Origin of the sequence: Streptomyces violaceorubidus (assembly GCF_000717995.1) — a bacterium.
In the GTDB taxonomy this organism is placed as follows: domain Bacteria; phylum Actinomycetota; class Actinomycetes; order Streptomycetales; family Streptomycetaceae; genus Streptomyces; species Streptomyces violaceorubidus.
In genome coordinates, this window is record NZ_JODM01000003.1 from 227040 (window position 1) to 341454 (window position 114415).

The window sequence follows — 114415 nt, forward strand, 5'->3', positions numbered from 1 at the left end:
ATGGCCGAGGCCTACGCCACCCTCGCCAACCACGGCAGGCACGGCACGTACACCTTCGTCGAGAAGGTCACCAAGGACGGCAAGCAGGAGGTCGAACTGCCCGAGCGGCGCGAGCACCAGGCCGTCAGCCGCGAGTCCGCCGACACCACCACGTCCGTGCTGCGCAGCGTCGTCCAGCAGGGCACCGCCACCGCCGCCCAGGCCGCCGGCCGCCCCGCCGCGGGCAAGACCGGCACCGCCGAGGAGGACACGGCCGCCTGGTTCGCCGGCTACACCCCGGACCTCGCCACCGTCGTCGCCGTCATGGGCCAGGACCCCAAGACCGCCGCCCACAAACCCCTGTACGGCGCCATGGGCCTGGAGCGCATCAACGGCGGCGGCGCCCCCGCCGAGATTTGGGGCCAGTACACCCGCAACGCCCTCAAGGGCGAACCGGTCAGCGACTTCGACCTCCAGCTCCAGGACGGCGCCGACGTCACCGCACCCCCGTCCGGCGACGCCTCGGACGAACCGGGCGACGGCGACGAGAGCGGCAGCAGCGAGCCCGACGGGAACTCCACCGGCGACGAGGAGGGCTCCGGCACCGAGACCCCGGGCGGCGACTCGGGCAGCAGCACCCCGCCCGGAGACGCCGGCGGCACCGAGAGCGAGCCCCCGTCGACCGGCGGCGGCACCCCGACCACGGGCGGCGCCAGCACCGAGCCGGGCCCCACGGGCGGCGCCGACACTGGTGGCGGCGACTCCTCCAACGGGGGCACGGGGCCGGGCGGCGGAGACACCGACGGCGCGGGCGGCGGGGACACCGACGGCGCCGGCACCACCGCCGGCACGGTCGCCGGCATCCCCGTCACACCCCGGCGTCAGTGACCGGAGGTCGCCTTCAGACCCACCACGGCGACCAGCAGCAGACAGACGAAGAAGATCCGGGCGGCGGTCGCCGGCTCCCCCAGCACCACCATGCCGAGCACCGCCGCACCGGCCGCGCCGATGCCCACCCACACGCCGTAGGCGGTGCCGATGGGCAGCGTCCGGGCCGCGTACGACAGCAGCATCATGCTCGCGACGATCCCGGCACCGGTGAACACACTCGGCCACAGCCGCGTGAAACCGTCGGTGTACTTCATCCCGATCGACCAGCCGACCTCGAGCAGACCGGCGACGACGAGCAGAACCCACGCCATGACAGGCACCTCCGTGAACGAACTGAACGGTGGTGCGTCGTCTTTTCCTTCAGCCCGGTACGGCGCGTCTCGTCGGGGTGCTTCCCACGGTAGCAAAGCCCGCGGAAAGGGGCCGGTGACCCTGGTCACCGGCCCCTGCTGTCCTACCGCCCCGCTGCCCCACGGCTCACAGATACAGCCCGGTGGAGTCCTCCGACCCCTCGAACCGGTCCGCGGCCACGGCATGGAGATCCCGCTCGCGCATGAGCACGTAGCCCACGCCCCGCACCTCGACCTCGGCACGGTCCTCCGGGTCGTACAGCACCCGGTCGCCCGGCTCCACGGTCCGTACGTTCTGCCCGACCGCGACCACCTCGGCCCAGGCCAGCCGCTTGCCGACGGCCGCCGTCGCGGGGATCAGGATGCCGCCCCCGGAACGCCGCTCGCCCTCACCGGAGTCCTGCCGCACGAGCACGCGGTCGTGCAGCATCCGGATGGGCAGCTTGTCGTCCTGGGGACCGGGCTCGTTTCTCTTGGCGCTCACGCCCTGAACCTACCTGCCGCCGCTCAGCGCCCGCGCCGCCGGGTGCCGCCCAGGGCCAGCAGCCCCACGACCCCGACCACGACCAGCGCGACGGGCACGACCCGCTCCAGCCGGGGGGCGCCCTGCTCGTCCACGAACTGCGCCTTCACATCGCTGACCACGCGATTGACCTGGACGTACGCCCGGCCGAGGGTGTGATCGACGCTGGAGGCGACCTTGGCCTTGGCGTCGTCGACGATCGTCTTCGGGTGCACCCGCATCCCGAGCTCGTCGAGCGTCTCGGCCAGCACCTCGCGGCGGCGCTTGATGTCCGCCTCGATCTGCGCCGGGGTTCTGATGTCCGACGTGTCCGCCACCGTACGCCTCCGAAGTCTGCTCTGACGCTGTCCCGGACAGTCTGTCAGCTCCGCGCCTGTCCGCACTGTCAGGACCCCCCGTTACGCTGGATCGATGAGCGAGCGACTCCAGCCCGGGGACACGGCCCCCGCCTTCACCCTCCCCGACGCCGACGGCAACGAGGTGTCCCTGTCCGACCACAAGGGCCGCAAGGTCATCGTCTACTTCTACCCTGCCGCGCTTACCCCCGGCTGCACGAAGCAGGCCTGCGACTTCACGGACAACCTGGACCTGCTGGCCGGCGCCGGGTACGACGTCATCGGCATCTCCCCCGACAAGCCGGAGAAGCTGGCCAGGTTCCGCGAGGCCGAGTCCCTGAAGGTCACCCTCCTCGCCGACCCGGACAAGAAGGTCCTCGACGCGTACGCCGCCTTCGGCGAGAAGAAGAACTACGGCCGCACCTACATGGGCGTCATCCGCTCCACGATCGTCGTCGACGAACAGGGCAAGGTAGAACACGCCCTCTACAACGTCCGCGCGACGGGCCACGTGGCCAAGATCATCAAGGACTTGGGGATCTGACGGCGCTGCCCGACCAGTAGCATGGCCGGGCAGCAGCGCCGGGCGGCCGTGGTGGAATTGGCAGTCACGCTGGGTTTAGGTCCCAGTGGGGTAACTCCCGTGAGGGTTCGAGTCCCTCCGGCCGCACCAGTACATCTCTGGCTGCTCAGCCGAGCAGCTCCCGCACCACCGGTACCAGCGCCCTGAACGCCTTCCCCCGGTGGCTGATGGCGTTCTTTTCTGACGCCGTCAGTTCCGCGCAGGTGCGGGTCTCGCCGTCGGGCTGGAGGATCGGGTCGTAGCCGAAGCCGCCCGTGCCGGCGGGCTCGTGGCGGAGGGTGCCCCTCAGCTGGCCCTCGACCACCCGCTCCGTGCCGTAGGGGAGGGCGAGGGCCGCCGCGCAGGCGAAGTACGCGCCCCGGTGTTCGTCGGTGATGTCGCCGATCTGGGCCAACAACAGGTCCAGGTTGGCCTTGTCGTCGCCGTGGCGGCCCGCCCAGCGGGCGGAGAAGATGCCGGGCGCTCCGTTGAGGACGTCGACGCACAGGCCGGAGTCGTCGGCGACGGCGGGGAGGCCGGTGGCCTGCGCGAGGGCGTGGGCCTTGAGCAGGGCGTTCTCGGCGAAGGTGACGCCGGTTTCCTTGACGTCGGGGATGTGCGGGTAGGCGTCCGCGCCGACGAGGTCGTGGGGCAGGCCCGCGTCGGCGAGGATGGCCCTGAGTTCGGTGATCTTTCCGGCGTTGCGGGTGGCGAGGATGAGGCGGGTCATGGGCTCCAGTATCCCGGGCGCCGGCCCCGCCTCCGTCACCCGCTCCGCTACGGCGTGCAGACCTTCGTCAGTTCGCCCGCCGCGTCGGTGACGGGGCTGAGGTCGGGGGTCTCGTCGCCGTTGTTCACCGAGGTGCGGACGTTGTCGACGGCCTTGCCGAGGTCGTCGACGGCCTTGTTGACGTCGGCGTTGTCGGTCTGGTCGCCGATCTTGTCGAGGTTCTTGTCGATGGAGCTGAGGGATGCGTCCCACTGGGTGGGGTCGTCCGCGTTCTCCACCGCCTGCTGGAGTTCGGTGACGCTGTCGGCTATCGCGTCGGCCGTGCGTACGCAGTCGAGGGCCTTGTCGACGGCGTCGCAGCCGGTGGTGAGGCCGACCGTCAGGGCGATGGCCGCCGCGGTGGCGACGGCGGTGGCGGTGCGGCGAAGGCTGCGGTGGCGGCTCGCGGCCATGGGTCTCGGTCCTCCCCTGGGACAGGGCCGGGCGGCCCGTGTGCGGTGCGGCGCCGGGCGTACGGCAGGGTCTGCCGTACGCCCGTGGTGCTGTACTGCTAGGGACGCGCCGGTGGGCGGCCGAGTTGCGTGCCCGGCCGCCCTTCCTTGGGGCGTCTTTGGTGTTCCCTTTACTCGGCGGACTCGGCGGACGCGGCCGAGTCGGCGGACTCGGCGGGTCCTCAGCGTTCGAGGGTCGCTTCGAGTGCCTTGCGCTGGAGTTCGGCGAGTTCCGTGCAGCCCGCGGTGGCGAGGTCGAGCAGGGTGTTCAGTTCGTCGCGGGCGAAGGGCTCGGCTTCGGCGGTGCCCTGGACCTCGACGAAGCGGCCGTCGCCGGTGCAGACGACGTTCATGTCGGTGTCGGCACGGACGTCTTCCTCGTAGCGCAGGTCGAGGAGCGGGGTGCCGTCGACGATGCCGACGGAGACGGCGGAGACGGTGCCGGTGAGCGGCTTGCGGTTGGCCTTGATCAGCTTCCGGCCCTGGGCCCAGCCGATGGCGTCGGCGAGGGCGACGTAGGCGCCGGTGATGGCGGCGGTGCGGGTGCCGCCGTCGGCCTGGAGGACGTCGCAGTCCAGGACGACGGTGTTCTCGCCGAGGGCCTTGTAGTCGATGACGGCGCGCAGGGACCGGCCGATGAGGCGGCTGATCTCGTGGGTGCGTCCGCCGATGCGGCCCTTGACGGACTCGCGGTCGCCGCGGGTGTTGGTGGCGCGCGGGAGCATGGCGTATTCGGCGGTGACCCAGCCTTCGCCGCTGCCCTTGCGCCAGCGCGGGACGCCTTCGGTGACGGAGGCGTTGCAGAGGACCTTGGTGTCGCCGAAGGAGACGAGGACGGAGCCTTCGGCGTGCTTGCTCCAGCCGCGTTCGATGGTGACGGGGCGGAGTTGCTGGGGGGTGCGGCCGTCGATGCGTGACATGCGGGTGAGCCTAGCGGCCCATGGGGAAGGGGCCTGTCCCGGAGTGGGAAAGGCCCCTTGCCGGTGAGCCGGTGGCTCACATCATGTCTTCGATCTCCGCGGCGATCGGGTCGGCGTCGGTGCCGATGACGACCTGGATGGCGGTGCCCATCTTGACGACGCCGTGGGCGCCGGCGGCCTTGAGGGCGGCTTCGTTGACCAGCGCGGGGTCGTTGACCTCGGTGCGGAGTCGGGTGATGCAGCCTTCGATCTCGTCGATGTTGTCGATGCCGCCGAGGCCGGCGACGATCTTCTCAGCCTTGCTGGCCATGTTCGTTCTCCCTGATCCGAGCCGCTTTGTCGCAGTAACCCACAGTTGGCCCATCTTCGCGAGCGGTCATGCGGTGCGTACCGAATGATGGCGTCACGACGGCGGTGCCCTCCGTCAACTGGTCTACACCAGTGTACCGGCGACCGGATGGAGACCGGATGAGTGCCGACAGTGCGGCCAGTCCCGCCCGTACCCGCTGGAACACGGCGTTCCAGGGCTTGCAGAAGATGGGGCGCTCTCTTCAGTTGCCCATCGCGGTCCTGCCCGCGGCCGGCATCCTCAACCGGCTGGGGCAGCCGGACGTGTTCGGGGACGACGGTCTCGGCTGGACGAACGTCTCGAAGGTGATGACCGGGGCGGGCGGTGCGCTGCTCGACGGGTCGCTGGGGCTGCCGCTGCTGTTCTGCGTGGGTGTGGCCATCGGGATGGCGAGGAAGGCCGACGGTTCGACGGCGCTGGCGGCGGTGGCGGGGTTCCTCGTCTACTTCAACGTGCTACGGCAGTTCCCGGAGGACTGTCCCGAGGGGTCGAAGGCGGTCCCGCAGATCGGTTGCCAGGTGACCGACGGTTCGGGCGAGGTGACGGCGTTCGTCTTCCAGAATCCGGGGGTGTTCGGCGGCATCGTGATGGGGTTGCTGACGGCGTACTTCTGGCAGCGCTTCCACCGGACGAAGCTGGTGGACTGGCTGGGTTTCTTCAACGGGCGCCGGCTGGTGCCGATCATCATGGCGTTCGTGGCGATCGTGTTCGCGGCGCTGTGCCTGTGGGTGTGGCCGCCGATCGGTGACGCGCTGGAGAGCTTCAGCGACTGGCTGAACGGGATCGGCGCGTGGGGTGCGGGGGTGTTCGGGCTGGCGAACCGGGCGCTGCTGGTGATCGGCCTGCACCAGTTCCTGAACGTGCCGATGTGGTTCCAGTTCGGCACGTACACGAAGCCGGACGGCACGGTGGTGCACGGCGACATCAACATGTTCCTGGCGGGCGACCCGGACGCGGGTCAGTTCACCACCGGTTTCTTCCCGATCATGATGTTCGCGCTGCCCGCGGCGGCGCTGGCGATCACGCACTGCGCGAAGCCGAGCCGGCGCAAGGAGGTCGGCGGCCTGATGCTGTCGGTGGGGCTGACGTCGTTCGTGACGGGGATCACGGAGCCGCTGGAGTACTCGTTCCTGTTCATCGCTCCCCTGCTGTACGCGGCGCACGCGGTGCTGACGGGGGTGTCGATGGCGGTGACGTGGGCGCTGGGGGTGAAGGACGGGTTCAGCTTCTCGGCGGGGCTGATCGACTACGTCATCAACTGGAACCTGGCGACCAAGCCGTGGCTGATCATTCCGATCGGGCTGTGCTTCGCGGTGGTGTACTACGTGGTCTTCCGGTTCGCGATCACGAAGTTCGACCTGAAGACGCCGGGGCGGGAGCCGGACGAGGACGTGGAGGACGTGACCAAGGTGTAGACCAGTTTCCGCCTCACGTACCCTTTGAGGGTGGTCTCGCGAAGGCCCCCGGACCGTCGGTCCGGGGGCCTTCGAGCGCGCCCTCGCGCGTGTGTGATCAGGGGACTTGACCGGGTACTGCGCGTAGCGGTCCGGTCGCGGAATCGCGGGTTCCTTACGCCGCCTTCATCGTGCTACAACAGGTCTACACCACTGAGTGGTGTAGACCACCACCCGATGGAGGAAGCATGAGCACCGCCACCGACACGGCGGCCCCCGCAAAGAAGCGGGGATCCGGTCTTTTCCAGGGGCTGCAGAAGGTAGGACGCAGCCTCCAGCTCCCGATCGCCGTGCTGCCGGCGGCGGGCATCATGGTCCGCCTCGGCCAGCCGGACATCTTCGGCGCGGACGGCCTCGGCTGGGACAAGGTCGCCGCCGTCTTCAACAACGCGGGCGGTGCCCTCACCGGTTCGCTGCCGATCCTGTTCTGCATAGGTGTGGCCATCGGCTTCGCGAAGAAGGCCGATGGCTCGACCGCGCTGGCCGCGGTGGTCGGCTTCCTCGTCTACAGCAAGGTGCTCGAGGCCTTCCCGGTCACCGAGGCGGTGGTCAAGGACGGTCCGGACGTCGCCGCGACCTACAACGACCCGGGTGTGCTCGGCGGCATCATCATGGGTCTGCTCGCCGCCGTGCTGTGGCAGCGGTACCACCGCAAGAAGCTGGTGGACTGGCTCGGCTTCTTCAACGGGCGCCGGCTGGTGCCGATCATCATGGCCTTCGTCGGCATCATCGTGGGTGTCTTCTTCGGTCTGGTCTGGGAGCCCATCGGCGACGGCATCTCGAACTTCGGCGAGTGGATGACCGGCCTCGGCTCCGGCGGTGCGGCCCTGTTCGGCGGCGTGAACCGCGCGCTGATCCCGGTCGGCATGCACCAGTTCGTGAACACGGTGGCCTGGTTCCAGCTCGGCGACTTCACCAACTCCGCCGGTGACGTGGTGCACGGTGACATCACCCGCTTCCTGGCCGGTGACCCCTCCGCCGGCATCTTCCAGTCGGGCTTCTTCCCGATCATGATGTTCGGTCTGCCGGCCGCCGCCCTGGCCATGGCGCACACCGCCCGCCCGGAGCGCCGCAAGGCCGTCCTCGGCATGATGCTCTCGCTGGCCGCGACCTCGTTCGTCACCGGTGTGACCGAGCCGATCGAGTTCTCGTTCATGTTCATCGCGCCGGTCCTGTACGTGCTGCACGCGGTGCTGACCGCCGTGTCGATGGCCGTGACGTGGGGCCTGGGCGTGCACGCCGGCTTCAACTTCTCGGCCGGTGCCATCGACTACGCCCTCAACTGGCACCTCGCCACCAAGCCATGGCTGATCATCCCGATCGGTCTGGTGTTCGCGGTGATCTACTACGTGACGTTCCGCTTCGCGATCGTCAAGTTCAACCTGAAGACCCCGGGCCGCGAGCCCGAGGAGGAGATCGAGGACCTCACCAAGGCGTGAGCCCCGGCCGTACGGCGTGACGAAGGCCCCGGAACCGTGAAGGTTCCGGGGCCTTTTGGTCGGGTGCGGGGCGGGCTCAGATCTCGTAGACCGCGCCGGCCGCGGCGACCTCCACCGTCCCGTCGTACACCTCGCGCGCGTCGGCCAGGTTGACCGCGGGGTCGGTCCACGGGGGGATGTGGGTGAGCACCAGGCGCCGGGCGCCGGCCCGGGTCGCGCTCTCGCCCGCCTCGCGTCCGTTGAGGTGCAGGTCGGGGATGTTCTCCTTGCCGTGCGTGAAGGCGGCCTCGCACAGGAACAGGTCGGTGTCGCGGGCGAGTTCGTCCAGCACGGGGGTGACGCCCGTGTCGCCGGAGTACGTCAGTGAACGGCCGCCGTGCTCGACGCGGACGGCGTAGGCCTCCACGGGGTGGGCGACGCGCTCGGTGTGCACGGTGAGCGGGCCGACCTCGAAGGTGGAGGGCTTGACGGTGTGGAAGTCGAACACCTCGCTCATGGAGGAGGCCGAGGGGGTGTCGGCGTAGGCGGTGGTCAGCCGGTGCTCGGTGCCCTCGGGTCCGTAGACCGGGAGCGGGGCGCAGCGGCCGCCGTCGTGCCGGTAGTAGCGCGCCACGAAGTAGGCGCACATGTCGATGCAGTGGTCGGCGTGCAGATGGCTGAGGAAGATCGCGTCGAGGTCGTAGAGACCGCAGTGGCGCTGCAGCTCGCCGAGGGCACCGTTGCCCATGTCGAGGAGCAGCCGGAAGCCGTCGGCCTCGACGAGGTAGCTCGAGCAGGCCGATTCCGCGGACGGGAACGACCCCGAGCAGCCGACGACGGTGAGCTTCATGAAGCAGAAACCTCCGCTGGCGCGTGTGGAGAGACGGGGGTCGTGCGGTTCGTCGAGCGTAAGGCGCAAAACCTGCGGTCGCTCCTCCGCCAGGGGCCGTTGTGGGCGAACTCACCTGCGGGATCACCGGTTCGGCTGGACCTGGGGAGCGCGGGGCCCTGGGAGGGGCGCGCGGGCGGGACGCGCGCCGGTACCGTCGTCGCCATGGACACGTCCTGGTGGCTCGCCTTCGCGGCGGTCGTACTGCTCGCGCTCGTCGCCACGGTCGTCGACGGCTGGGGCCGGGGCCGCCGGCCCACCCGGCCGGGCGGCGTCCGGCGGCCACCGTCGCGGCCCCGGGGGCCGGGAGGGGCGGTGCGGCCGCGGCCCGCGGAGATCTGGTGGGCGAACGTGCCGTACGAGGACTCCGGCGGCGCGAAGGACCGGCCGTGTCTGGTGCTCTCGGTGCGCGGGCGGCGGGCGCTGGTCGCGAAGATCACCACGCGTCGCCGGGACGGGCGGGCCGGGGTGATCACGCTGCCGCCGGGGTCGGTCGGCGACGCGCGGGGGCGGACGAGCTACCTGGAGACGGACGAGCTGCGCGAGGTGCCGGTGGGTGACTTCCGGCGCCGGGTGCGGGTGGTGGACCCGGCCCTGTGGGACCGGGTCCGTCACCTCGCGGGGTAGGGCTCCCCCTCAGGCCCAGAGCTGGCCGTGGAGGGTCTCGATGGCCTCCTCGGTGGTGGCCGCGGTGTAGACGCCGGTGGAGAGGTACTTCCAGCCGCCGTCGGCGACGACGAACACGATGTCCGCGCTCTCGCCGGACTTCACCGCCTTCTTCCCGACGCCGATCGCGGCGTGCAGGGCGGCGCCGGTGGAGACGCCCGCGAAGATGCCCTCCTGCTGGAGCAGCTCACGGGTGCGGGTGACCGCGTCCGCGGAGCCGACCGAGAAGCGGGTGGTGAGGACGGAGGCGTCGTACAGCTCGGGCACGAAGCCCTCGTCGAGGTTGCGCAGGCCGTACACCAGGTCGTCGTAGCGCGGCTCGGCGGCGACGATCTTCACGTCGGGCTTGTGCTCGCGCAGGTAGCGGCCGACGCCCATCAGCGTCCCGGTCGTCCCGAGGCCCGCGACGAAGTGCGTGACGGAGGGCAGGTCGGCGAGGATCTCCGGGCCGGTGCCGGCGTAGTGGGCGCCGGCGTTGTCCCGGTTGCCGTACTGGTAGAGCATCACCCAGTCCGGGTGCTCGGCGGAGAGCTCCTTGGCGACCCGTACCGCGGTGTTGGAGCCGCCCGCGGCCGGGGAGGAGATGATCTCCGCGCCCCACATGGCGAGCAGGTCCCGGCGCTCCCGGGAGGTGTTCTCGGGCATCACGCAGACGATGCGGTAGCCCTTGAGCCGGGCCGCCATGGCCAGGGAGATGCCGGTGTTGCCGCTGGTCGGCTCCAGGATCGTGCAGCCCTTGGTGAGGCGGCCGTCCTTCTCCGCCTGCTCGATCATGTGGAGCGCGGGGCGGTCCTTGACCGAGCCGGTCGGGTTGCGGTCCTCCAGCTTGGCCCAGATGCGGACGTCGTCGGACGGCGACAGCCGCGGCAGGCGCACCAGAGGGGTGTTGCCCACCGCGGCCAGCGGGGAGTCGTAGCGCATCGGCGATCAGGCCGTTCCCGTCCGTCGCCCGGCCGCCACCCCGGCCGGACGCGGCTTCGCCGCGGCAGAACCTCCGGCGACCGCCGGCAGGATCGTGACGCTGTCGCCGTCGCCGAGCTTGGTGTTGATGCCGTCGAGGAAGCGGACGTCCTCGTCGTTCAGGTAGACGTTGACGAAGCGGCGGAGCTGCTCGCCCTCGACGATGCGGGCCTGGATGCCCGTGTGCCGGGTCTCGAGGTCGGCGAAGAGCTGGGCGAGGGTGTCCCCGGTGCCCTCCACCGCCTTCTGGCCGTCGGTGTACTGGCGGAGGATGGTCGGGATGCGGACCTCGATGGCCATGGCTGAGTGCTCCTGTCGGAAGTTTGTCGTGGGTTCGTAGGGCGCGGCGGCGGCACACGTCAGCACGCCGCGGCTCACGGCCGTACGGCGGCAATGAAGATCAACAGATGGCGCTTTTCAGCCTGCACAGGTCGACGTGCAGCCGCGCCACGAGCAGCGTGCCCGGCGCCTTGTCGCTCACGTCGAGAAGAACCATGGGCTCATCGTATCGATTCCCAATCCCGCATCCGGAGTGTGATCTCACCTGATGGACCTTTTCCGTCCGGCGTGCGAGATCAGTACGCCTCGACGACCTTGACCTCCTCTTCCGTGACCTCACCCTCCACGATGCGGAACGAGCGGAACTGGAACTCGCCGGCACCGTCGGTGTCCGCGGTGGAGACGAGGACGTAGTGGGCGCCGGGCTCGTTGGCGTAGGAGATGTCGGTGCGGGAGGGGTGGGCCTCGGTGGCGGTGTGCGAGTGGTAGATGACCACCGGCTCCTCGTCCCGGTCGTCCATCTCGCGGTAGAGCTTGAGGAGGTCCTGCGAGTCGAACTCGTAGAACGTGGGCGAGCGGGCGGCGTTGAGCATGGGGATGAACCGCTCCGGGCGGCCCTCGCCGACGGGACCGGCCACCACGCCGCACGCCTCGTCGGGGTGGTCCTCGCGCGCGTGGGCGACGATCTGGTCGTACAGGGCCTGGGTGATGGTCAGCATGCGGCCAGGATAAGCAGACGGGCCGCTGCGTACCGATGGGTGGTACGCAGGGGCCCGCATGCCGGACATCCTGAGCGGTGGACGCGCCGGGTGCCACGAGCACCCCGTGCGGCCGGACGTCCGCGGTGCGCGCGAAGGCGCTGGTCAGCGGCGTCCGATGGGGCCGTCAGCCGATCTTCTCGAACTCCGGCTCGCCGGGCCGCTCGGTGATCCGCGGGTTGCGGCTCTTGAGCACCGCCCAGCCGATGCCGAGGGCCGCCGTCCAGCCGGCCATCACGTACAGGCAGACGCGGGCGTCGGCGTCGTAGGCGATCAGGCAGGTGACGAAGAGCAGGAAGGCGATGGCGATGTAGGAGCACACCGAGCCGCCCGGCGCCGGGAAGGAGGAGGCGGGCAGCCGGCCCGCGACGACCCGCCGGCGGTACAGCACGTGGCTGATCAGGATCATCAGCCAGGTCCAGATGCCGGCGGCGGTGGCGACGGAGGTGACGTAGCCGAAGGCCTTCTCGGGGACGAGGTAGTTCAGGACCACGCCGATGGCCATGAAGACCACCGAGACGGCGATGCCGATGGCCGGGGTCTTGGTCGAGGACAGCTTGCTGAAGACCTTGGGGGCCTCGCCGTTGTCCGCGAGGGTGCGCAGCATCCGGCCCGTGGAGTACATGCCGGAGTTGCAGGACGACAGGGCGGCGGTGAGCACCACGAAGTTGACGATGCCCGCGCCGGCCGGGATGCCGATGACCGCGAACGCCTCCACGAAGGGGCTGACGCCCTCGGCGAACTCGGTCCACTTGACCACCGCCAGGATGACGGTGAGGGCGCCGACGTAGAAGAGGGCGATGCGCCAGGGCAGGGTGTTGATCGCCTTGGGGAGGGTCTTCTCCGGGTTCTCGGACTCACCGGCGGTGACGCCGACCAGCTCGACGGCGAGGTAGGCGAACATGACGCCCTGAAGGGTCATCAGGGACGAGCCGATGCCCTTGGGGAAGAAGCCGTCGAACTCCCACAGGTTGGAGACGGCCGCGGTGTCGCCGGCCTGGCTGAAGCCGAAGGTGAGCACACCGACGCCGATCACGATCATGCCGATGATGGCGGTGACCTTGACCATCGAGAACCAGAACTCGATCTCGCCGAACAGCTTCACCGAGATCAGGTTGGCCACGAACAGCAGGACCAGGAAGACCAGGGCCGAGACCCATTGCGGGATGTCCGGGAACCAGTAGTGGATGTAGATGGCGGCGGCGGTGAGTTCCGCCATGCCGGTGACCACCCACATCAGCCAGTACGTCCAGCCGGTGAAGTAACCGAAGAAGGGGCCGAGGAACTCGCGCGAGTACTCGGCGAAGGAGCCGGAGACGGGTCGGTACAGGAGCAGCTCGCCGAGCGCCCGCATGATGAAGAAGATGATCACGCCCGCGAGGGCGTACATGAGGATGATGCTGGGGCCGGCCTTGGCGATGTTGGCCCCGGCGCCCAGGAAGAGACCGACGCCGATGGCGCCGCCGATCGCGATCATCTGGACCTGGCGGCTGCCCAGACCGCGCTCGTAGCCCTCTTCGGGTGCCTTGTCCGTGTCGACCTGCGCAGAGGTCATGTGTGGTGCGCCTTTCTCCATGCCGATCCGGACCTTCTGTCGGCCGCGGATCGGGTCTCGATCCCCCCGGATGATGGAGCTGAGCGGGCCTCACATCCCGCTCGGTGCCTGGCCGGCGGTCCGCCGGCTCGGTGGCGCACCCGGCCGAACATTCGGGTGGTGTTCGCCGGGCGGTCGTGAAGATTTACCACGACGGCGGCGTCGATCACAGAGGCCGACTGTGACGTGTCCCACAGGAAGAAGCGGACGAAAGCCGCGCCCGCGAGACAAAGGGGGCACGGCTTTGACGGGATCGTTATCCGGATTTGAGGCTCCGCTGAGCGGACACGGAGAGTGACGAAACCGCCCGGTTCAGGGCATAAGGGTGCCGACGAGCGACTCTTGGAGCCCGCCGAGCCACAGGTACGCCATCACCATCGGCTTGCGCGGGTCCTCGTCGGGGAGCCGGTAGAGCAGGTCGGTGTCGTCCTCGTCGACGATCTCCAGGCGGGAGCCGATCGCCAGGCGCAGGTCGTTCAGCGCGCGCAGCCACTGCTGGGACTCCTCGGGCGACAGCTTCAGCACCGCGCCCTCCTCGCCCGCCGACGCCGAGGAGAGGGCGTCCAGGGCGCGGACCACCGCCAGCGCGTTGTCCCGCTTGCCGGCCCGCAGGTCGTTCTCGGTGTAGCGGCGGAACTCCGCGGAGTGCGCCCGCTGCTCCTCGGCCTCCCGCGCCTGCGGGGTGCCCTCGGGGTCGCCGTACGCGTCCGGGAAGAGCCGGCGCAGCACCGGGTCGGAGGGCGGCTCGCTCGGGCCCTCGGCGAAGAGCTCGGCGAGCGGGTCGTCGGAGGCGTCCTCGGCGGGCCCCGGGCCGATCAGCTCCAGGAGCTGCACGGCCAGCGAGCGGATGATGGAGATCTCGACGTCGTCGAGCGCGACGGCCGCGCCGCCGCCGGGGAGCGGTTCGAATTGTCCGGGCATGAAGGCGATTCAGCTGCTTCCGTCCTGCGGGCGGGCGTGGGTCATTTCCGGTCCTGCTGGAGGGTGGCCCACAGACCGTAGCCGTGCATGGCCTGTACGTCCCGTTCCATCTCCTCCCGGCTGCCGCTGGACACGACCGCCCGGCCCTTGTGATGGACGTCCATCATGAGCTTGGTGGCCTTGTCCTTGGAGTAGCCGAAGTACGACTGGAAGACGTACGTCACGTAGCTCATGAGGTTGACGGGATCGTTGTGGACGATCGTCACCCAGGGCACGTCGGGCTCGGGTACGGCGAAGACCTCCTCCGCCGACTCGGTCTTCTCGATCTCCATGGGTGCGGCTGCCGTCACAAGGCCCATGCTGCCACCACAGGGGGGCACCCGCACAAACGGGCCTGTGGCGGGCGCCACGCGAACCGGGCGGGCATCGAAATCGTCAGACTGACGAAATGGGGGTACGATCCGTCGTATGAACACAGCGGACCTTGGGCTGCCGGTGGACGTCCCCTCGACGGCGCTCTTCACGGACCAGTACGAGCTGACCATGCTCCGAGCCGCGCTGAAGGCCGGTACGGCCGGGCGCCGGAGCGTGTTCGAGGTCTTCACCCGGCGCCTGCCCGACGGCCGCCGCTACGGCGTCGTGGCGGGCACCGGACGGGTGCTGGACGCGGTGGAGAACTTCCGCTTCGACGCGGGCGTGCTGCGCTTCCTGCGCGAGAAGGACATCGTGGACGAGGAGACCCTGGACTGGCTCGCCCAGTACCGGTTCGGCGGCGACATCTGGGGCTACCCCGAGGGCGAGGTGTACTTCCCGGGCTCCCCGATCATGCGGGTCGAGGGCACCTTCGGCGAGTGCGTGCTGCTGGAGACGGTGATCCTGTCCATCCTCAACCACGACTCGGCCATCGCGGCCGCCGCCTCCCGCATGTCGTCGGCCGCCGGTGACCGGCCCCTGATCGAGATGGGCGCCCGCCGCACCCACGAGCTGGCCGCCGTCGCCGCCGCCCGCTCGGCCTACGTCGGCGGCTTCGCGACCACCTCCGACCTCGCCGCCGGCTTCCGCTACAACATCCCCACCGTCGGCACCTCCGCCCACGCCTTCACCCTGCTCCACGACCAGGAGCGCGACGCCTTCCGCGCCCAGGTGGACGCCCTGGGCCGGGACACCACGCTGCTCGTGGACACCTACGACGTCGCCGAGGCCGTCCGGGCGGCCGTGGAGGTCGCCGGGCCCGAGCTGGGCGCGGTGCGCATCGACTCCGGCGACCTGCTCCTGGTCGCCCACCGGGTGCGCCAGCAGCTCGACGAGCTGGGCGCCACCGGCACGAAGATCGTGGTGACCTCGGACCTGGACGAGTACGCCATCGCCTCGCTGGCGGCGGCACCCGTCGACGCGTACGGGGTCGGCACCCAGCTGGTGACCGGCTCCGGGCACCCGACGGCCTCGATGGTCTACAAGCTGGTCGCCCGCGCCGAGTCCGGCGAGGAGGGGGCGCCGCTGGTGCCGGTGGCCAAGAAGTCCAGCGGCGGCAAGACCTCGATCGGCGGCCGCAAGTGGGCCGCGCGGCGCCTGGACGCGGACGGGTACGCCGAGGCCGAGGTGGTCGGCACCGGCCCGGTGCCCGACGCGCTGGCCGACCGGCAGCTCCTGGTCGAGCTGGTCAAGGGCGGTGAGGTCGTCGCCCGCGAGCCGCTGGACGCGGCCCGCGACCGGCACGCCGCCGCCCGCGCCAACCTCCCGCTGTCCGCGACCCAGCTCTCGCGAGGGGAACCCGTCATTCCGACGGAGTACGCGCACGGGGGCTCGGGTAGCTAGAGCTGGTGCCCCCCATCCGCACATCCGACCCACCCGAAGGACACCGACCATGCGCCGCGCCTTGATCGTCGTAGACGTGCAGAACGACTTCTGCGAGGGGGGCAGCCTCGCCGTGTCCGGCGGTGCCGACGTGGCCGCCGCCATCACCGAGCTGATCGGGCAGGCGCCCGCCGGCTACCGCCACGTGGTGGCCACCCGCGACCACCACGTCGCCCCGGGCGGCCACTTCGCGGACAACCCGGACTACGTCCACTCCTGGCCGGCGCACTGCGTCGCCGGCACCGAGGGGGTCGGCTTCCATCCGAACTTCGCCCCCGCCGTCGCCTCCGGCGCGATAGACGCCGTCTTCGACAAGGGGGCGTACGCGGCGGCCTACAGCGGCTTCGAGGGCGCCGACGAGAACGGCACGGGGCTCGCCGAGTGGCTGCGCTCCCGCGAGATCGACGAGGTCGACGTCGTGGGCATCGCCACCGACCACTGCGTCCGGGCCACCGCTCTGGACGCCGCCCGCGAGGGCTTCCGTACGCAGGTGCTGCTCGACCTGACCGCCGGAGTGGCCGCGCAGACCACCGAGCGGGCGCTGGAGGAGCTGCGGGAGGCGGGCGTGGAGCTGACCGGGAAGCCGGTCGTGCAGTAGCTCGCCGGGACCCTAGGAGGCCTCGGCGGCCGGGCGTCTGAGCAGGGCGCGGATCGGGTGCCACAGCTCCTGGACCAGGTCCGGGCCGCCCACGGCCCCCGCCACCGGCGCCGTGCGCCATATCAGGCCGTCCGGGTGGTGCAGGACCGCGGTGACCTCGTCCGGGGTCGGCGGGGCCGCGTTGCCCCGCAGGTAGACGCTGCGCAGCCCCAGGTTGCGCAGCCTGGTCAGGGCGCGCGCCCGGTTCTGGGCGTGGACGAGAAAACGCACGCTGCCGGCGCTCGCCGGGGCGGGGCTGGGCAGGTTCAGTGCCACCACCACCGTGCCGTTCGGCAGCTTGCAGAAGCCTCCTGCGGCCATGCGGTCATACCCCCGAGTCAGCCTGGGTCGGTCCGGGCGCCGGGCCCAGTGTCAATAAGAGAACCACAGGACGCACCTAAACACGGATCGGCGGCGACCCGCCAGGGGGTCGCCGCCGATCATGCTCTGACCTGGGCAGATACTATTTACCTGCCCGCGGGGCCGACCTCGAGCTCGATCGTCGAGCCGTTCTTGGCCTCCTTGACGATCTTGATCTTCGTGTTGGTGTCAGTGACCTGGACACCGCCGGTCGGGTTCGCCGGGTCCCAGTAGTCGTCCGTGCGGTCGTTGAAGACCGAGACGCCCTTCGAGCCCGGGACGTACTTCGCGACGTCCGCCTTGTGCAGCGTCATGCCGTCCGTGCGGTAGAGGCTGAACGGCGAGTCGTACGCCTGCATGCGGTTGCGCATGAGGGTGCCGTCCTTCCACTTCAGCGCGGTCGGGTGCGAGTCGATCGGCAGGACCAGGCCCTTGCCCGGGTGCTGGCTGGTGTTGTTGTCCGCCTGGGAGGTGTCCCACTTCCAGATCAGCAGGCCGTTCTGGTACGCGTAGTGCTCGACCCAGTTCGGACGCTCCGAGAAGCCGAAGTTGTACGGGCCGGTCTTCAGCGTCTCGTCGTACGACTCGTACTGCCGGTTCTCGGCGATGTAGTACTGCGCGTACTCCTTGGTGAAGGAAGCGCCCTTGCGGGTGAAGCCGTTCGCCGTCCACGCGGCGTCCTCGGTCTCCGCGTTGTCGGAGAAGAGCGTCGCGCCGTCGGCCGTCACCGCGATCTCGTCGGCGGTGAAGCCCTTCATGGCCAGGCCGCCGTCGGTCTGGTAGCGGAAGCGCAGGTCGATCTTCTTGCCCGCGTAGGCGTCCAGCGGGTAGACCAGCTTGCCGTAGGCGTCCACGGTGGCGCTCAGGGCGGGCTTGTCACTGCCGTCGCGCTGGATCGGCCGGCCGTCGAACGTGCCGTCGATCGCCGTCCAGTTGGCACCGCCGTCGGTGGAGACCTCGGTGTAGAGGAAGTCGTAGTCGGCCTCGATGTCGTACCAGCCGTCCAGGGTGAGGGAGGCGGACGACTTGCCGGTGAGGTCGACGCTGCGGCTCAGGGTGTTCTTGAGGTCGTTGCCGCTGCCGCTCCACCACTGGGTCTTGCCCTCGGCGGGGGCCACGATCTCGGTGGTGACCTCCTCCTTCGGGAGCTCGACGACCAGGCCCTGCTTGTGCTTGGTGTTGTACTCGGCCAGGCCCAGCTTGTGCCAGGAGTTGACGCCCGCCTTGGCGGTGTCGTAGTTGAGCCAGCCCAACTGGAGCTTGTCCCAGGCGTTCATGTCGCCGGGCAGGTCGCCGATCTCGTTGCGGCCGGTGCCCAGCCACGAGCCGGACGACATCAGCGTCCAGAAGCCGGTGGAGTTGTCGCCGCCGGCGGTGTCGTAGTGGTCCGGCAGGCCGAGGTCGTGGCCGTACTCGTGCGCGTAGACACCGAGTCCGCCGTTCTCCGGCTGGATGGTGTAGTCGCCGATCCAGATGCCGGTGTCGCCGATCTGGGTGCCGCCGAGCTTGTTGTCGGCGGGGCCGGTGGCGCCGGCGTCGGTGCCGAAGGCGTACCAGCGGTGGGCCCAGATCGCGTCCTCGCCCTGCGCGCCGCCGCCGGCGGACTCGTCCTCGCCGGCGTGCACGATCTGGAAGTGGTCGATGTAGCCGTCGGGCTCGTTGAAGTCGCCGTCGCCGTCGAAGTCGTAGCGGTCCCACTGGTCGTACTGGGCCAGCTGGGACTTGATCTGGGCGTCGGTCCGGCCGGCCGCCTTCTGGTCCGCGACCCAGGCGGTGACGCCGTCCTGCACCGCGTACCAGGCGCAGTTGTCGGGGTCGCACTTGTTGGAGCCGTAGCGGGCCTCGTTGTAGGGGACCTTGACCCAGTCGGAGACCTCTCCGTCGACCGAGTAGCGCCCGGAGGACTGCTTCTCGTAGTAGGTCTTGACCGAGTTGACGCCCTTGCCGGAACCGAAGTACAGGTCCTGGAAGTGCTCCTGGTCGTAGTCCTCCTGCCAGGCCGTGGAGTTGTCCGTCCTGCGGTTCGGCTTGGCTATCTGGTTGTGCAGCGGGCCGGCGTCGCCGCCGTAGCGGCTGTCCACCTTGTCGCCGAACTCGACCAGGATGGTGAAGATCTTGTCGGTCTTCTCCCGGCCCAGTTCGACGTACTTGGCGTCGCCCTTCTTGCTCTTGAGCTGGACGACGTTGGAGCCGTCCTTCTTCTTCACCGACGCGTTGCCGGAGATGACCTGCTTGAGGGCTTCCTCACGCTGGGCGGCCTGAGTGTCGCTCAGGGGGCCCTTGAGGTCGTGGGAGCGGGTGGTCTTGTCCGGGCCGGGGTCGTGGCGGTTCACGGCCTCCGGCCGCGACGGCGAGTCCGCCTGAGCCACACCGGCCGCCGAGAGCGTGGCGGTCGCCGCAGCCAGTGCGACGGTGGTCGCCGCGGTTCTGAACGTCCAGGATCTACTGGTCACTTGAGTTCCTCCCCCGCGTCCACGCGCGCGGAAGGGGGGACAAGGACAGAGCAAGGCCCGCGCACACGTGATCAACGCGTGTAGTCAAGTGACGACATTTGACTAGAGGTTCGACAGAAAAGACAGACCTTGACTTGAGCAGAACAAGTGCACTATGCGGAGTCGCCGTTCGCTTTGCGGACACCGGATCGTGACCTTCACCCGCCGGGCGGGCCCCGGCCCGGGCCCGACGGGCGCGCGGGACCGTCCACTTCCCGGACGTCATGAATCCGTGCGCCCCCCGTGCATCGGCCGTGCCGGTTAGGTCGTGCTTACTGTTGGTTCCACTCGGGCACACAGCGGGTTAGAGTCGCTTGGCGGAACGCCCGGAAGCCGGCGGAAAGCCAGGCCGACAGCCCGTCTCACCCCATGATTGTCTTCCGAGGACACGATGGCCATGCCCCGTCCGACTGCCACCCAGTTCGCCTACGGTTCGTGCACCGTGATCTTCTCGACGCTCGCCATGCTGCTGCTCTCGCAGACGAGTTCGGGTCCCGGAGTCGCCCTCATCGCCGTCGCGGCCCTCGCCCTCGGGCTGCTGGTCGCCATGACGGTCCCCCTGCCCAGGACGCGCGCGGTGACCGCCGTGCCGGACCACCGGTTCACCGCGGACCGGGAGCCGGTGCAGGTGCCCGCGGGGGCCCGGATCTCCGCGGGTGCGGGCCAGGCGACGCGCGGGCGGGCCGCCTGAGTGTCCGTGTCCGTCAACGGGTGCTGACCACGACCGTCTTGGCCGCCTTGTCGTGCAGGCCCTGCTTGTAGGGCTTGTCGAAGAAGCTCCAGCCGCCCGCGATGATCGTCCACACGCAGGCGCAGCAGAAGGCGAACGGGATCCACAGCACCAGGGCGCGGATCAGCGACGTCTGTACGGAGGGCGTCGCTCCGTCGTCCAGGTTGGCCACCCGCATCCCGAGCCACTTCTTGCCGAGGGTCTGGCCCGTCCTCGTGGTCATGTAGGTGTCGTACGCGATGTAGAGCACGGCGGCGATCACGGACTGCCCGAAGGACTTCCCGACGGAGACGTCGTCGCCGTCCACCGTGTACTCCTGGACGTTGAAGGCCCAGCTGAGCAGCCAGACCACGATGCCCACCAGGATCATGTCGACGATCCGGGCGAGCGTGCGCCGCCCGCTGTCGGCGAGCGGGGGCATCCCGGCCAGCGGATCCGTGGGGTAGCCGCCACCGCCGTAGGGGCCGCCGCCGTAGGGGCCGCCGCCGGGAGGGGGCCCGCCGTAGGGTCCTCCGCCGCCGGGGGGCGGAGGGCCGCCGTAGGGGCCGCCTCCACCGGGGGGCGGGGGCGGGTTGTCGTAGGGGTTCTTCCTCAGCGGGTCCTCTTCCGGCGGCTGCTGCCCGCCGGAACCGGGGGGCGGTTCGCTGCTCATGTCCCGAGTGGACCCCGGGGTCCATGGCGGCGCATCCGGCGAGCGGCCGTCCGGAGTAGCGCGGATGCGGTGCGACGCCGTCGGGGGGGACCGAGGGTCCGTCGGCGGGTGCGGGTGCGTGCGGGCTGGTCGCGCAGTTCCCCGCGCCCCTTGAGGGGCGTGCACGGGACGCCCCTGAAAGGGGCGGGGGGAACTGCGCGAGCGACCACGACGCACCCGCACCCGACGACGAAACGCGCGCCCCCCGACCCCGCCGGCCCAGCTAGCCCGCGACAAACGTGCCGGCGGCCTTGTCGTGCCAGCACTGGTGCCACGGGCGGTCGAACAGGCACCACGCGACGCCGACCACGCCGACGGCCAGGAGCCCCGGGACGCTGTAGACCAGCCAGCGGCGCAGGGCGGCGCCGAAGGACGGCGGCTCGTGGGCCTCGATGTCCCGCACCTCCAGGCCGAGCAGCCTCTTGCCCAGGGTGCGGCCCCACTTGGCGGTGGGCAGCGCCTCGTAGACGACACCGAAGAGCAGCAGAACGGCGAGCACGATGCCCAGGTACGTGGACGTCGTGCCGTCCAGCAGCCAGACCGTGACGGTCTCGCCGGACAGCTTGGCCTCGTCGATCTTGTCGTTGACGTGGTCGATCGCCTTGGAGCCGAGCGGCACGGCGGCCACCGCGGTGACGCCCGCGAGGACGACCGTGTCGATCAGCCGGGCGGTCAGCCGCCTGCCGAGTCCGGCGGGCCGGGCCGCCGCCTGCCGTCGGGCGGCGGCCTGGAACACGTCCTCGACCGGCGGCTTCCAGGGTGCGACGGGCTGCGGCTGCGCCTCCCCGCCCGCCCCGGCCAGCCGGTGCACCTGCTGTGCCCAGGAGGTCTGGCCGCCACCGGGACCGCCCGCCGCGAGCGGAGCGGGGGCGGCGGGCTGGGGCTGGGGCTGCGAGGGCTGCGGGGGTGCCTGGTGGGGCACCCTCGGGGCGGCGGGCGTCTGGGGAGCCTGCGCGGCGGCGGCCCGGTCGGCGGCTGCCTTGCCGGCACCGAAGCCGGGGCCGGAACCGGGGCCGGAACCGGAACCGGGGCCGCCCGGCTGCGGGCCCGTGCGCGGGGTGACCGCGCGGAAGGTCATGGTGCCCTCGTCCTCCGCCGCGGCGGGGGCGGGGGCGGAGGCGCTCTGCCGGCCCGTCGCCGGGCGGCGGAAGACGAAGGTGTTGCCGGCCTCGTCCTCCTCCGCCGCCTCCCCACCGGAGGAGGCAGCGGCACCGCCCTGCTGCCCGGCGTCGGCGCCGCCGTCGGCGGGCGGTGCCGTCTGGCGGGCGTGCGGGACCCTCGGGTCGGCGCCGCGTGCCGGCCCCGGCCAGGCGACGCTCTGCCCGGGGGCGTCGGCGGAGCCGCCGGACGGGCCGGAGCGGTCGGCGCCCCAGGCCCCCGCGGACTCCGGACGGCTGGCGTGCTGGGACGCGGCGGCGGGCGGCGGCTCCTCGACCGGGTCCTCGTCGAAGAAGTGCGGCCCGGTCTCCTCGACGGAGGCCCGCGCACCGGGCGGAGGCGCGAGCGGCTCGCCGTCCTTGGGGGCGGGGCGGCTCGTGCCCGCCACCCAGGAGGCGCCGTTCCAGTACCGGACGTATCCGGGAATGGACGGGTCCGGGTAATACCCCTCGCGGGGCCTGTCGTCGCCGGGGGCCGGGGTTGGGGCGCTCATGTCCGTCGTCCCGTATCTGCTCGGGGGTTGATAGGGGGCCTCAACATCTATCAGACGGGCGCAATCCGTACCGGCGGTCCCGCCGTACCCGCCCCTTTCCGGGCAACCTCGTGCCGGGACCTTCACATCCGGGCCGCGTCCTGGTCCGGGGTGCGCGGAGAAAGTTTCCCGGACCCGCGTAATGCTCCGGCCCCGGGCCGGTCTCACCGGGCAAGGACGTACCCGACCCGGGAGAGGAACCCGCCATGCACCCCAACCCCACCGGCCGCCCCACCGTCGTGGAACGCGAGCTGGAGCTGAGGCTCATCCTGTCGCCCGAGAGCGGCATCCCGGTGCCGGCCAGGCTCGGCTACCACACCGACGACCCCTACGCCGTCCACATCACCTTCCACATCGACTCCGGCCACCCGGTGCACTGGACGTTCGCCCGCGACCTCCTGGTGGAGGGCGTCTTCCGGCCGTCCGGGCACGGGGACGTGCGGGTGTGGCCGTCGAAGGCGGAGGGCCGCAGCGTCGTGCTGATCGCGCTGACCAGCCCGGACGGCGACGCCCTGCTGGAGGCGCCCACGCCCCAGGTGTCGGCCTGGCTGGAGCGGACCCTGCGGACGGTGCCGCCGGGGACCGAGGGCGCGCAGCTCGGGATCGACGACGCGCTGGCCGAGCTGCTCGCCCGGTGAGGGCCGGGCGGTGCGGCCCGCCGGATCAGAAGAGCTTGCCCGGGTTGAGGATGCCCAGCGGGTCGAAGGCCTGTTTGACGGCCCGCTGCATCTCCAGGCCCACCGGGCCGATCTCCCGTGCCAGCCACTCCTTCTTCAGGACGCCCACGCCGTGCTCGCCGGTGATGGTGCCGCCGAGTTCCAGGCCGAGCGCCATGATCTCGTCGAAGGACTCGCGGGCCCGCCGGGACTCGTCGGGGTCCGAGGCGTCGAAGCAGACGGTGGGGTGGGTGTTGCCGTCGCCCGCGTGGGCGCAGACCCCGATGGTGAGGCCGTACTTCGCGGCGACGCGCTCGATGCCCTCCAGCATCTCGCCGAGCCGGGAGCGGGGCACGCACACGTCGTCGATCATCGTGGTGCCCTTGACGGCTTCGAGGGCGGTGAGGGACAGGCGCCTGGCCTGGAGCAGGAGTTCCGACTCGGCCGTGTCCTCGGCCGGGACCACCTGCGTGGCGCCCGCGGCCTCGCACAGCGCGCCGACGGCGGCGAGGTCGGCGGCCGGGTCGGTGGTGTCGAAGGCGGCGAGCAGGAGCGCCTCGGTGGTCTCCGGCAGTCCCATGCGGGCGAGGTCGTTGACCGCCTTGACGGTCGTGCGGTCCATCAGTTCGAGGAGGGACGGCACGTGCCCGCCCTCCATGATCCGGCAGATCGCGTCGCAGGCGGCGGAGGCGGAGGCGAACTCGGCGGCCAGCACCAGTTGCTCGGGCGGCTTGGGGCGCAGCCCGAGGACCGCCTTGACGACGATGCCCAGGGAGCCCTCGGAGCCGACGAAGAGCCGGGTGAGGTCGTACCCGGCGACGCCCTTGGCGGTGCGGCGCCCGGTGGACATCAGCCGGCCGTCGGCGAGGACGACGTCGAGGCCGAGGACGTACTCGGCGGTCACCCCGTACTTGACGCAGCACAGGCCGCCGGAGGCGGTGCCGATGTTGCCGCCGATGGTGCACATCTCCCAGCTGGAGGGGTCCGGCGGGTAGTAGAGGCCGTGCTCGTTCACCGCGCGGGAGAGCGTGGCGTTGACGACGCCCGGTTCGACGACGGCGACGCGGTCGACCGGGTTGATCTCCAGGACGCGGTCCATTTTCGTCAGGGAGAGGACCACGCAGCCGTCGGTGGCGTTGGCCGCGCCGGACAGGCCGGTGCGGGCGCCCTGCGGGACCACCGGGACGCGCAGTTCGGTGGCGGTGCGCATGACGTGCTGGACGTCCTCCACGGTGCGCGGCAGGACGACCACGGCGGGGGCGCCCGCCGGGCAGAAGCTCGCCATGTCGTGGGCGTAGGAGGCCGTGACGTCGGGGTCGGTGAGGACGGACCCGGCGGGCAGTGCGGCCAGCAGCCGGTCGACGAGGGCGCCCGGGCCGCCGGGGGCGCGGTCGACCGTCGCGGCTGCGTCGTCTTCGTCGCGAGGCGCTTCGATACGGCTCATGATCACAGGCTCGCATCCACGGCCATCGGTGTGAACCCCGCGGGCGGCAACCCGTCGCCTGCCCGGTGTGATCGTCACATGGGCGCACAGTGAGCGCCATGGAGGTCATGGAGAGGCTCACCCGGCCAGAACAGGGCGAGGCACCGGCACCCGGGCGGCCCTCGCGCCGCGGGCGCCGGGTGCTGATCGCCTCCGTCGCCGGGGCCGCCGTACTCGGCGGGGTCCTGGTGCTGCTCCCCCGGGGGGCCGGGGACGCTCCCCCGCCCGCGCCGGGGCCCGCGGCGCCGGCGCGCGGGGCGGTCACCACCGGAGTGCCCGCCGCGCTGCCCGACCTGGCGGCGCTGATCGGCGACCGGGAGGCCCATCTGCGGGCGCATCCGCTGGACGGGGCGTCGTGGGCGGTGCTCGGCGCGGCCTACGTCGAGCAGGGCCGCCGTACGGCGGACGGCGCGAACTGGCCGAAGGCCGACAAGGCGCTGCGCACCTCGCTGCGGACGGGTCCCGAGCGCAACCCGCAGGCCCTGGAGGGGCTCGCGGCGCTCGCGGTGGCGCGGCGGGACTTCCCGGCGGCCAAGCAGTGGGGCGAGAGCGCGGTGCGGGCGGCGCCGAAGCGGTGGACGGCGCACGCCGTGCTGATCGGCGCGTACACGGGGCTCGGCGACGACAAGGGCGTGGGCCGGGCCCTGGAGAAGGTGATGAAGCTGCGTCCCGGCGCTCCGGCGGTCGGGGCGCTGGCGGCGGGTGTCTACCGGGACCGGGGCTGGCGGGAGGACGCGGCGGCCCGGATCTCGGACGCGGCGGCTGCCGCCGAGGCACCGGCGGAGCGGGCGGCGTACCTGGAGCAGGCCGGGCGGCTGGCGTTCGAGCGCGGGGAGCGGGAGGAGGCGCTGCGGTTCTTCCAGGAGGCGCTGCGCACCGACCCCGACCAGCGGGCCGCGCAGGCCGGGCAGGGCCGGGCGCTGGCGGCGCTGGGCCGGACGACCGAGGCGCTGTCCGCCTATCAGGCGGCGCTGGCCAAGCAGCCCAGCCCCGAGTACGCCCTGGAGCTGGGCGAGCTGTACGAGTCGCTGGGCCTCGGGCAGGCGGCGCGGGTGGAGTACGACCTGCTGCGGGAGCGGGCGCGGGACGCGGAGGCGGCCGGGGTCGACGAGCAGTTGGTGCTGGGGCGGCTCGACGCCGACCACGGCGATGCGGCGGCGGCGGTGGAGCGGCTGCGGGCCGAGTGGGGGCGGCAGCCGGGGACCGCGGTCGCCGACGCGCTGGGCTGGGCGCTGCACCGCAGCGGTGCGGACGAGGAGGCCCTGGAGTTCGCGACGATCGCGACCGACGGCGACAAGGGCGGCGGGGTGCGCAGCGCGCTGAACGTCTTCCACCGGGGGGTGATCGAGAAGGAGCTGGGGCGGTACGGGCCGGCGCGCCGGCACCTCCGCGAGGCGCTGACGGTCAACCCGTACTTCTCGCCGCTGCGGGTGCCGGAGGCGAAGCGGGCGCTGGCGGAGCTGGGCGAGCCCCCCGTGGAGGGCCCGCCCGACTGAGAGCAGCCTTCGCAGAGCTGGTGTCAGAGGTTGCCGCGCTTCTCCTGCTCGCGCTCGATCGCCTCGAACAGGGCCTTGAAGTTGCCCTTGCCGAAGCCCATCGAGCCGTGGCGTTCGATCATCTCGAAGAAGACGGTCGGACGGTCCTGGACCGGCTTGGTGAAGATCTGCAGCAGGTAGCCGTCCTCGTCCCGGTCGACGAGGATTTTCAGCTCGCGCAGGGTGTCGACGGGCACCCGGGTCTCACCGGCCCACTCGCCGAGCGTGTCGTAGTACGAGTCGGGGGCGTCCAGGAACTCGACGCCGGCCGCCTTCATCGCGCGGACGCTCGCCACGATGTCGTTGGTGTTCAGCGCGATGTGCTGGACGCCGGCGCCGCCGTAGAACTCCAGGTACTCGTCGATCTGGGACTTCTTCTTGGCGACGGCGGGCTCGTTGATCGGGAACTTGACCTTGAGGGTGCCGTCGGCCACGACCTTCGACATCAGCGCGCTGTACTCGGTGGCGATGTCGTCGCCCACGAACTCCTTCATGTTCGTGAAGCCCATGACCTTGTTGTAGAAGCCGACCCACTCGTTCATGCGGCCGAGTTCGACGTTGCCGACGCAGTGGTCCACGGCCTGGAAGACGCGCTTCCCGGGCGGGGCGACCATCGGCTTGGCGGCGACGTGGCCGGGCAGGTACGGGCCGTCGTAGCCGGTGCGCTCGACGAGGGTGTGCCGGGTCTCGCCGTAGGTGGCGATGGCGGCGAGGACGACGGTGCCGTGCTCGTCCTTGATCTCGTGCGGCTCGGCGAGCGAGCGGGCGCCGTGCTCGACGGCGTAGGCGTGGGCGGCGCGGGCGTCCGGGACCTCGATGGCGAGGTCGACGACGCCGTCGCCGTGTTCGGCGACGTGCTGGGCGAGGAAGCGGCCCCAGTCGGTCGCGGGTTTGATCACCGAGGTGAACACGAAGCGGGCGGAGCCGCTCTCCAGGACGTAGCTCGCGGTCTCCCGGCTGCCGTTCTCCGGTCCGGAGTAGGCGACCAGCGTCATGCCGAAGGCGGTGGAGTAGTAGTGCGCGGCCTGCTTGGCGTTGCCCACGGCGAAGACGACCGCGTCCATTCCCTTGACCGGGAAGGGGTCGGCCTGCCGGGCGGTGTCGGGAGTGTGGTGTGTGGTCTGCGTCATAGCCGCAGGTTCTCCCCTGCTCGCAAGGTGCGCAATAGTTCGCGTTTTCAGTGGGCAACCTGACCAGTGACATGCCGGTGCGGGCAGGCGATCTGTACAGGATGACCAGCCGGGAGGGTGAGGGGTATGGCGGATACGGGGATCGACCGGCTGGACGGGCGGATCATCTCCCTGCTGGCGCGGGAGCCGCGGATCGGGGTGCTGGAGATGTCCCGGCGGCTCGGGGTGGCGCGCGGCACCGCGCAGGCGCGGCTCGACCGCCTTCAGTCGAACGGAGTCATCCGCGGCTTCGGTCCCGAGGTGGATCCGGCGGCCCTCGGCTACCCGGTCACCGCGTTCGCCACGCTGGAGATCCGGCAGGGTCAAGGGGCCGACGTACGGGCCCACTTGGCGAATGTGCCAGAAGTCCTGGAGCTGCACACCACGACCGGCACCGGGGACATGCTGTGCCGCCTGGTGGCCCGCTCCAACGCCGATCTCCAACGGGTGATCGACCGGGTTGTCGGTTTTGATGGCATCGTCCGGGCCGCCACGGCGATCGTCATGGAGAACCCCGTTCCGCTGCGGATCATCCCGCTGGTGGAGCAGGCGGCCGGGGACAGCGGCGGACACGACTGAGGCGGGCCGGAACCCGGAGGTGAGCGGACATGAACTTCTGGGCCTTCCTGGGCAGCCGCCACCAGCAACTGCTCACCGACGCCTACCAGCACGCCAGCGCGGTCTTCCAGTGCATGGTCGTGGCGACCCTGCTCGGGGTGCTGATCGGCGTCCTCACCTACCGCAGCGACTGGGCGGGGAACCTGGCGACCCTGTCCACGTCGGCCATCCTCACCATCCCGTCGCTGGCCATGATCGGTCTGCTCATCCCGATCCTGGGGCTCGGCGTGCCGCCCACGGTGACCGCGCTGACCCTGTACGGGCTGCTGCCGATCGTGCGCAACTCGATCGTGGGCCTGCGCGGGGTCGACCCGGCACTGGTGGACGCCGCCAAGGGCATCGGGATGTCGCGCCCGGCGCGGCTGCTGCGGGTGGAGCTGCCGCTGGCCTGGCCGCCGATCCTGACCGGGATCCGGGTCTCGACGCAGATGCTGATGGGCATCGCGGCGATCGCCGCCTACGCCTCCGGGCCGGGCCTGGGCAACGAGATCTTCCGCGGGATCGCCTCGCTGGGCAGCAAGAACGCGCTCAACCAGGTGCTCGCGGGCACGCTCGGGATCATCGTCCTGGCCCTGCTGTTCGACGCGGCGTACGTGCTGCTGGGGCGGCTGACCATTCCGAGGGGGATCCGTGTCTGAGACGGCGGAGTCCGTGACCGGGGACGGCCACGGCGGCACCACCGGGGCGACCATCGAGCTGGAGTCCCTCACCAAGCTGTACCCGGGCAACCCGCAGCCCGCCGTCGAGAACGTGTCGATGGAGATCAAGGCCGGGGAGACGGTCATCTTCGTCGGCCCCTCGGGCTGCGGGAAGTCCACCACCCTGAAGATGATCAACCGGCTGATCGAGCCCAGCGGCGGTCGCATCCGCATCAACGGCGAGGACGTCACCGACATCGACCCGGTGAAGCTGCGCCGCAAGGTCGGCTACGCGATCCAGTCCTCCGGCCTCTTCCCGCACATGACCGTCGCCCAGAACATCGCGCTGGTCCCGAAGATGATCGGCTGGTCGAAGTCCCGCATCCGCTCCCGGGTGGAGGAGATGCTGGACCTGGTCGGTCTGGACGCCGGGGAGTTCCACGGCCGCTATCCGCGCCAGCTCTCCGGCGGCCAGCAGCAGCGGGTGGGCGTGGCGCGGGCGCTGGCGGCCGATCCGCCGGTGCTGCTGATGGACGAGCCGTTCGGCGCGGTCGACCCGATCACCCGGGACCACCTCCAGGACGAGCTGATCCGCCTCCAGCACGAACTGCACAAGACGATCGTCTTCGTCACCCACGACTTCGACGAGGCGATCAAGCTGGGCGACCGGATCGCCGTGCTGCGCGAACGCTCCCACATCGCGCAGTTCGACACCCCGGAGGCGATCCTCACCAACCCCGCGGACGACTTCGTCTCCGGCTTCGTGGGCGCGGGCGCGGCCCTGAAGCGCCTGAACCTGACCCGGGTGCGGGACGTGGGCATCACGGACTACCCGACGGTGACCGTCGAGGACCCGCTCCAGTACATCTTCGACCGGCTGCGGGAGTCGGGCACCAACGAGATCCTGCTCCTGGACCGGCGCGGGCGCCCCTACAAGTGGCTGCGGCGCGGCGACCTGATGCGGGCCAGGGGCTCGCTGGCGCGGGCCGGGACGCTGGTCCACGACACGGTGACCCGGGACGCGACGCTGCGGGACGCGCTGGAGGCGGTGCTCACCGACAACGCGGGGCGGGTCGCGGTCACCGGCCGGCGCGGCGCGTACGAGGGCGTCGTCGACATGGAGACGCTGATGAACTCCGTGCACGAACTGCTGGAGGCCGACCGGCTGGACGCGCTGGAGCACCAGCACGACCTGGAGGAGACCCGGGCCGCCCAGACGCACACCGAGCAGGAGGGCTTCGGCGGGGTCGGAGGCCGCGCGTGAGCGGCTCCTCGCGCCCCTCGCCCGGCCACCGCCCCGCGGGCGAGTACAAGGTCGAAGGGCTCGCCTTCCGGGACGGGGACGAGGAGGAGGGCGAGGCGCCCGCGCCGTCCCCGGTGGCGGCGGGGCCACGGGTCGGCTGGCGCAAGCTGACCTTCCTGCCCGTCGTCCTGATCGCCGTACTGCTGGCGACCTGGCTGTGGTTCCGGCAGGCCGACCTGGACGCGCTCAGCCAAAACGCCCTGGGCAACGGCCAGGTCACCAAGGCCCTGTGGCAGCACGTCCAGCTGACGGTGATCTCCACATTCTTCGTGCTGATCATCGCGATCCCGCTGGGCATCCTGCTCACCCGCGCGGCGTTCCGGAGGGCCACCCCGTTCGCGATGGCGTTCGCCAACATGGGCCAGGCGACCCCGGCGATCGGTCTGCTGGCGCTGCTGGTGATCTGGCTGGGCATCGGCCGCAGGGCCGCGCTGATCGGCATCATCATCTACGCCGTCCTGCCCGTGCTGTCCAACACCATCGCCGGTCTGAAGGCCAACGACCCGACGCTGCTGGAGGCGGCCCGCGGCATCGGGATGTCCCCGCTGGGCGTGCTCACCCGGGTGGAACTGCCGCTGGCCGTCCCGCTGATCCTGGCCGGTGTGCGCACGGCCCTGGTCCTGAACGTGGGCACGGCGACGCTGGCGACCTTCGGCGGCGGCGGTGGACTGGGCGTGCTGATCACGACCGGCATCACCAGCCAGCGGATGCCGGTGCTGGTCCTGGGCTCGGTCCTCACCGTCGCCCTGGCCCTGCTGGTGGACTGGCTGGCCTCGCTGGCCGAGGTGCTGCTGCGGCCACGGGGGCTGGAGGTGGGCACATGAGACGGCGTACCTGCTGGGCGCTGGCCGCCGCGCTCCTTTCCGCCTCCGCCGGATGCGGTCTGACCAGCGGCTCCCCGATGGTCGACGACGTGGAGCCGGGCACCATCGGGGAGGGGAAGCCGCTGGAGGGGGCCGATCTCACGGTCACCTCAAAGGAGTTCACCGAGCAACTGGTCCTCGGCGCGATCATGGGCATCGCCTTCGAGGCGGCGGGCGCGGAGGTGCTCGACCGCACCGGCATCCAGGGCTCGGTCGGCACCCGCGCGGCGGTGGAGAACGGCGACGCCGACGCCACGTACGAGTACACGGGCACCGCGTGGATCACCTACCTGGGCAACAGCAAGCCGATCCCCGACCCGGAGCAGCAGTGGAAGGCGGTGAAGGAGGCCGACGCGAGGAAGGGCCTGACGTGGCTGGAGCCGGCCCGCCTGAACAACACGTACGCGCTGGCGATGAACCAGGCCAACTACAAGAAGTACAGGACCAGGACCCTCTCGGAGGTCACCGCCCTGTCGAAGTCCGACCCGGGCGCGGTGACGCTGTGCGTGGAGGGCGAGTTCGCCAACCGCGCGGACGGCCTGCCGGGCCTGGAGAAGGCGTACGGCATGTCGCTGCCCGCCGCGAACATCACCCAGATGGACACCGGCATCATCTACACCCAGACCGCGAAGGGCGCCTGCACCTACGGCGAGGTGTACACCACGGACGGACGGATCAAGTCCATGAACCTGGTGGTGATGGAGGACGACAAGAAGTTCTTCCCGAACTACAACGCGGCGCCCATGGTCCGCACGGCCACCCTGAAGAAGTGGCCGGCGATCGCGTCCGTCCTGGACCCGGTCACGAAGGCGCTGACCAACGACGTGGCACAGACCCTGAACGCTAAGGTCGACGTGGACGGCGAGGACCCGCACCAGGTGGCGCTGGACTGGATGAAGGAGAAGGGCTTCGTGACGGAGGGGTAGGGCCGGTCGCTCAGCAGGCGGGGACGTCGCCCTTGCCGCTCTCCAGTGCCTTGAGCGCGTCGACCGCGCCCGTGAGCGTCGTCACCGGGATCAGCCGGAGCCCCTTGGGCAGTTCTGCCTGCGCGTCCGAGCACTCCGCCTTCGGCACGAGGAACACGGTGGCCCCGTCCCGCCGGGCGGCCTGCGTCTTGAGCGGCACCCCGCCGACGGCGCCGACCTTCCCGCCGTCGGTGATGGTCCCCGTCCCGGCGACGACCCGGCCGCCGGTGAGGTCGCCGGCGCCGAGCTTGTCGACGATGCCGAGCGAGAAGAGCAGCCCGGCGCTGGGCCCGCCGACGTCCTCCAGCCGGAGCTTGACGTCGACGTCGCCCTTGTCCAGCCGCAGGTAGCGCAGCGCGGCCGCGGTGGCGGAGTCCTGCGACTCCTTCATCTGCTCCTGGTTGTACCGCTCGATCTCGCTCACGTCGTCGCCGCTCGGATAGACGGCGTCGCGCGGCATCACGGCCCGGTCGGTGTCGAACCAACTGCCGAGCACGTCCCCGAGGTGGACGCTCGCGTCCGGTCCGGTCGCCTCGATGGTCGTCATCCGCAGCTGCCCGCTGGTCTCGTGCGTCGGCGCACCGCTGATCGTGATCACCTCGGCCCCCTGGTTCTCGCCCAGCACGTCGGCCGTCAGCCCCGGCTGCGCCACGGAGAACGGCAGCGGCGCGAACACGGCGGCCGCGAGCAGCGCCACGACGGGCAGACCACAGACGGCGAGGAACTGGGGACGCGTGAGACGAGAGAGCACGGGGTCAATCTAACGTGGCCCGATCGCCGGGGCTCCGACGGCCGGGTACGACCGGCTCACCGCAGTGCCTCCGCCACCTCCCGGGCCGCGTGCATGACGCGTTCGCCGACTCGTTCGGGGACCACGTCGGCCAGCATGACGACGCCGACGCTGCCCTCCACCCCCGTGACGCCGAGCAGGGGGGCCGCCGCGCCGCAGGCACCGGCCTCCAGTTCGCCGTGGGTGAGGGTGTAGCCGGGGGCCTCCGCCCGCTCGCCGGGGGGCTGCGTGGGCCGGCGGGCGGCCAGGATCGCCTTGCCGGCGGCGCCCCGTTCCAGGGGATGGCGGAAGCCCGCGCGGTAGGCGACGTGGTAGTCGGTCCAGGTCGGCTCCACGACGGCCACGGCCAGCGCCTCCGCCCCGTCCACCAGGGTCAGGTGGGCCGTCGCCCCTATGTCCTCGGCGAGGGCGCGCAGGGCCGGCATCGCCGCCTCGCGGACCAGGGGGTGCACCTGGCGGCCCAGGCCCAGTACGCCGAGGCCGACGCGGGCCCGGCCGCCCAGGTCGCGGCGTACGAGTGCGTGCTGCTCCAGCGTGGCGAGCAACCGGTACACGACGGTCCGGTTGACGCCCAGTTTGTGGGACAGCTCGGTGACGGTCAGCCCGTGGTCCGTATCGGCCAGCAGTTTGAGGACCCGCAGGCCCCTGTCGAGCGTCTGAGAGGTCTCCGCGGTCACGACGCCCACTCCTTAGTGGTGAGGTCGGCGGCCCTCCTCGCGGCGTGTGCGTCACCGAGTCCCGTCAGTGACGCGCTTCAGAGGCCGCCGATCGGCTGACGGCCCGGCCTTGTCCCGGGCCCAGTCGCTTCACGGCTGCGCTCCGCGGCGGCGCTGCCACGGGGCGTGCGTAGCGGGACAGTAAAGGAACCGGTTCGCTCAGCGGAAGGCTCCGTCCAGAATCCGGGCGCCAACCGTTATCAACCGCCTGTGTTTGTCCCAGTACGTACCGCGCACGCCTTCGGCGCCGGTGCCCCGGGCGTCACTTCATCCGCGTCGCCCACTCCTGGACCTTCGCGATGCGCTGGCGCAGCTGGCCGCCGGTCGCCTCGGCGCTGGGCGGGCCGCCGCAGACGCGGCGCAGTTCGGTGTGGATCACGCCGTGCGGTTTGCCGCTCTGGTGGACGTAGGCGCCGACCATGGTGTTGAGCTGCTTGCGCAGCTCCATCAGTTCCTTGTGGGAGACCACCGGGCGGCGGTCGGCGGGCAGTTCGAGCAGGTCGGCCTCTTCGTCGGGCTTCCGGCGGCTGTGCGCGATCTGCCGGGCCTGCCGCTTCTGGAGCAGCAGCTGCACCTGGTCCGGCTCCAGCAGGCCCGGGATGCCGAGGTAGTCCTGCTCCTCCTCGCTGCCCGGGTGGGCCTGCATGCCGAACTCGGCGCCGTTGTACATGACCCGGTCGAAGGTGGCCTCGGACTCCAGTGCCTCGAAGGCGAACTGCTCCTGCTCGCCGGTGTCCTCGTCCTGCTCCCGGTTCGCCTCGTCCATCTCCTTCTCGGACTCGGCGTAGGGGTCCTCCTCGCCCTCCTTCTTGGGCTTGTCGAGGACGTGGTCGCGCTCGCGCTCCATCTCGTTCGCGAACGTGAGCAGGTCGGGCACGGTGGGCAGGAAGACCGAGGCGGTCTCGCCGCGGCGGCGGGAGCGCACGAAGCGGCCTACGGCCTGGGCGAAGAAGAGGGGGGTGGAGATCGTGGTGGCGTAGACGCCGACCGCGAGGCGGGGGACGTCGACGCCCTCGGACACCATGCGGACGGCGACCATCCATCGGTCGGTGCCCTGGCTGAAGGTGTCGATGTTCTTCGAGGCGCCCGCGTCGTCGGACAGCACGACGGTGGCCTTGTCCCCGGTGATCTCGCGGATCAGCTTGGCGTAGGCGCGGGCGGCGTCCTGGTCGGCGGCGATGACGAGCGCCCCGGCGTCCGGGATGGCCTTCCTGACCTCCGTGAGCCGCCGGTCGGCGGCGCGCAGCACGGCCGGCATCCACTCGCCGCGCGGGTCGAGCGCGGTGCGCCAGGCCTGGCTGACGGCGTCCTTGGTCATGGGCTCGCCCAGGCGTGCGGCGATCTCGTCGCCCGCCTTCGTGCGCCAGCGCATGTTGCCGCTGTAGCTCATGAAGATGACGGGCCGCACGACGCCGTCGGCGAGCGCCGAGCCGTAGCCGTACGTGTAGTCGGCGGCGGAGCGGCGGATGCCGTCGTTGCCCTCCTCGTACGCCACGAAGGGGATCGGGTTGGTGTCGGAGCGGAAGGGCGTGCCGGTGAGCGCGAGGCGGCGGGTGGCGGGCTCGAACGCCTCCAGGCAGGCCTCGCCCCAGGACTTGGAGTCACCGGCGTGGTGGATCTCGTCGAGGATGACGAGGGTCTTGCGCTGCTCGACGCGGTTGCGGTGCAGCATGGGGCGCACGCCGACGCCCGCGTAGGTGATGGCGATGCCCTGGTACTCGCGGCTGAGCGGGCCCGCGCTGTACTCCGGGTCGAGCTTGATCCCTATCCGCGCCGCGGCCTCGGCCCACTGCTTCTTCAGGTGCTCGGTCGGCGCGACGACGGTGACCTGCTGCACGACGTGGTGGTGCAGCAGCCAGGACGCCAGTGTCAGCGCGAAGGTCGTCTTCCCGGCGCCGGGGGTGGCGACCGCCAGGAAGTCCCGGGGCTGTTCCTGGAGGTACTTCTCCATCGCCCCCTGCTGCCAGGCCCGCAGCTTGCCGGCGGTGCCCCAGGGGGCACGGCCGGGGAAGGCCGGGGACAGGTGGTGCGAGGTGCTGGAGCTGGCGGTGGTAGTCACGGTCTCCGAAGGGGGTAGAGCGGCTCGGCCACGTATGACAACCGGGCCACCCTACCGGCGGGCCGACGCGATCACCGCGCGCACGGGGGCGGGTCACCCCCGGGTGGGACGGACGTCACAGCCGCTCCGCCGGGTCGTCCTCGGCTCACTTCCCCCGCACCCGCGTGGCGACCCACGCCCCGACCAGCGCCACCGCCGCCATCGGCAGGAACACCGCGGCGAAGGCGGCCGGGTGGGAGCCGGTGGCCTCGGTGGCCGCGTGGCTGACCGTGCCGCCGCCCAGGGCCGCGAAGGCGGCGCCGCCGGCCGACAGCAGGACGACGTTGGAGAGGCCGTCGGAGATCTGCAGGGCGGCGGAGTTGCTGCCGGCCTCCTGCGGGGCGGAGAGCTTGAGCAGGAGCACGCTGGTGGAGGAGATCACCAGGCCCATGCCGAAGCAGCCGAAGCCCCAGGCGACGGCGACCGTCCAGGCGGGGACGGCGTCGATCAGCACACTGGGTGCCGTGGTGATGGCCGCCGCGACCAGGAGCATGCCGAGGGCCATCAGCCGCTCCCGGTGCGGCTCCAGGCGCGGCCGGGACTGGAGCCACGAACCCGCGGCCCAGGTCGCGCCGCCGGCCGCCAGGGAGAGTCCGGCCAGGGTCGGGCTGAGTCCGCGCTGGGTGACCAGCATCAGCGGGACGAAGGACTCGGCGGCGACGAAGGACCCCGCGGCCACCCCGCGCAGCAGGACCACGGAGGGCAGTCCGCGCACCGCCCGGTAGGTGCCGCGGGGCAGCAGTCCGAGGACGGCGGGGACGAGCAGCGCCACGCCCGTCGCGCCGGGCAGCAGGGAGTGCGGGCGCAGGTCCTGGGCGGCGTACTGGAGCAGGCCCGCGCCCAGCGAGATGCCGAGGGCGAGGCGGATCCGGCGGCCGTCGAAGGAGGCCGGGGCCTCTCCTCCCTCCACGGCACCGGAGGCGCGTCGGCGTATCTGCGGCAGCGCGAGGGCGAGCGGGACGACGACGAGCACCGGGATGCCGACGAACACCCAGCGCCAGCCGAGGTGCTCGGTCACCGCGCCGGCGGCCAGCGGACCGACGACGGAGGGCACCACCCAGCCCGCCGCGAACGCCGCCATGATCGCGGGCCGCAGCCGCTCCGGGTAGGCCCGCCCGACGACGACGTACAGCGCGACGATCACCAGCCCGCCGCCGAACCCCTGCACGGCCCGCCCGAGGATGAACAGCCACATCGCGCCCGCCGTGCCGGACAGCACGAGCCCGGCCGCGAAGGCGGCGATGCCGGTCGTCAGCGGGGCCAGCGGCCCGCTCCGGTCCGACCACTGGCCGGAGAGCACCATCCCGAACAGGCTGGTCGTGAAGTACCCCGAGAACGCGAACGCGTACAGCGACACCCCGTCCAGCTCCCGCGCCGCCACCGGCATCGCCGTGCCGACCGCCGTCGCCTCGAAGGCGATCAGCACGATCACGGAGACGATGCCGATGCTCAGCGCCCGGTAGGCGCTGCTCAGCACGGTCTCGGCGGGGACGGAGGAGAGGGAGGGCGCGGCGGGGACGGCGACCTCGGTGTCGCCGGGCTCAGGGACGGTCATGGTCGCCAGAGTAAGGGCCATGGCCCGCTGTGGCCCCTGTCCGGAGACGGTGCGGGACCGGGACCTTGGTCGTACGACCCCGCCGGCCCGTCACGTCGTTGATGAACGGCGTGGGGCAGTCGGTGTCGCGGCCCGCCCGGTCCCTTGAGCGCCTCCCCGGCCCCGCCCTACCGTCGAGTCACGAAGCCGCAGACCCGGCCGTGTGCCCGAGTGGTTGAGGGGCTCGCCTGCGCAGCACCCGTCAGCGAGCTCCGCTCGCGGGGAGTTACGCGGGTTCGATCCCCGCCACGGCCTCCAGGCGTCCCGCCCGGCGCAGCGCCCAGAGGGTGAGGGCGAGGGCGGAGACGTCCGCCACCAGGGGGTGGAGGGTGCCGTCGGGCGTCCGCCAGGTCAGGACGGTGCCCGTCGTGCCGTCGACGACCACGTGCGCGCCGTCCGCCAGCCGTCCCAGGCGTACGAGGCGCTCCGCGCCGGCCGGGGCCGGGTGCTCGGGGTGCTCCTCGGCGTACTCGGCGAGCGTCGGCAGCGGCAGGTCGTCCGCGTCCAGTCGGAAGGGGTGAGCGTCCTCGGGCAGGCCCGTCTCGCGCAGGAAGCGGCGGGTGGGCTCGTGGGTGAGGGTCCGGGGGAAGTCGATGTCCTCGAAGCGCGTCACGCGGTGACGGCCGAACTCCCGGTCCAGGAAGCGGGACGGCAGGTCTCGGGAGGTCCCCGGCTCCGCGCGGTGGCTCACCGCCAGGAGCAGGCAGCTCGTCAGGGTGGACGTGTTCCACAGGGACGGGCGCTCGCAGCTCCCCTGGGGCCGCCGGGTGGCGCCGCGCGTCCACGACGGGTCCTCCACCGATGTCGCGAGGCGGACCCGGGTCACCAGCGAGGGGATCGCCGTCCGGGCGTCCGCCGCGGAGCCCCGCATGAACGTCGTACCGCCGGTGACCGCGTGCATCGTCTCCCCCGAGAAAGTGTGGCCGTCCGCGTACCGGCGGCTGCCGTTCGCGCTCCTTCGGAGACTACGCGCCACCACTGACAACGCGTCTGCGCACGGACCCCGTCCGCCCCGTAGGACGCGCCCGGGGGCTCGTGCGTTGCCTCGGGCGCGTGAGCAGCGGCTCAGTTGCCGGTGGCCACCGCGGCCTGCGGCCGGATCGGGAGGCGGTTCACCGGGCGTCCCGTGGCCGCGCGCACGGCGGAGGCGACGGCCGCCGGGGAGGCCACCACCGGGGCCGCGCTGACGGCCTTGGCGCCGAAGGGCGCGACCACGTCCCGCTCCTCGACGAGCTTCACGATCCGGATGTCCGGGGCGTCCAGCGCGGTCGGCAGGGCGTAGCCGGTCAGGTCGGGGTGGCGGATCAGACCGCGCGGGGTGCGCAGGTTCTCCGTGAGCGCGATGCCGACGCCCTGCGTGACGCCCGCCTCGATCCGCGCGGTCAGCTGGGCCGGGTTCAGGACCCGGCCGACGTCCTGGGCGACGGCCAGCTCCACGACCCGCACCGAGCCGATCTCGATGTCCACGTCCACCACCGCGCGGATCGCGCAGAAGGCCATGCCGACGAACGCGTCGCCCTGGCCGGCCTCGTCCAGCGGCTCGGTCGGGTGCGGGCGGCACTGGGCGGTGGCCCACAGCTCCTTGCCGTCCAGCGCTTCGCCGACGGTCGTCGACAGCACACCGTCGTAGGAGGTGATCTTGCCGTCGGCGATCTGGAGCAGTTCGGTCGACATCCCGAACTGGTGCGCCAACGGCTGGAGGAGCTGGGTGCGGACCATCTTGGCCGCCCGCTCCACCGCGCCGCCCGACACCCAGGTGTGCCGGCCCCGGCAGCCCGGCCCGGCCGGGGGCTGGTCGGTGTCGACGGGCGCCACCTGCACCTCGTCGACGCCGAGGGTGTCCTGCACGATCTGCCGGGCCAGCGTGGTGAAGCCCTGGCCGGTCTCGACGGCGGCGCACAGCACCGTCGCGACGCCGTCCTGGACCTTCACGGTGGCCGTGGAGACCTCGTCGGCGCCCTCGGCGCCCAGCATGTGCACCATGCCGATGCCGTAGCCCACGCCCCGGCGCACGGCGCCCGGTTCGCCCGCGCCCTCGGGGCCGCCGGGCAGCAGCCACTCGTCCTCGGGCGTGTCCTTGGGCAGCGCGGGCAGCGGGAAGTCGCGGACCGCTTGGAGGAGTTCGGCGACCGGGGCGGGACAGGTGACCGTCTGCCCGGTGGGCAGCACGTCGCCGGTGGCCAGGACGTTGCGCAGCCGCACCTCGGCCGGGTCCAGGCCGAGCTTCTTGGCGACCTTGTCCATCTGCGCCTCGTACGCGGCGCACACCTGCATGGCGCCCTCGCCGCGCACATGGCCGGAGGGCGGGTTGTTGGTGCGCACGGCCCAGCCCTCGATGAAGGCGTTCGGCACCACGTAGGGGCCGCAGGCGAAGGCGACGGCGGCGGCGAGGGCGTCGGAGGAGGTGTCCGCGTAGGCGCCCGCGTCGAGCAGGATCTGCGCCTCGACCTTCACGATCCGGCCCTCGGCGTCCGCGTGGTGGCGGTACCGCAGGAGGGTGGGGTGGCGGTGGGTGTGCCCGAGGAAGGACTCCTCGCGCGTGGCGGTCAGTTTCACCGGGCAGCCGGTCTTCAGGGCGAGCAGGCCGAGCGGCAGCTGGAAGCCCTGGTCCTCGCGGTCGGCGGTGGCGCCCGGCACCCCGGTGACGACGATCTTCACCTGCTCGGGCGGCAGGCCGTAGCACGCGGCGGCGGTGTCGCGGTCCCCGTGCGGGTCGGTGGAGGCCAGGTACAGCTCCACGCCGCCGTCGGGACGCGGTACGGCCAGCCCCGCCTCGGCCCCTATGGGCGCCGGGTCCTGACGGCCGATGCGGTACAGGCCCTCGACGACGATCTCGCCGGCCGCGTCCGGGTCGCCGTGGCGCAGCGGGATGTGCCGGATCAGGTTGCCGTCGGGGTGCAGCGGCTCGGCCTCGAAGGCGTGCTCCGGGTCGGTGACCGGGTCGAGCACCTCGTACTCGACGATGACGGCGGCGGCGGCCATCCGCGCGGTGTCCGGGTGGTCGGCGGCGACGGCGGCGAGGGGCTCGCCGTGGTGGCGTACTACGTCGGAGGCGAAGACCGGCCGGTCGGCGCGGCCGCCGCGGCCGTGCAGCGGGGTGCCGGGCACGTCCTCGTGGGTGATCACCGCCCGTACGCCGGGCATCTCGCGCGCGTGGGTGGTGTCGATGGACACGATGCGCGCGTGCGGGTGCGGTGAGCGCAGCACGGCCGCCCACAGCAGGCCCTCGGCCCACAGGTCGGCGGCGTACGGGAAGGTGCCCTCGGTCTTGGCGCGGGCGTCGGCGGGCGGCAGGGACTCGCCCAGGCCGTGCGGGATCGGCTCGGGGACGGGGGTCGCCGCCTCGGCGGTTCCCTCGGCCTCCGCAGTCGCGGTGTCGTTGCTCACGCGTGGCCTCCGTCCCGGCCGTGGGTGCCGTGGTCGCCGTGGTCGCCGTAGGGCGGCTGGTCGTGCGGTCCGGTGGGGTCGTGGGCGCCGGGCGGTGGCGCGGACTCGAACGCCGCCGCGTTGACGCCACCCGCGCCGGGAGCGGCCTGGTGCGGGATGCGGGGCTCCTCGGAGTCGGCGTCGGCCTGCGCTTCGGCGCCGGCGTGCGCCTCGCGCTCGGCGACGACCTCCTGCACGGCCTCCAGGACACCCCGGTAGCCGGAGCAGCGGCACAGGTTGCCGCACAGGGCCTGGCGGGCCTCCAGCTCGGTCGGGGCCGGGTTGCCCTCCAGGAGGTTGTGCACGGTCATCGCCATGCCGGGCACGCAGAAGCCGCACTGCACGGCGCCGCGGCGGGCGAGCGCGCGCTGCACGTCCGAGGGCTGTCCGTCGGTGGCCAGGCCCTCGACGGTGCGTACCTCGCTGCCGGCCGCGGTCACGGACGGGACCAGGCAGGAGGCGACGAGCCGTCCGTCGACCTGCACGTTGCAGGCGCCGCACTCGCCCTGCGAGCAGCCGTCCTTGGCGCCCGCGAGACCGAGCCGCTCGCGCAGCACGTACAGCAGCGATTCGCCGATCCAGGCGTCGGTGACGGGCCGGTCGGCGCCGTTGACGCGCAGTACGTAGGAGGCGAGGGGGTGTTCCTCCTGCGGACCCGCGGCGGGCGACGGCTCCCGGGCGCCGTCGGCGACGGCTCCCTCGGCGTCGGCTCCGTCGCCGCCGGTACGTCCGTCGGCCGCGTCCGCCGCCTCGGTTACGTCACCGGCCGGGCCCGCCGCGACGGGCACCGCGGCCTCCTCGGCGACGGCGTCGGCCGCGGACTCCGGCCGCGGCTCTCCCCCGGGCTCCTGCCCCTGCTCCCGGTCGGGCTCGGGCACGCGCTCCCGACCGGCGGTCGGCGCCCGGTCCGTCACGGGGTCTTCAGCGGCCTCCGGACGGGATCCTGCCTCCGCCGCCCCGCCGGGGCCGGCGGCACGCCCTGACGGGCCCTCAGAGGCCTCCTCGGCTCCCTCGGATCCGTCGGCGGCCGTGCCGCTTCCGGCCGCGGCTTCGGTCGCCGACTCAGCGTCGCCATCGGGCACGTGGGTGTACGGACCGTCTGCGGGGCGGGAGCCGTCCGGGCTCGCGCCGGGGCGCCCCCCGTGCGCGGGCGCGTTCACGTCCGGCCCGGTCGGTCCGACGGCGGCGGCATCGGACCCGTGGCCGCCCGCTTCCGGCCCGTACGCGAGCCCGGTCGGATCCGGGTGGTGCGGGCCGGCAGCGGCATCGGCGTCGAGCGGACCGGCGGCGGCATCAGACCCGTGGCCGCCCGCTTCCGGCCCGTACGCGAGCCCGCTCGGGTCCGGGTGGTGCGGGCCGGCAGCGGCATCGGCGTCGAGCGGACCGGCGTCGTCATCGGACCCGTGGCCGCCCGCTTCCGGCCCGTACGCGAGCCCGCTCGGGTCCGGGTGGTGCGGGCCGGCAGCGGCATCGGCGTCGTGTCGACCGGCGGCAGACGCGGACCCGTGGCCGGCGTCGGCGCCGGAATCGGGGCCGTGGCCCGCGTCCGGGCCGGACTCGGGGCCGTGCCCGTATCCGCCCTCGGGGCCGCGCCCGTACCCGCCCTCGGCGGAGCCGTACGCGGGCCCGCCGGCGGCGGAACCGGGTCCGTGGCCCGCGTCGGGCCCGTGCCCCTCTCCGGGTCCGCCCGCGGTGGAGCCGTATCCGTGCCCGCCCTCGGCGGGGCCGCGCCCGTACGCGCTCGCGTCCGGCCGCTCGTCGTCGGCCGGTCCGGGCGGCGCCGCGGACTCGCCCCACGGCTGCCCCGTCGGCTGCGTCGCCCAGGGCGCGGGAGCGCCGCCGGGGAGGGTGGCGGGAGCGCCGGTGCCCCACTGCTCGGCCAGGGAGGACGTGGTGAACTCGCCCGACTCGTCCGGCAGGTCGCCGTCGGCCACGGGGATGGACCACTGCCCGGTCACGTCCTGGCCCGGCGCGGGCCGGACCGCCGCGGCGTCCGCGTCGGCCTGCGCCGCCTGCGGGTCCTGCGGGAAGTCCCACTGGCCGGTGGCGCCGGGCTGGTAGGCGAACCGGTCGTCGTGCCCGGGGACGCCCTGCCCGGCGTGCACGCCGTAGGGCGCCGCCCCGCCGTACGGGTCCTGCTGGGCCGCGTAGTGGCCGTACCCCTGGTGGGCGGCGGGGTCCTGACCGGTGTCCTGGGCCTGCCACTGGGTGCCGTCCACGGGCGCGGACGGGGCCGACGGCACCGCCCAGGAGCCGGGGGCGGCCGGGTCGGTGCCGGTGGTGGTGGCGGGCGCGACCGTGATCTGGGGCGGCACATAGCCGTGTCCGGGGGCGGCGAGCGGGCTCTCGGCGGAGGCGAGGAGCGCGTCCACGCCGCCCTCGGGGAGCTTCACGAAGGCGGTGGCGCCGTCGTCGTAGTCGCCCTGGGGCAGCGGGTCCCAGCGGCTGCCGCCGGGAGGTGCGCCCCCCGCGTGCTGATCGCCGTGCGGGTCGCCGTGCTGGTCGTCGGTCACGACAGCGCCCTCCCCAGTGCTCGTCGGGCCAGCGCGGCGACGGTGCGCCGCAGGTGCAGTACGGCGGGCGGAAGCTGCGGCACGGAGCCGTCCTCGTCCGGGGCCGCGTCGGGGATGCAGGCCGCGGCGACGTACTCGCCGAATCCGTGCAGCGCCTCCGGGACGACGGCGCGGCCGTTGTCCCAGTCGATGAGCGAGGCCACCCACTGCTCGGCCTCCAGGGGCCGCAGCGGCATCGGCGCGATGGCGCCCACCGCGCACCGCACACCGCGCCGGGCGGGGTCGAGGACCAGCGCCACGGAGGCCGTCGCCCGGCCGGGTCCGGTGCGGCCGGTCGCCTTCAGGAAGACCTGCGGCGCGTGCAGCAGCGGCACGCGCACGTAGCCGATGAGCTCTCCCGCGCGGAGCATCTCCATGCCCGCCAGCAGGTGCGAGACCGGCACCTCCCGGCGGGCCCCGTCCGGGCCCGCGATGATCAGTGTCGCCTCCAGGGCGGCCAGCACCGGCAGCGCGTCCCCGGTGGGGGCGGCCGAGGCGATGTTGCCGCCCAGGGTCCCGGCGTTGCGGATCTGCGGCGGTCCGGCGGCCCGCGCGGCGGCGGCGAGCGCCGGGATCAGCGCGGCGAAGTCGGGGCGGCCCATGCGGGCGTGGGTGAGGCCCGCGCCGAGCAGCGCGTGGCCGTCCTGGTACTGCCAGCCGCGGATCTCGCTGATCCGGCCGAGTCCCACCAGCGCGGCGGGCCTGAGCTGACCGGAGTTGACGGCCGCCATCAGGTCGGTGCCGCCCGCGACCGGAACGGCCGCGGGCATCGCGGTGAGCGCCGCCACGGCCTCGTCCAGTGTCGTGGGCAGCGTGACGGCCTGCGCCGCCTGCGGTGCGTGCGTGGTCAACCCGACTGCCCCTTCCCGCTGTCCCACCTGGTCCCGCCCATGTGGCCGTACGGTACGACCTGACAGGGCGGACGTGGCAACTCTGGCACATCTTCGCAGGGCCCGGACGCAGGGGTCCGCTAGGAGGCATTCGCCCGTCTCGTCGGTGAGATGGTCCGTTTTCAGACGGGATCTCCGACGATCGGAGCTACGCGCGATGCGCACGAGTTGCCACTCTTCGGTGACGTTTAGGGGCGTTTCCTTCCCTTGCATGCCCACGTGCTCACTCGGTCACTGCTCACTTGTTCGGCGGCGGCCCGTCCATCGGCCGGCCGAGCACGCCGGGCCGCCGCTGCCAGGGGCGCGGGCCAGCGGGCGGACGGTAGGCGACGCCCAGAGCGTCGAGCCGCCGGTAGTGGGTGGCCATCCGCCGCTCGAAGGCGCCGTAGTCCCGGTCGGCGGGGGCGGGCAGGGCGCTCCAGGCGACCTCGGCGAAGGCGGCGAGCCTCGGGAAGAGCTGGTAGTCCACCCGCTCCTGGTTCTCCGTCACCTCGGTCCACAGGTTCGCCTGGGTGCCGATCACGTGTCCGGACTCCTGGGGGGTCAGTTCCGCGGGAACCGGCTCGAACCGGTAGACGTCCTCCAGGGTGCGCACGAAGGCGATCGGCACGGGTTCGTCCTCGCCGCCGTCCTCCCGGAAGTTCAGGTACACCTGCTGCTCGGGGCACATCACGACGTCGTGCCCCGCGCGCGCGGCGGCGATCCCGCCCGCGTAGCCGCGCCAGGAGGACACGGCCGCGCCCTTGGCGAGTCCGCCCTCCAGGATCTCGTCCCAGCCGATGAGCCGGCGTCCGCGTGCGGTGAGCCAGGTGTCGAAGTGCTGGATGAACCAGGCCTGGAGTTCGTCCTCGCCGGCGAGGCCGAGTTCCGCGATCCGCGCCTGTGCGGTGGCCGAGGCCCGCCACTGGTCCTTCGGACATTCGTCGCCGCCGATGTGGACGAACTCCGAGGGGAAAAGCTCCAGGATTTCCTCGAACACGCCCTCGTAGAAGCGCAGTGTGTTCTCGGTGGGGGCGAGCACGTTCGGGCAGACGCCCCAGGTGTCCCAGACGGAGAGCGCGGTGGTGTCGATCACATCCGTGTTGCCCAGTTCCGGATACGCGGCGATGGCGGCCTGCGAGTGCCCGGGTACGTCGATTTCGGGGACGACGGTGATGTGCCGCGCGGCGGCGTAGGCGACGATCTCCCGGATGTCCTCCTGGGTGTAGTAACCGCCGTGGGGTTTGTCCTCCCACAGCGGCGAGGCCCGGTGGCCGAATTTCGTGCGCGCCCGCCAGGAACCGGTCTCGGTAAGCTTGGGGTGGCGTTTGATCTCGACGCGCCAGCCCTGGTCGTCCGTCAGGTGGAAGTGCAGGACGTTGAGTTTGTGGGCGGCCATCAGGTCCAGGTAGCGCAGAACGCCGTCCTTGGGCATGAAGTGCCGGGAGACGTCCAGCATCAGTCCGCGCCAGTGGAAGCGGGGCGCGTCCTCGACGCGGCCCAGCGGCAGCCGCCACCGGCGGCCGGGCAGCGGGGCGCGCCGGAAGGCGTCCGGGCCGAGCAGTTGGCGCAGGGTCTGGGCGCCCCAGAAGAGGCCGGCCGGGTCGCCGCCGGTGAGGTGCACGCCCTCCGGTGCGATGTCGAGGCGGTAGCCCTCCTCGGCCAGTCCGCCGTCGAGGGACAGCCGGAGGAGGCCGCCGCCCGCCGCCCCGGGCCCCAGCGGCAGGCCGGTGGCCGCGCCCAGCGTGGCGCGCAGCCAGCGCTCGGTGTGCCCGGCGCCCTCGTCGGCCACCAGGGCGGTGTCCGGGCCGAGCTCGAAGAAGGTTTCGTCGTCGCGGGCCGCCACTTGACGCGGTTGGGGAATCACGTCGGTCGCCTGCGTCACGTCACTCACGTCGGTCACGTTTGTCAGTCCTTCACCGCTCCGCCGAGGCCGGAGACGAGTCGTCGTTGTACGAGTACGAAGAAGACCAGCACCGGAATCGTCATCACCGTGGACGCGGCCATGACGCCGCCCCAGTCGGGATCGTCCGGCTTGTAGAAGACCAGCAGCGCCATCGGCAGCGTCGACTGGGAGGTGTCGCTGATGATGAACGACTTGGCGAACAGGAAGTCGTTCCAGGTCGAGATGAAGGAGAAGACGCTGGTGGCCACAAGCCCCGGCAGGACCAGCGGGAAAAGGATCTGCCACAGAAAGCGCGTCCGGCTCGCTCCGTCGATGCAGGCGGCCTCCTCCAGGGCCTCCGGCACGGCTTTCACGAAGCCCCGCAGCATCCAGATCGCGAAGGGCAGCGAGAAGGCGATGTGCGGCAGGATCAGGGAGCCCAGCGTGTTCAGCTGGCCGAAGTCCCGCATGAGGAAGAACAGCGGGATGGTGAGCGCCTCCACGGGCACCATCTGGGCCACCAGGAACATGATCAGCAGGGTGGTCCGGAAGCGGAACCGGAAACGCGTCACCGCGGTCGCCGCGAGGAACGCGATGAGCGCCGAGGCGATGACCACGCACCCCGCCACGATCAGGCTGTTGAGAAAGTAGCGGCCGAATTCCTGCTGCTCGAACACCCGCCGGAAGGAATCCAGCGAGGGGGTCAGCGTCCAGGGCCGGGGCTCGCTCGACTCGATCTCCCCGGCCGGTTTGAAGGCGCTCAGCACCATCCAGTACAGCGGGAAGGCGACGACCACCGCGATCAGCAACGCGGACACCTCGGCCGCCAGCCGCCACGGACGGCGCACCCGCGCGCGGAAGATTCACAGCTCCTCCCCCTGGCGGCGCAGCAGCCGCAGGTACACCAGCGTCACCGCGAGCAGGATCAGCAGCATGACGACGCCGATGGCGGAGCCGAGGCTGTACTGCGAGGACGCGAAGGCCTTCTGGTAGGCGTAGACGTTGAGGACGAGGTTCTGGCCGGCGATGCCGCCGCCGCCCGTCATGACGTAGATCTGGGTGAAGACCTTGAAGTCCCAGATGACCGACTGGATGGTGACGACGACCAGGATCGGCCGGAGCATCGGCGCGAGCACCGAACGCCAGATCCGCCACTGCGAGGCCCCGTCGAGCGCGGCGGCCTCCAGCACCTCGGCCGGTACGGCCCGTATCCCGGCGTAGACGGTCACCATGACGAACGGGAAGGAGCACCACACCACTTCGAGCAGCACCAGCAGGAAGGCGCTGTAGCGCCCGTACGTCCAGGAGTGGTCGCCGAGGCCCAGGATCCGGTTGACGGGCCCGAAGTCGGGGTCGAACAGCAGCAGCCAGACCGTGGAGCCGGTGACCGCCGGGGTCGCCCACGCGCCCAGCCCCGCCAGCATCAACGCCAGCCGCGGCACGGCCCGCACCCGCGTGAGCAGCACGGCGAGCGCACACCCGACGGCCAGCGTGGACACCACACAGGCGGCGGCGAACACCACGGTGGCCAGCAGCACCCGCCAGAACTCACCGTCCCCGAACAACTCGGCATAGTTCCCGAACCCCTGGAAGGTCGCCGGCTCCCCACCACTGACCTGAGCCTGCGTGTACTCCAGGAAGGAGATCAATCCGAGCTGATAGACGGGGTAGACCAGCAACCCGCCAAGGACCACAAGAGCGGGGGCAAGATATATCCAAGGGATGGCGGAGGAGCGCCCGAAGGGGCGCGGGGAACGGCGCGCGAAACCACGACGCTCCCGCACCCGCGAACGCACCGCACCTCCCGAGCTCACAGGCGAACCCGTCATCCGGCGGAGCCAAACGCCTCGTCCATCTTCCGAGCCGCGTCCCCGGCGGCAGCGCCCACGTCCTTCTTGCCGCTGACCACCTCCTGGAACATGGTCGGCAGCACCTGCGAGGAGTCGATCGTCGCCCACGCGGGAGAGGCCGGCACGAACTTGGTGCCCGCGGCGAGCGTGTCGACGAACGGCTCCACGAACGGCTCCTTCGCCGCGACCTGCTGCCGCACGTCCGTGAAGGTCGGCAGGAAGCCCATCGCGTCGAACAGTTCGCCCTGCGCCTTCTTCGAGGCGAGCCGCCGCATCAGGTCGACGGCGAGGGTGCGGTGCGCGGTGCTCTTCAGGACGCCGATGTTGTTGCCGCCCGCGAAGGCGGGGGCTATGGAGCCGGACTCGACGCCCGGCAGCGGCACGACCGCGTACTTGCCCTTCGCCGCGCCGGCTTCCACGGCCTGGTGGCTGAAGTCGCCGCCGACGGCCATGGCCGCCTTGCCGGATGCGAAGGCGGTGACGGTGTCGTTGCCGCCCATGCCGGCGCACTTGGCGGCGGGGCAGTTGTCGTCCCCGAAGAGGGACGTGTACGCCTCGATGCCCTTCCGGGCGGCGGCGCTGTCGATGGCGGAGGCGTACGAGCCGCCCTTCCCCTCGGCGAGTTCGCCGCCGTTGGCCCAGATGAACGGCATCGCGCCGTAGGTGTAGGCACCGCCGACCGCGATGCCGTAGAGGTGGGGCTTCGCGGCGTGCACCTTCTTGGCGGTGGACGCCAGCTCCGCCAGCGACTTGGGAGGTTCGAGACCGAGCTCGTCGAAGACGTCGGTGCGGTAGTAGAGGGCGCGCACGCCGACGAAGTACGGGGCGCCGTAGACCTTTCCGTCCACGGTGACCGACTGGCGGGCGGTGGGGTCGGTGTCCTTGGCCTCGTCCCAGGCAGCGAACTCCGCGGTGACGTCGGCCAGTCCGCCGTCCTTGACGTATCCGGCGGTGTCGGTGTTGCCGTACTCGATGACGTCGGGGGCGCTCTCGGGGTCGTTGAAGGCGGCCTTGATGCGCTGGGCGCGGGTCTCGACCGGGATGTACTCCACGGTGACCTTCGTGTCCTCGTGCGCCCTCTCGAAGTCGGCGAGGGCCGCGTCGACGACCTTCTCCTTCGGCTTGTTGTTGACCTCCTGGAACAGCCAGACGCGCAGGGTGCCGCTCTTCTCGTCCTTGCCGGAGGAGGAGTTGTCGGACGTCTGGGGTGCGCAGGCGGTCGCGGCGGCGACGGCCGCGGCCAGCAGTACGGCCAGGCGGGGGGCGAGCTTCATGGAGTCTTTCCTCCGGGCGTGCGTTGCAACATATGCAATGACGGTTTCGCTCTGCACAACACCCAGGAGCGTAGGGAGACATGACCCTGCCCACAAGAGGTCTGAACCAATTCGTCAACCTCTTCGTCCATCGGCCAGACGACGCACGAAGGCCCCCGGAGTGTGCGCGGGCACACTCCGGGGGCCTTCGGGACGAGCCAAGAGGTCCGTACGGTCCGTACGGACAGGGGGCGCTACTTCTTGTCGCCGCCCTTGCCCTCGCCCCCGCCGCCGCTCATGGATTCGTAGATCTCCTTGCACATGGGGCAGACGGGGTACTTCTTGGGATCACGGCCCGGCACCCAGACCTTGCCGCACAGCGCCACGACGGGCGTGCCGTCGAGGGCACTCGCCATGATCTTGTCCTTCTGGACGTAATGCGCGAAGCGCTCGTGATCGCCGTCGCCGTGGGACGTCTGCGGCGTCGGCTCGACGAGGGTTCCCGTACCTGTCCCGCGCTCGGGCTCGAGAGTGCTCATAACCGCCAAGGGTACTGAAGCTCACACGCTTCAGTTGAGCGACGGGTCGTCCGGATACGTCGCCACCATCGCCAGGTCGCCCCGCTGGCGGCGCAGCACCTCGCGCCAGAGTCGCTCCGGGAAGGGCGAGGAGACGTCGCCGGGCTCGGACTCGACCACGTACCAGGCGCCCTCGGTCAGCTCGTCCTCCAGCTGGCCGGGGCCCCAGCCCGCGTACCCGGCGAAGATCCGCAGGGCGCCCACGGCGGACGCCAGCAGCTCCGGCGGCGCCTCCAGGTCGACCAGGCCGATCGCGCCGTGCACCCGCCGCCAGCCCAGCGGAGCCCGCTCGCCGGACGCCCCGCCGGGGACGACGGCGACCCCGAGGGCCGAGTCGAGCGACACCGGGCCGCCCTGGAAGACGACACCCGGCGCGTCGGCCAGCTCCGCCCAGTCCTCCAGGATGTCGCCCACGTCGACCGGCGTGGGGCGGTTGAGGACCACACCGAGGGAGCCCTCCTCGTCGTGGTCGAGGAGGAGCACCACCGCACGCTCGAAGTTCGGGTCCGCCAGGGCGGGCGTTGCCACGAGCAGCCGCCCCGTGAGCGAGGACACCTCGGTCATGCCAGACATGATCCCGCATGTTCCCCTCCCGTGGGGAGGCAATCGGGGGCACGGGAGTGAACAGGCACCCGCGCACGCCCCTGGATCGTGACCCCGCGTACGCGCCGGTGAACGCCACGTGTTGTGACGAATCCATGACGTTGCCGGACCGTGCGGAGGCGCGTGGAACGGGGGTACAAGACGATTACCCTTTCCCTTCTGGACCCCTGCCCAACACCACGGAACGCGAGATTCATGACCGTCAACGGCGCTGATGACGTACTGCTTGTCCACGGCGGGACCCCGCTGGAGGGCGAGATCCGGGTCCGCGGTGCGAAGAACCTCGTGCCGAAGGCGATGGTGGCGGCCCTGCTGGGCAGTGCGCCGAGCCGGCTGCGCAACGTGCCGGACATCCGCGACGTGCGGGTCGTACGCGGGCTGCTGCAACTGCACGGGGTGACCGTCCGCCCGGGTGAGGAGCCCGGCGAGCTGGTCCTGGACCCCTCCCACGTGGAGAGCGCGAACGTCGCCGACATCGATGCCCACGCGGGTTCGTCGCGCATCCCGATCCTGTTCTGCGGCCCGCTGCTGCACCGCCTCGGGCACGCCTTCATCCCGGGTCTGGGCGGCTGCGACATCGGCGGCCGGCCCATCGACTTCCACTTCGAGGTGCTGCGCCAGTTCGGCGCGAAGATCGAGAAGCGGGCGGACGGCCAGTACCTGGAGGCTCCGCAGCGGCTGCGCGGCACCAAGATCCGGCTGCCGTACCCGTCCGTCGGCGCGACCGAGCAGGTACTGCTGACGGCGGTGCTCGCCGAGGGCGTCACGGAGCTGTCCAACGCGGCCGTGGAGCCGGAGATCGAGGACCTGATCTGCGTCCTGCAGAAAATGGGCGCGATCATCGCCATGGACACCGACCGCACCATCCGCATCACCGGCGTGGACGAGCTCGGCGGCTACACCCACCGTGCCCTCTCGGACCGCCTGGAGGCGGCCTCCTGGGCCTCCGCGGCGCTGGCCACCGAGGGCAACGTGTACGTCCGCGGGGCCCAGCAGCGCTCGATGATGACGTTCCTGAACACCTTCCGGAAGGTGGGCGGCGCGTTCGAGATCGACGACGAGGGCATCCGCTTCTGGCACCCGGGCGGCCGGCTGAAGTCCATCGCCCTGGAGACGGACGTGCACCCCGGCTTCCAGACGGACTGGCAGCAGCCCCTGGTGGTCGCCCTGACGCAGGCCACCGGCCTGTCCATCGTCCACGAGACGGTCTACGAGTCGCGGCTCGGCTTCACCTCCGCGCTCAACCAGATGGGCGCCCACATCCAGCTCTACCGCGAGTGCCTCGGCGGCTCCGACTGCCGCTTCGGCCAGCGCAACTTCCTGCACTCGGCGGTCGTCTCCGGACCGACCAAGCTGGAGGGCGCCGACCTGGTCATCCCCGACCTGCGCGGCGGCTTCTCGTACCTGATCGCCGCCCTCGCGGCCCAGGGCACCTCCAGGGTCCACGGCATCGACCTGATCAACCGCGGCTACGAGAACTTCATGGACAAGCTCGTGGAGCTGGGCGCGAAGGTGGAACTCCCGGGCAAGGCCCTGGGCTGACCCGCGCAGACACGCCGATGGGGCGGCCACCCGGACCCGGGTGGCCGCCCCATCGGCGTTGAGTCGAACGCCCCTGCAAGGGGCGCGGGGAACTGCGCGACCAGCCACGTCCGGCCCGCGGCCGCAAAACGACCGCACCCGAACGAACGATCCGCGCAGTCCCCGGCACTCCGAGCGGAGCGCTTACTTACCCTTGGCGGCTTCCTTGAGCTTGGAACCCGCGGAGACCTTGACGCTGTAGCCGGCCGGGATCTGGATCGGCTCGCCGGTCTGCGGGTTGCGGGCGGTGCGAGCGGCACGGTGGGTGCGCTCGAAGGTCAGGAAGCCGGGGACGGTGACCTTCTCGTCGCCCTTGGAGACGATGTCGCCGACAACCTCGGCGAACGCGGCCAGCACGGCGTCGGCGTCCTTGCGGGTCACCTCGGCGCGGTCGGCCAGCGCGGCCACCAGCTCACTGCGGTTCATGTTGTTACTCCCGTGTTCTTCTTGCCGTTGAGGCGTGCCACGCGGCGGAGCCGCATGTTGGGCACAGCGATGCCGATGCTGCCAGGGCCCTCTGACATTCCCCGGACCCGGGTCGGTCGTCAGACCCTCGCGCCCAGGGAGGCATCCTGCCTCCACCTGCGGCGGTAAAGCCAATCCGGCACCCCCAGGAGTCGTGAGAACACCCTTGGGAGTCACACGCCGAGAGGGCCTGAGCCTTGCGCAACCCTAGAGGGCGATCCGAGGCCCGACATCCCGCGACGCGCCGGAGGGGCGGCCCGCCGTGATGATCCTCACCACCACGCCAGGGGCCGCCTTCCCCGACCGGGGGAACCTACGCCACCCCTGCGGCGGCCTTCGCCGCCTCCCGCACGGCGCCCGCGACGGCGCCGGCGACCTTGTCGTTGAAGACGCTGGGAATGATGTAGTTCGGGTTGATCTCGTCCTCGGTCACCACGTCCGCGAGGGCGTGCGCGGCGGCGAGCATCATCTCGGTGTTGACGGTGCGGGACTGCGCGTCGAGCAGGCCGCGGAAGACACCGGGGAAGACCAGCACGTTGTTGATCTGGTTCGGGAAGTCGCTGCGGCCGGTGGCGACGACCGCGGCCGTCTCGCGGGCGATCGCCGGGTCGACCTCGGGGTCCGGGTTCGCGAGCGCGAACACGATGGCGCCGTCGGCCATGGCGGCCACGTCGTCCCCGTCGAGGACGTTGGGGGCGGAGACGCCGATGAAGACGTCGGCGCCGTGCACGGCCTCCTTGAGGGTGCCGGTGAGGCCCTCGGGGTTGGTGTTGTCGGCGATCCAGCGCAGGGCGGACTCGGGCGCGGCGTCCACCAGGTCCGCGCGGCCGGTGTGCACGACGCCGTGGATGTCGGCGACCACGGCGTTCTTGACCCCGGCGGCGAGCAGCAGCTTGAGGATGGCCGTACCGGCCGCGCCGGCGCCGGACATGACGACCCGTACGTTCTCGATCGGCTTGTCCACCACGCGCAGGGCGTTGGTCAGCGCGGCGAGCACGACGATGGCGGTGCCGTGCTGGTCGTCGTGGAAGACGGGGATGTCGAGGGCCTCGCGCAGCCGGGCCTCGATCTCGAAGCAGCGGGGCGCGGAGATGTCCTCCAGGTTGATGCCGGCGAAGCCCGGGGCGATGGCCTTGACGATCTCGACGATCGCGTCGGTGTCCTGGGTGTCCAGGCAGATCGGCCAGGCGTCGATGCCGGCGAACCGCTTGAACAGGGCCGCCTTGCCCTCCATCACCGGCAGTGCGGCCTTGGGGCCGATGTTGCCCAGGCCCAGCACGGCGGAGCCGTCCGTCACGACCGCAACGGAGTTGCGCTTGATGGTGAGGCGGCGGGCGTCCTCGGGGTTCTCGGCGATCGCCATGCACACGCGGGCCACGCCCGGCGTGTAGACCATGGACAGGTCGTCGCGGTTGCGGATGGGGTGCTTGGACTGCATCTCGATCTTGCCGCCGAGGTGCATGAGGAAGGTACGGTCGGAGACCTTGCCCAGGCTGACGCCCTCGATGCCGCGCAGCTGCTCCACGATCTCGTCGGCGTGGGCCGTCGACCCGGCCGCGATGGTGACGTCGATCCGGAGCTTGTCGTGGCCGGAGGCCGTGACATCGAGGCCGGTGACCGAGCCGCCGGCGGACTCCACCGCTGTGGTGAGCTGCGAGACTGCGGTTCCGCCCGCGGGCACCTCCAGTCGGACCGTCATCGAGTAGGAGACGCTGGGCGCCGTTGCCATGGCCGACTTCCTCTGCTTTCACCGTGTAACTGGGTTGTGCCGTCCGATCGTCGCACCTACCACTGAGTACGCGGTAGCCGCCCCGGATTGCGAACTTTTTGTTCGCTCCGATTTCGGAAAACGACTTCCACCATACGAGAAGTAGCCCGTCGGGGGAAGGGGTCACCGGAAGCGGCGGGCCGGAGGCGCCCGTCCCGCGACGGCGGCCCGCGCAAACCCGAGCGAGGAACCCGCGGGACGGGAATTGTCTTGCGGGGATCGTTTGTTACCTTGGACGTGGCACCGGCTCGATCCAAGCCCCCGGGCCCAACCTTCGTCGCTACGAGCGACCACTTGCCGCGAGGCGAGCATGGCGGGTCGGTGCCACTTGAACGCGAGCGAAGGGCCCGCGCCGTCAACCGGCGCGGGCCCTTCGTACGTCCGCGGGCCGCTCCCCGGCCCGGCGCTCAGTCGCGCAGCAGGTCCGGCACCCCCGAGGCGTCCGGCTCGTCCCGCTCGCACGAGACGACCGTGAGCTGCTGCGTGGCCCGGGTCAGGGCGACGTACAGCACGCGCAGCCCGGCGGGCGACTCGTCGGCGATCTCGGCCGGGGAGACGACGACCGTGGCGTCGTACTCCAGGCCCTTGGCCTCCAGGCTGCCGAGCGCCACCACGCGCTCCCCCAGCCCGTCCAGCCAGCGCCGGGCCTCCTCGCGCCGGTTCATGGCCACCACGACGCCGACGGTGCCGTCGACGAGGTCGAGCAGCCGGGCCGCCTCCGCGCGGACCGTCCGGGCGAGGGAGTCGCGCACCACCGCGAAGCGCGGCTGAACGCCGGTCGAGCGCACGGCCGACGGGGACGGCGAGCCGGGCATGGCCAGGGCGAGGACCCTGGCCGCCAGCTCGGCGATCTCGGCCGGGTTGCGGTAGTTCACGGTCAGCTCGAAGCGGCGGCGCGGGCGGGTGCCCAGGGCCTCGTCCCGGGCGGCGGCCGCCTCGTCGGGGTCGGACCAGGAGGACTGCGCCGGGTCGCCGACGACCGTCCAGGTGGCGTGCCGGCCGCGGCGGCCGACCATCCGCCACTGCATGGGGGTCAGGTCCTGCGCCTCGTCGACGATGACGTGCGCGTACTCGGTGCGCTCCTGTGCGAGGCGCTCGGCGCGCTCCCACTGGGTCTCCTCGCGCTGCGGCATCAGCTCCTCCAGGCCGGTGAGCTGGTCCAGCGGGTCCTGCTCGCGCCGCCTGCGGGGGCGGGCCGGGGTGCCGACGATCGCCTGGAGCTCGTCGAGCAGCGCGATGTCGTGCACGGAGTGGCCCTCGCGCCGCAGCGAGCGGGCGACCTTGCGGACCTCGCCCGAGTTCAGCACGCGCCGGGCCCAGCGGCCGAGGCGCCGCTCGTCCGCCATGGCCGCCAGCACGGCGCCCGGGGTCAGCTCGGGCCACCAGGCGTCGAGGAAGCCGGTGAAGGAGTCCTCGGAGGTGACGTCCTCGTCGAAGGAGGACCGCAGCTCCGCGGCCAGCTCGGGGTCGGTGTGCCGGGTACCGGCGCCCGACTTCTCCCACAGGGCGTCCAGGAGCAGCCGGCGGGCGCGCGGGCGCAGCAGGTTGACGGGGGCGGTGCCACCGAGGACGGTGCGGCGGATGCCGGCCAGCTCCTCGGCCTCCAGTTCGAGGCGGCGGCCGAACGCGACGACCCTGAGCAGGGTCGGCGAGTCGGCCGGTTCCAGCGCCCCGCGCGCGGCCTTGCGCAGCACCGTCAGCATGCGGGAGGAGCCCTTGGCACGGGCGGTGGCCGGGGCGTCGTACAGCGTGGCCTGCGCGCCGTCGACCAGGGAGCCGATCGCGCGGATGGCGACCTGGCCCTCCTCGCCGAGCGAGGGCAGCACTCCCTCGGTGTACGCCACGAGCAGCGGCGTCGGCGAGACGATCAGGATGCCGCCCGCGTACCGGCGCCGGTCCTGGTAGAGCAGGTAGGCCGCGCGGTGCAGGGCGACGGCGGTCTTGCCGGTGCCGGGGCCGCCCTCGACGTAGGTCACGGAGGCGGCGGGGGCGCGGATCACCTGGTCCTGCTCGGCCTGGATGGAGGCCACGATGTCCCGCATGGAGTGGGTGCGGGCCTGGCCGAGCGCGGCCATCAGGGCGCCGTCGCCGACGACGGCCAGTTCCTCCCCGGCCAGGCGGGCCTTGACCTCGGGCCGCATGAGGTCGTCCTCGACGCCGAGGACGCGCCGCCCCTTGGAGCGGATCACCCGGCGGCGCACGACCCGGCCCGGATCGACCGGCGTGGACCGGTAGAAGGGGGCGGCGGCGGGCGCCCGCCAGTCGATGACCAGCGGGGCGTAGTCCTCGTCCAGGACGCCGATCCGGCCGATGTGCAGGGTCTCGGCGATGTCGGCGGTGCCGTCGGGCCCGAGGGCGCCCTCGGCGGGCTCGACGGCCGTGTACGCGCCGTCCGGGCCCTTCTTGCCGTCCTTGCCGAGGAGCAGGTCGATGCGGCCGAACAGGAAGTCCTCGAACTCGTTGTTCAGGCGGTTGAGGTGGATGCCGGCCCGGAAGACCTGCGCGTCGCGCTCGGCGAGGGCGCCGGGCGTGCCCACGTGGCCGCGCTGGGCGGCGTCGTGCATGAGGAACTCCGCCTCGTGGATCTTCTCTTCGAGACGTCGGTACACCCGGTCGAGGTGCGCCTGTTCCACGTCGATCTCTCGGTCCCGTACGGAGTCCTCCCGCGCGGGGTCCTTCCGCACGGAGTCGTGCTCCGAGTCGACCGCTGAATCCTGTTGAGCCTGTGCGGCCACCGGGCCCCCTTCTGACGTGCTGGGCAGCCGTCAAAAATACGCGAAGGGGGCCCGGGAAGCTACGGCGCGCCTGGAGCGGGCGCTACGCGTCGACCTCCACGAGCCGCTTGCCGTCGAAGGTCATGACCTCGAAGTGGTCGATCTGGTTGGGTTCGAAGGCGGCGCCGCCGTGGACGTAGAGCGGCTTCCTGGCCTTCTCGGTGGTGGCGCCCGGTATGCCGTAGCCCCGGTCGGGGACCGTCCAGGAGCTGAGCGTCTCCCGCTCGCCGTTCTTGCCGACGGCGATCAGGGAGCACTTCTGGGGGCCCTTGAGGTTCTTGAGCTCCAGGACCGTTTCGGTGCCCCAGGCCTTCTTCTCCAGCGCCACGGTCGCGCTGACCTGCGTGGCCGGGTCGGTGGCGGTGACCCGGTCCGGCATGGCGGCGAAGGCGGACTCGGCCGGGCTCGCGGCCTGCTGCGACGCCTCGGCCCTGCGGCCGCCGCCTCCCTCGTCGCCACCACCGCCGCCGCCCGTGGTCGCCACGGCGGCGAAGGGGCCGCCGATGATCAGCGCGGCCGCGGTGCCCACCAGGTAGAAGTTGCGGCGGCGCTTGCTCGCGCGGCGTTCGGCGACCTCGTCGACGAGCTTCTCCGAGAGCCGTGGGCCGGGCTTCGCGGTGAGCGACTCGGCGATCGCGGGCGTGCCGGTGCCCGGCAGGTCCGCGAGGGCCGCCAGCATCGGCTCCATCCCGGCCAGCTCGTCGAGCTGCTGGGCGCACCACTCGCAGGTGGCGAGGTGGGCCTCGAAGGCCGTCGCCTCGGCGTCGTCGAGGATCCCGAGGGCGTAGGCGCCGACGGTCTCGTGCTCGTTCGGCGCCGGTGATCCCTGCATGGGGACAGGATTACCCGTGTCCCCCGCGCCGAATCCCTGAACTCCCCCGTACCCGCTCATCACGCCGTCACCCCCCGCTCCTCCAGTGCCAGCTTCATCGAACGCAGGGCGTAGAACACCCGGGAGCGCACGGTGCCGCTGGGTATGCCCAGTGTCTGCGCCGCCTCGTTGACGGTACGCCCCTTGAAGTACGTCTCGACGAGGACCTCCCGGTGGGCCGGGGTCAGGTCGTCGAGCGCGTCCGACAGCGTCATCAGCCACAGCGCCTTGTCGATCTCGTCCTCCGCGGGGATGACCTCCAGCGGCGACGGATCGACCTCCTGCGGCCGGGCCTGCCGGCTGCGGTGGCCGTCGATGACGATGCGACGCGCGACCGTCACCAGCCAGGGGCGTACCGATCCGGTCGCCCGGTTGAGCTGACCGGCGTTCTTCCAGGCACGGATGAGCGTCTCCTGGACGACGTCCTCGGCGCGCTGGCGGTCCCCCGCGACCAGCCGCAGCACGTAGGCCAGCAAGGGGCCGGCATGCTCGCGGTACAGCGCGCGCATCAGCTCCTCGTCGGGTTCCGAGGACGACTGTGACATGCGATGTCGGGCCCTCGCACCGCGTTCATTGGCCACGACGGAATCCTTGCGCACGCCCACCTCCGGTGTCCGGGGGTTCCCCCAGTCGGTCGCTCGCCCATTCGGTACGGACGCGAAGTTCGGCGTGTTCAAAACGAGATGAGAGTTTTCTCGGCGGCGGCGTGACGAACGGGACGCGAGGGAAGCTACGGGTGCTTACCGGGCGAGGGCGGCGCGGCGGCGGTGCCGGGCGACGCGTTCGCGGTTGCCGCAGATCTCGCTGGAGCACCAGCGCCGGCGGCGGCCGCGGGAGGTGTCCACGTACACGATGGGGCAGTTGTCGCCCGCGCACTGCCGCAGACCCGCCCGCGCGACGGGGTCGGTGAGCAGTTCCACCGCGTCCCGGGCGAGGGCGCCGAGCAGCGCGGCGCACCGCGGCGGGCCGGTCAGCTCCCGCACCAGTGCGCCGTCGCGGCCGGGCACCGCGCGGGGTGCGGGCGGTGCGGCGAGGGCGAGTTCGTTGACGCGGGCGAGGGCGAGTTCGCGGGTTCGGCTGCCGGGTACCGGCCGGCCGCGCACCAACCGCGCCGTCTCGCCGCGCAGTTCGCGGAAACCGTTCAGCCAGGAGGGGTCGGCGTGGGCCAGCGGGGTGCCGGAGGGGACGAGTCCGGAACCGGTGATCCAGGCGCGCAGGGCGTCCAGGGAGTCGAGGCGTTCCGCGGGGTGGGTGGTGGCGATGAGGTCCAGGCAGATCCGCCCGGTGTCGAAGCGCAGCTCGTACGGGCCGGTGGCCGTCCCCATCGCCATGTTCCTGTCACCGCCTAGGGCTTGCCCGTGGAGGGCCTGCGAACCACTCCCTCTACAGTGCCTGCCCTCCCCCGCGCCCGGAACCCCTCGTACCGCTCCCGCGTGGACGCTTGCGCATGCGCCCGCGCGCCTGGGCCATGTCCGGTGCGCCGCGGCGCGCGTTGACTGGACGCATGGCAGACATCGAGGGGGAACGGCGGCCCCGCACCGCCGGTGGAGTCCTGGTCGCGGCCACGGTCGCCGCGGGCCTGATGGCCGGGACCTTCTACGTCTTCGCCTGCGCCGTGATGCCGGCGCTGGCGCGCAGCGAGGACCGGGTGTACGTCGACGTGATGCGCGACATCAACGACGTGATCGAGAACCCGGTGTTCCTCACGGCCTTCCTGGGCGCACTCGCCCTCGCGGGCCTCGCCGGGTGGCAGTCGCGCGGGACGCCGGGCCGCTGGTGGATCTGGGCGGGCGCGACGGCGTACGCGCTCGCGTTCCTGGTCACCGTGGGCGGCAACATCCCCCTCAACGACGCCCTGGCCCGCCCCGGCGACCCGGCGGCGCTGCGCGAGCGGTTCGAGGACCCGTGGGTGGCCTGGAACACCGCACGTGCCGCACTCTCGACGCTGGCGACGACCTGCCTGGCCACGGGGCTGACAACCCGCCGCCGACCGACGCGACCGACGCCTGGGACACCTGGGACGCCTGGACACTCCACGGCGTCCCGGGTGCCCCTGCACACGCCGGGCCACTGAACGCCCGGGACCCCGGAGCGCTCCCGGCCCTCCCACGGCCGCCGGTGAGCACCGGCATCCCACGGCACATGCGTGGGCGGACCTGCTGTCCGCGGGCCCGCGGACAGCAGCGCGGGCGCAGGACGACACGCGTCGGCATCCGGGGCGGTCCCGCGGGGCGTGGGCGGAGGCGCCGGGAGGTGGTGGTGGCGCGGTGGGAGAAGTCCCGCCGCTCACCGCCCGGCGACCGGCCGTCACGTCGCCCGTGTTCGGGCAGGGCCCCAGGAGGCGTACTCCCCGGCGCGGGCCCGGACCGGCGGTGTCGTGTCGGCCCGGGAGGCTGAGGGCTCAGTCGGTCGTGTACTTGGCGTCCGCGGGTGGGTCCAGGGCGAGGCGGTAGCCGCGCTTCACCACCGTCTGGATCAGCTTCGGCGTTCCGAGGGAGGTGCGCAGGCGGGCCATGGCCGTCTCCACCGCGTGCTCGTCGCGACCGGTGCCCGGCAGGGCGCGCAACAGCTCAGCCCGGGGCACGACCCAGCCGGGCCGCCGGGCGAGCGTGCGCAGCAGGGACATGCCGGCGGGCGGCACGGTGCGCAGCTCCCCGTCGACGAGCACCGCGTGTCCGCGGATCTCCAGCCGGCGCCCGGCGACCGGCAGGGCACGGGCGCGGGTCGGCAACTCCTGGCACAGCAACTGGACGAGCGGGCCGAGCCGGAAGCGTTCGGGCTGGACCGTGTCGACGCCGTGCGCCTGGAGCGGCACCGCGGTGACCGGGCCGACGCAGGCCGGCAGCACGTCGTGGCCGAGCGCGGCGAGCAGCTCCGGCAGCAGGCCCCGCTCCTCGGCCCGGCCCAGCAGGGACACCGCGGCGGGCGCGCTGGTGAAGGTCACGGCGTCCACACCCCGCGACACGGCGGCGTCCAGCAGCCGGTCCACGGGGCCGAGGTCCTCCGGCGGCAGCCACCGGTACACGGGCACGCCCACCACCTCGGCGCCGCCCTCCCGCAGCGCCTCCACGAACCCCGGCAGCGGCTCACCGTGCAGCTGTACGGCGATCCGGCGGCCCTCCACCCCCTCTTCCAGGAGCCGGTCCAGGACCTCGGCCATGGACTCCGAGGCGGGTGACCACCGCTCCGTCAGTCCCGCGGCCCGTACCGCGCCCTTGACCTTGGGCCCGCGCGCCAGCAGCTCCACCGTGCGCAGCCGCTCCAGCAGGGCCTCGCCGAGCCCCCAGCCGTCGGCGGCCTCGACCCAGCCCCGGAACCCGATGGCGGTGGTGGCGACCACGACGTCCGGCGCCTGGTCGACGATGCGCTTGGTCGCGGCCATCAGCTCGCCGTCGTCGGCCAGCGGCACGATCCGCAGCGCCGGTGCGTGCAGGACGGTGGCACCGCGCCGCTGGAGCAGCGCGCCCAGTTCGTCGGCCCGGCGGGCGGCGGTCACGCCCACGGTGAACCCGGCCAACGGGCCGTGGTCGGTTCGCTGCGGTTCCTCGCTCACGCCGCCCACCTCGCTTGCGTCGTCCATCGCTCGCCGCGCTCCGATCCGTTCACACCACGTGCGCAGTCACGTGGCGACCGAGCCTGTCAACCGTGCGTGACAGACTCGGTTCCACCTCATGTCACCCGTGTTACGTCACACCTCGGCACGGCTGAGCTCGACCCTCGCACTTTCCTCGGTGGCCGGACCGGCCACGCCGACCGGGACGGCCGGCTCGTCCTGCGTCCGCGCGGCCGGTCGCCGAAGGTATACCGCCCAGGTGAGGACGAGACACACGGCGTAGAAGGCGAGGAAGGCGAGGAAGGCGCCGGTGCCCGTGCCGAAGGAGAGGAAGGACTGCCGGAAGGCGAGGTTGATGGCGACGCCGCCGAGCGCGCCCACCGCGCCGATCAGCCCCATGGAGGCCCCGGAGAGCCGTCGGCCGTACGCCACCGCCGCCTCGCCCCGCAGCCCCTTGGCCAGCGCCTTGTTCTGGAAGATCCCGGGGATCATCTTGAACGTCGAGCCGTTGCCCAGCCCGCTGAGCACGAACAGCACCACGAACACGGCCACGAACAGGCCGAGCGAATCCGCCATGCCGGCCGCGACGAGTCCGGCGGTGGCGGCGGCCATGGCGACGAAGTTCCACAGGGTGATCCGCGCGCCGCCGTACCGGTCGGCGAGCCTGCCGCCCAGCGGACGGATCAGGGAGCCGAGCAGCGGACCGATGAAGGTCAGGTACGCCGCCTGGAGCGGGGTCCGCCCGAACTGGCTCTGGAGCACCTGCCCGAAGGCGAAGCTGTAGCCGATGAACGAGCCGAACGTGCCGACGTACAGCACGGACATGATCCAGGTGTGGGCGTCGCGCGCCGCGTCCTTGGCGGCGCCGGTGTCGTTCTTCACGGAGGCGAGGTTGTCCATGAAGCACGCGGCGAGCCCGGCGGCGACCAGGATCAGCGGGATGTAGAGGCCGAGCAGCACCCGCGGCCCGCCGCTCGCGCCGATGACCGCGAGCGCGGCCAGCTGGATGACGGGTACGCCGATGTTGCCGCCCCCGGCGTTGAGGCCGAGTGCCCAGCCCTTCTTCCTGAGCGGGAAGAAGGCGTTGATGTTGGTCATGGAGGAGGCGAAGTTGCCGCCGCCGATCCCGGCCAGCATGCCCACCAGGAGGAAGGTCGAGAAGGACGTCCCCGGTTCCATGACGGCGAAGGCCGCGACCGTCGGCACGAGCAGCAGCCCGGCGGAGACGATCGTCCAGTTGCGTCCGCCGAAGACGGCGACGGCGAAGGTGTACGGCACCCGTACGACGGCCCCGACGAGCGTCACCACGGACGTCAGCAGGAACTTGTCGGCGGGCGTCAGCCCGTACTCCGGGCCCATGAAGAGCACCAGCACGGACCACATCGTCCAGACGGAGAACCCGATGTGCTCGGAGAGGACGGAGAAGAACAGGTTCCGCCGGGCGGTCCGCTCCCCCGTCTCCTTCCAGAAGGTCTCGTCCTCGGGATCCCAGTGCTCGATCCAGCGGCGGCCAAGGACTGTCATGACGCCTCCACGGTGCTCCACAGCTCGGTTGCACCGACGCTAGGCAGGACGCGTTTCGGGCCGGTGGGGCTGTGGATGACCGGAAGGGAACGTTGCTCTCACCCGGCGCCGGCGCGGGATGAGAGATCGCGGTCAGCCCTGCGGGGGCCGGGGCTGCCAGTGCGGGTTCTGCTGCGGGTAGGGCTGCTGCGGGTGGGGCTGCCCGCCCTGCGGCGGCGCGTACGGCTGCTGCGGCGGCTGGGCGTACGGCTGCGGGGGCTGCTGCGGCGGATAGGGCTGCTGCGGGGCCTGCGGCGGCGCGTACGGCTGCTGGGCCTGCGGTGCGTACGGCTGCTGGGCCTGCGGTGCGTACGGCTGCTGGGCCTGCGGTGCGTACGGCTGCGGCGCGTACGGCTGCCCGGTCTGCGGCGGCCCGCCGTACGGCTGCTGCTGCGGCGGCTGGGGAGCGTACGGGCCGGGGGCCGGCTGTCCGTAGCCGCCGGGCGCGGTGCCGAACGGGTTCCCGTGCCCCGGCAGCTGCCCGCCGGGCGGCAGGTACCGCACCCGCCCCGTCTCGTCGGTCATCGGCACGAACCCGGCGGCCTGCAACCGGGCCGCGAACTTGGCGTTGCGCTTGCGGGTGACGAGGAAGCCGATCCCCAGGACCGCCATGAGGACCAGCCAGATGATCCCGGAGAGGACGAAGTCGTCGGACGAACCGCCCGCGCGGTAGGCGAGGACCACACACGCGACGGTGCCGCCGAGCGCGCCGTAGCCCATGTTCTTCTGGGCGTTCTTGCCGGTGAGGTCGAAGTTGATGCGTGCCTTGAGGAGTTCGAAGGCGTCCGGCACGAGCGGCGGCAGCGACACACCGTCCCCGGCGTTCGGGTACTGCGCCCAGTTCTGCGCGGCCCGGGTGCGGGCCTGCGGGCCGGGGTCGGGGACCAGCAGCATGGTGAGCGCGGCGTTGTTCCCGCCGCTCTGGCGCACGTCGGCGTACTCGTACCCGAACTGCTGGGCGACGAAGGCGAGCTTGGCGAGCTTCTTCACGGACGACATCCGGCTGGTGAGCTGGACCGCCTCCCCGCTCGCCATCAACTGCAACATCTTCTGCGTCTGCCGCTTGCTCATCCCGCCCGCTCCCCCTGACCGGCTCACGCCACTGTGTTCACTCGCGCAACCGGGGCAGTCTCGCACGGAGGTCCGACAACCGTCAGCCCCGGTGCGCGACAGCCCCGTCGCGTGTCAGCCCCGGTGCGCCGCACGGGCCCTGGGCTGCTTCGCCGCCGAGGGCTTCCCGCCGTCCGGCCACAGCCGGGGCGTGCGCTTGGCGGCCACGTCCTCCATCCAGCCGAACCAGACGATGCAGCTCCCGATGAGCAGCCAGGCGACGACCAGAACCGGCCAGGGGCTCTCCAGCAGCCACGGGACGTGTTCGTACACGACGTCGAAGCCCCACAGCTGGTCCCACAGGGTGGCCGCGACGAGGATGCAGACGTTGTGCCACAGGTAGATCGTCACCGCGCGGGAGTTGAGCAGGGTGATCAGCCGGTCCCAGCGGCGCAGCGGGCGCGGCCACTCGCTCCACGACGGGCTCACGTGCAGGAGCAGCAGCACCGTCGCGAAGGACCAGACGGCCTGCGCGAAGGGGATGGAGTCCAGGTCGTACCCGGTCTTGAAGCCCTCCCGGAAGGCGTACCAGAGGCCCACCGCGGCGATCACCGGGGCCACCGAGGGCACGACGTAGCGCGGCAGCCGCTTCAGGACGCCCTCCTGGTGCGCCATGCCGAGGATCCAGCAGGCCCCGAAGGTGCTGAAGTCCGTGAGCGCCGACGGGAAGCGCTCGCCCGGCAGGTTGAGGTAGCCGAACTGGAAGGCGGCCGACAGCACGAGCGGCGCGAGGATCGTCAGCCACGGCAGGGCGCGCAGCGCACGCAGCAGCACCGGGGAGAGCAGGACGTACCAGAGGTAGGCGCGGATGTACCAGAGCGGCCCGGCGAGTTCCGAGGCCCAGTCCTCGCCGAGGATGCCGTGGATGCCCGGCAGGCCCTCGGCGAAGGGCGGGTCGCTCAGCGGCAGGACCCAGTAGAGGAGGTGGAACCACCACCAGCCCGGGTGCCCGTCCTCGTTCGGTCCCCAGCCCTGCAGCACCATGCCGGTCACGCCCACGGCGCCCAGCAGCCACAGCGGCGGCAGCAGGCGGCGCAGGCGGCTGCGGACGACCTGGACGGCCGGACGCTTGAGGGAGCGGGCCATCAGGTTGCCCGCGAGGGCGAACATCACGCCTATGGAGGGGAACGCCACCGGCAGCCAGGCCCAGCCCATCAGGTGGTACAGGACCACGCGGAAGAGGGCCACGGCCCGCAGCAGGTCGAAGTACCGGTCGCGCACGGGAGCGCGCCGGGCCTGCTCCTGCTCGGGCGCCACCGGTACGGCGGTGTCCGCGCCGACGGGCGGGTGGAGGGGCGGTGCGGTCATGTGCGGGGCACTCCGGGTCGGACCAGGCAGGGGCGGGACGGGCATGGCGGGGGCGGGGGTCGGCCGCGTCGGGTCGTAGGGCGGGGTCGTCATCCGACCGGCCTCCCGTCCATGGCGCCGGACCGCCGCTGAGGCGGGATGCCGTCGGCGCCGGGCGGCGGCGCGGAGACACCGCCGCTGCGCCGCAGCTTCTGCCAGCGCAGCCGACCGCCGGTGAGCGCCGTGATCCAGGACTGGAGCAGCACCACGTACATGATCTGGCGGTACAGGATCTGCTGGAGGGGCAGCGAGATGAGCGGGGTCAGCTTCTCCCGGTCGAGCCGGAAGGCGTACGCCGCGCACACCGCCTGGATGGCGAGGACGCCGAGCCACGCCACGATCGTCTTGCCGGTCGGGCCGAAGACGAGGCCGTAGAGCAGGAAGACGTCGATCAGCGGGGCCAGCAGCGGCGCCACGACCATGAACAGGGAGACGAAGGGCAGCCCCACCCGCCCGAAGCGGCCCGAGGGGCCCTTCTCGATCACCGCGCGGCGGTGCTTCCAGATCGCCTGCATGGTGCCGTACGACCAGCGGTAGCGCTGGGACCACAGCTGGCTGACGGATTCCGGGGCCTCGGTCCAGGCGCGGGCGTTCTCGGCGTAGACGACCCGCCAGCCGGCCCGGTGCAGCGCCATGGTGACGTCGGTGTCCTCGGCGAGCGTGTCGTCGCTCATGCCGCCGATGGGCTCCAGGGCGGAGCGGCGGAAGGCGCCGACCGCGCCGGGGATGGTCGGCATGCAGCCGAGGACGTCGTACATCCGGCGGTCCAGGTTGAAGCCCATCACGTACTCGATGTGCTGCCAGGCGCCGATGAGGCTGTCCTTGTTGCCGACCTTCGCGTTGCCCGCCACGGCGCCGACCCTCGGGTCGCCGAAGGGCTGGACGAGTTCGCGGACGGTGGAGGGCTCGAAGACGGTGTCGCCGTCCATCATCACGACGATGTCGTGCCGGGCGTTGGCCAGGCCCCGGTTGAGCGCGGCGGGCTTGCCCGCGTTGAGCTGCCGGATCACCCGGACACCCGGCAGGCCGAGCCCCTCCACGATCCGGGCGGTGCCGTCGCTGGAGCCGTCGTCGATGACGATGACCTCGATCGGGTGGTCACTGGCCACCAGGGAACGGACCGTGTTCTCTATGCACTTGGCCTCGTTGTACGCCGGGACCAGCACGGTGACCGGTTCGGTGACCGCCGGTCCCCAGCGGAAGCGCCGACGGCGGACCCGGCGGGCGTGGACGCCGGACAGCAGCAGCATCAGGACGAAGCGTCCGATGACCAGCGTGCCGATGATCGCCAGGCCCACCACCAGGATGTCGGTGAGCCGCTCCGAGGCCTGGACCAGGAAGACCCACGCCTTGCCCTTCCAGAGTTCGGCGCCGGTCACCGGGCTCATGGCGCTGGGCGCGTCCAGTGCCTCGGTGAGGTTGTCGAACTCGTAGCCCTTCTTCTTCAGGTCGGGCAGGAACCTGTCCAGGGCCTGCACGGTCTGGTGGCGGTCACCGCCGGAGTCGTGCATCAGGACGATGGCGCCCTTGCCGCCCTGCGGTGTGGCGCGGCGGATGATCTCGTCGACGCCGGGCTTCTTCCAGTCCTCGCTGTCGGTGTTGTTGACGACGGTGATGTAACCGCGGCTGCCGATGTACTCGGTGACCGGCCAGGACTTGTCGTCCATGGCGTCGGCGAAGGAGGAGTAGGGCGGGCGGAACAGCGAGGTGCGCACCCCGGCCGCGCCGGTGAGCGCCAGCTGGTTCTGCGACAGCTCCCAGTCGATGCGCTTCTTGGACTGGAAGGAGAGGTCCGGGTGGTTGAAGGTGTGCAGGCCCACCTCGTGGCCCTCGTCGACCATGCGCTCGACGAGGTCGGGGTAGCGGGAGGCCATGGTGCCGGTGACGAAGAAGACCGCGTGCGCGTCGTGCTTCTTCAGTATGTCCAGCACGCGCGGCGTCCAGGTCGGGTCCGGACCGTCGTCGAAGGTGAGGACGAGCCGGTGGTCGGGCACGCTCACGCTCTCGGTGCGACCGCCGCGCACGTCGATGACCGGGCCGCCCTCGAGGATTTTCTCGGGCACGCCGGTGGTCGCGGCGGGCGGCTGGACACGGTGGTCGGCGAGGATCTCGCTGTGCACGTATCCGCGCAGCATGAGCATCGCCGACAGGGCTACCAGGACGAGCAGCGGAAGCAGCAGACGCAAGGGCAGACGACGGCGGGAGCCCTCACGGGCGCTGCGCGCGGCCCCGTGACGGCGGGTGCGGGATGCCATCAGAGGGTGTTCTCCGGGGACAGGGAAGGGGAGGAAGGGGACGTCGAGGTGTCGTCGGCACCGGCCACCACGACGGGTGCGCCGCCCCGACCGGCGATCGGGTCGGGGGCGCCCGCGCCGTCGGCGTGGGTGCCGCCCGCGCCCGGGTCGGTGCCGGTGGGGGGGCCGCCGGTGGGCTCGGTCGGGTCGGCGGAGGTGCCGCCACCACCCGTCGGGGCCGACGGGCCCGTGGTGTCGGAGGGCGGGACCTGCGTCGACTGCGTCGGGGCCGGGCCGCTCGCACCGCCACCGGCCGGGTGCTGGTCGGTGCCGGGCACCGAGGACTCGGAGTCGGCGCTCGTACCGGGCCGCACCGTGGTACCGCCCGTCACGCCGGACGTACCGGACGCGGGAGCCTCGATGCCCGGACCGGTCGTCACGCCCGCGCCCGCCGAGGGCGTGGCGTGCGGGGTGGCGGTGCCGGCGCCGGCGCCGGTGGGCAGCGACGACTGCGAGGGCAGCGGGGTGGTGTCGACCTGGCCGGCCGGTGCGCCCTCCTCCTGGCCCGGTACGGGCACCCACGGCGCGTCGGAGTTGCCGGAGAGCAGCGTGGAGACGATGACGACGGCGTAGACCGCGCAGGCCACGCCGACCAGGATGCCGAGGCGTCGGTAGAGGCGGCTGCGGCGGCCGGACGCGTCGACGAAGACGGGCCCGTCGGAGGCCTCCGGGGCGCTCTTGCGGTGTCCGCCGTCGGCCTTCAGCAGCACGCCGTCGCCGAGGTGGACGGCGTCGAGCTGGACGGTGACCTCGTGGGGGTCGTGCGTGTGCCCGGCGGCGGCGCCCGCGTCGCCGTCCGAGTCCGGCATCTCCCGCCAAGGGTCACGCAGTGCGGCGGTGGCGGGCCCGGGCGCGGAGCCGTCACCAGACACGGGGAACGCACAGGTCCGCTCCCCCGAAGCACCGGCACCGGCCGACGGCAGCACAGCCGTACGGTCGAAGTCGGGCCCGGAACCGACCCCGGGGCCGGGGCCCTGGGCGTGGCCCTGGGCATGGACGTTCCGGGGACCGGAGGCCCGGCCCTCGCGCGACGCGGACCCCGGAACACCCGCACCCGTCGGCGGCAACACAGCCGTACGGTCGAAGTCGGAGCCCGAAGGGCTGCCGGGGCCGGAGTCGTCGGCGGGGCCGTTTCCGGGCTCTCGGGGGGTCTGGGGGGCCGGGCCGGAGGAGTGGGCCCCAGGGGTGGCGTCGACCGGGTCGGGGGCCCGGTTGCCGGGGTTCGCCCCGGACGGGTCGGTCGTGCCCCAGGTTATGCGCCCCCGGGCCAGCGGGTCCTGGCCCGGGCCGTGGGGAGCACGGCCGCCTATTCGGGAGCGCGGGACCTCGGTCCGGTCGGCGTCGGAACCCCCGCGGCCGCGCGGGCTCTCACCGGACTCGCCGAACCACCCCGAACCCGACGCGGTCACCGGGAGTCCTCCGGCCGGCGGGAAGGGGCGGACCGGGGGCAGCACCTCGGTGGCATCAGCATGTCGTCTCGCCTCCGAGAGGTCACAAGCCCCGGACTCGACCTCGGGCCACTCCGGTTGGGCGTCTTTTTGCCAACTATTCACGTGCGCGCACTTCCCCCCACGGAACACTTCCGGGTGCGCATACGACTCCGAGCACTCGTCGGCCGAACCGGCCCCCACCAGGTTCGAGCGCCCCCTGTATCACACCGTGCTCAGGCAAAGAATGTAGCGCACGCGGAGGATGTGTGGTTGCCGCGTGTCACTTGTGGACGGACATCACAGCGGCGTCGGCGGCCGGAATCCACCCGTCGTCGGGAGCCGCGAGCCAACCCTTTCCGGTCGCGACCTGCGACGCCGCCCGGCGCAGCGCGTCGAGCGCGGGATGCGCCAGTCCCTTTCGCCAGACGAGCGAGACCGGCGACAGCGGCACGGGGTCGACGAGGGGGCGCACCACGGTCGCGGGCATGGCCGGAAAACTCACCACGGCGAGAATCGGATTGCGCGTCTTGTCCATGATGCGCTGGAACTCCTCCTCGCCGACCGCCAGCGGCGCGGGGGACGCCACATGGATGCCGCGCCCCTCGAACAGGCGGTGCGCGAGCTCGGTCCACTCCGGCGTGCGCGGGTTGCCGGCCCCCGCGTACACCTCCTCTCCGGCGAGCGCGGAGAGCGGTACCCGGGCCAGCCGGGCCAGCGGATGGTCCTCGGGAAGGACGACCGCCATGGGCTCCAGACGCACCGGCTGGTGATCGAGTCCGGCCCGCAGGGCGGCGGGCAGCCCCGCGAACCGGCCGAAGGAGGCGTCGAGGCGGCCCGCGAGCAGTTCGCCCGCGGCGTGGGTCAGTCCGCTCTCGTAACGTGCCATCAGCTCCTGCTCGGGCGCGAGCGCACGGGCCCGCTCCAGGACCAGGCGGCCGGTGACCAGGCCCGGGGAGTTGAGGTCGACCAGCAGCGGCCGGGCCTGCCCGAAGGCGGCCAGCAGGTCGTCCTGCGCCTGGAGGACCCGGCGGGCGTACGGCAGCAGCCGCTCGCCGTCGGCCGTCGGGGTCACCTGCCGGGTGGTCCGCACGAACAGCTCGGCGCCCAACTCCCTCTCCAGGCGCCGCACATCCCTGCTGAGCGCCTGCTGGGCGACGTAGAGGCGGGCGGCGGCGCGGGTGAAGTGCAGCTCCTCGGCGACGGTGACGAAGGCGCGCAGGAGGCGGGGGTCGAGGTGGGCGGGTGCGGGCATCCGGTGAATTTACAACGCCGGTGCGTGAATGGCCACGGAGAAGGTGTTGGACCCCCTGATCGCCTCCGGGCGACGGTGGACGCATGCCGCAACCGACCTCCGCACGCCCCGCCCGCCCCTCTCCGCCCGCCCCCTTCCTGGCCGTCACCGCCGACACCCTGGTCGCGGCCGACTTCGGCCCCCGCGTCCGGCGCCGGCCGCCCGGCCCGTACCGGCGCCTGCTCGCCACGCCCGGCGCACGCGCGTTCACGATCGGGAACCTCATCGCCCGGCTGCCCATGGGCATGTTCAGTGTCAGCGCCGTCGTGATGATCGCCGGCACCCGTGGTTCGTACGCCCTCGCCGGCGCCGTCACCGCGACCGGGCTGGCGGCGACGGCGCTGGTCGCCCCGTGGACCGCGCGACTCGTGGACCGGTACGGCCAGGCGCGGGTGGCCGTGCCCGCCACCCTGTTCGCCGCGCTGGGCTCCGTCGCGCTGCTGCTGTGCGTGCGGTACGGGGCCCCCGCCTGGACGCTGTTCGCCGCGTACGCCGCGACCGCGACGACGCCCAACACCGGCGGCATGGCCCGCGCCCGCTGGGCCCACCTGCTGAAGGGGGACGCGGACGCGCTGCACACCGCGAACTCCTTCGAACAGGCCACGGACGAGCTCTGCTACATGTTCGGGCCGGTCCTGGCGGCGTTCCTGTGCACCGCGCTGTTCCCCGAGGCGGGCACGCTCGTGGGCGTGGTGCTGCTGGTGACCGGCATGCTGCTGTTCGCCGCCCAGCGCGCGACCGAGCCGCCGGCCCGCCCGCGTCAGACGGCGAAGGCGCCCATCCGGGCCCCGGGCATCCCGTCGCTGCTGGTGGTGTGCCTGGCGATGGGCGGGATCTTCGGCGCGATGGAGGTCGTCACCATCGCCTTCGCGGACGCACAGGGCCACCGCGCGGCGGCCGGTGTCGTCCTCGCCCTGCAAGCGGCCGGTTCCTGCGCGGCGGGTCTGGTCTACGGCGCGATCAGGCCCGCCGGACCGGCCGAGCGCCGCCTGCCGTGGTGCGTGGCCGCGATGGCCGCCCTGCTGACGCTGCCGCTCCTCGCGGCCTCCCTCGTCGGCTCGCTGCCGCTGCTGGCGCTCACGCTGCTGGTCGGCGGGATGGCGACGGCCCCGACGATGGTGACCACGATGACGCTGGTCCAGCACCGCACCCCGGAGGGCCGCCTCAACGAGGGGATGACCCTGGCGGTGACCGGCCTGCTCGGCGGCATCGCCTGCGGCAGCGCGGCGGGCGGCTGGACGGTGGAGCACCTCTCCCCCACCGCGGCCTACGGTGTACCGGTCACGGCGGCGGCGGTGGCCCTGCTCCTGGCCCTGCTGCCGACCCGGCGGATCCCTTGAACGCGAAAAACGCCGAGGGCGGCGTGTGCTCGCGTTTATCGCAAGCACACGCCGCCCTCGACCTCGTGGAGATGGCGGGAATCGAACCCGCGTCCAACGGTGCGGAATCAGGGCTTCTCCGTGTGCAGTCCGCTTCGATTTTCTCGGCCCCGGAGATCACGCGGACAAGTCTCCGACGGGCTCAGTCACTGTTTGGTTTCCCTCTTCACCCCGTGACCGGGATCAAGGTTTAGTCCCCTAGCTGATGCCAGGATCCGGGTCGGGAACAGCCCCGGGCTGACACTCCCTTAGTAGGAGGCTCGCTTCGCTACCTGAGATCAGGCAGCGAGGGCGAAGGCCTGCTGGGAGGAATCGCGCTTGGTGTTGGCGATTATTTTTTCGGCCTGTGGTTTACGAGATCATGGCCGCTTCCTCGACACGCTTCCCCTGCTTCGACAGCCGCTGTCGAAACCGATCATCCCCATGTTGATTTTTCAAGTCCTCCGAAGAGGGTCCTCCGAGGAGGGACACGCACCCTCTGCGGGGTGCAGGTGCCATCGTACGTGACCAACACGGACGCGTGCCAGCCTATTCCCCGGGCTCAGGCCCGCTGCTTGCGCCGGATCGCGGACATCGTCCGCTCCGCCTCGCGGCGGTCCTGCTTCTCCCGGAGGGTCTGGCGCTTGTCGAACTCCTTCTTGCCGCGCGCCAGGGCGATCTCGACCTTGGCCCGCCCGTCCTTGAAGTAGAGCGCCAGCGGCACGATCGTGTGACCGGTCTCCTGGGACTTCGCCTCCAGCTTGTCGATCTCCTCGCGGTGCAGCAGCAGCTTCCGCTTGCGGCGGGCGCTGTGGTTGGTCCAGGTGCCCTGGCTGTACTCCGGCACGTGCACGTTGTGCAGCCACGCCTCGTGGCCGTCCAGCTGCACGAACCCGTCGACCAGCGATGCCCGCCCCTGGCGCAGCGACTTCACCTCGGTACCGGACAGCACGAGGCCGGCCTCGTAGGTGTCGAGGATCTGGTAGTCGTGCCGCGCCTTCTTGTTCTGCGCGATCAGCTTGCGCCCTTTTTCCTTAGCCATAGTGCGGTCCATTTTGGCACTACGCAGGGGCCTGGCGGAAAGCCGATTTACGCGGTCGGTCCCAGCCCGCTCAGCACCGTCCGGGCCCGCGCGAGGGCGGCCGGGTCGGCCGGGTCGACCTCCAGGTCGGGCGTGATGCCCGTGCCGTCGACGCCGCGTCCGGAGGGGGTGCGGTAGTGCCCCACGGTCAGCTCGGCCACCGAGCCGCCGGGCAGCCGGCTCGGCATCTGCACCGAGCCCTTGCCGAAGGTGCGGGAGCCCAGGACGACCGCCCGGCCGCGGTCCTGGAGGGCCCCGGTGAGCAGCTCGGCCGCGCTCATCGTGCCGCCGTCCACGAGCGCGACCAGGGGCCTGGCGGTGTCGCCGCCGGTCTCCGCGTGCAGGGCCCGCTGGTCGCCGTCGACGTCGTAGGTGGCGACCAGGCCGCCGTCGAGGAAGGCGGAGGCGGCGGTGACGGCCTCGGTGACCAGGCCGCCGGAGTTGCCGCGCAGGTCGAGGACGACCCCGGCGCCGGAGGGCACCCGTGCCACGGCCTCGCGCACCTGCTCGCCGACGCCCTTGGTGAAGGAGGCGACCTTGACGACGGTGAGGCCGTCGGCGACCGCGCGGACGGTCACGGGGTCCGTGGACAGCCGGGCGCGGCGCACGGTCTCGGTCCACGCGCGCGTGCCCCGTTCCAGGCCCAGCCGGACGGCGGTGCCGGCGGGCGACCGCTCGGCGTCGCCGCGCAGGATGGAGACGACCTCGGTGACCGGCCGCCCGTCGACCCGCTCGCCGTCGACACTGCGCAGCCGGTCCCCCTCGCGGATCCCGGCCTCGGCGGCGGGCGAGCCGGAGCGCACCCGGGTCACCTGGATGCGGCCGTCGCGCTCACGGCGCGCGGAGAGCCCGACGCCGGTGTACCGGCCGTCCAGGGCGTCCTCCAACTCCTCGTACTCGCCCTCGGAGTAGACGGCGCCCCAGCGGTCTCCGCTGCGGCTGACCGCGCGTTCGGCGGCCTCCACGGGGGACTTGCCGTCGGCCATCGCCTCGGCCGCCGCGCGGGCGACGTCGTCGGGGCGGGCCTGCCGAGCCGCCGGGGCGGCCGAACGGGCGGTGCCGGGCTCGGACTTCCGGTCCGGTCCGGGGAGCGATCCGGTGGCCGCGCCCGCGACGAGCACGCTGGCGAACACCAAGGTCAGGGCGGCCCCGTGGCGCACACGACGGGGCTGACAGAACGGGTCACGACCTGACATGCCGGTGAGTCTAGGACAACGCGTAAGGGCCGCACGGTCCCTTGACCGCGCGGCCCTCTTGGTATGTGTCACACCTTCAGGTACTTGCGCAACGCGAAGAACGCCGCCAACGCGGGCATCAGCAGACTCGTGGCCAGGATGAGCGGCAGCTTGGTCAGGACGGCGTCCCAGCCGATGAAGTTGATCAGGTTCAGCTTCTCGGACAGGGCGAGTCCGTGATCGATGATGAAGTACCGGGCGATCACGAGGAAGCCGCAGGCGACACCACCGCCGATCAGACCGGCGACCGCCGCCTCCATGATGAACGGCGCCTGGATGTAGAAGCCCGACGCGCCCACGAGGCGCATGATGCCGGTCTCGCGGCGCCGGCTGAACGCCGAGACGCGCACGGTGTTGACGATCAGCATCAGGGCGACCACGAGCATGAGGGCCATCACCGCGCGGGCGGCCCAGTTCATGCCGTTGAGGAGGCCGAAGAGGTTGTCCAGGATGCCCTTCTGGTCCTGCACGGACTGAACGCCCTCCCGGCCGTCGAAGGCGGTCGCGATGACCTGGTACTTCTCCGGGTCCTTCAGCTTGATCCGGTACGACTCCTGCATCTGGTCCGGCGTGAGGGAGCTGGCCAGCGGCGAATCGCCGAACTGCTCCTTGTAGTGCTTGTACGCCTCGTCCTGCGACTCGTAGGTCACCTTCTCGACGACGGCCATCTCGTCGAGGTCGGACATGATCTGCTTCTTCTGGTCCTCGGTCACCGCGCCCTTGGCGCAGTTGGGGTCGGACTCGGCGTCGCTCTTGTTGCAGAGGAAGACCGAGACGTTGACCTTGTCGTACCAGTAGCCCTTCATGTTGTTGACCTGGTCGCTCATCAGCAGTGAACCGCCGAACAGGGCCAGGGACAGGGCGACCGAGACGATGACCGCGAAGGTCATCGTCAGATTGCGGCGAAGACCGACTCCGATCTCCGAGACTACGAACTGGGCGCGCATGGCGTCTCGTTAAGCCTTTCGTTCCTCGTCGTCAGTGCTGGTAGCCGTAGACACCGCGTGCCTGGTCCCGGACGAGGCGGCCCTTCTCCAGCTCGATGACGCGCTTGCGCATCTGGTCCACGATGTTCTGGTCGTGCGTGGCCATCACCACGGTGGTGCCCGTCCGGTTGATCCGGTCGAGCAGCTTCATGATGCCGACCGAGGTCTGCGGGTCGAGGTTGCCCGTGGGCTCGTCGGCGATCAGCAGCTTGGGCCGGTTGACGAAGGCCCGCGCGATGGCCACGCGCTGCTGCTCACCACCGGACAGCTCGCCGGGCCTGCGGTCCTCCTTGCCGCCGAGTCCGACGAGGTCGAGGACCTGCGGCACGGACTTGCGGATCTCGCCGCGGGACTTGCCGATGACCTCCTGGGCGAAGGCGACGTTCTCGCCGACCGTCTTGTTCGGCAGCAGGCGGAAGTCCTGGAAGACCGTCCCCAGCTGGCGCCGCATCTGCGGCACCTTCCAGTTGGACAGGCGGGCGAGGTCCTTCCCGAGGACGTGCACCTGTCCGTGGCTGCACCGCTCCTCGCGGAGGATCAGTCGCAGGAAGGTGGACTTTCCGGAGCCGGAGGACCCCACGAGGAAGACGAACTCGCCCTTCTCGACCTCCAGGGAGACGTCCCTGAGGGCTGGGTGGCTCTGTTTGGGGTAGACCTTGGAGACGTTGTCGAATCGGATCACGGATGCACCACGGGTCGCCGGGGGTAGATGTGCGTGACCATACGCGAACCGGGGAGCCGACCGCAGTCACCGGTCGGGGTTGCGCATCAGTTGCGTCTTTTGTCCCCACGGGAGGGCGCGCGGGGCCCCACGGAACCTGGCACAGTGGAGGGGGAACGTTCGCGCCGTCGCGGGCGTTGTTCCGAATGAGCCGGTGGCAAGGAGGGCGAGCGCATGACGTACGACCGGTTGGTGTGCGCGAACTGCGCGTCGCCCGTGAGTGAGGGCAGGTGCCCGGTGTGCCGGGCCAATCGCGAGCGGTTGCAGCAGGAGAGCAGCTTCTTCGCGGGGCTGAATCCGGCGACGCTGATCGCGCTGCTGGCGGTGTTGATCGCGGCGGTGGCCCTGCTGGCCCACCAGACCGTCTGAGACGCCAGGAGCGGCTCCCGGGGCGCCGACGGGCCCCCGCGGGGACGCGAGAGACACAGAAGGGGCCCGGAGCGTTGACGCTCCGGGCCCCTCCGTCTTGCGTGCGCGGTGCGTACGCGGACGGCTACCTTCAGGCAGCAGCCCCGCCGCGGCCGTTCATGAGGCGCGGCAGGAAGCGGAAGCCGATGCCTCCGGCGATCATCGTCGCGGCGCCGACCAGCAGGAACGTGGTCTCCGCGGCGCCGGTCTCGGCGAGCTCGTCACCGCTGCCCTGGGCGGCGGTGTCGGAGGAGGCCGGGGCCTCCTCGCCGGTGTCGGTCAGCGCGGAGGAACCCTCCGCCTGAGCGGCGTTGTCGTTGCCACCACCGTCGGGGGTGGTGTTGTCGCCGCCGCCGGTGCCACCGGAGTTTCCACCGTTGCCACCGTTGCCGCCGTTGCCGCCGTTGCCGCCGGAACCGCCGTTGCCGCCGGAACCGCCGTTGTCACCGGCGCCACCGTTGTTGCCGGAACCGCCGTTGTCGCCGGAACCGCCGTTGTTGCCGTTGCCGCCGTTGCCGTTGCCGCCGTCAGTGGTCCCGCCGTCGGTCGTGCCGCCGTCGGTCGTACCCCCGTCGGTGGTGCCGCCGTCGGTCGTGCCACCGTCGGTCGTACCACCATCGGTCGTGCCACCGTCAGTGGTGCCACCGTCGGTCGTACCCCCGTCGGTGGTGCCACCGTCGGTCGTACCGCCGTCAGTCGTGCCACCGTCAGTGGTGCCGCCGTCGGTGCCCCCCGGGTCGCACTCGGGGTCGACCACGATGTCGCAAGGGTCGCCTTCGCCCTCGCCCAGCCCAGCCTTCAGGCCAACGTTCACGCCGCCAACGCCCGCGTCGACGCCGATCTCGAGCGCCGAGGCGGCACCCGCGGCGGTCAGGGAGGCGCCGGCCGCGATCACGGCACCGGCCGCTATGCGCGCGACACGGATGCGCGTCTTCTTCGTCATGTAGTTGCTACCCCCAGTAGCCGATTTAGTCGGTGAGGCCGCACTCGGGGGCCGTGATCGACGGGGGTGGCTGCATGTGTACTCAAGTCCCCCGGTTCACATGCGCCCCAGAAATACGCATGCCGAGCCTCACCATTCCGAATGTTCAAAGCAACGTCAAGGCCATTGCGTACGCGATGTCCGGGTACGGGACGTATGCCGGACACAATGGGTGTGAGTGTGACGCAAAACCCAGACATCAGCGGCGAACAAGGGGCAGACAAAAGGCAACTGCCGCTGAAACAGCGGCAGTTGCCTTGTCGACAAAGCGGCGGCTCCGCTCCGGGTTACTTCTCCCGCTGCTTGCGCCAGCGAATGCCGGCCTCCAGGAAACCGTCGATCTCGCCGTTGAACACGGCCTCGGGGTTGCCCACTTCGTGCTCCGTGCGCAGGTCCTTGACCATCTGGTACGGGTGCAGCACGTACGAACGCATCTGGTTGCCCCAGGAGTTGCCCCCGTCGCCCTTGAGGGCGTCCATCTTGGCCTGCTCCTCCTGGCGGCGCCGCTCCAGGAGCTTGGCCTGGAGGACGTTCATGGCGGTGGCCTTGTTCTGGATCTGGGAGCGCTCGTTCTGGCAGGAGACGACGATGCCGGTGGGGATGTGGGTGAGGCGCACCGCCGAGTCGGTGGTGTTCACGCCCTGGCCGCCGGGGCCGGAGGAGCGGTAGACGTCCACCCGCAGCTCGGACTCGTCGATCTCGATGTGGTCGGTCTGCTCGACCACGGGGAGGATCTCGACGCCCGCGAAGGAGGTCTGGCGGCGCCCCTGGTTGTCGAAGGGCGAGATGCGCACCAGCCGGTGTGTGCCCTGCTCGACGGAGAGGGTGCCGTAGGCGTACGGCGACTGCACGGCGAAGGTGGTCGACTTGATGCCGGCCTCCTCCGCGTACGACGTCTCGTAGACCTCGGTCTTGTAGCCGTGCTGCTCGGCCCAGCGCAGGTACATCCGCTGGAGCTTCTCGGCGAAGTCGGCGGCGTCCACGCCGCCCGCCTCGGCGCGGATGTTGACGAGCGCCTCGCGCGCGTCGTACTCGCCGGAGAGCAGGGTGCGGACCTCCATCTCGGCCAGCGCCTTGCGGACGGCCGTGAGCTCGGACTCGGCCTCGGCGCGGGTGTCCGGGTCGTCCTCCTCCTCGGCCATCTCGAAGAGCACCCCGAGATCGTCGATCCGGCCGCGCAGGGCCTCGGCCTTGCGCACCTCGGCCTGGAGGTGCGACAGCTTGCTGGTGATCTTCTGCGCCGCCTCCGGGTCGTCCCACAGCGAGGGCGCTGCCGCCTGCTCCTCGAGCACGGCGATGTCTGCCCTCAGCTTGTCGAGGTCCAGGACGGCCTCGATCGACTCCATGGTCGAGGAGAGGGACTTCAGCTCTTCGGATACATCGACGACTGCCACGCGTCCAGCGTAACGGCTCCGGCCGGCGGTCCACGCCCGGCGGGTGCGGGCGCGGGTGCCGGGGGGCGGTGCGGCCTCAGGGGGCGGCCGGTGCCGAGTTCCGCGTGTCCTGGGGTCCGGTGCCCTCCTCGTCACCGCCCGTGGCCAGCCATGTACCGACGCCGATCGCCGCCACCAGGGCGACCGCGACCGCGCCCACCGCGATCCGGCGCCGCCGCGCGGTGGCCCGGTTGCGGGCCGAGCCGGGGCGCGGGGCGCCCGCCGCGCGCGGGGCCCGGGCGGTGCCGCGGGCACCGCCGGCCAGCTCGTCCGGGGCCGGTACGCGCATCGACGTGTGGGTGTCGCGGTTGGAGTCGGCCGGCTTGGCCCCCGGCACCAGGGGCACCGCTCCCCGGCGCCGGACGGGCTCGGCGGCGGACGCGGGGACGGCCGGGGACGCCGCGGACTCGTCGGGGTCGTCCTCCTGCTGCTCGGCGTCGGGCTCGTCCACGTCCAGCGGGGCCATTCCGGCGAGCATCGGCAGCAGCTCGCGCAGCCGGGCGCTCAGCTCGGAGGCGCGCAGCCGGGAGGCCGGGGCCTTGGCCAGGCACTGGACGAGGAGCTGCCACAGCTCGTCGGGGATGCCGGGGAGCGGGACGACGGTCTCGGTCACATGGCGGCGCAGCACCGCACCGGGGTGGCCGCCGCCGAACGGCGTGAAGCCGGCGAGCAGCTCGTACAGGACCGTGGCGAGCGCGTAGATGTCGACCGCCGCGCGCGGGGGCAGGCCCTCGACGATCTCCGGGGCCAGGTAGTCGGGTGTGCCGATGATCTTCGTGGCGCGGGTGCGCCGCGGGGTGTCGATGAGCTTGGCGATCCCGAAGTCCGTCAGCAGCGCAGGGTGCGCGCCGCCGGGGCCGAGCGGGCCCTGCATGTCGAGCAGCACGTTCTCGGGCTTGACGTCGCGGTGCACGACCCCGGCGGCGTGCGCGGCGGCCAGTCCGTCGGCGACGTCGGCGACGACGGCGACCGCGGCCTCGGGCGCCAGGCGCCGCTCCCGGTCGAGGCGGGTGCGCAGGTCGGTGCCCCGGACCAGGTCCATGACCAGCGCGAGGTCGTTGCCGTCGACCACCAGGTCGCGCACCGAGACGACGTGCGGGTGCTCCAGGCCGAGCAGGGCGGTGCGCTCCTGCACGAAGCGGGAGACGAGCTCCTGGTCGGACGCCAGGTCCTCGCGCAGCAGCTTGATCGCGACGGGTCCGTCGGGACCCTCGCCCAGCCACACCGTGCCGGCGCTGCCCCGTCCGAGGATCTGGTGTGCGGCGTACCGGCTGCCGATCTTCCGTGCCAAGACTGCTCCTACCGACGCGTGTTGCGCCTAAAAGTACGCGTCCGAGGAGCCGGCCTTCACCGTGGAGGCGGAAATCACCCTCCAGATGTCGACAAGTCTCCAGACTCAGCCTCCGCCGGAGCCGCCCAGGTCCCCGATCCAGTCGGTCACGGTGGTGAACCAGTCGGTGAGCTGGTCCCAGTAGCCCTTGCCGGTGCCGATCCAGTCCTGCAACGGGCTCAGCTCCCAGACGAGCCAGCCGGCCACGAACAGGATGACGACGGTGAACAGGCACCCCTTGAGGCAGCCCAGGCCCGGGATGCGCATCGGGTTGGCGCCGCGCTGCCGCGGTGGCCTGGGCTCGCGCCGGGGCGGCTGCGGCTCGGGCGTGGGCGGCGGGGCGTACCGCTGCGGCTGGGGGCGCTGCGGCTGCTGGGGCTGGGGCTGCGGGGTGGCGTAGCGCTGCGGCGGTTGCTGCTGCGGGTAGCCGTAGCCGGGCTGCTGGGGCGGCGGGCCCTGCGGGGCCTGGCGCGGCTGCTGGGGTGCGCGGGAGACCTGCCGCTGGGGGCGGCGGCGCAGCGGGTCCTGGTTCGGGTCGAGGTACTGGACCTGCGTCTGCTCGTTGCGGTCGCGGGCGGCGCGCAGCTGGTTCTGCCAGGGGTGCGGGTCCTCGGGACCGCCCTGTCCCGGGGCGCCGGGCTGTCCCGGCGGCACCGGCGGCATGACGGCGGTCGGGTCGGGGGCCCCGGTGCTCGGGAGGACGGCGGTGGGGTCGGCGGCGCCCGCCGGGCCCGAGGTGTGCGGCAGGACGCTGGTCGCGCCGTTCGGGTCGTAGGCGGCGCCGGGGGCGTCCGGGACCTGCGCGGGCGCCGGGTCGGGGGCCAGGAGGGCGCCCACGTTCTCGGCGGCGGCGATCTGCGCGCTGTTCGCGTGCACGCCGATGCCCTCGGCGACGACGCGCAGGCCGCGGGCGAGGTTCTCGGCGCCGGGACGGTCGTCGGGGTTCTTGCGCAGGCAGCGCTCGATGACCGTCCACAGCGGGTCGGGGACGGTGGAGGGGCGGCGCGGCTCGGCGCTCAGGTGCTGGTGCAGCACCTCCAGGGCGGAGCCCCCGCCGAACGGGGGACGGCCGGTGACCAGCTCGTACAGCAGGATGCCGGCGCCGTACACGTCGACGGCGGAGGTCTGCGGGCGGCCCTCGGCGGACTCCGGCGCGACGTACGCGGGCGTGCCGACGAACTCGTGGGTGCGGGTGAGGCCGGGCGAGTCGGCGAGGCGGGCGATGCCGAAGTCGGTGAGCATCGGGTGCATCTCGCCGCCGGTCTGCCTCAGCAGGACGTTGGCCGGCTTCAGGTCGCGGTGGACGACGCCGTCGGCGTGGCTGGCGGCGAGCGCGTCGGCGATCTGCGCGGTGAGCAGGGCCGCGGCGACCGGGGTGAGCGGCCCGTTTTCCCGCAGGTAGCGGTGCAGGTCGGGGCCGTCGACGAGGTCCATGACGAGGGCCAGCAGCTCGCCCTCGACGACCAGGTCGCGGACCCGGACGATGTTGGGGTGGGTGAGCCGGAGCAGGACGGAGCGCTCGCGCAGGAAGCGCATCACGATGTCGGCGTCGCTCGCGAGCTCTTCCTTGAGGACCTTGATCGCGACGGTCTCGCCGGGCTGCCCTGCCACGGCCGCCTCGGCGCCCGCGGTCTCGCGCTGGCGGGCACGCCAGACGGTGCCCGTGGCGCCACGGCCGAGGGGCTCCTCGAGGAGGTACTTGCTGCCTACCGGCCGCACGTCATGCGCTCCTAGTTGCTTGCTGGCTGTTCGGACCACTGTTCCACAACCGGTCGGTCCCAGTCGGACCCAACTGTAGTGCCGCCCCCTGGACCACGTTCGGAGGAAAGACGCTCGACCCGGTCCCTTGGTTGCCGCCGCCCGTACGTGACCGATCTCAAGCGGGCTCTGTTCGATCATCCGTGCGCCACCTGTCAGGCATTTTTGGGGTCAGAGCCGACCAATCAAGATCATTTGACGGCGGGCGGCGGGCGCGTTGTCAGCGGCAGGTGCGAGGATGCCTTGCAGTACTGGCCGACGTGCTCGTGTGACGGTGGGGGAAGTCCGCGGTGGGGGACCGCGGTGACGGCTTCTGTCCCGGCGTGCGGGCGCCCGCGCGAAGGGACCGCTGACGGCGATGCAGATCCGGCTGACCGTCGTAGACCCGCTGGGCCCGCATGCTTCGGCTGCCTCGGCCGCTTTGGCGGGGGACCGCTCCGCGCGGTGCGACGTCCTCGTCACCGCACCGGCCGGCACCGCCCTGGCCTCGGTCGCCTCCGCGCTGGCCGCCGCGCTCCCCGGCGAGGGTCCGGGCCCCGGCCAGGTGGTGCTGTACGCCGGTGCGCAGCGCCTCGACGCCCAGCGCAGCACCCTGGGCGAGCCCCCGCTGATCGACGGCGCCGTGCTCTGCCTGGGCGCCCCGGGCGAGCCCGACCCGCACACCGAGCCGGCCGACGTCCCCGCCCAGCTCCACGTGGTCGCGGGCCCCGACGCGGGCGGCGTCCACCTCCTGCACGGGGGGCAGATCCGGCTCGGCCGCTCCGCCGACGCGGATGTCGCGCTGGACGACCCGGACGTCTCCCGGATGCACTGCGCCGTGACCGTCGGCCCCGACGCCCGCGTCTCGGTCGCCGACCTCGGCTCCACCAACGGCACCACCCTGGACGGCGCCCGGGTGGGCGACCGCCCGGTCCGCTTCGCGCCGGGTGCCCTGCTGCGGATCGGCGAGTCGGCCCTGCGGCTCGTGCCGGTGCCGCCGGCGGCCGAGGCCCGGCTGGCCACGACGCCGGACGGGGAGGGCCACGTACGGCTCTCCGGGCCCCCGACGCCCTCGTCGGGCGCCGGGGACGAAGACACGGAGACGACCCACGCGCGCGTGGCCGACGGGGCCGGGGCCCAGGTGCGCGACGCGGACGGCCGCTCCCGCGCGGCGGGCCCGGCCCACGGGACGGACGGCACGCCCCGGCCCCAGGAGCGCGCCCCCCACGCGTACGGCGGCTCGGCGTACGACACGGGCAGGGCACCCACCGGGCCGTCGCAGGCCCCGGGCCGGGGCGCGCAGGTCCCCGGCCAGGGCGGCGCGCCCCGCGTCGAGAGCCACGGCACCGGCCCCACCGCGGGCCTGCCCCACCGGTCCCCCGCCGGGGGCGAGACCCACGGCGGCGCGCGGGGCGCGGGGGCCTGCGCGACCGGCGGCTCCGGCACGGACGGCTACGGCGCCCCGGCCCCACGGACACCCGGCCGGGACGCGTACGGCGCGGGCCCCGCCACGCCGGGCGCGGCCCGTACGGACGCGGGCCCCGCCACGCCGGGCGCGGCCCGTACGGAGGCGGCCGACGCGGGCGCCCCCCGCGGCAGCGGGCCGGGCGCGGGGGCATACGGCGCCCCGGGCCCGGGAGCACCCGGCGGCCGGACCGCGTACGGCGACGGCCCGGCCGGACCGGAGGCGACCGCCCAGGGCACGGCCGACGCGGGTGCCCCCCGCGCGGGCACGTCCGATGCCGCCGTTCCCCCTGCGCGCGCGACCGGTGCGGCGGCCGGCCGGGACGACGGCGTCGGCCCGGACCCCCGCACCGGCCGTGACGGCGCCCCGGGCGCCCGCTCCGGCCGCAAGGGGACTCCCCTGCGCGGTACCGACGTGCCGCAGGAGATGCGCAGGCGCGGTGGCATAGGGGCGTGGGCGCGGCGGCTGACCGGCGGGCGCGCGGGTGCCCCGGCGGCCCCGGTGTCCGGCCCGTACGCGCCCGACGAGGCGGAGCCGCGCGGACCGGCACCGGCGTCCCCGTCCGGCGCCGCGCACGCCCCGGAGACCTGGCCGGACCCCGCGTCGCTGCTGCTGACGGCGCTGGGTCCGGGGCCCCGGCTGTGGGAGCGCGGCCCGGGCCACCCGGAGGCGCTCACCGTGCGGCTCGGTACGGCCGACCGGGTGGCGCCGGGCGGCGCCATCCCGCTGCCCGCCGTGCCGGTGACCGCCGACCTGCGCGAGGTCGGCGCGCTCGGACTCGCGGGCCCGCGCGAGCGGCTCTCCGGGCTGGCCCGTTCGGTGCTGGCGCAGCTCGCCGCGCTGCACTCCGCGGACACCCTGGAGATCGTCCTGATCAGCGCGGACCGATCCCGTCCGCTCGCCGAGCGGACGACCGAGTGGTCCTGGCTGGGCTGGCTGCCGCAGGTGCGCCCCGGACACGGCCAGGACTGCCGCCTGCTGCTCGCCCACGACCGCGAACAGGCCGCGGCCCGCGCCGCCGAACTCCTGCGCCGCCTCGACGACCACCTCGACGACCACCTCGCGGACGGGGCCCCGTCGGGCGCACGCCCCCCGGGCCCGGACCCGGCCGCCACCCCGGGTGCGGTCCGCCCGCAGCCCTCCTGGGCACGGCCCGGCACCGACGCCTCCGGCGGCTTCACCGGGCCGTACACGGTGGTCGTCGTGGACGGGGACCCCGGCGGTGCCGACCTGCGCGAGGCGGTGGCGCGGCTGGCCCTGGAGGGACCGCGGGCCGGTGTCCACGTCGTGTGCCTCGCCGAGACGGCCGCCGCCTCCCCCACCTCCCCGGTGACGCGGACGTACGAGGCGGCCTGCGCGGTGTCGCCGGTGTTCCGGGAGTGCGGTGCCGTCGCGCTGCTCAGCGGCGACGTGGCGACGAGCCTGCGCCTGCTGCGCGTCGCCCGCACGGGCACGAACGCGGCGCCGGGCACCCCGGCCGCCCCCGCCGGTCCGGTCGGTCACGGCACCCTCGGCACGGTGGACGCCGTCTCCCTGCCCTGGGCCGAGCGGTTCGCGCGCGCCCTGGCCCCGCTGCGCACCGACACCGCCGTCGGCGGCGAGCGGCACACGCGCGTGTCCGCACCGCTGCCCCCGGTGGCCCGGCTCCTCGACGAGCTGGGCCTGGCCCGGGCCACCCCCGCCTCCCTGATGGCCCGCTGGGCCGCCGCGGCCGACGACGCGGACTCCCTCGGGGGCCGCGCGCAGGCGGTGCTGGGCGCCGGTCCGCGCGGCCCCGTGCTGGTCGACCTGGCCGCCGAGGGACCGCACCTGCTCGTCGAGGGACCGCCGGGCAGCGGCCGCACAGAGCTGCTGCGGGCGCTCGTCGCCTCGCTCGCCTCCGCCGAACGCCCCGACCGGCTCGGCGTCGTCCTCATGGACGGCCGGGACAGCGTGAGTTCGGGCGACGCCCACGGCGAGGGCCTGCGCGTGTGCACGGACGTGCCGCACGTCACCACCCATCTCACCGCCAACGACCCGGTCCGCATGCGGGAGTTCGCCCAGTCCCTGAGCGCCGAGCTGAAGCGGCGCGCCGAGTTGCTCGGGCGGTCGGACTTCTCCGAGTGGCACACCGGGCGCGAGGTGTCGGGCCGGCTGATCGCCCAGCGCACCCCGACGCCCGCCGGGCCCGCGCCGGTCTCCGACTCGGGGGACGTCGAGTCCCCGCCCAGCTCCACGCTGCGGCTGCGCCCGGCCGCCGCCCGGCGCCGGACGGGTCCCGTCCCGCCGCTTCCCCGCCTCGTCGTGGTCGTCGACGACCTCGACGCGCTCGTCACGCCCCCGCTCGGCTCCCCGGGGCGGCCCGCGGCGGGTTCGGTGATGCGGGCGCTGGAGGCCGTCGCGCGCGAGGGCGAGCGGCTCGGCGTCCACCTGGTGGCCGCCACCGCGCCCGGCGGCCGTACCGACCGCACCGAGCCCGCACTGCGCGCGACCCTGCGGATCACCCTGGACGCGCCGACCCCCGGTCCGGACGAACCGGCGCCCGGGCGCGGGCGGTTGGCCCACCCCGACGGACGCACCACCGCCTTCCAGGGCGGCCGTGTCACGGGCCGCATCCCGCGCACGGCGACCCTGCGCCCCACGGTGGTCCCCCTGGAGTGGCACCGCATGGGCGACCCGCCCACCCGCCGCCCGGTGCGCGAACTGGGCAACGGGCCGACCGACTTGGCCCTCCTGGCCAGCGCGCTGGAGCGGGCGGCCCGGGAGGTCTCGGCGGCGGAGGTCCCCTCCCTCCTGTGACGCCGGGCAGCCCCGAGACTCCCGCACCCGCGCCGGACGCCTGATCACGGTCACGACGCGGTCACGATCCCCCCGTCGACCGCGGACGCGCCCTTGCCGCCCTCACCCCCCTGGCGTACACCAGAGCGCACGGGACAGCGCCGAGCGTTCGACGAGGAACGAAGAACGGGGCAGTGATGCGCACGAGCAGCACCATCCGGACACGCGTAACCGTCAAGAGGACCACCCGGGCAGCCGCCGCCCTCGCCGCGGGAGCACTCGCGCTCTCGCTCACCGCGTGCGGCGGTGACGACGACAAGGGTGACGACAGCGGCGACAAGGGCGGCGGCACCAAGCAGCCGGGCGCCTCCGTCACCCTTCCGAAGCTGGACGGCGAGAGCCTGTCGGTCGCCGCCGTCTGGACCGGCACCGAGCAGAAGAACTTCAAGCAGGTCCTCACCGAGTTCGAGAAGCGCACCGGCGCCAAGGTGACCTTCGTGCCCGCCCAGGACCCGATCATCAACTTCCTCGGCTCGAAGATCGCCGGCGGCGCCCCGCCGGACGTGGCGATGCTCCCCCAGCCCGGCGCGATCAAGCAGGCCGTGGACAAGGGCTGGGCCAAGCCGCTGGGCGCCGAGGCCACCAAGGAGCTCGGCGAGAACTACTCGCAGGGCTGGCAGGACATCGGCAAGGTCGGCGGCAAGCAGTACGGCGTGTACTACAAGGCCGCCAACAAGTCGCTGATCTGGTACAACACGCGGGTCTTCGAGAACGCGGGCGCCGCCGAGCCGAAGACCTGGGACGAGCTGCTCAACACGGCCCGGATGGTCTACGACTCCGGTGTCACCCCGTTCTCCGTGGGCGGCGCGGACGGCTGGACGCTCACCGACTGGTTCGAGAACGTCTACCTCTCGCAGGCGGGCCCGGAGAAGTACGACCGGCTCGCCCAGCACAAGATCAAGTGGACGGACCCGTCCGTGAAGGAGGCACTGACCACCCTCGCGGAGATCTGGGGCAGGAAGGACTTCGTCGCGGGCGGCGCCTCCGGCGCGCTCCAGACGGAGTTCCCGGCCTCGGTGACGCAGACCTTCACCGGCGGCGACCAGCCCAAGGCGGGCATGGTCTACGAGGGCGACTTCGCCCAGGTCAACATCGGCGAGACCAAGGCGAAGGTCGGCACGGACGCGAAGGTGTTCCCGTTCCCGGCCGTGGGCGACACCGCGCCGGTGGTCTCCGGCGGCGACGCGGCCGTGATCCTCAAGGACTCGAAGGCGGCGCAGGCGCTGGCCACCTGGCTGGCCTCGCCGGACGCGGCGGCGATCCAGGCGAAGCTCGGCGGTTTCCTCTCGCCCAACAAGAGCATCGACTCCTCGGTGTATCCGAACGAGGTGCAGAAGAAGATCGCCGACGCGCTGATCGCGGCCGGTGACGACTTCCGCTTCGACATGTCGGACCAGGCCCCGCAGGCCTTCGGCGGCACCCCCGGCAAGGGCGAGTGGAAGACGCTCCAGGACTTCCTGAAGAACCCGAAGGACGTCGCGGGCGCCCAGGCGAAGCTGGAGGCGGACGCGGCCGCCGCCTACGGAGGCTGACGCGATGGCGTCGGCGACGGCGGCGGGAGCCTCGCGGGGCCCCGCCGCGCCCAGGTCACCCAAGCCGCGCAAGAGCGTGACCGGCACCCGCAGGTCCGTGGCGGTGCTGTTCCTGCTGCCCGCCCTGGTCCTGCTCGGCGCGCTCGTGGTCTACCCGATCGGGTACTCGCTGATCCGCAGCTTCTACGACCAGTCCGGCGACTCCTTCGCCGGGTTCGACAACTACGAGACGCTGTTCACCGACGACGGCATCCGCACCGCCCTGAAGAACAACGTCATCTGGGTGGTGTTCGCGCCCACGGTCGCCACCGCGCTCGGTCTGATCTTCGCGGTGCTGACCGAACGCATCCGCTGGGGCACGGCGTTCAAGCTGGTCGTCTTCATGCCGATGGCCATCTCGATGCTCGCGGCCGGCATCATCTTCCGCCTGGTGTACGACCAGGACCCCGACAAGGGCGTCGCGAACGCGGTGTGGGTCGGGGTGCACGACACGTTCGCCGAGTCGTCGGCGTTCCCGAAGGCGCACCCGGGCCGCGACTCGCCGCTGAAAGCCGCCGGCGGGGGCGCGTTCGTCACGAAGCGGCCGGTCACCGCGGGCACCCCGGTCGTGCTGCCGCTCGTGGGCGTGGCCCCCGACCTGATGCCGGACGGCGCGAAGCAGGCCGCGACCGCCGAGCCCGCGGACGGGAAGGTCACCGGCACCACCTGGCAGGACTTCACCCGCGGCAAGGGCGTGGGCAGGCTCGGCGGCGTCGACGCGGCCGAGCTGGGCTACGCCGGGATGAAGATCGAGGCGGTCAAGGACGGCGAGGTGGTCGCGTCCACCACCGCGGCCGGGGACGGCACCTTCACGCTGCCCGCGGCGGCCGACGGGGCGCTGCTCAGGCTGCCGGCCGACAACTTCAAGGAGCCGTACAACGGCCTGAACTGGCTCGGCCCCTCCCTCGTCACCCCGGCGATCATCGGATCGTACGTCTGGATGTGGGCGGGTTTCGCGATGGTGCTGATCGCGGCGGGCCTGGCCGGGATGCCCCGGGAGCTGCTGGAGGCCGCCCGGGTGGACGGCGCCAACGAGTGGCAGGTCTTCAGACGGGTCACGGTGCCGCTGCTCGCACCGGTCCTCGCGGTCGTGGCCGTCACCCTGATGATCAACGTGCTGAAGGTCTTCGACCTGGTCTTCATCATCGCCCCGGGCTCCTCCCAGGACGACGCCAACGTGCTCGCCCTGGAGCTGTACCGCAAGGGCTTCGCCTCGGACCAGCCGGGCGTCGCCAGCGCCATCGCGGTGTTCCTGCTGCTCCTGGTCATCCCGGTGATGTGGTTCAACGTACGGCGACTGCGGCGGGAGGTGCGGCGATGAAGTCGCGTCCGCGCTGGGACGGCTGGGGGTCCGGGGGTCGTCCCCCGGGACGGCGCAGTAACGTGCGGCGGGAGGTGCGGCGATGAAGTCGCGTCCGCGCTGGGACGGCTGGGGGTCCGGGGGTCGTCCCCCGGGACGGCGCAGTAACGCTGGCTGGTGCCGACGATCGGGCTGCTGCTCTCCTCGCTGCGCACCCCCGAGGACATGGCGGCGAACGGCTGGTGGAAGGTCTTCACCGAGCCCTCGCAGCTCACCTTCCAGAGCTACGAGGAGCTGCTGAAGAACGGCGACATCACCTCCTCCCTCCTCAACACCGCGCTGATCACCGTGCCCGCGACCGTCCTGGTCGTGGTCATCGGGGCGCTGGCCGGGTACGCCTTCGCGTGGATGGACTTCCCGGGCCGCGACTGGTGGTTCCTGGCCGTGGTCGGGCTGCTGGTCGTGCCCGTGCAGGTGGCCCTGATCCCGATCGCCGAACTCTTCGGCAAAATCGGCCTGTTCGGGTCGCTGCTCGGCGTGATCCTCTTCCACGTCGGCTTCGGCCTGCCCTTCGCGGTGTTCCTGCTGCGGAACTTCTTCGCGGAGATCCCGCGGGAGCTGCTGGAGGCGGCCCGCCTGGACGGCGCAGGTGAACTGCGGCTGTTCGTGCGGGTGGTGATGCCGCTCGGCGGGCCCGCGATCGCGAGCCTGGGCATCTTCCAGTTCCTGTGGGTGTGGAACGACATGCTGGTCGCGCTGATCTTCTCGGACTCCGGGAACCAGCCGATCACGGTCGCCCTCCAGACCCAGGTGCGGCAGTTCGGCAACAACATCGACGTGCTGGCGCCGGGCGCGTTCATCTCCATGGTGATCCCGCTGGCCGTGTTCTTCGCCTTCCAGCGTCAGTTCGTCTCCGGCGTCATGGCGGGTGCCGTCAAGTAGCCGCCGCGACACCACCCTTGAGGGGCGGGCCGGTTTCCGGTCCGCCCCCTCATCCGTACGGGCACAACGTCCCCCGAATGCCCCGGGGACCGTAACCAACCCGCTCCGCGGGACGTTGCCGGGCCGAACGCCCGCACCGATCCCGCCGACCGATGGATGTCCCCGTGCCCAGGTTCAGTGTCATCGTTCCCGCGTACCAGGTGCAGGCGTACCTGCACGCGTGCCTGGAGTCGGTGCTGGCCCAGTCGTACCCGGACTTCGAGGTCATCGTGGTCGACGACTGCTCCCCGGACGCCTGCGGCGCGATCGCCGACGAGTTCGCGGCCCTCGACCCGCGGGTCCGCGTCGTCCGCCTGCCGCGCAACGAGGGCCTGGGCCCCGCCCGCAACGCCGGGATGGAGCGGGCGGGCGGCGACTACCTGCTCTTCCTCGACGGCGACGACACCCTCACCCCGCACGCGCTGCGGAGCATCGCCGACCGGATCAAGGAGACGGGCGACCCGGACGTCCTGGTCTACGACTACGCGCGCACGTACTGGACCGGCGAGACGGTGCGCAACCAGGCCGCCGCGCACCTCACCGAGCAGGGCCCGGCGCCGTTCCGGCTCGCCGACCGGCCGGGGCTGCTGAAGCTGCTGATGGTGGCCTGGAACAAGGCGGTGCGGCGGGAGTTCGCGGCGCGCGAGGGCCTCGCCTTCCCGCCGGGCTACTACGAGGACACCCCCTGGACCTACCCGCTCCTGATCACCGCCGGGTCGGTCGCCACCCTGGACCGGGTCTGCGTCCACTACCGGCAGCGCCTGCGGGGCAGCATCCTGGGCACGCCGAGCGAGCGGCACCTGGACGTGTTCACCCAGTACGACCGCGTCTTCGCGTTCCTCCAGGCGCGCGGGGAGACGCACCCCCACGCGCGCGAGGAGCTGGCCCGCTGGCGGCCCCTCCTGTACCGCCGCATGGCCGACCACCTGACGACGGTGTACACCCGCCCCGACCGCCTCCCGCGTGCGCTGCGCGCCGAGTTCCTGCGCCGGGCCCGCGTGCACTGCCGCCGCTACCGGGTCCCCGGCGCCCGGGCCCCGCTGCCCGTCCGTCTGCGCCACGCCCTGCTCCGGCTCGGCCTGCGCCGCACCTACGCCGCCCTGCGCCTCGCCTCCGCGCTGCGCCGCCGTACCGGTCGGGGCGCCGCGGGCCTGCTGCGCACCGCCCGGACCGGCGCCCTCCGGCTGCACTACCGCCTCCAGCGCTGCCTGCCGCTCCGCGCCGACCGTGCCCTCTTCGCCGTCGAGGGCCACCGGGAGTACGGCCGCGACCCGGGCGCGCTGGAGGAGGCGTTCCGCCGTCTGGCGCCGCACGTGCGCACCGCGTGGGCCGCCGACCTCGTGCACCACCACACCGTGCCGCCCGGCACGCGCCGCCTGGCCCCGGGCACGGCGGCCCACTGGACCGCCCTGGCCCGCTCCCGCTACCTGGTGAGCGACGCGGCCTTCGGCCCCGGCCTGGTCAGGCGGCGGGGGCAGGTGCTGGTCCAGACGCGGGCCGGGACCCCCCTCAAGCACATGGGCCTGGACCTCCAGGAGCGCCCGGCCGCCGCGCGCGGCACCGACTTCGCCCGGCTGCTGCGCGAGGCCGGTTCCTGGGACTACGTGGTCTGCGCCAACCGCCACTCCACCCTGACCTGGGAGCGCGTGCACCCCGGCGACTGGGCCGCCCTGGAGTGCGGGCAGCCGCGCACCGACGTCCTCCAGCGGGCGACGGCGGCGGACGTGGCGCGGCTGCGCGAGACCCTCGGCATCCCCGAGGGCACGGTCGCGATCCTGTACGCGCCCACCCACCGCGACTACCGGCGCACCCAGCGCGCCGCCCTGGACCTGGAACGCGTCGTGCGCCGGCTCGGACCGCGCTTCATGGTGCTGGCCCGCGCCCACCCCCGGCACGGCGGCCCGCTCACCGCCTCCGCCGGCCGGGTGCTGGACGTCAGCGGCCACCCGCACGTGGAGTCGCTGTGCCTGGCCTCGGACGCCCTGGTCACCGACTACTCGTCCCTGATGGTCGACTACGCGGGCCTGGACCGCCCGATCGTGATCCACGCCCATGAGCCGGAGGCGTACGAGGCGGCCCGCGGCACCTACGTCGACCTGCGCTCCTTCCCACCGGGCGCGATCGCGCGGGACGAGGACGAGCTGATCGGCCTGTTCGCGAGCGGCGAGTGGCACGGCGCCCGGTCGGCACGGCTGCGGGCCGCCTTCCGCGAGCGGTTCTGCCCCTACGACGACGGCCGCGCCGCCGAGCGCGTGGTGCGCAGGGTCGTCCTGGGCGAGAGCGATCTGCCGCCGGTCGTCCCCCTCGCCGAGCGCCGCCCCGCGCCCTCGGCCGCGGCCGTCCTCGCCCGCACCCCGCTGGCCACGGTGCCGCAACCCGCGGGGCCCCGCACCGTCACCGACAGCCTCTGACCACCGTTTGCCTACGGGGAGTTCCCCCCTGGTACCAGGACGAGTCGGACCAGGACCACGAGAGAAAGAGCAGTATGCCCCGCTTCAGCATCATCGTCCCGTCCCATGGGGTCGCGGGGCGGCTCTCCCAGGCACTGGACTCGGTCCTCGGCCAGTCCTTCGGCGACTTCGAGCTGATCCCGGTCTGCGACGGCCCCGACAGCCCCGCGGCGGACGTCGCCGGGGAGCACGCCGAGCGGGACACCCGGGTCACGCCCGTGCACTCGCCGCCGTCGGCCGGTCTGGCCGGGGCGCGCAACGCCGGCATGCGGGCGGCGACCGGCGCGTACCTGCTGTTCCTCGACGGCGACGACATCCTGGTCCCCGGGGCGCTGGCGGCCCTCGACGCGCGGCTGGCGGACACCGGCGGCGTCGACGTCCTGTACGTCGAGTACGAGCGCGTGCCCTGGTGGGAGGGCGAGACCACCAACCCGGCCGCGCCACTGCTGGCGAAGGCCCCGGACGGCGCCTTCGCCCCCGACCGCGCCCCGCTGCTGAGCGGCGTACACCTGCCCGCGTGGAGCGCGGTCCACCGCCGTACCTTCCTGGCCGAGCGAGGGCTGGACTTCCCCGCCGGGCACTACACGGACCTCGGCTTCGGCGCCCGCGTCGCGGCGCGCGCCGAGCGCGTGGCGGTGCTGCGCGAGGTGGTCGTACGCCACCGGGTGCGGCGCCAGGGCAACCGGCTGAACCTGCCCGGCGAGCACCACGCGGACCTGCTCGACCAGGCCGAACTGGCGCTCACCCACGCCGCCGAGCTGGGCCTGCCGCCCGAGCGGCGCGGACCCCTGTTCGAGCAGCTCTTCGCGGCGGTCCTGAAGACGGCGACCCACCCCCGGCGCCTGTCCGGGCGGGCGCGCCGCGCCTTCTACCGCCGGGCGAGCCGCCTGTACCGGCGTCACCGCCCCGCGGGCTTCAGGCCGCCGGGCGGACGGCTCGGCGTGCAGCACCGGATGCTGGCGTCGGGCTCGTACACCGGCTTCCGCGCGCTGCGCGCCGCCAACCGGGCGGCGACCGGCCTGCTGCGCCGCCTGCCGTGGCCGCGCGGGCTGCGCACCCGGCTGCGCTACCGCCGCCACCTGCGCCGTCCGCTGGACCCGAACCTCGTCGTGTACTGCGCCTACTGGGGCCGCGGCTACGCCTGCAACCCGGCCGCGATCCACCGCGCGGCCCGGGAACTGGCCCCGCATCTCAGGTCGGTGTTCCTGGTCGAGCCGGACCAGGCGCACACGGTGCCGGAGGGGGTCGAGCACGCCGTCATCGGCAGCCACCGGTACTGGGAGGTGCTGGCCCGCGCCAGGTTCCTGGTGAACAACGCCAACTTCGCCGAGGGCGTCGTCAAGCGCCCCGGCAGCGTGCACCTGCAGACGCAGCACGGCACGCCGCTGAAGACGATGGGCGTGGACCAGTCGACGTACCCGGTGGTGGCGGCGGCCACCGGCAGCTTCACCAAGCTCCTCGCCCGCGTGGACCGCTGGGACTTCAACCTGTCCGCCAACCGGCACTCCACCCAGATGTGGGAGCGCGCCTTCCCGGGCGCCTACGAGCACCTGGAGTACGGCTACCCGCGCAACGACGTCTACTGCACGGCGAGCGCCGAGGACGTGGCCCGCGTCCGGCGGGAACTGGGCGTCCCGGAGGGGAGCACGGCCGTCCTGTACGCGCCGACGCACCGGGACTGGGAGTCCGGCTTCGGCGCGGGCGGCCTGGACCTGGAGGCCTTCTGCGAGGCGGCCGGCGAGGACGTCGTGGTGCTGCTGCGGGCCCACTACTTCTACGACCGGGGCGGGAGCCGGGAGCGGACCGGCCGGGTCATCGACGTGACCGCGCACCGCTCCTCCGAGGACGTGTGCCTGGCCGCGGACGCGCTGGTCACCGACTACTCGTCCATCATGTTCGACTACGCCAACCTGGACCGCCCGATCGTCGTGTACGCCGAGGACTGGGACGTCTACCGGGAGACCCGCGGCGTGTACTTCGACCTCATGGCGGCCCCGCCCGGACCGGTGGCGCGCACCCCGGAGGAGCTGGCCCGCGTCTTCGCCGACGGCACCTACGCGGGCCCGGAGTCGACGGCGCTGCGGGCGGCCTTCCGGGAGCGGTTCTGCGAGTTCGACGACGGCCGGGCCGCCGAGCGCGTCGTGCGCCGGGTGCTGCTCGGCGAGCCGCCCGAGGCGCTGCCGCCCGTGATCCCGCTCGCGGAGCGCGTCCCGGCCCCCGCCGCCGCCACCCTCGTAAGGAGCTGACCCCGCCGTGCCCCGCTTCAGCGTCATCGTCCCCTGCTTCAAGGTGCAGGGTTTCCTGCGCGAGTGCCTCGACTCGGTCCTGGACCAGTCCTTCCGGGACATCGAGGTGATCGCCGTCGACGACTGCTCCCCGGACGGCTCGGGGGCGATCCTGGACGAGTACGCGGCCCGCGACGACCGGGTGCGCGTGCTGCACCTGGAGGAGAACGCCGGCCTCGGCCGGGCCCGCAACGCCGGGCTGCCGCACGCCACCGGCGACTACCTCTTCTTCCTCGACAGCGACGACACCCTCACCCCGGGCGCCCTGCGCGCCATGGCCGACCGGCTGGAGGAGACGGGCGGCCCCGACGGCCCGGACGTGCTGGTCTTCGACTACGCGCGCACCTACTGGTGGGGCGGCACCCGGCGCAACGTCCTGGCCCGGGTGCTCTCGGAGGCGGGCGAGGACACGTTCACCGCGGCCGAACGCCCCGAGATCCTCGACCTGCTGATGGTGGTGTGGAACAAGGTCTACCGGCGCGACTTCGTCGAACGGGAGGGCTTCACCTTCCCGCCCGGCTACTACGAGGACACGCCCTGGACCTTCCCGGTCATGTTCAGCGCGGAGCGGATCGCGACGCTGGACCGGATCTGCCTGAACTACCGCCAGCGGCGCCAGGGCAACATCCTGTCCACCACCAGCCGCAAGCACTTCGACGTCCACGCGCAGTACGAGCGCGTCTTCGCCTTCCTCGACGCCCGGCCGGAGCTGGCGGCCCGGTGGCGGCCGTTCCTGCACGCCAAGATGGGCGAGCACTGCCTGGACATCCTGTCCAAGCCGGACCGGCTGCCGCCGTCCGACCGGGCCGAGTTCTTCCACCGCACCGCCGAGATGTTCCGCGCGTACCGGCCGCGGGACGCGGCGGTCCCGGCGGAACTGCGGGTGCTGGAGGGGCCCTACGCCGCCTACCTATTGCGCCGGCAGTCCGGCCGTGCGGCGCGGGAGCTGGAGCGACGGACCCGGCAGGCGCGCGCCACGGCCGCCGGGCGGGCCCGTCGGGCCGCCACCGCCCTGCTCCCCCGCCGGCCCCTCGACCCCGACCTCGTCGTGTACTCGGCCTTCTCCCACCGGGGTGTGCTCGGCGACCCCGCCGCGATCCACCGCGCGGCCCGCGAACTCGCGCCGCACCTGCGCGGGGTGTGGGTGGTGCGGGACGAGGAGTGCGCGGCGGACCCCGCGCTGCTGCCGCCGGGCACCGAGCACGTGGTCCTGGGCAGTGCCGCCTACCGCCGGGTGACCGAGCGGGCGGCGTTCTTCGTCAACAACGTCAACTGGCCCGGCGCGGTGGACAAGCGGGCGGGCAGCGTCCACATCCACACCCATCAGGGCACCCCGCTCAAGTACATGGGCGTCGACCTGCTGGGCAGGCCGGGCGCCCGGCACGGTCTGGACGTGCCGCAGATGCTGCGCCGGGCCGACCGCTGGGACCACAGCCTGGTCGCGGGCCGGTACGCGGAGCGGATCTGGGAGCGGGCCTACCCCTGCCACTTCACGTCCGCGCGCACCGGCAGCCCGCGCAACGACGTCCTGGTCGGCGCCGGTGCCGAGGAGGGCCGGAGGGTCCGCGAGCGGCTCGGCGTCCCCGAGGGCCACACCGTCGTGCTGTACGCGCCGACCCGCCGCGAGTACCGGCGCGGCGGGCTCGTCGAGCGCCTCGACGTGGCCCGGCTCGCCGCCGACCTCGGCGAGGGCCACACGCTGGTGGTGCGCCTGCACCCGTCCCTCGCCACCGGTCCGGCGCGGGGCCTGGGCCTCGCGGAGCTGCACCGGCGGGGCGTGGTGGTCGACGCGACGGACGAGCCGCACGTGGAGGACCTGATGCTCGCCTCCGACCTGCTGATCACCGACTACTCGGCCCTGATGTTCGACTACGCCCTCCTGGACCGGCCGATCGTGATCCACGCCGACGACTGGGGCCCCTACACGGCGACCCGCGGCACGTACTTCGACATCACCGAGGAGGCGCCCGGGCACGTCTCGCGCTCCTACCGGGAGCTGGCGTGGCTGCTGGCCTCCGGGGCGTGGCGGGACGAGGAGGCGGCGCGGCTGCGGGCGTCCTTCCGGGCCCGGTACTGCGAGTACGAGGACGGGAGGGCGGCCGAGCGGGTGGTGCGGACGCTGCTGCTGGGCGAGCCGATGCCGGCGCCGGAGCCCTCCGGCGTCCCCGGCGCCCGCGCCGTCCCGTCCGGACGCGACCTGCTGCCCTCCACATGAGACCCCGCGGTCCGGTGAGCCGCCGGGTACGGGGAGTGCTGCTCCTGGCCGCCGTGTTCGCCGCCCTCCAGCTGGCGAACGTCACCGGCCGGGACACCCCCGACACCAGGAACTACCTGTCGTACGCCATGAGTCTGACCGGGGAGAGCAAGCGCGGGGCGGCGACGGCCACCATCGACTACGTGTGCGCGTCCCGGGCGGAGCGGGCCCGCCGGGACCAGAGCGTGCACGTGGTCCGCTTCCACCGCCCCGACCCCGCCGACGAGGTGCTGGCGGAGTGCCGGAAGCAGGAGTGGGCGGCGGTGCGGCCGCGGCTGGCGGCCGGGCAGACCGGCGGGCACACGGTGCCGTACATGTCGGAGCGCTTCATGGCGATCTTCGAGGCGCGGCCGGGCTATCCGGCGTTCCTGGTGCCGTTCGTGCTGGCCTTCGGGGTGACGTGGGGCCTGTGGGCGGCGGGGGTCGTGATCGCGGGCGCGGGCGGCGTCCTGGTCTTCCTGATCCTGCGGACCCTGTCGGTCCCGGTGCCGCTCGCGCTGGCCGGGCAGGCGCTGTACTACGTACTGCCGTGCGGGACGACCGCGATGCGGCCGATGACCGAGGGCCTGCTGATGGCGCTGACGCTGGCCGCGGTGTGGGGCTGCGCGCTGGTGCTGCGGGCGGGCCGGCGGCGGGCCGGGCTCGCGCTGGTCGCCGCCTCGCTGTCGGCCCTGTTCACGGTCAAGCACTCCCAGGCGCTGTTCCTCGGCCTGTGCCTGGCGGCGGCCGGTGCGGTGATCGCCCTGCGCCGGCACCGGCGGCTGCGGCGGCACGGAAGCGGCCCGCCACCCCGGGAGGTGCTGGCGCTCGCGGCCGTGGGGCTGGCCGGTGCGGCCGCGACGCTGGTGCTGGCGCGGCTGCTGCACTACCCGTCCGAGGCGGACAGCCTCCAGGATCTGCTCACCGACCACTTCGCCCGACCCGACCGCGCGCGTCCGTGGCCGGAGTTCTGGCAGTTGCAGGGCAACTTCTGGGTGGAGTGGCTGCGCAGGCAGGCGTGGCAGCCGCTGTTCGCGGCGGCGCTGGCCGCCGGGGCGTGGGGCGCCGTGCGGCGCGGGGGCGCGGTCGGCGGTTTCCTGGTCGCGGCGGCGTGCACCGGGATCCTCACCCAGGCGGGGCACCCCGACATCAACATCTGGGGCGAGCGGCTGATCGTCCTGGCGTGGCTGCTGCCGGTGGTGGGGGTGCCGCTGCTGCTGGAGCCGGTGGTGCGGGGCGGCCGGGTGCCGCTGCCCGTGCAGGGCCGACCGGACCGGGCGGGCGCGGTCGGCTGAGCGTCCGCCACCCGGGTGACTTGGGCCGTTGAGGGATTGACGGGGGCGACCCCGCCGGGAACATACGCCAAATGTCTCGAATGCCCCACACTCCCGCCGTGTCGTGAGCGCCGACGTCCTCGTCCGGCGGCCGGTGCGCGGCGCGACGGCGCTGCGCGGCGGACGCATCTGGCGCCCATCCCCGTACCAGGCCGCCGGTTTCCTCTTCTTCCTCGTGATGGCGCTGGCGTACTGGGCGGTGCCGCTGTGCTGCGACGCCGGCCAGCACGCGGCCGTCGTCGAGCGCCTGAAGGAGAACCTCCTCCATCCCCGGCACCCGATGGCCGATCTGCCGGGCGCGGGCAGCGCGTACTACTCGCCGTACGCGGTGGCACAGGGTGCGTTCGCCCGGCTGACGGGGCTGGGCGGCTGGGAGGTGGTGCGGCTCGCCGGGCCGCTGAACCTGCTGGTGCTGCTGACCGGCCTCGGCCGCTTCGTGCGGGTGCTGACCCCGCGGCCGTGGGCGCCGGTGCTGGCGCTGGGCGCGATGACGCTGCTGTGGGGCACCGAGCGGGCGTGGTGGAGCGGCTACCTCGGGCTGATGTCGATGACGGGCAACCTGGGCTACCCGTCGGCCTTCGCGATCGGGCTCACCTTCTGGGCCTGGGCGCTGACCGGCGCACGGGCGCGGGACCGGCGCCGGGTGCGGTACGTGGGGCCGAGCGGACTGCGCGGCCTGCCCGGTTACGCGGGGCTCGGCGCCCTGTACGGCCTGATCCTCCTCGTCCACCCGATCACCTCGGTGGCGGCGGCGCTCGGCGCGGTGGCGCTGGTCGCCGGGTGGCAGCGGGGATGGCGCGGGCCGGTCGTGGGGCGGTGGGCGCTGACCGGCGCCGTGGCGGCGGGGGTGGCGGCCGGCTGGCCGTACTTCGACGTGTTCGCGCTGGCCGGCGACGACAGCGTGGACGCGATGCACCGGGTGCTGTACCTCCACCTGCCCGGGGAGTTCTGGCTGGCCCTGCTCGGTCTGCCGGCCCTGTGGGCGCGCGGACGCCGCTCGCCGCGGGATCCGCTGGTGCTGATGTTCGCGCTGGACTGCGCGGTGGTGGCGTACGGCTGGGTGAGCGGCCACTACACCTACGGCCGGATCCTCGGGCTCACACTGGTGCCCCCGCAGTTCGCCCTGGCGGTGGAGCTGGCGGCGCCCCGGCCCTGGGAGCGGCGGCGGGCGGTGCTCGGCTGGGCCGCGACGGCCGGCGCCCTGCTGGGGTTCCTCACGGTCCATGCGGGGGCGGTGGTGCCGCGCGCGCTGGACCCGGTGGGTTTCGAGCAGCCGCCCCGGTGGCCGGCGTACACGTGGGCGGCCCGGCACATCGGCCCCGGCGAGGTCGTGATCACCGACGGCTACTACGCCGGGCACTCCCTCGCCGGGTACGGGCCGAACCTCGCGGCGCCCGCCTGGCCGGACCCGGCGCTGGACGAGCGGGAGCGCGGGCGGCGGGTGGCCGACGTCGAGGCGTACCTCGCGCCGGACTCCACCCGCGCCGAGCGCGCCGCCGTCGTCCGCCGCTACCACGTCCGCTGGCTGCTGCTGACCCGCTGGCACCCGGTGCCCGAGGAGGCGGTGGTGGTCGCGTGGAGCGAACGGACGGGTGAGGTGCTGGCGCGGGTGGGGTGACCGCCCAGACCGCGGTGACCCTGCCGGGGACTACTCGATGACGAGCTCGACCGGGATGTTGCCGCGGGTGGCGTTGGAGTAGGGGCAGACCTGGTGGGCCTGCTCGACCAGCTTGCGGCCGGTCTCCTCGTCGACGCCCTCGGGCAGCTCGATGCGGAGGGTGACGGCGAGCGCGAAGCCCTCGCCCTGCTTGCCGATGCCGACCTCGGCGGTCACCGCGGCGTCGCTGACGTCGACCTTCGCCGCCCGGCCCGCCAGACCGAGGGCGCTGCCGAAGCAGGCGGCGTACCCGGCGGCGAACAGCTGCTCGGGGTTGGTCCCCTCGCCGTTGCCGCCCATCTCGACGGGGAATCCGAGGGCGAGGTCGAGCTTGCCGTCGGAGGTGACGGCGCGGCCGTCGCGGCCGTGGGTGGCGGTGGCGGCGGCGGTGTAGAGCGCGTCCATGGGAGAAACCGTCCCTTTCAGGAGGAGGCCTGGGTGCCTGACAGCCACCAGTAGAGCACGCAACCGAGCCGGACGCAACTTAATTGCGCACAACTAAATTGTGAACAAGTACGAGTCCGCTACCCTGGAGCGCATGACCACGCCCGCCACCGACTGGCTCCGCCTGGACCAGCAGATCTGCTTCTCCCTGAACGCCGCGTCGCGCGCCTTCGGCGGCGTCTACCGCGTCGTCCTCAAGGACCTGGGGCTCACCTACCCGCAGTACCTGGTCATGATGGTGCTGTGGGAGCACGGCGAGCTGCCGGTGAAGAAGCTCGGCGAGCACCTCCGGCTCGACTCCGGCACCCTGTCCCCCCTACTCAAGCGGCTGGAGGCGGCCGGTCTGGTGCGGCGCGAGCGCAGCGCGCGCGACGAGCGGTCGGTCCAGGTGCGGCTGACCGGGGAGGGCTCGGCGCTGCGCGAGCGGGCCGTCGAGGTGCCGCGCCGGATCTCCGCGGCGACCGGCCTGGACCTCGCCGAAATCCAGGACCTGCGTGCCCGCCTCGACCGGCTCACGGCGGCACTGGACGCGTACGGCACCGATCCGGCCCCCGAACCGTCCTGAGGGGTGCGGGCGCCCGCGGGCGCCGGGATGACGGATCATGGCTAGCAAGGACCACTGAACGAAGGGGACGGCCGAATGACCTGGCTGATCACCGGCGGCGCCGGATACATCGGGGCGCACGTCGTACGGGCGATGACCGAAGCGGGCGAGAAGGCCGTGGTCTACGACGACCTGTCGACGGGGATCGCCGAGCGCGTGCCCGACGGTGTCCCCCTGGTGGTGGGCTCGGTCCTGGACGGGGAGCGCGTGGCCCGTGCCCTGGCCGACCACTCGGTCACCGGCGTGGTGCACCTGGCCGCCAAGAAGCAGGTCGGCGAGTCGGTGGACCTGCCCCTGCACTACTACCGGGAGAACGTCGAGGGTCTGCGCGTCCTGCTGGACGCGGTCACGAAGGCCGAGGTCCCGTCCTTCGTCTTCTCCTCCTCCGCCGCCGTGTACGGCATGCCCGACGTCGACCTCGTGACCGAGGAGACGCCCTGCGTGCCGATGTCGCCGTACGGCGAGACCAAGCTGGCCGGCGAGTGGCTGGTCCGGGCCACCGGCAAGGCGGCGGGGCTGGCCACGGCGTGCCTGCGGTACTTCAACGTGGCGGGCGCGGCGAGCCCGGAGCTGGCCGACACCGGCGTCTACAACCTCGTCCCCATGGTCTTCGAGAAGCTGACGGAGTCCGCGGCCCCCCGGATCTTCGGCGACGACTACGCGACGCCGGACGGCACCTGCGTGCGCGACTACATCCACGTCGTCGACCTGGCCGAGGCGCACGTGGCGGCGGCCCGCGCCCTGCGGTCTTCGCCGGGCCGTGCCCTCACCCTCAACATCGGCCGCGGCGAGGGCGTCTCCGTCCGCGAGATGATCGACCGCATCAACGCCCTCACCGGCTACGACCAGCCCCCGACGGTCACGCCCCGCCGCCCCGGCGACCCGGCCCGCGTCGTCGCCTCCGCCGACCGCGCCGCCGTCGAGCTGGACTGGAAGGCCAAGTGCGACGTCGAGGACATGATCACCTCGGCCTGGGCGGGCTGGGTACGGCTCCACCCGGAGGCGGCCCGGGACTGACGCCCGGGACGCGGGACGCCGGGGCCGGGGCCGGGGCCGGGTCAGCGGGACGAGGAGACCTGCGCACGCACCCACGCCGGGTCCGGATTGGTGTACGTGCGGCCCGCCACGAGCAGCGTGGGCACGGTCTCGTTGCCGTCGTTGGCCCCCCGCACCACCTCCGCCCCGGCCTCGTCGCGCCAGATGTCGACCCAGTGCAACCGCCGCGCCTTCCGGCCCAGCCGGATGCGCAGCCGCAGGCAGTAGACACACCCCGGCCGCCAGAAGACGACCGGCCGGCCGTCGGCGGCGCCGGCCCGCAGTGCCTGAGGCGCACCGACCGACCGGGGGAACACCAGCGGCGAGACCAGCCACGCCAGCAGCACGAACAGGAGCGACAGCGCGGCACCCGTCCCCGGGCGCCCCTGGGCGAACGGCCCGCTCGCGGCCCCCGCTCCGGCGATCAGCAGCAGCACCGGGCCCGTCCACGCCCGCCTCATCGGGTCCGGCCCGGCGTCGCCCGGCGCTCGGCCTCCCGGGCCGCGTCCTCGATCCGGTCCCGGTACGCAGCCCACCACGCGGCGTCCCCCGCCGGCACACTGGAGTTGTCCTCGCGCATCCCCACGGCACCGTCCGTCAGCTCCCGGACGATGTCGGCGTGACCGGCGTGCCGCTGGGCGTCCGCGATCACCCGGATCACGGCATGGTGCAGCGTCACCTCGTCCTTGCCCTCCGGCCACCAGGGCACCTTGCCGACCGTGTCCAGCGCCAGCGCGTCGATCGTCGCGTCCGCGTGGGCCCACGCCCGGCGGTACACCCCCACGACGAACTCGCGTGACTCGTCGGCGGTGGCCCACATGTCCGCGTCGGCGTCGGCACCGTCCTCCATCCAGGGCAGCGCTTTGGGGGACGGCCGCCCGAACACCTCGCCGAGGTAGCCCAGTTCCACGGTGGCGGAGTGCTTCACCAGCCCGAGCAGGTTGGTACCGGTCGGCGTCGCCGGGCGCCGTATGTCGTACTCCGAGAGCCCTTCGAGTTTCCAGAGCAGGGCGTCGCGGGCCGACTGGAGGTAGAAGCGGAGATTGGCCTTGGGGTCTGTGGAGATCATCGGACCAGTGTGCCCCTCGCCCGGCGGTCACAGGGACGAGTCCGGCCGCCGTCTCCTTGAAGCCGCACGCCTCGAAGGAGAACGGGCGCAGGTGCTCCTCGGAGTCGACGTGGAGCCACTCACGGCCTGCCGCCCGCGCCCGCTCGGCGGCGAGCCCGACCAGCCGGGCGCCCATCCCGCGGGACCGGCGGTGCCGGGGGTCCTCGGCGAGCGGCGCGCCGAGGCCCGCCCAGTCCCGGGCCCGCGTGCGGACCCCGGCAGGGGCCACCGACAGCGGCCCCCGGCTCAGAGCGCCTTCAGGCCCTGAGCGGTCGCCCGGGCCAGCGATCCCAGGTAGCCCTTCGGCAGCTTCGGGCTGCGGATGACCACCGATCGCCAGTACAGCGGGCCCGAGATGAGGTCGAGGGCCAGGTCGGTGTCGAGCGCCGGGTCCAGCTCACCGCGTTCGGCCGCCGCCGCGAGGATCCTGCTGGCCACGCCGTCCTGGCCCTCGCGCAGGGTCTTCTGGAGCGCCTCGGCGATGTCGGGGTTGCGGGCCGCCTCCGCCTGGAGGTCGGGGATGATCTGCGAGGCCACGGGGTGGCGCAGGGCGCGGGAGGTCACCTCGTACAGCAGCCGCAGGTCGCCCTCCAGGGAGCCGGTGTCCGGCGCGGGCAGGCCCTGTACGGCGAGGGCGGAGACGACGTCGAGCACCAGGTGCAGCTTGGAGCGCCAGCGCCGGTAGACGGCGGTCTTGCCGACGCCCGCGCGGCGCGCGATGCCCTCGATGGACATCCGGGCGTAGCCGACCGCCGCCAGTTCCCCGAAGACCGCCGCCCGGATGGCCTCCGTCACGTCCTCGCGCAGCACCGCCGCCCCCGCGGGGGCCCGGCGGCGCGGGCGCGGTGGCTCGTCGGCGGCGGCGTTGGTCGTCATGCGGGTCAAGCATAGGGCGTCACGACGAAACGGTTGCGTTCCGGCGTTGCCACGGCCTACGCTCACGTCACGACGATACGGTGCCGTCCCGACGTAAATGAACACCCACGGTCACCCGGGTGAACGACGGGCGTCGCCCTCTCGCCCCCTCCCCCGAGCGAAAGCACCGGATGTGAGCCAGGTCCTCGACCCCCCACCCCCGACCCGGGCATCGACCCAGGCCGCCACCGCCACCGCACCCCCGTCCGGCCCCGGCCACGACCTCGCGGCACTCGCCGCCCGGCACGGCCTGTCGGTCAGCGGTGCCCGCCCCTCCCTGCCCCAGTACGTCCGCCAGCTGTGGGCGCGCCGGCACTTCATCGGCGCCTTCTCCACCGCCAAGCTCACCGCCCAGTACAGCCAGGCCAAGCTGGGCCAGCTCTGGCAGGTGATGACGCCCCTGCTCAACGCGGCGGTGTACTACTTCATCTTCGGCCTGCTGCTGGACACCAGGCGCGACGTGGCGGACTTCGTCCCGTTCCTGGTCACCGGCGTGTTCGTGTGGACGTTCACGCAGAGCTCGATCATGGCGGGCACCCGCGCCATCTCCGGCAACCTGGGCCTCGTCCGCGCCCTGCACTTCCCGCGGGCGGCACTGCCGGTGTCGTTCTGCCTCCAGCAGCTCCAGCAGCTGCTGTTCTCGATGTGCGCGCTGGTCGTGATCCTGCTGGCGTTCGGCGTGCCGCCCGGCCCCTCCTGGCTGCTGGCGGTCCCGGCCCTGGTGCTGCAGTTCGTGTTCAACGCGGGCCTGGCGATGATCATGGCCCGGGTGGGCTCGAAGATCCCCGACATGGCCCAGCTGATGCCGTTCCTGCTGCGCACCTGGATGTACGCCTCCGGCGTCATGTTCAGCATCGAGCACATGACCGGCCCGGACAGCGGCCTGCCGTCCTGGGTCGGCACCGCCCTCCAGCTCAACCCCGCCGTCGTCTACATCGACCTGATGCGCTTCGCCCTGATCGACAGCTTCGGCGGAAGCCAGCTGCCGCCCCATGTGTGGGCGCTCGCGGTGGGTTGGGCGCTGGTCGCCGGGATCGGCGGCTTCATCTACTTCTGGAAGGCCGAGGAGACATACGGTCGTGGCTGACACCCCCGCTGACAACACCCCCGCCGAGCGCGTGCCCACCGTCGTCGCCGACGGCGTCGACATCGTCTACCGGGTCAACGGCACCGGCGCCGGACGCGGCTCCGCGACCGCCGCCCTCCACCGCATCCTGCGCCGCTCGAAGACCGAGCAGGCCGCGGGCGTGCGCCGGGTGCACGCCGTGAAGAACGTGTCCTTCGTGGCCTACCGGGGCGAGGCCATCGGCCTGATAGGCACCAACGGCTCGGGCAAGTCGACGCTGCTCAAGGCGGTCGCCGGCCTGCTCCCGGTGGAGAGCGGCCGGATCTACACCGACGGCCAGCCCTCCCTGCTCGGCGTCAACGCCGCCCTGATGAACGACCTCACCGGCGAGCGCAACGTGTACCTCGGCGGCCTGGCGATGGGCATGTCCCGCGCGCAGATCAAGGAGCGGTACCAGGAGATCGTCGACTTCTCCGGGATCAACGAGAAGGGCGACTTCATCACCCTGCCGATGCGCACCTACTCCTCCGGCATGGCGGCCCGGCTGCGGTTCTCCATCGCCGCCGCCAAGGACCACGACGTCCTCCTCGTCGACGAGGCCCTGGCCACCGGCGACCGCTCCTTCCAGAAGCGGTCCGAGCAGCGCATCCGGGAGCTGCGCCGGCACGCCGGCACGGTGTTCCTGGTCAGCCACAGCAACAAGTCCATCCGCGACACCTGCGACCGGGTGCTGTGGCTGGAGCGCGGCGAGCTGCGCATGGACGGGCCGACGGAGGAGGTGCTGAAGGAGTACGAGAAGTTCACCGGCGGGCCGGACCGGGCGGCGAAGCCCAAGGCGGCTCCCAAGGCGGCCCCCAAGACAGCACCCGAGCCCGCCCCCGGGGCCAAGGCGGTCGTCTGAGCGTCCCGTCCCCCGGACGGCGTACTCACCGCCCTCCCGATTAATCCTTTTGCCCGATCGATGCCACTATGACCGAATAGAAACCGACCCACAGGAGTGACCCGGGAGCGACGAAGCGAAGGCCGAGGCGAAGGAGTCCCCGCGATGCCCGAGACGGTCCCCGATCCGTTCGCCGAGGCGGCCCCCGCCCTCAGCGTCGTCGTCCACGGCCGCAACGTGCAGGACCACCTGCCCGCGCTCCTCGACTCCCTGGACGCCCATCCCCTCACCGGCGTCGAGGTGATCGTCGCCGCCGTCGGGGACTGGGCGCGGGAGGTCGCCGAGCGGCACGCCCCCGCCTTCACCGTGCTGCCCCTGCCGGACGGGGCCGGCGACGCCGCGGCCCGCTCGGCGGGGGCGGCACGGGCGCGGGGCCGGTGGCTGCACTTCGTGCACGCCAAGGACGGAGTGCCGGTCGGCGCCCCGCCCGCCGTCGCCGCGCACGCCGGGACCCTGCCCGACACCGTGGACGTCCTGCTCCTCGATCACGTCCGCAGCTCGTGGCGGGCCTCGGGCCTGCCCTCCCCCGACGGCCCCCGCCTCGCCCGCGCGGGCCGTGCCGGTCTCGCCCTCGACGACCGGGCGGCGCTGCTCCGCCTCACCCCGCTGCTCGGCAGCCGCGTCCTGCGCGCCGGCTTCTGGCGGGCCCACGAACGGCTCCTGACCACCGAGGACGAGCCGTTCGCCGCGTACGCCGCGCTGCTGCTCGCCGACCGGGTCGCCTGCCTGCCGCACCCGGCCTACGAGGACCGCCGGCTGCGGCACGAAAGCCTCCCGCCGCCCACCCCGGCGCAGCGCTACGCGCTGGTCGACCGCTACGAGGCGCTCCTCGGCCTGGCCGCCGGCCGGACCGCCGTCCACGGTGTCCTGTACGACCTGATGGTCCGCGACTGCCTGCACACCTTCGCCCGCGCCGGGATGCCGGACGACGTGGCGCGGGAGTTCTTCCACCGGGCGTCCGTGACCGCCCGGCGCCACCGCCCCGAGGGACTGCGGCACCCGGCCGGTCTGGAGGGCGTACGCCGGTCGCTCCTGGAGGAGGGCGCCTACGGCAAGTACCGCGCCCTCCAGAGCGCCAACCACGCCCGGCGCGGGGTGCGCTCCGCCGTGCGCACCGGCAGGCACCGGGCCGGCACCCGGTTGCGCGCCCTCCAGTACCGCGGCGCCCTGGCCCGCCCGGTCGACCCGCACCTCGCGGTCTTCTCGGCGTACTGGAACCGCGGGGTGGCCTGCAATCCGGCCGCGATCGCCGCCAAGCTCGCCGAACTCGCCCCGAGCGTCCACCCGGTGTGGGTGGTCACCGCGGCGGGCGCCGCCCTGCTGCCGCCCGGCACCGACCACGTGGTGCCCGGCACGCGCCGCTACTGGGAGGTGCTGGCCCGCGCCAAGTACCTGGTCAACAACGTCAACTTCCCGGACGCGGTGGTCAAACGCCCCGGCGCCGTCCACCTCCAGACCCACCACGGCACCCCGCTCAAGCGCATGGGCCTGGACCAGCTGCCCTACCCGGCCGCCGCCCACGGCCTGGACTTCCAGGCACTGCTCGAACGCGTCGACAAGTGGGACTACAGCGTCTCCGCCAACAGCCACTCCACCCGCATGTGGCAGCGGGCCTACCCCTCCCGCCACCTCTCCCTCGACCACGGTTATCCGCGCAACGACGTGTACTACACCGCCGGTCCCGCCGAGGTCCGCGCCGCCCGCGCCCGCCTCGGCATCGCGCCCGGCCGCCGCGCGGTCCTCTACGCGCCCACCCACCGCGACTACGAGGCCGGCTGGACCCCGCGCCTCGACCTCGCCGCCCTCGCCGACCGACTCGGCGAGGACACGGTCCTGCTGGTGCGCGCCCACTACTTCTACGACGGCGCCGCCTCCCCCTCGGTCCCGCTCGCGGGCCTGCGCCGCACCGGCCGCCTCGTCGACGTCTCCTCCTACGAACCCGTGGAGGAACTGTGCCTGGCCGCCGACGCGCTGGTCACCGACTACTCGTCGATCATGTTCGACTACGCCAACCTCGACCGCCCGATCGTCGTCCACGCCGACGACTGGGAGACGTACCGCACCACCCGCGGCGTCTACTTCGACCTCATGGCCGAGGCCCCCGGGCCCGTCGCCCGCAGCCAGGCGGAACTGACGGAGATCCTCACCACCGACGCCTGGCACGACGAACGCGCGGCGAAGGCACGGACCGCCTTCCGGCGCCGCTTCTGCGAGTACGACGACGGCCACGCCGCCGAACGCGTCGTGCGCCGGGTCTTCCTCGGCGAGGACGAACGGACCCTGCCCCCGGTCCTGCCCATCGAGGACCGCACCCCGGCCCCGAGCCCCGAGGAGGCCCGCGCGTCATGAGGACAGCCACCACGAGCCCGGCCACCGGCACGCTCCCACCCCTCGCGCCGAGTACTCCGGACGTCACCGTCACGGTCATCGTCTACAACGACGCCGAACGCCTGCCCCGCGCCGTCGCGTCCGTGCTGCGCCAGACCCACGCGAACATCGAGGTCGTCATCAGCGACGACCACTCGACCGACGCCACCGAGGAGGTGGCCCGCGAACTGGCCGCCCACGACCCGCGGATCGTGTACCTGCGGCTGCCGCGCAACAGCGGCGGGTGCAGCGCCCCGCGCAACCGCGCCCTGGAGACCGCGCGGGCGCCGTACCTGATGTTCCTGGACAGCGACGACGAACTCCCCGAGCGGGCCGTCGAGCTCCTGCTCGCCGCCCACCGCGAACGCGAGCTGGACTTCGCGATGGGCGCCGTGCACCGCGTCCGCGTGGACGGCGGGCGCCGTACCACCTGGATGCCGCACCTGGTCGCCGAACGCCGCACCCTCGACGGCATCGAGGCGGACCCGCGGCTGTTCTTCGAGCACCTGTCGACCAGCAAGATGTACGCCCGCGCCTTCCTCGACCGGCACGGCCTGCGCTTCCCCGAGGGCATCCACTACGAGGACCAGCTCTTCTCGGCGCAGGCGTACTGCCTGGCCAAGACGTTCACCGTCGTCCCCGAGCCGGTCTACCGCTGGTACATAGCCCCCTACGCGGCCTCCGACTCCGCCTCCATCTCCAACCAGCGGCACAAGCTCACCAACGTCCGCGACCGGGTCCACGTGCAGCGGCTCATCGACGCGTTCCTGGCCCGCAGCGGGCACGAGGGGCTGCGCGAGGACAAGGACTTCAAGTTCCTCAAGCACGACTTCCGGATGTACGCCGGTGACCTCCCCTACCGGGACGACGCCTGGCTGACGTCCTTCGCCGACCTGATGAATCCCTACCTCGACACGCTCGCCGAGGGCGCCTACGCCCGGCTGCCCCGCGCCGAACGCGTCGTCCTGCGGCTGCTGCGCGACCGGCGCCTGTCCGACGTCCGCACGGCGGCCCGCGGCCTCGGCCACGACGTGGCACCGCGCCGGGTGACGCCGGACGAGACGGACGGCCGCCTGTACTGGGGCGAGGAAGTCCCGGGTTCCCCCGAGGCCCGGCGCGAGCTGGACCTGAGCGACCTGGAACTGGACACCCGCCCGTTCTTCACCGCCCTGCTCCGGCACGAGATCACCCGGATCACGCGCGGCCCCGGTGCGTCGGTCGACCTCACCGTCCGCACCTACGACCCGGCCCTGCGCCTCCCCGTCGGCCCCCAGCGCGCCGTGCTCCACCTCGCCCCCGGCCGCAGGCGCCTCACGGTGCCCTTCCGCCTCTCGCCGGTCGGCCCCGGCGTCTTCGAGGGCCGCGTCCGCCTCGACCTGGCGTCGGCCCGCCTCCCGCTCCACGGCTTCGAGGGCACCCGCCATCCGGTGCTCCGGCTCCGCCACCGGGGTCGCACCCACACGGGCATCCTCCTGGCACCCCTGGCCTTCCCGCCCCTCACGGCCCGCGTCCCCCACCGCGCCGGCCTCACCCCCCACCGCGTCACCCTCCGCCCGGAGGGCCACAACCCGGGCCGCCTCCAGATCACCTGGCAGCCAGTGGGCGCCACCGCCGCGCTACTCCGCCCGGCAGCCCGCCGCCTGTCCACCCCAAGGACACGCAGAGCGGCCCGCTTGGCAGCCAACGTCCTCCACTGACCCGCTCCGCTCCCCCTAGCTGCGGGCAGTCGTGCCGCTGGGGCGGCACGGGTGGGCGCAGCGGCACCCCGCAACGCCGGGTTGCGCCCCGCCCCCGCCCAGCCCTCACCCCGCCGCACACGCCAAGGCGCCCCGGACCGAACCCGGCCCGAGGCGCCCCACACGGCAACGGCGTAAGAATCCGCCCCGCCTACGAATGCGTGCGCAGCAACGTCCGCATCGTCCGCATGGCCACCGAAAGGTTGGACAGATCAAACGCGTCCGACCCCCGGATCTCCTCCAGCGTCGTCCGCGCCCGCCCGAGAATCGCCGCGTTCTTCTGCTCCCACGCCTTGAACCGCTGCTCCGGCGTCGACGTGCCGTTGCCCACCGCCAGGACATCCGCGGTCAGCGACGCGTGCGCCGAGTACAGGTCCTCGCGGATCGCCGCGCGGGCCATGGACTGCCAGCGGTCGTTGCGGGGCAGGTCACTGATCCGGTCCATCAGCTGCGTGACGCCGAGCCGGTCGGCGAGGTCGTAGTACACCTCGGCGACGTCCAGCGGCTCCTTGCCCATGCGGTCGGCCACCGACACGATGTCCAGCGTCGCGAAGGCCGAGGAGAACCCGGCCACCCGCGTGGCCGGCTCGTCCGGGACCCCGGCGGCGGTCAGCTCGTCGTGGATGTGCTGGTACCACTCCGCGTCCGCCCCGCGCAGCAGCTTCGGCAGCTGCGACCACACCTGCTCGACCCGTTCGGCGAAGAACTCCACCGTCTCGGCCAGCTCCAGCGGCTGCGGCCGGTTGTTGAGCAGCCAGCGCGTGCCGCGCTCGACCAGGCGGCGCGAGTGCAGCCGGATCCTGGTCTGGACGGCGGCGTCGACCTTGGTGTCCAGGTCCTCCACCGCGTCCCACACCGAGGAGGCACTGAAGATCGCCCGGGCCACGGTCTGCGCCCGCACGATCTCCTCCAGCGACGCGCCGGTCTCCTCGCGCATCCGGTGCAGATACGTCGTACCGCCCGTGTTGACCGTGTCGTTGACCAGGACGGTCGTCGTGATCTCGCGGCGCAGCGGGTGGCTGTCGACCTGCTCGGCGAACTGCTCGCGCAGCGCCGTCGGGAAGTAGGCGTGCAGCAGGCCCTTGAGGTACGGGTCGTCCGGCAGCGAGGTGTGCAGCAGCTCCTCGGCGACGGTGATCTTCGTGTACGCCAGCAGCACGGCCGTCTCCGGGCCGGTCAGGCCGTGTTCGCTGCTCAGCCGCTCCCGGATCTGGCGGTCGGTGGGCAGGAACTCCAGGGCCCGGTTGAGGTGGCCCTCCCTGACCAGGTGCCGCATGAAGCGCTGCTGGGCGTGGAGCATGTCCTTGGACTGCGCGAGCGCGTTGGCGATCGCCGTGTTCTGCGCGTAGTTGTTGCGCAGGACCAGCGCGCCGACCTCGTCGGTCATCTGGGCGAGCAGCTTGTTGCGCTGCTTGACGGTCATGTCGCCGTCCTTGACGAGACCGTTGAGCAGGATCTTGATGTTCACCTCGTGGTCGGAGGTGTCCACGCCCGCGCTGTTGTCGATGGCGTCGGTGTTGATCCGGCCGCCCTGCAACGCGAACTCGATCCGGCCCAGCTGGGTCAGGCCCAGGTTGCCGCCCTCGCCGACGACCTGGACCCGCAGGTCCCTGCCGTCCACGCGGATGGCGTCGTTGCCCTTGTCGCCGACGTCCGCGTTGGACTCGGTGGACGCCTTGACGTACGTGCCGATGCCGCCGTTCCACAGCAGGTCCACCGGGGAGCTGAGGATCGCCTTCATCAGCTCGGCCGGGGTCATCTTGGTGATGCCCGCCTCGATGCCGAGGGCCTCGCGGACGTGCGCGTTGACCGGGATCGACTTGGCCGTGCGCGGGAAGATGCCGCCGCCCGCCGAGAGCAGCTCGGTGTTGTAGTCCTCCCAGGACGAGCGGGGCAGCTCGAACAGCCGGCGGCGCTCGGCGTAGGAGGTGGCCGCGTCCGGCGTCGGGTCGAGGAAGATGTGCCGGTGGTCGAAGGCGGCGACCAGGCGGATGTGCTCGCTGAGCAGCATGCCGTTGCCGAAGACGTCGCCGGACATGTCGCCGATGCCGACGACCGTGAAGTCCTGGCTCTGGGTGTCCACGCCCAGCTCCCGGAAGTGCCGCTTGACGGACTCCCAGGCGCCGCGGGCGGTGATGCCCATGCCCTTGTGGTCGTAGCCCGCGCTGCCGCCGGAGGCGAAGGCGTCGCCGAGCCAGAAGTTGTAGGACTCGGCGACCTCGTTGGCGATGTCGGAGAACTTGGCGGTGCCCTTGTCGGCGGCGACGACCAGGTAGGTGTCGTCCTCGTCGTGCCGGACGACGTCGGCGGGGTGCACGACCTCGCCGGCCACCATGTTGTCGGTGATGTCGAGCAGCGCCGAGATGAACGTCCTGTAGCTGGCGATGCCCTCCGCCATCCACGCGTCGCGGTCGACGCTCGGATCGGGCAGCTGCTTGGCGACGAAACCGCCCTTGGCGCCGACCGGCACGATGACGGTGTTCTTCACCATCTGCGCCTTGACCAGGCCGAGGATCTCGGTGCGGAAGTCCTCGCGCCGGTCCGACCAGCGCAGACCACCGCGCGCGACCTTGCCGAAGCGCAGGTGCACGCCCTCGACGCGCGGCGAGTACACCCAGATCTCGAACGCCGGGCGCGGCGCGGGCAGGTCGGGGATGGCCTGCGGGTCGAACTTCATGGAGACGTAGTCGTGCGGCTTGCCGCCCGCCGCCTCCTGGAAGAAGTTCGTCCGCAGCGTGGCCTTGATGACGGTGAGGAAGGACCGCAGGATCCGGTCCTCGTCGAGGCTCGCCACCTGGTCGAGGGCCGCGTCGACCTCTTCGAGCAGGGCGTCGACGATCTCCCGCCCCGCACGCTGCCGCTCCGGCGCCATCCGCGCCTCGAACAGGTTGATGAGCAGGCGGGTGGTGTGGACGTTGTTGCGGAGGGTGTCCTCCATGTAGTCCTGGCTGAAGGTCGAACCGGCCTGCCGCAGGTACTTGGCGTACGCGCGCAGCACCATCGCCTCGCGCCAGGTCAGTCCGGCACTGAGCACGAGGGCGTTGAAGCCGTCGTTCTCCGCCTTGCCGGTCCAGGTGGCGGCGAAGGCGTCCTGGACGCGCTCGCGGGCGTCGTCGCCGAGGTAGTCGGCGCCGCCGGACGGGGCCTTGGGCATGCGCAGGCCGAAGTCGTAGATCCAGGCCGTGGTGCGGTCCGCGCAGCGCAGCTCGTAGGGCCGCTCGTCGGTGACCTCGACGCCGAGCCGGCTGAGCACCGGCAGTACGGCGGACAGGGAGACCGAGCCGCCCTTCTGGTAGATCTTGAAACGCCGCTCCTCGGGCGCGGCGCCCACCGGCTCGTACAGGCTCAGCGCGAAGGTCTTCTCCTCGTCGAGCGCCTCCAGGTGACCGAGGTCGGCGACCGCGGAGCGCGGGCCGTGGTCGGCCTTGTAGCCCTCGGGGAAGGCGGATCCGTAGTAACGCAGCAGCTCCGCGGCGCGCTCCTCGCCGAACTCGGCGGTCAGCGCCTCGCCGAACCCGTCGGCCCAGGAGCGGGTGGCCTCGACGAGCCGGGCCTCCACGCGCTCCTTGTCGGCGTCGGACAGGTGCGGCAGCTCGGTGCCCTGCGGGACCCGGACCACGAAGTGCAGGCGGGACAGGATGGACTCGGTGTTCCAGGCCGTGAAGTCGACGCTGGTCCCGCCGAGCTCCTCCTTGAGGATGTCGATGATCCGCAGCCGGACGCCGGTGGTGTAGCGGTCGCGGGGGAGGTAGACGAGGGCCGAGTAGTAGCGGCCGTACTCGTCCTGGCGCAGGTAGAGCCGCAGGCGGCGGCGCTCCTGGAGGTAGAGCACGGAGGTGACGATCGGCTCCAGCTCCTCGACGGAGGTCTGGAACATCTCGTCGCGCGGGTACGTCTCCAGGATCTGCAGCAGGTCCCGCCCGTCGTGGCTGTTGGGCGAGAAGCCGGCCCGCTCCAGCACCTCCTCCACCTTGCGCCGCACGACCGGCACCCGGCGGACGGACTCGGTGTAGGCGGCGGAGGAGAACAGCCCGAGGAAGCGCCGCTCACCGACGACGTTGCCGTTCTCGTCGAACTTCTTGACGCCGACGTAGTCCAGGTACGACGGCCGGTGCACGGTGGCCCGGCTGTTCGCCTTGGTCAGCACCAGCAGCCGGTGCTCGCGGGCCTTGGCCCGGGCGTCGGCGGGCAGCCGCTCGAAGGAGGGGCTGACGGGGTGGCTCTCGTCGGTCGCGTGGTGCGGGTCGGAGCGCAGGATGCCGAGGCCGGTGCCGGCGACGGCGGCGAGGGAGTCGTCCTCGCGCAACTGGTACTCGCGGTAGCCGAGGAAGGTGAAGTGGTCGTCGGCCAGCCAGCGCAGCAGCTCGCGGGCCTCCTCCAGCTCACGCGCGGGGAGGTCCTCCGGGGTGGCCTCGGTCGGCAGCTGGTCCGCGATGCGGACGGCGGCGTCCCGCATCTTGCCCCAGTCCTCGACGGTCTCGCGGACGTCGTTGAGGACGCGGAGCAGGTCGGCGGTGATCTGCTTGAGGTCACCGCGGTCCGTCTCGCGGTCGATCTCGACGTGGATCCAGGACTCGACGTGCGTGTCGTGCGGCAGGTCGGCGCCGGGCGGACCGGCCAGCACCTCCACGAGCTCGCCGGCGACGTCGCGCCGCACCACGATCTGCGGGTGGACGACGACGTGGATGCCGCGGCCCTGGCGGGTCAGCTCGTTGGTCACGGAGTCGACGAGGAAGGGCATGTCGTCGGTGACCACCTCGACGACGGAGTGGCTGCACGTCCAGCCGTTCTCCTCGACCGTCGGGGTGTGCACCCGGACGTT

Annotated in this window: 95 protein-coding genes, 2 tRNA genes, 1 other RNA gene and 1 riboswitch (2 of these 99 only partly in view); of the genes, 36 read left to right on the forward strand and 62 right to left on the reverse strand. The window is 72.6% G+C overall.

Going from position 1 to position 114415, the window contains the following annotated elements; genetic code table 11:
* Positions 1-867, forward strand: the end of a protein-coding gene (locus IE94_RS0107630) for a transglycosylase domain-containing protein (protein ID WP_030180109.1). Its footprint begins 1587 nt before the window's first position; only the last 867 of its 2454 coding nucleotides appear in the window; the start codon falls outside the window, past its left edge; it ends in the stop codon at positions 865-867.
* On the opposite strand, the gene IE94_RS0107635 is transcribed toward IE94_RS0107630, so the two are convergent.
* The 3 genes from IE94_RS0107635 to IE94_RS0107645 all read right to left on the reverse strand — a co-directional run bounded on the left by IE94_RS0107635 (position 861) and on the right by IE94_RS0107645 (position 2060).
* The gene (locus IE94_RS0107635) at positions 861-1181 is read right to left on the reverse strand and encodes a DMT family transporter (protein ID WP_030180111.1); all 321 of its coding nucleotides are present in this window, start codon (positions 1179-1181) and stop codon (positions 861-863) included. The two genes, IE94_RS0107630 and IE94_RS0107635, sit on opposite strands and share 7 nt — an antisense overlap.
* A 31-nt stretch (positions 1182-1212) precedes the next feature.
* Positions 1213-1280: riboswitch (guanidine-III (ykkC-III) riboswitch) on the reverse strand.
* Between the two features lie 67 nt (positions 1281-1347).
* The gene (locus tag IE94_RS0107640) at positions 1348-1650 is read right to left on the reverse strand and encodes a GroES family chaperonin (RefSeq protein ID WP_425337957.1); all 303 of its coding nucleotides are present in this window, start codon (positions 1648-1650) and stop codon (positions 1348-1350) included.
* A gap of 77 nt (positions 1651-1727) precedes the next feature.
* A complete protein-coding gene (locus IE94_RS0107645; RefSeq protein ID WP_030180116.1) occupies positions 1728-2060 on the reverse strand; it encodes a DUF3618 domain-containing protein in 333 nt (110 codons plus the stop codon).
* A 94-nt stretch (positions 2061-2154) separates the two neighbouring features.
* On the opposite strand from IE94_RS0107645, the gene bcp reads away from it, so the two are divergent.
* Both bcp and IE94_RS0107655 read left to right on the forward strand, forming a co-directional pair.
* On the forward strand, positions 2155-2622 hold the full coding sequence (gene bcp / locus IE94_RS0107650) for a thioredoxin-dependent thiol peroxidase (RefSeq protein ID WP_030180118.1): 468 nt from the start codon (positions 2155-2157) through the stop codon (positions 2620-2622).
* A 42-nt stretch (positions 2623-2664) separates the two neighbouring features.
* Positions 2665-2751: transfer RNA gene (locus IE94_RS0107655), tRNA-Leu, on the forward strand.
* Positions 2752-2767: 16 nt separating this feature from the next.
* Here IE94_RS0107655 and rdgB read toward each other — a convergent pair.
* The 4 genes from rdgB to IE94_RS0107675 form a co-directional block, all read right to left on the reverse strand.
* Positions 2768-3370 carry an RdgB/HAM1 family non-canonical purine NTP pyrophosphatase gene (gene rdgB, locus IE94_RS0107660; protein ID WP_030180121.1) on the reverse strand — a complete coding sequence of 201 codons (603 nt, stop codon included), beginning with the start codon at positions 3368-3370 and terminating at the stop codon, positions 2768-2770.
* Between the two features lie 47 nt (positions 3371-3417).
* Positions 3418-3822, reverse strand: coding sequence for a hypothetical protein (locus IE94_RS0107665; RefSeq protein WP_030180125.1), 405 nt, complete (start codon positions 3820-3822; stop codon positions 3418-3420).
* Positions 3823-4043: 221 nt separating this feature from the next.
* A complete protein-coding gene (rph, locus tag IE94_RS0107670; RefSeq protein ID WP_030180127.1) occupies positions 4044-4781 on the reverse strand; it encodes a ribonuclease PH in 738 nt (245 codons plus the stop codon).
* 76 nt (positions 4782-4857) lie between these two features.
* A complete protein-coding gene (locus IE94_RS0107675) occupies positions 4858-5091 on the reverse strand; it encodes a PTS sugar transporter subunit IIB (protein WP_003975905.1) in 234 nt (77 codons plus the stop codon).
* A 158-nt stretch (positions 5092-5249) separates the two neighbouring features.
* Here IE94_RS0107675 and IE94_RS0107680 point away from each other — a divergent pair, with 158 nt between their 5' ends.
* Entirely contained in the window at positions 5250-6545 is a 1296-nt protein-coding gene (locus tag IE94_RS0107680) for a PTS transporter subunit EIIC (protein WP_030180130.1), read from the forward strand.
* A gap of 227 nt (positions 6546-6772) precedes the next feature.
* Entirely contained in the window at positions 6773-8023 is a 1251-nt protein-coding gene (locus tag IE94_RS0107685; RefSeq protein WP_030180133.1) for a PTS transporter subunit EIIC, read from the forward strand.
* Between the two features lie 76 nt (positions 8024-8099).
* Here IE94_RS0107685 and IE94_RS0107690 read toward each other — a convergent pair whose 3' ends face one another.
* Positions 8100-8852: an MBL fold metallo-hydrolase gene (locus tag IE94_RS0107690; RefSeq protein WP_030180135.1), complete on the reverse strand. Its 753-nt coding sequence runs from the start codon at positions 8850-8852 to the stop codon at positions 8100-8102.
* Between the two features lie 204 nt (positions 8853-9056).
* On the opposite strand from IE94_RS0107690, the gene IE94_RS0107695 reads away from it, so the two are divergent.
* Positions 9057-9518: a type II toxin-antitoxin system PemK/MazF family toxin gene (locus IE94_RS0107695; RefSeq protein ID WP_030180138.1), complete on the forward strand. Its 462-nt coding sequence runs from the start codon at positions 9057-9059 to the stop codon at positions 9516-9518.
* A 9-nt stretch (positions 9519-9527) separates the two neighbouring features.
* Here the strand turns inward: IE94_RS0107695 and IE94_RS0107700 are convergent, their stop codons facing one another.
* The 7 genes from IE94_RS0107700 to clpS form a co-directional block, all read right to left on the reverse strand.
* Positions 9528-10478, reverse strand: coding sequence for a PLP-dependent cysteine synthase family protein (locus IE94_RS0107700; protein WP_030180140.1), 951 nt, complete (start codon positions 10476-10478; stop codon positions 9528-9530).
* 6 nt (positions 10479-10484) lie between these two features.
* The gene (locus IE94_RS0107705) at positions 10485-10817 is read right to left on the reverse strand and encodes a MoaD/ThiS family protein (RefSeq protein WP_030180143.1); all 333 of its coding nucleotides are present in this window, start codon (positions 10815-10817) and stop codon (positions 10485-10487) included.
* Positions 10818-10917: 100 nt separating this feature from the next.
* A complete protein-coding gene (locus IE94_RS41690) occupies positions 10918-11013 on the reverse strand; it encodes a putative leader peptide (RefSeq protein WP_328657635.1) in 96 nt (31 codons plus the stop codon).
* 79 nt (positions 11014-11092) lie between these two features.
* Positions 11093-11515, reverse strand: coding sequence for a M67 family metallopeptidase (locus IE94_RS0107715; RefSeq protein ID WP_030180146.1), 423 nt, complete (start codon positions 11513-11515; stop codon positions 11093-11095).
* Between the two features lie 166 nt (positions 11516-11681).
* The gene (locus IE94_RS0107720) at positions 11682-13109 is read right to left on the reverse strand and encodes an amino acid permease (RefSeq protein ID WP_030180149.1); all 1428 of its coding nucleotides are present in this window, start codon (positions 13107-13109) and stop codon (positions 11682-11684) included.
* A 351-nt stretch (positions 13110-13460) separates the two neighbouring features.
* A complete protein-coding gene (locus IE94_RS0107725) occupies positions 13461-14069 on the reverse strand; it encodes a DUF2017 domain-containing protein (RefSeq protein WP_030180151.1) in 609 nt (202 codons plus the stop codon).
* A gap of 41 nt (positions 14070-14110) precedes the next feature.
* Positions 14111-14428 (reverse strand): ATP-dependent Clp protease adapter ClpS, encoded by a 318-nt coding sequence (clpS, locus tag IE94_RS0107730; protein WP_030180153.1) that lies wholly within the window; start codon positions 14426-14428, stop codon positions 14111-14113.
* Between the two features lie 109 nt (positions 14429-14537).
* On the opposite strand from clpS, the gene IE94_RS0107735 reads away from it, so the two are divergent.
* Both IE94_RS0107735 and IE94_RS0107740 read left to right on the forward strand, forming a co-directional pair.
* Positions 14538-15884, forward strand: coding sequence for a nicotinate phosphoribosyltransferase (locus IE94_RS0107735; RefSeq protein WP_030180156.1), 1347 nt, complete (start codon positions 14538-14540; stop codon positions 15882-15884).
* A gap of 49 nt (positions 15885-15933) precedes the next feature.
* A complete protein-coding gene (locus IE94_RS0107740) occupies positions 15934-16521 on the forward strand; it encodes a nicotinamidase (protein ID WP_030180163.1) in 588 nt (195 codons plus the stop codon).
* 12 nt (positions 16522-16533) lie between these two features.
* On the opposite strand, the gene IE94_RS0107745 is transcribed toward IE94_RS0107740, so the two are convergent.
* Both IE94_RS0107745 and IE94_RS0107750 read right to left on the reverse strand, forming a co-directional pair.
* Positions 16534-16881, reverse strand: a complete 348-nt coding sequence (locus tag IE94_RS0107745; RefSeq protein WP_030180166.1) for a hypothetical protein — start codon at positions 16879-16881, stop codon at positions 16534-16536.
* A gap of 146 nt (positions 16882-17027) precedes the next feature.
* Complete coding sequence (locus IE94_RS0107750) at positions 17028-19373, reverse strand: immune inhibitor A domain-containing protein (RefSeq protein WP_030180167.1); 2346 nt, start codon at positions 19371-19373, stop codon at positions 17028-17030.
* Between the two features lie 436 nt (positions 19374-19809).
* Here IE94_RS0107750 and IE94_RS0107755 point away from each other — a divergent pair, with 436 nt between their 5' ends.
* Positions 19810-20103: a hypothetical protein gene (locus tag IE94_RS0107755; protein ID WP_037922066.1), complete on the forward strand. Its 294-nt coding sequence runs from the start codon at positions 19810-19812 to the stop codon at positions 20101-20103.
* 13 nt (positions 20104-20116) lie between these two features.
* Here IE94_RS0107755 and IE94_RS35280 read toward each other — a convergent pair whose 3' ends face one another.
* Both IE94_RS35280 and IE94_RS0107765 read right to left on the reverse strand, forming a co-directional pair.
* On the reverse strand, positions 20117-20794 hold the full coding sequence (locus IE94_RS35280; RefSeq protein WP_030180173.1) for an RDD family protein: 678 nt from the start codon (positions 20792-20794) through the stop codon (positions 20117-20119).
* Positions 20795-21056: 262 nt separating this feature from the next.
* Positions 21057-22484 carry an RDD family protein gene (locus tag IE94_RS0107765; RefSeq protein ID WP_030180175.1) on the reverse strand — a complete coding sequence of 476 codons (1428 nt, stop codon included), beginning with the start codon at positions 22482-22484 and terminating at the stop codon, positions 21057-21059.
* Between the two features lie 245 nt (positions 22485-22729).
* On the opposite strand from IE94_RS0107765, the gene IE94_RS0107770 reads away from it, so the two are divergent.
* On the forward strand, positions 22730-23161 hold the full coding sequence (locus IE94_RS0107770; protein ID WP_030180177.1) for an SsgA family sporulation/cell division regulator: 432 nt from the start codon (positions 22730-22732) through the stop codon (positions 23159-23161).
* 25 nt (positions 23162-23186) lie between these two features.
* Here the strand turns inward: IE94_RS0107770 and IE94_RS0107775 are convergent, their stop codons facing one another.
* A complete protein-coding gene (locus IE94_RS0107775) occupies positions 23187-24629 on the reverse strand; it encodes an FAD-binding oxidoreductase (RefSeq protein WP_030180180.1) in 1443 nt (480 codons plus the stop codon).
* 92 nt (positions 24630-24721) lie between these two features.
* On the opposite strand from IE94_RS0107775, the gene IE94_RS0107780 reads away from it, so the two are divergent.
* Positions 24722-26158 (forward strand): tetratricopeptide repeat protein, encoded by a 1437-nt coding sequence (locus tag IE94_RS0107780; RefSeq protein WP_030180183.1) that lies wholly within the window; start codon positions 24722-24724, stop codon positions 26156-26158.
* 23 nt (positions 26159-26181) lie between these two features.
* Here the strand turns inward: IE94_RS0107780 and hppD are convergent, their stop codons facing one another.
* Positions 26182-27327, reverse strand: a complete 1146-nt coding sequence (gene hppD, locus IE94_RS0107785; RefSeq protein ID WP_030180186.1) for a 4-hydroxyphenylpyruvate dioxygenase — start codon at positions 27325-27327, stop codon at positions 26182-26184.
* A 126-nt stretch (positions 27328-27453) separates the two neighbouring features.
* Here hppD and IE94_RS0107790 point away from each other — a divergent pair, with 126 nt between their 5' ends.
* The 5 genes from IE94_RS0107790 to IE94_RS0107810 are packed head-to-tail and all read left to right on the forward strand — an operon-like array spanning position 27454 to position 31714.
* A complete protein-coding gene (locus tag IE94_RS0107790; protein WP_030180188.1) occupies positions 27454-27945 on the forward strand; it encodes an Lrp/AsnC family transcriptional regulator in 492 nt (163 codons plus the stop codon).
* Positions 27946-27974: 29 nt separating this feature from the next.
* Positions 27975-28622, forward strand: coding sequence for an ABC transporter permease (locus IE94_RS0107795; protein ID WP_030180191.1), 648 nt, complete (start codon positions 27975-27977; stop codon positions 28620-28622).
* The gene (locus IE94_RS0107800; protein WP_037922068.1) at positions 28615-29886 is read left to right on the forward strand and encodes a betaine/proline/choline family ABC transporter ATP-binding protein; all 1272 of its coding nucleotides are present in this window, start codon (positions 28615-28617) and stop codon (positions 29884-29886) included. Before IE94_RS0107795 ends, IE94_RS0107800 begins: the two co-directional genes overlap by 8 nt.
* Positions 29883-30749 (forward strand): ABC transporter permease, encoded by an 867-nt coding sequence (locus IE94_RS0107805; RefSeq protein WP_030180197.1) that lies wholly within the window; start codon positions 29883-29885, stop codon positions 30747-30749. The genes IE94_RS0107800 and IE94_RS0107805 overlap by 4 nt, the downstream gene beginning before the upstream one ends.
* On the forward strand, positions 30746-31714 hold the full coding sequence (locus IE94_RS0107810) for a glycine betaine ABC transporter substrate-binding protein (protein WP_030180199.1): 969 nt from the start codon (positions 30746-30748) through the stop codon (positions 31712-31714). Before IE94_RS0107805 ends, IE94_RS0107810 begins: the two co-directional genes overlap by 4 nt.
* Before the next feature lie 10 nt (positions 31715-31724).
* On the opposite strand, the gene IE94_RS0107815 is transcribed toward IE94_RS0107810, so the two are convergent.
* The 4 genes from IE94_RS0107815 to IE94_RS0107830 form a co-directional block, all read right to left on the reverse strand.
* Positions 31725-32504: a S16 family serine protease gene (locus IE94_RS0107815; RefSeq protein WP_030180201.1), complete on the reverse strand. Its 780-nt coding sequence runs from the start codon at positions 32502-32504 to the stop codon at positions 31725-31727.
* A gap of 56 nt (positions 32505-32560) precedes the next feature.
* Positions 32561-33220 (reverse strand): IclR family transcriptional regulator, encoded by a 660-nt coding sequence (locus tag IE94_RS0107820; RefSeq protein ID WP_030180203.1) that lies wholly within the window; start codon positions 33218-33220, stop codon positions 32561-32563.
* A gap of 301 nt (positions 33221-33521) precedes the next feature.
* Entirely contained in the window at positions 33522-35318 is a 1797-nt protein-coding gene (locus IE94_RS0107825) for a DEAD/DEAH box helicase (protein WP_030180205.1), read from the reverse strand.
* A 145-nt stretch (positions 35319-35463) separates the two neighbouring features.
* Positions 35464-36912, reverse strand: a complete 1449-nt coding sequence (locus IE94_RS0107830) for an MFS transporter (protein ID WP_030180208.1) — start codon at positions 36910-36912, stop codon at positions 35464-35466.
* A gap of 196 nt (positions 36913-37108) precedes the next feature.
* On the opposite strand from IE94_RS0107830, the gene IE94_RS0107835 reads away from it, so the two are divergent.
* A tRNA-OTHER gene (locus IE94_RS0107835) sits at positions 37109-37209 on the forward strand.
* Here IE94_RS0107835 and IE94_RS37770 read toward each other — a convergent pair.
* The 10 genes from IE94_RS37770 to IE94_RS0107880 all read right to left on the reverse strand — a co-directional run bounded on the left by IE94_RS37770 (position 37178) and on the right by IE94_RS0107880 (position 49928).
* Positions 37178-37852 carry an SUKH-4 family immunity protein gene (locus tag IE94_RS37770; protein WP_078606421.1) on the reverse strand — a complete coding sequence of 225 codons (675 nt, stop codon included), beginning with the start codon at positions 37850-37852 and terminating at the stop codon, positions 37178-37180. The genes IE94_RS0107835 and IE94_RS37770 overlap by 32 nt on opposite strands.
* A 164-nt stretch (positions 37853-38016) precedes the next feature.
* Positions 38017-40338 carry a xanthine dehydrogenase family protein molybdopterin-binding subunit gene (locus IE94_RS0107840; RefSeq protein ID WP_030180211.1) on the reverse strand — a complete coding sequence of 774 codons (2322 nt, stop codon included), beginning with the start codon at positions 40336-40338 and terminating at the stop codon, positions 38017-38019.
* Positions 40335-42890, reverse strand: coding sequence for a 2Fe-2S iron-sulfur cluster-binding protein (locus tag IE94_RS39020; RefSeq protein WP_030180214.1), 2556 nt, complete (start codon positions 42888-42890; stop codon positions 40335-40337). The genes IE94_RS0107840 and IE94_RS39020 overlap by 4 nt, the downstream gene beginning before the upstream one ends.
* Complete coding sequence (locus tag IE94_RS0107850; RefSeq protein WP_030180216.1) at positions 42887-43780, reverse strand: FAD binding domain-containing protein; 894 nt, start codon at positions 43778-43780, stop codon at positions 42887-42889. The genes IE94_RS39020 and IE94_RS0107850 overlap by 4 nt, the downstream gene beginning before the upstream one ends.
* Before the next feature lie 277 nt (positions 43781-44057).
* Positions 44058-45701, reverse strand: coding sequence for a beta-N-acetylhexosaminidase (locus IE94_RS0107855; protein WP_030180220.1), 1644 nt, complete (start codon positions 45699-45701; stop codon positions 44058-44060).
* A 5-nt stretch (positions 45702-45706) separates the two neighbouring features.
* Positions 45707-46546 carry a carbohydrate ABC transporter permease gene (locus tag IE94_RS0107860; RefSeq protein ID WP_030180223.1) on the reverse strand — a complete coding sequence of 280 codons (840 nt, stop codon included), beginning with the start codon at positions 46544-46546 and terminating at the stop codon, positions 45707-45709.
* Complete coding sequence (locus IE94_RS0107865; RefSeq protein WP_030180226.1) at positions 46547-47512, reverse strand: carbohydrate ABC transporter permease; 966 nt, start codon at positions 47510-47512, stop codon at positions 46547-46549. It abuts the gene before it with no gap.
* Entirely contained in the window at positions 47509-48807 is a 1299-nt protein-coding gene (locus tag IE94_RS0107870; protein WP_030180228.1) for an extracellular solute-binding protein, read from the reverse strand. Before IE94_RS0107870 ends, IE94_RS0107865 begins: the two co-directional genes overlap by 4 nt.
* Before the next feature lie 233 nt (positions 48808-49040).
* On the reverse strand, positions 49041-49325 hold the full coding sequence (locus tag IE94_RS0107875; protein WP_030180230.1) for a DUF3039 domain-containing protein: 285 nt from the start codon (positions 49323-49325) through the stop codon (positions 49041-49043).
* A gap of 30 nt (positions 49326-49355) precedes the next feature.
* A complete protein-coding gene (locus IE94_RS0107880; RefSeq protein WP_030180232.1) occupies positions 49356-49928 on the reverse strand; it encodes a YqgE/AlgH family protein in 573 nt (190 codons plus the stop codon).
* 234 nt (positions 49929-50162) lie between these two features.
* Between IE94_RS0107880 and murA the strand changes: the two genes are divergently transcribed.
* Positions 50163-51509 carry a UDP-N-acetylglucosamine 1-carboxyvinyltransferase gene (murA, locus tag IE94_RS0107885; RefSeq protein WP_030180233.1) on the forward strand — a complete coding sequence of 449 codons (1347 nt, stop codon included), beginning with the start codon at positions 50163-50165 and terminating at the stop codon, positions 51507-51509.
* A gap of 183 nt (positions 51510-51692) precedes the next feature.
* Here the strand turns inward: murA and IE94_RS0107890 are convergent, their stop codons facing one another.
* From IE94_RS0107890 to IE94_RS0107915, 6 genes are all read right to left on the reverse strand, one after another.
* The gene (locus IE94_RS0107890) at positions 51693-51974 is read right to left on the reverse strand and encodes an HU family DNA-binding protein (RefSeq protein WP_004987462.1); all 282 of its coding nucleotides are present in this window, start codon (positions 51972-51974) and stop codon (positions 51693-51695) included.
* Positions 51975-52326: 352 nt separating this feature from the next.
* Positions 52327-53742, reverse strand: coding sequence for an NAD-dependent malic enzyme (locus IE94_RS0107895; RefSeq protein WP_030180236.1), 1416 nt, complete (start codon positions 53740-53742; stop codon positions 52327-52329).
* Positions 53743-54188: 446 nt separating this feature from the next.
* Positions 54189-56516 carry a HelD family protein gene (locus tag IE94_RS0107900; protein WP_030180239.1) on the reverse strand — a complete coding sequence of 776 codons (2328 nt, stop codon included), beginning with the start codon at positions 56514-56516 and terminating at the stop codon, positions 54189-54191.
* Positions 56517-56598: 82 nt separating this feature from the next.
* Positions 56599-57387 (reverse strand): zf-HC2 domain-containing protein, encoded by a 789-nt coding sequence (locus tag IE94_RS0107905; protein WP_030180240.1) that lies wholly within the window; start codon positions 57385-57387, stop codon positions 56599-56601.
* Between the two features lie 59 nt (positions 57388-57446).
* Positions 57447-57971 (reverse strand): sigma-70 family RNA polymerase sigma factor, encoded by a 525-nt coding sequence (locus IE94_RS0107910; RefSeq protein WP_007450155.1) that lies wholly within the window; start codon positions 57969-57971, stop codon positions 57447-57449.
* Positions 57972-58166: 195 nt separating this feature from the next.
* Positions 58167-58757 carry a CGNR zinc finger domain-containing protein gene (locus IE94_RS0107915; protein ID WP_030180243.1) on the reverse strand — a complete coding sequence of 197 codons (591 nt, stop codon included), beginning with the start codon at positions 58755-58757 and terminating at the stop codon, positions 58167-58169.
* Positions 58758-58930: 173 nt separating this feature from the next.
* On the opposite strand from IE94_RS0107915, the gene IE94_RS0107920 reads away from it, so the two are divergent.
* Positions 58931-59500 (forward strand): anthrone oxygenase family protein, encoded by a 570-nt coding sequence (locus IE94_RS0107920; protein WP_106977763.1) that lies wholly within the window; start codon positions 58931-58933, stop codon positions 59498-59500.
* A 327-nt stretch (positions 59501-59827) separates the two neighbouring features.
* On the opposite strand, the gene IE94_RS0107925 is transcribed toward IE94_RS0107920, so the two are convergent.
* The 7 genes from IE94_RS0107925 to IE94_RS0107955 all read right to left on the reverse strand — a co-directional run bounded on the left by IE94_RS0107925 (position 59828) and on the right by IE94_RS0107955 (position 69975).
* On the reverse strand, positions 59828-61006 hold the full coding sequence (locus IE94_RS0107925) for a uroporphyrinogen-III synthase (RefSeq protein ID WP_030180250.1): 1179 nt from the start codon (positions 61004-61006) through the stop codon (positions 59828-59830).
* 108 nt (positions 61007-61114) lie between these two features.
* Positions 61115-62503: a nitrate/nitrite transporter gene (locus tag IE94_RS0107930; RefSeq protein WP_030180252.1), complete on the reverse strand. Its 1389-nt coding sequence runs from the start codon at positions 62501-62503 to the stop codon at positions 61115-61117.
* A gap of 132 nt (positions 62504-62635) precedes the next feature.
* Positions 62636-63613, reverse strand: a complete 978-nt coding sequence (locus IE94_RS0107935; protein WP_030180255.1) for a hypothetical protein — start codon at positions 63611-63613, stop codon at positions 62636-62638.
* Between the two features lie 114 nt (positions 63614-63727).
* Positions 63728-64960, reverse strand: a complete 1233-nt coding sequence (locus IE94_RS0107940) for an acyltransferase family protein (protein ID WP_030180258.1) — start codon at positions 64958-64960, stop codon at positions 63728-63730.
* An 89-nt stretch (positions 64961-65049) separates the two neighbouring features.
* Entirely contained in the window at positions 65050-67254 is a 2205-nt protein-coding gene (locus tag IE94_RS0107945; protein WP_030180261.1) for a bifunctional polysaccharide deacetylase/glycosyltransferase family 2 protein, read from the reverse strand.
* Entirely contained in the window at positions 67254-68102 is an 849-nt protein-coding gene (locus tag IE94_RS40300) for a hypothetical protein (RefSeq protein WP_051777350.1), read from the reverse strand. Before IE94_RS40300 ends, IE94_RS0107945 begins: the two co-directional genes overlap by 1 nt.
* 901 nt (positions 68103-69003) lie before the next feature.
* Positions 69004-69975: a LysR family transcriptional regulator gene (locus IE94_RS0107955; protein ID WP_030180267.1), complete on the reverse strand. Its 972-nt coding sequence runs from the start codon at positions 69973-69975 to the stop codon at positions 69004-69006.
* Between the two features lie 83 nt (positions 69976-70058).
* Between IE94_RS0107955 and IE94_RS0107960 the strand changes: the two genes are divergently transcribed.
* Positions 70059-71354, forward strand: coding sequence for an MFS transporter (locus IE94_RS0107960; protein WP_030180271.1), 1296 nt, complete (start codon positions 70059-70061; stop codon positions 71352-71354).
* Between the two features lie 63 nt (positions 71355-71417).
* Here the strand turns inward: IE94_RS0107960 and ssrA are convergent.
* The 5 genes from ssrA to ftsE all read right to left on the reverse strand — a co-directional run bounded on the left by ssrA (position 71418) and on the right by ftsE (position 75356).
* Positions 71418-71816: a transfer-messenger RNA gene (ssrA, locus tag IE94_RS37480) on the reverse strand.
* Positions 71817-71934: 118 nt separating this feature from the next.
* Positions 71935-72414 (reverse strand): SsrA-binding protein SmpB, encoded by a 480-nt coding sequence (gene smpB / locus IE94_RS0107965; RefSeq protein ID WP_030180273.1) that lies wholly within the window; start codon positions 72412-72414, stop codon positions 71935-71937.
* A gap of 47 nt (positions 72415-72461) precedes the next feature.
* On the reverse strand, positions 72462-73649 hold the full coding sequence (locus tag IE94_RS0107970) for a S41 family peptidase (RefSeq protein ID WP_030180277.1): 1188 nt from the start codon (positions 73647-73649) through the stop codon (positions 72462-72464).
* Between the two features lie 68 nt (positions 73650-73717).
* Positions 73718-74635, reverse strand: coding sequence for a permease-like cell division protein FtsX (gene ftsX / locus IE94_RS0107975; RefSeq protein ID WP_030180280.1), 918 nt, complete (start codon positions 74633-74635; stop codon positions 73718-73720).
* 31 nt (positions 74636-74666) lie between these two features.
* A complete protein-coding gene (gene ftsE / locus IE94_RS0107980) occupies positions 74667-75356 on the reverse strand; it encodes a cell division ATP-binding protein FtsE (protein WP_003975843.1) in 690 nt (229 codons plus the stop codon).
* Between the two features lie 213 nt (positions 75357-75569).
* Between ftsE and IE94_RS0107985 the strand changes: the two genes are divergently transcribed.
* The gene (locus IE94_RS0107985; protein WP_030180282.1) at positions 75570-75764 is read left to right on the forward strand and encodes a hypothetical protein; all 195 of its coding nucleotides are present in this window, start codon (positions 75570-75572) and stop codon (positions 75762-75764) included.
* Between the two features lie 130 nt (positions 75765-75894).
* Here IE94_RS0107985 and IE94_RS0107990 read toward each other — a convergent pair whose 3' ends face one another.
* The 4 genes from IE94_RS0107990 to IE94_RS0108005 all read right to left on the reverse strand — a co-directional run bounded on the left by IE94_RS0107990 (position 75895) and on the right by IE94_RS0108005 (position 81267).
* The gene (locus IE94_RS0107990) at positions 75895-76746 is read right to left on the reverse strand and encodes a hypothetical protein (protein WP_030180286.1); all 852 of its coding nucleotides are present in this window, start codon (positions 76744-76746) and stop codon (positions 75895-75897) included.
* 326 nt (positions 76747-77072) lie between these two features.
* The gene (gene prfB, locus IE94_RS0107995) at positions 77073-78179 is read right to left on the reverse strand and encodes a peptide chain release factor 2 (protein WP_030180288.1); all 1107 of its coding nucleotides are present in this window, start codon (positions 78177-78179) and stop codon (positions 77073-77075) included.
* A 76-nt stretch (positions 78180-78255) separates the two neighbouring features.
* A complete protein-coding gene (locus IE94_RS0108000; RefSeq protein WP_030180290.1) occupies positions 78256-79509 on the reverse strand; it encodes a serine/threonine-protein kinase in 1254 nt (417 codons plus the stop codon).
* A 105-nt stretch (positions 79510-79614) separates the two neighbouring features.
* Positions 79615-81267 carry a serine/threonine-protein kinase gene (locus tag IE94_RS0108005; RefSeq protein ID WP_030180291.1) on the reverse strand — a complete coding sequence of 551 codons (1653 nt, stop codon included), beginning with the start codon at positions 81265-81267 and terminating at the stop codon, positions 79615-79617.
* A 397-nt stretch (positions 81268-81664) separates the two neighbouring features.
* On the opposite strand from IE94_RS0108005, the gene IE94_RS0108010 reads away from it, so the two are divergent.
* The 9 genes from IE94_RS0108010 (at position 81665) to IE94_RS0108050 (ending at position 99339) form a co-directional block, all read left to right on the forward strand.
* Positions 81665-85528: an FHA domain-containing protein gene (locus IE94_RS0108010; RefSeq protein WP_030180293.1), complete on the forward strand. Its 3864-nt coding sequence runs from the start codon at positions 81665-81667 to the stop codon at positions 85526-85528.
* 176 nt (positions 85529-85704) lie between these two features.
* Positions 85705-87099, forward strand: a complete 1395-nt coding sequence (locus IE94_RS0108015; protein ID WP_030180294.1) for an ABC transporter substrate-binding protein — start codon at positions 85705-85707, stop codon at positions 87097-87099.
* Between the two features lie 4 nt (positions 87100-87103).
* Positions 87104-88459: a carbohydrate ABC transporter permease gene (locus IE94_RS0108020; RefSeq protein ID WP_030180297.1), complete on the forward strand. Its 1356-nt coding sequence runs from the start codon at positions 87104-87106 to the stop codon at positions 88457-88459.
* Positions 88460-88612: 153 nt separating this feature from the next.
* Positions 88613-89380, forward strand: a complete 768-nt coding sequence (locus IE94_RS0108025; protein ID WP_051777353.1) for a carbohydrate ABC transporter permease — start codon at positions 88613-88615, stop codon at positions 89378-89380.
* A gap of 164 nt (positions 89381-89544) precedes the next feature.
* A complete protein-coding gene (locus IE94_RS0108030; protein WP_030180301.1) occupies positions 89545-91830 on the forward strand; it encodes a bifunctional glycosyltransferase/CDP-glycerol:glycerophosphate glycerophosphotransferase in 2286 nt (761 codons plus the stop codon).
* A 74-nt stretch (positions 91831-91904) separates the two neighbouring features.
* Positions 91905-94115, forward strand: coding sequence for a bifunctional glycosyltransferase/CDP-glycerol:glycerophosphate glycerophosphotransferase (locus IE94_RS0108035; RefSeq protein ID WP_030180304.1), 2211 nt, complete (start codon positions 91905-91907; stop codon positions 94113-94115).
* A gap of 7 nt (positions 94116-94122) precedes the next feature.
* Positions 94123-96369, forward strand: a complete 2247-nt coding sequence (locus IE94_RS0108040) for a bifunctional glycosyltransferase/CDP-glycerol:glycerophosphate glycerophosphotransferase (RefSeq protein ID WP_030180307.1) — start codon at positions 94123-94125, stop codon at positions 96367-96369.
* Positions 96366-97682 (forward strand): DUF2339 domain-containing protein, encoded by a 1317-nt coding sequence (locus IE94_RS0108045; protein WP_030180310.1) that lies wholly within the window; start codon positions 96366-96368, stop codon positions 97680-97682. The genes IE94_RS0108040 and IE94_RS0108045 overlap by 4 nt, the downstream gene beginning before the upstream one ends.
* 103 nt (positions 97683-97785) lie before the next feature.
* Entirely contained in the window at positions 97786-99339 is a 1554-nt protein-coding gene (locus IE94_RS0108050; RefSeq protein WP_030180312.1) for a hypothetical protein, read from the forward strand.
* A 30-nt stretch (positions 99340-99369) separates the two neighbouring features.
* Here the strand turns inward: IE94_RS0108050 and IE94_RS0108055 are convergent, their stop codons facing one another.
* Positions 99370-99783, reverse strand: a complete 414-nt coding sequence (locus IE94_RS0108055; RefSeq protein WP_030180314.1) for an organic hydroperoxide resistance protein — start codon at positions 99781-99783, stop codon at positions 99370-99372.
* A 133-nt stretch (positions 99784-99916) separates the two neighbouring features.
* Here IE94_RS0108055 and IE94_RS0108060 point away from each other — a divergent pair, with 133 nt between their 5' ends.
* Positions 99917-100387 carry a MarR family winged helix-turn-helix transcriptional regulator gene (locus IE94_RS0108060; protein ID WP_051777364.1) on the forward strand — a complete coding sequence of 157 codons (471 nt, stop codon included), beginning with the start codon at positions 99917-99919 and terminating at the stop codon, positions 100385-100387.
* 75 nt (positions 100388-100462) lie between these two features.
* Positions 100463-101443, forward strand: coding sequence for a UDP-glucose 4-epimerase GalE (gene galE / locus IE94_RS0108065; protein ID WP_030180320.1), 981 nt, complete (start codon positions 100463-100465; stop codon positions 101441-101443).
* 41 nt (positions 101444-101484) lie between these two features.
* Here the strand turns inward: galE and IE94_RS0108070 are convergent, their stop codons facing one another.
* The 3 genes from IE94_RS0108070 to IE94_RS0108080 form a co-directional block, all read right to left on the reverse strand.
* Positions 101485-101922, reverse strand: coding sequence for a glutaredoxin domain-containing protein (locus tag IE94_RS0108070; protein ID WP_030180323.1), 438 nt, complete (start codon positions 101920-101922; stop codon positions 101485-101487).
* Entirely contained in the window at positions 101919-102530 is a 612-nt protein-coding gene (locus IE94_RS0108075; RefSeq protein ID WP_030180326.1) for a DinB family protein, read from the reverse strand. The genes IE94_RS0108070 and IE94_RS0108075 overlap by 4 nt, the downstream gene beginning before the upstream one ends.
* A 285-nt stretch (positions 102531-102815) precedes the next feature.
* The gene (locus IE94_RS0108080) at positions 102816-103445 is read right to left on the reverse strand and encodes a TetR/AcrR family transcriptional regulator (protein ID WP_030180328.1); all 630 of its coding nucleotides are present in this window, start codon (positions 103443-103445) and stop codon (positions 102816-102818) included.
* A 172-nt stretch (positions 103446-103617) separates the two neighbouring features.
* On the opposite strand from IE94_RS0108080, the gene IE94_RS0108085 reads away from it, so the two are divergent.
* The 4 genes from IE94_RS0108085 (at position 103618) to IE94_RS0108100 (ending at position 109554) form a co-directional block, all read left to right on the forward strand.
* Positions 103618-104571: an ABC transporter permease gene (locus tag IE94_RS0108085; RefSeq protein ID WP_030180330.1), complete on the forward strand. Its 954-nt coding sequence runs from the start codon at positions 103618-103620 to the stop codon at positions 104569-104571.
* Positions 104564-105451, forward strand: a complete 888-nt coding sequence (locus IE94_RS0108090; protein ID WP_030180332.1) for an ABC transporter ATP-binding protein — start codon at positions 104564-104566, stop codon at positions 105449-105451. The genes IE94_RS0108085 and IE94_RS0108090 overlap by 8 nt, the downstream gene beginning before the upstream one ends.
* A 144-nt stretch (positions 105452-105595) precedes the next feature.
* Positions 105596-107839 (forward strand): CDP-glycerol glycerophosphotransferase family protein, encoded by a 2244-nt coding sequence (locus IE94_RS0108095; RefSeq protein WP_030180335.1) that lies wholly within the window; start codon positions 105596-105598, stop codon positions 107837-107839.
* Entirely contained in the window at positions 107836-109554 is a 1719-nt protein-coding gene (locus IE94_RS0108100) for a glycosyltransferase family 2 protein (protein ID WP_030180337.1), read from the forward strand. The genes IE94_RS0108095 and IE94_RS0108100 overlap by 4 nt, the downstream gene beginning before the upstream one ends.
* A gap of 190 nt (positions 109555-109744) precedes the next feature.
* Here IE94_RS0108100 and IE94_RS0108105 read toward each other — a convergent pair whose 3' ends face one another.
* Positions 109745-114415, reverse strand: partial view of an NAD-glutamate dehydrogenase gene (locus IE94_RS0108105; RefSeq protein ID WP_030180340.1) — the 3' portion only. Its footprint extends 291 nt past the window's final position; 4671 of the gene's 4962 nt are visible here — the last part of the coding sequence; its start codon lies off the right edge, out of view; its stop codon occupies positions 109745-109747.

What these genes read in the sequence shown, in the direction of transcription:
- IE94_RS0107635 (WP_030180111.1), bottom strand. Translation starts at nt 1,181, where the DNA reads ATGGCGTGGGTTCTGCTCGTCGTCGCCGGTCTGCTCGAGGTCGGCTGG.
- IE94_RS0107640 (WP_425337957.1), bottom strand. Translation starts at nt 1,650, where the DNA reads ATGCTGCACGACCGCGTGCTCGTGCGGCAGGACTCCGGTGAGGGCGAG.
- bcp (WP_030180118.1), top strand. Translation starts at nt 2,155, where the DNA reads ATGAGCGAGCGACTCCAGCCCGGGGACACGGCCCCCGCCTTCACCCTC.
- rdgB (WP_030180121.1), bottom strand. Translation starts at nt 3,370, where the DNA reads ATGACCCGCCTCATCCTCGCCACCCGCAACGCCGGAAAGATCACCGAA.
- IE94_RS0107665 (WP_030180125.1), bottom strand. Translation starts at nt 3,822, where the DNA reads ATGGCCGCGAGCCGCCACCGCAGCCTTCGCCGCACCGCCACCGCCGTC.
- rph (WP_030180127.1), bottom strand. Translation starts at nt 4,781, where the DNA reads ATGTCACGCATCGACGGCCGCACCCCCCAGCAACTCCGCCCCGTCACC.
- IE94_RS0107675 (WP_003975905.1), bottom strand. Translation starts at nt 5,091, where the DNA reads ATGGCCAGCAAGGCTGAGAAGATCGTCGCCGGCCTCGGCGGCATCGAC.
- IE94_RS0107680 (WP_030180130.1), top strand. Translation starts at nt 5,250, where the DNA reads ATGAGTGCCGACAGTGCGGCCAGTCCCGCCCGTACCCGCTGGAACACG.
- IE94_RS0107685 (WP_030180133.1), top strand. Translation starts at nt 6,773, where the DNA reads ATGAGCACCGCCACCGACACGGCGGCCCCCGCAAAGAAGCGGGGATCC.
- IE94_RS0107690 (WP_030180135.1), bottom strand. Translation starts at nt 8,852, where the DNA reads ATGAAGCTCACCGTCGTCGGCTGCTCGGGGTCGTTCCCGTCCGCGGAA.
- IE94_RS0107695 (WP_030180138.1), top strand. Translation starts at nt 9,057, where the DNA reads ATGGACACGTCCTGGTGGCTCGCCTTCGCGGCGGTCGTACTGCTCGCG.
- IE94_RS0107700 (WP_030180140.1), bottom strand. Translation starts at nt 10,478, where the DNA reads ATGCGCTACGACTCCCCGCTGGCCGCGGTGGGCAACACCCCTCTGGTG.
- IE94_RS0107705 (WP_030180143.1), bottom strand. Translation starts at nt 10,817, where the DNA reads ATGGCCATCGAGGTCCGCATCCCGACCATCCTCCGCCAGTACACCGAC.
- IE94_RS41690 (WP_328657635.1), bottom strand. Translation starts at nt 11,013, where the DNA reads ATGGTTCTTCTCGACGTGAGCGACAAGGCGCCGGGCACGCTGCTCGTG.
- IE94_RS0107715 (WP_030180146.1), bottom strand. Translation starts at nt 11,515, where the DNA reads ATGCTGACCATCACCCAGGCCCTGTACGACCAGATCGTCGCCCACGCG.
- IE94_RS0107720 (WP_030180149.1), bottom strand. Translation starts at nt 13,109, where the DNA reads ATGACCTCTGCGCAGGTCGACACGGACAAGGCACCCGAAGAGGGCTAC.
- IE94_RS0107725 (WP_030180151.1), bottom strand. Translation starts at nt 14,069, where the DNA reads ATGCCCGGACAATTCGAACCGCTCCCCGGCGGCGGCGCGGCCGTCGCG.
- clpS (WP_030180153.1), bottom strand. Translation starts at nt 14,428, where the DNA reads ATGGGCCTTGTGACGGCAGCCGCACCCATGGAGATCGAGAAGACCGAG.
- IE94_RS0107735 (WP_030180156.1), top strand. Translation starts at nt 14,538, where the DNA reads ATGAACACAGCGGACCTTGGGCTGCCGGTGGACGTCCCCTCGACGGCG.
- IE94_RS0107740 (WP_030180163.1), top strand. Translation starts at nt 15,934, where the DNA reads ATGCGCCGCGCCTTGATCGTCGTAGACGTGCAGAACGACTTCTGCGAG.
- IE94_RS0107745 (WP_030180166.1), bottom strand. Translation starts at nt 16,881, where the DNA reads ATGGCCGCAGGAGGCTTCTGCAAGCTGCCGAACGGCACGGTGGTGGTG.
- IE94_RS0107755 (WP_037922066.1), top strand. Translation starts at nt 19,810, where the DNA reads ATGCCCCGTCCGACTGCCACCCAGTTCGCCTACGGTTCGTGCACCGTG.
- IE94_RS35280 (WP_030180173.1), bottom strand. Translation starts at nt 20,794, where the DNA reads ATGAGCAGCGAACCGCCCCCCGGTTCCGGCGGGCAGCAGCCGCCGGAA.
- IE94_RS0107765 (WP_030180175.1), bottom strand. Translation starts at nt 22,484, where the DNA reads ATGAGCGCCCCAACCCCGGCCCCCGGCGACGACAGGCCCCGCGAGGGG.
- IE94_RS0107770 (WP_030180177.1), top strand. Translation starts at nt 22,730, where the DNA reads ATGCACCCCAACCCCACCGGCCGCCCCACCGTCGTGGAACGCGAGCTG.
- IE94_RS0107780 (WP_030180183.1), top strand. Translation starts at nt 24,722, where the DNA reads ATGGAGGTCATGGAGAGGCTCACCCGGCCAGAACAGGGCGAGGCACCG.
- hppD (WP_030180186.1), bottom strand. Translation starts at nt 27,327, where the DNA reads ATGACGCAGACCACACACCACACTCCCGACACCGCCCGGCAGGCCGAC.
- IE94_RS0107790 (WP_030180188.1), top strand. Translation starts at nt 27,454, where the DNA reads ATGGCGGATACGGGGATCGACCGGCTGGACGGGCGGATCATCTCCCTG.
- IE94_RS0107795 (WP_030180191.1), top strand. Translation starts at nt 27,975, where the DNA reads ATGAACTTCTGGGCCTTCCTGGGCAGCCGCCACCAGCAACTGCTCACC.
- IE94_RS0107810 (WP_030180199.1), top strand. Translation starts at nt 30,746, where the DNA reads ATGAGACGGCGTACCTGCTGGGCGCTGGCCGCCGCGCTCCTTTCCGCC.
- IE94_RS0107830 (WP_030180208.1), bottom strand. Translation starts at nt 36,912, where the DNA reads ATGACCGTCCCTGAGCCCGGCGACACCGAGGTCGCCGTCCCCGCCGCG.
- IE94_RS37770 (WP_078606421.1), bottom strand. Translation starts at nt 37,852, where the DNA reads ATGCACGCGGTCACCGGCGGTACGACGTTCATGCGGGGCTCCGCGGCG.
- IE94_RS0107865 (WP_030180226.1), bottom strand. Translation starts at nt 47,512, where the DNA reads ATGACGGGTTCGCCTGTGAGCTCGGGAGGTGCGGTGCGTTCGCGGGTG.
- IE94_RS0107870 (WP_030180228.1), bottom strand. Translation starts at nt 48,807, where the DNA reads ATGAAGCTCGCCCCCCGCCTGGCCGTACTGCTGGCCGCGGCCGTCGCC.
- IE94_RS0107875 (WP_030180230.1), bottom strand. Translation starts at nt 49,325, where the DNA reads ATGAGCACTCTCGAGCCCGAGCGCGGGACAGGTACGGGAACCCTCGTC.
- IE94_RS0107880 (WP_030180232.1), bottom strand. Translation starts at nt 49,928, where the DNA reads ATGACCGAGGTGTCCTCGCTCACGGGGCGGCTGCTCGTGGCAACGCCC.
- murA (WP_030180233.1), top strand. Translation starts at nt 50,163, where the DNA reads ATGACCGTCAACGGCGCTGATGACGTACTGCTTGTCCACGGCGGGACC.
- IE94_RS0107890 (WP_004987462.1), bottom strand. Translation starts at nt 51,974, where the DNA reads ATGAACCGCAGTGAGCTGGTGGCCGCGCTGGCCGACCGCGCCGAGGTG.
- IE94_RS0107895 (WP_030180236.1), bottom strand. Translation starts at nt 53,742, where the DNA reads ATGGCAACGGCGCCCAGCGTCTCCTACTCGATGACGGTCCGACTGGAG.
- IE94_RS0107905 (WP_030180240.1), bottom strand. Translation starts at nt 57,387, where the DNA reads ATGCAGGGATCACCGGCGCCGAACGAGCACGAGACCGTCGGCGCCTAC.
- IE94_RS0107910 (WP_007450155.1), bottom strand. Translation starts at nt 57,971, where the DNA reads ATGTCACAGTCGTCCTCGGAACCCGACGAGGAGCTGATGCGCGCGCTG.
- IE94_RS0107915 (WP_030180243.1), bottom strand. Translation starts at nt 58,757, where the DNA reads ATGGCGATGGGGACGGCCACCGGCCCGTACGAGCTGCGCTTCGACACC.
- IE94_RS0107920 (WP_106977763.1), top strand. Translation starts at nt 58,931, where the DNA reads ATGGCAGACATCGAGGGGGAACGGCGGCCCCGCACCGCCGGTGGAGTC.
- IE94_RS0107925 (WP_030180250.1), bottom strand. Translation starts at nt 61,006, where the DNA reads ATGGACGACGCAAGCGAGGTGGGCGGCGTGAGCGAGGAACCGCAGCGA.
- IE94_RS0107930 (WP_030180252.1), bottom strand. Translation starts at nt 62,503, where the DNA reads ATGACAGTCCTTGGCCGCCGCTGGATCGAGCACTGGGATCCCGAGGAC.
- IE94_RS0107935 (WP_030180255.1), bottom strand. Translation starts at nt 63,613, where the DNA reads ATGAGCAAGCGGCAGACGCAGAAGATGTTGCAGTTGATGGCGAGCGGG.
- IE94_RS0107940 (WP_030180258.1), bottom strand. Translation starts at nt 64,960, where the DNA reads ATGACCGCACCGCCCCTCCACCCGCCCGTCGGCGCGGACACCGCCGTA.
- IE94_RS0107945 (WP_030180261.1), bottom strand. Translation starts at nt 67,254, where the DNA reads ATGGCATCCCGCACCCGCCGTCACGGGGCCGCGCGCAGCGCCCGTGAG.
- IE94_RS40300 (WP_051777350.1), bottom strand. Translation starts at nt 68,102, where the DNA reads ATGCCGGACTCGGACGGCGACGCGGGCGCCGCCGCCGGGCACACGCAC.
- IE94_RS0107955 (WP_030180267.1), bottom strand. Translation starts at nt 69,975, where the DNA reads ATGCCCGCACCCGCCCACCTCGACCCCCGCCTCCTGCGCGCCTTCGTC.
- IE94_RS0107960 (WP_030180271.1), top strand. Translation starts at nt 70,059, where the DNA reads ATGCCGCAACCGACCTCCGCACGCCCCGCCCGCCCCTCTCCGCCCGCC.
- smpB (WP_030180273.1), bottom strand. Translation starts at nt 72,414, where the DNA reads ATGGCTAAGGAAAAAGGGCGCAAGCTGATCGCGCAGAACAAGAAGGCG.
- IE94_RS0107970 (WP_030180277.1), bottom strand. Translation starts at nt 73,649, where the DNA reads ATGTCAGGTCGTGACCCGTTCTGTCAGCCCCGTCGTGTGCGCCACGGG.
- ftsX (WP_030180280.1), bottom strand. Translation starts at nt 74,635, where the DNA reads ATGCGCGCCCAGTTCGTAGTCTCGGAGATCGGAGTCGGTCTTCGCCGC.
- IE94_RS0107985 (WP_030180282.1), top strand. Translation starts at nt 75,570, where the DNA reads ATGACGTACGACCGGTTGGTGTGCGCGAACTGCGCGTCGCCCGTGAGT.
- IE94_RS0107990 (WP_030180286.1), bottom strand. Translation starts at nt 76,746, where the DNA reads ATGACGAAGAAGACGCGCATCCGTGTCGCGCGCATAGCGGCCGGTGCC.
- IE94_RS0108010 (WP_030180293.1), top strand. Translation starts at nt 81,665, where the DNA reads ATGCAGATCCGGCTGACCGTCGTAGACCCGCTGGGCCCGCATGCTTCG.
- IE94_RS0108015 (WP_030180294.1), top strand. Translation starts at nt 85,705, where the DNA reads ATGCGCACGAGCAGCACCATCCGGACACGCGTAACCGTCAAGAGGACC.
- IE94_RS0108020 (WP_030180297.1), top strand. Translation starts at nt 87,104, where the DNA reads ATGGCGTCGGCGACGGCGGCGGGAGCCTCGCGGGGCCCCGCCGCGCCC.
- IE94_RS0108035 (WP_030180304.1), top strand. Translation starts at nt 91,905, where the DNA reads ATGCCCCGCTTCAGCATCATCGTCCCGTCCCATGGGGTCGCGGGGCGG.
- IE94_RS0108045 (WP_030180310.1), top strand. Translation starts at nt 96,366, where the DNA reads ATGAGACCCCGCGGTCCGGTGAGCCGCCGGGTACGGGGAGTGCTGCTC.
- IE94_RS0108055 (WP_030180314.1), bottom strand. Translation starts at nt 99,783, where the DNA reads ATGGACGCGCTCTACACCGCCGCCGCCACCGCCACCCACGGCCGCGAC.
- IE94_RS0108060 (WP_051777364.1), top strand. Translation starts at nt 99,917, where the DNA reads ATGACCACGCCCGCCACCGACTGGCTCCGCCTGGACCAGCAGATCTGC.
- galE (WP_030180320.1), top strand. Translation starts at nt 100,463, where the DNA reads ATGACCTGGCTGATCACCGGCGGCGCCGGATACATCGGGGCGCACGTC.
- IE94_RS0108070 (WP_030180323.1), bottom strand. Translation starts at nt 101,922, where the DNA reads ATGAGGCGGGCGTGGACGGGCCCGGTGCTGCTGCTGATCGCCGGAGCG.
- IE94_RS0108075 (WP_030180326.1), bottom strand. Translation starts at nt 102,530, where the DNA reads ATGATCTCCACAGACCCCAAGGCCAATCTCCGCTTCTACCTCCAGTCG.
- IE94_RS0108080 (WP_030180328.1), bottom strand. Translation starts at nt 103,445, where the DNA reads ATGACGACCAACGCCGCCGCCGACGAGCCACCGCGCCCGCGCCGCCGG.
- IE94_RS0108095 (WP_030180335.1), top strand. Translation starts at nt 105,596, where the DNA reads ATGCCCGAGACGGTCCCCGATCCGTTCGCCGAGGCGGCCCCCGCCCTC.
- IE94_RS0108100 (WP_030180337.1), top strand. Translation starts at nt 107,836, where the DNA reads ATGAGGACAGCCACCACGAGCCCGGCCACCGGCACGCTCCCACCCCTC.